This is a genomic window from Paenibacillus sp. TSA_86.1 (assembly GCF_052691815.1).
Genome location: NZ_JBQZGE010000004.1, coordinates 1 through 115,343, shown reverse-complemented (window position 1 = coordinate 115,343; position 115,343 = coordinate 1). Strand labels below are relative to the sequence as shown.

Annotated in this window: 114 protein-coding genes and 2 other annotated features (1 of these 116 running past the window's edge); of the genes, 13 read left to right on the top strand and 101 right to left on the bottom strand. The window is 46.5% G+C overall.

The window, feature by feature from the left end; genetic code table 11:
* From ACUTVW_RS11775 to leuC, 14 genes are all read right to left on the bottom strand, one after another.
* On the bottom strand, positions 1–335 hold the 5' end (the start) of the coding sequence (locus ACUTVW_RS11775; protein ID WP_445645974.1) for an NAD(P)/FAD-dependent oxidoreductase. It extends 694 nt beyond the left edge of the window; 335 of the gene's 1,029 nt are visible here — the first part of the coding sequence; the start codon lies at positions 333–335; its stop codon lies off the left edge, out of view.
* A 68-nt stretch (positions 336–403) separates the two neighbouring features.
* Positions 404–1,417 carry an ABC transporter substrate-binding protein gene (locus ACUTVW_RS11770; RefSeq protein WP_445645973.1) on the bottom strand — a complete coding sequence of 338 codons (1,014 nt, stop codon included), beginning with the start codon at positions 1,415–1,417 and terminating at the stop codon, positions 404–406.
* Between the two features lie 129 nt (positions 1,418–1,546).
* Positions 1,547–3,208 carry an AraC family transcriptional regulator gene (locus ACUTVW_RS11765; protein ID WP_445645972.1) on the bottom strand — a complete coding sequence of 554 codons (1,662 nt, stop codon included), beginning with the start codon at positions 3,206–3,208 and terminating at the stop codon, positions 1,547–1,549.
* A gap of 257 nt (positions 3,209–3,465) precedes the next feature.
* Positions 3,466–5,316: an ABC transporter ATP-binding protein gene (locus tag ACUTVW_RS11760; RefSeq protein ID WP_445645971.1), complete on the bottom strand. Its 1,851-nt coding sequence runs from the start codon at positions 5,314–5,316 to the stop codon at positions 3,466–3,468.
* On the bottom strand, positions 5,313–7,085 hold the full coding sequence (locus ACUTVW_RS11755; protein ID WP_445645970.1) for an ABC transporter ATP-binding protein: 1,773 nt from the start codon (positions 7,083–7,085) through the stop codon (positions 5,313–5,315). Before ACUTVW_RS11755 ends, ACUTVW_RS11760 begins: the two co-directional genes overlap by 4 nt.
* A 391-nt stretch (positions 7,086–7,476) precedes the next feature.
* Positions 7,477–11,145 (bottom strand): dynamin family protein, encoded by a 3,669-nt coding sequence (locus tag ACUTVW_RS11750; RefSeq protein WP_445645969.1) that lies wholly within the window; start codon positions 11,143–11,145, stop codon positions 7,477–7,479.
* A 441-nt stretch (positions 11,146–11,586) separates the two neighbouring features.
* Positions 11,587–11,859, bottom strand: coding sequence for an NAD/NADP transhydrogenase alpha subunit (locus ACUTVW_RS11745; RefSeq protein ID WP_445645968.1), 273 nt, complete (start codon positions 11,857–11,859; stop codon positions 11,587–11,589).
* 20 nt (positions 11,860–11,879) lie between these two features.
* Positions 11,880–12,578 (bottom strand): endonuclease III, encoded by a 699-nt coding sequence (gene nth / locus ACUTVW_RS11740; RefSeq protein WP_445645967.1) that lies wholly within the window; start codon positions 12,576–12,578, stop codon positions 11,880–11,882.
* Positions 12,579–12,739: 161 nt separating this feature from the next.
* A complete protein-coding gene (locus ACUTVW_RS11735; protein WP_445645966.1) occupies positions 12,740–15,478 on the bottom strand; it encodes an S-layer homology domain-containing protein in 2,739 nt (912 codons plus the stop codon).
* A 70-nt stretch (positions 15,479–15,548) separates the two neighbouring features.
* Positions 15,549–16,232 carry a GerMN domain-containing protein gene (locus tag ACUTVW_RS11730; protein WP_445645965.1) on the bottom strand — a complete coding sequence of 228 codons (684 nt, stop codon included), beginning with the start codon at positions 16,230–16,232 and terminating at the stop codon, positions 15,549–15,551.
* 34 nt (positions 16,233–16,266) lie between these two features.
* A complete protein-coding gene (locus ACUTVW_RS11725; RefSeq protein ID WP_445645964.1) occupies positions 16,267–17,676 on the bottom strand; it encodes an N-acetylmuramoyl-L-alanine amidase in 1,410 nt (469 codons plus the stop codon).
* 259 nt (positions 17,677–17,935) lie between these two features.
* Positions 17,936–19,342, bottom strand: coding sequence for an N-acetylmuramoyl-L-alanine amidase (locus ACUTVW_RS11720; protein WP_445645963.1), 1,407 nt, complete (start codon positions 19,340–19,342; stop codon positions 17,936–17,938).
* A 189-nt stretch (positions 19,343–19,531) separates the two neighbouring features.
* Positions 19,532–20,134 (bottom strand): 3-isopropylmalate dehydratase small subunit, encoded by a 603-nt coding sequence (gene leuD, locus ACUTVW_RS11715; protein WP_445645962.1) that lies wholly within the window; start codon positions 20,132–20,134, stop codon positions 19,532–19,534.
* A gap of 31 nt (positions 20,135–20,165) precedes the next feature.
* Complete coding sequence (gene leuC, locus ACUTVW_RS11710; RefSeq protein ID WP_434752955.1) at positions 20,166–21,587, bottom strand: 3-isopropylmalate dehydratase large subunit; 1,422 nt, start codon at positions 21,585–21,587, stop codon at positions 20,166–20,168.
* Positions 21,588–21,955: 368 nt separating this feature from the next.
* Between leuC and ACUTVW_RS11705 the strand changes: the two genes are divergently transcribed.
* The gene (locus ACUTVW_RS11705; RefSeq protein WP_445645961.1) at positions 21,956–22,876 is read left to right on the top strand and encodes a LysR family transcriptional regulator; all 921 of its coding nucleotides are present in this window, start codon (positions 21,956–21,958) and stop codon (positions 22,874–22,876) included.
* 653 nt (positions 22,877–23,529) lie between these two features.
* Here the strand turns inward: ACUTVW_RS11705 and ACUTVW_RS11700 are convergent.
* The 3 genes from ACUTVW_RS11700 to ACUTVW_RS11690 form a co-directional block, all read right to left on the bottom strand.
* Positions 23,530–24,369, bottom strand: coding sequence for a carbon-nitrogen family hydrolase (locus ACUTVW_RS11700; protein WP_445645960.1), 840 nt, complete (start codon positions 24,367–24,369; stop codon positions 23,530–23,532).
* 68 nt (positions 24,370–24,437) lie between these two features.
* Positions 24,438–26,063, bottom strand: a complete 1,626-nt coding sequence (locus ACUTVW_RS11695; protein WP_445645959.1) for a helix-turn-helix domain-containing protein — start codon at positions 26,061–26,063, stop codon at positions 24,438–24,440.
* A 159-nt stretch (positions 26,064–26,222) separates the two neighbouring features.
* Entirely contained in the window at positions 26,223–27,263 is a 1,041-nt protein-coding gene (locus tag ACUTVW_RS11690; RefSeq protein ID WP_445645958.1) for an ABC transporter substrate-binding protein, read from the bottom strand.
* Between the two features lie 243 nt (positions 27,264–27,506).
* On the opposite strand from ACUTVW_RS11690, the gene ACUTVW_RS11685 reads away from it, so the two are divergent.
* The 7 genes from ACUTVW_RS11685 (at position 27,507) to ACUTVW_RS11655 (ending at position 34,914) form a co-directional block, all read left to right on the top strand.
* Positions 27,507–28,715, top strand: coding sequence for a pyridoxal phosphate-dependent aminotransferase (locus ACUTVW_RS11685; protein ID WP_445645957.1), 1,209 nt, complete (start codon positions 27,507–27,509; stop codon positions 28,713–28,715).
* Positions 28,716–28,789: 74 nt separating this feature from the next.
* Positions 28,790–29,004, top strand: a binding site (T-box leader).
* 82 nt (positions 29,005–29,086) lie between these two features.
* Positions 29,087–30,190, top strand: coding sequence for a glutamate 5-kinase (gene proB / locus ACUTVW_RS11680; protein WP_445645956.1), 1,104 nt, complete (start codon positions 29,087–29,089; stop codon positions 30,188–30,190).
* Positions 30,191–30,216: 26 nt separating this feature from the next.
* The gene (locus ACUTVW_RS11675; RefSeq protein WP_445645955.1) at positions 30,217–31,464 is read left to right on the top strand and encodes a glutamate-5-semialdehyde dehydrogenase; all 1,248 of its coding nucleotides are present in this window, start codon (positions 30,217–30,219) and stop codon (positions 31,462–31,464) included.
* A 37-nt stretch (positions 31,465–31,501) separates the two neighbouring features.
* On the top strand, positions 31,502–32,368 hold the full coding sequence (gene proC, locus ACUTVW_RS11670; RefSeq protein ID WP_445645954.1) for a pyrroline-5-carboxylate reductase: 867 nt from the start codon (positions 31,502–31,504) through the stop codon (positions 32,366–32,368).
* Positions 32,361–33,584 (top strand): 2,3-diketo-5-methylthiopentyl-1-phosphate enolase, encoded by a 1,224-nt coding sequence (locus ACUTVW_RS11665; RefSeq protein ID WP_445645953.1) that lies wholly within the window; start codon positions 32,361–32,363, stop codon positions 33,582–33,584. Before proC ends, ACUTVW_RS11665 begins: the two co-directional genes overlap by 8 nt.
* Positions 33,581–34,258 carry a 2-hydroxy-3-keto-5-methylthiopentenyl-1-phosphate phosphatase gene (locus tag ACUTVW_RS11660; RefSeq protein WP_445645952.1) on the top strand — a complete coding sequence of 226 codons (678 nt, stop codon included), beginning with the start codon at positions 33,581–33,583 and terminating at the stop codon, positions 34,256–34,258. The genes ACUTVW_RS11665 and ACUTVW_RS11660 overlap by 4 nt, the downstream gene beginning before the upstream one ends.
* Before the next feature lie 2 nt (positions 34,259–34,260).
* The gene (locus tag ACUTVW_RS11655) at positions 34,261–34,914 is read left to right on the top strand and encodes a methylthioribulose 1-phosphate dehydratase (protein ID WP_445645951.1); all 654 of its coding nucleotides are present in this window, start codon (positions 34,261–34,263) and stop codon (positions 34,912–34,914) included.
* Between the two features lie 143 nt (positions 34,915–35,057).
* Here the strand turns inward: ACUTVW_RS11655 and ACUTVW_RS11650 are convergent, their stop codons facing one another.
* From ACUTVW_RS11650 to ACUTVW_RS11610, 9 genes are all read right to left on the bottom strand, one after another.
* Positions 35,058–36,383, bottom strand: a complete 1,326-nt coding sequence (locus ACUTVW_RS11650; RefSeq protein ID WP_445645950.1) for a multi-tm2 domain protein — start codon at positions 36,381–36,383, stop codon at positions 35,058–35,060.
* A gap of 36 nt (positions 36,384–36,419) precedes the next feature.
* Complete coding sequence (locus ACUTVW_RS11645) at positions 36,420–36,872, bottom strand: hypothetical protein (protein WP_445645949.1); 453 nt, start codon at positions 36,870–36,872, stop codon at positions 36,420–36,422.
* Positions 36,865–37,365, bottom strand: coding sequence for an RNA polymerase sigma factor (locus tag ACUTVW_RS11640; protein WP_434750594.1), 501 nt, complete (start codon positions 37,363–37,365; stop codon positions 36,865–36,867). Before ACUTVW_RS11640 ends, ACUTVW_RS11645 begins: the two co-directional genes overlap by 8 nt.
* A 183-nt stretch (positions 37,366–37,548) precedes the next feature.
* On the bottom strand, positions 37,549–38,253 hold the full coding sequence (locus tag ACUTVW_RS11635; protein WP_445645948.1) for a DnaD domain protein: 705 nt from the start codon (positions 38,251–38,253) through the stop codon (positions 37,549–37,551).
* Between the two features lie 20 nt (positions 38,254–38,273).
* Complete coding sequence (gene asnS, locus ACUTVW_RS11630; RefSeq protein WP_445645947.1) at positions 38,274–39,569, bottom strand: asparagine--tRNA ligase; 1,296 nt, start codon at positions 39,567–39,569, stop codon at positions 38,274–38,276.
* Positions 39,570–39,671: 102 nt separating this feature from the next.
* A complete protein-coding gene (locus ACUTVW_RS11625) occupies positions 39,672–40,877 on the bottom strand; it encodes an acetate/propionate family kinase (protein ID WP_445645946.1) in 1,206 nt (401 codons plus the stop codon).
* Positions 40,874–41,746 carry a 3-hydroxyacyl-CoA dehydrogenase family protein gene (locus ACUTVW_RS11620; RefSeq protein ID WP_434750591.1) on the bottom strand — a complete coding sequence of 291 codons (873 nt, stop codon included), beginning with the start codon at positions 41,744–41,746 and terminating at the stop codon, positions 40,874–40,876. The genes ACUTVW_RS11625 and ACUTVW_RS11620 overlap by 4 nt, the downstream gene beginning before the upstream one ends.
* 133 nt (positions 41,747–41,879) lie before the next feature.
* Positions 41,880–43,382: an AAA family ATPase gene (locus ACUTVW_RS11615; RefSeq protein WP_445645945.1), complete on the bottom strand. Its 1,503-nt coding sequence runs from the start codon at positions 43,380–43,382 to the stop codon at positions 41,880–41,882.
* On the bottom strand, positions 43,375–43,902 hold the full coding sequence (locus ACUTVW_RS11610) for a hypothetical protein (protein WP_445645944.1): 528 nt from the start codon (positions 43,900–43,902) through the stop codon (positions 43,375–43,377). The genes ACUTVW_RS11615 and ACUTVW_RS11610 overlap by 8 nt, the downstream gene beginning before the upstream one ends.
* A 166-nt stretch (positions 43,903–44,068) precedes the next feature.
* Here ACUTVW_RS11610 and ACUTVW_RS11605 point away from each other — a divergent pair, with 166 nt between their 5' ends.
* Positions 44,069–44,203 (top strand): hypothetical protein, encoded by a 135-nt coding sequence (locus tag ACUTVW_RS11605; protein ID WP_445645943.1) that lies wholly within the window; start codon positions 44,069–44,071, stop codon positions 44,201–44,203.
* 34 nt (positions 44,204–44,237) lie between these two features.
* On the opposite strand, the gene ACUTVW_RS11600 is transcribed toward ACUTVW_RS11605, so the two are convergent.
* The 16 genes from ACUTVW_RS11600 to ACUTVW_RS11525 form a co-directional block, all read right to left on the bottom strand.
* A complete protein-coding gene (locus ACUTVW_RS11600; protein WP_445645942.1) occupies positions 44,238–44,768 on the bottom strand; it encodes a DUF5590 domain-containing protein in 531 nt (176 codons plus the stop codon).
* Between the two features lie 45 nt (positions 44,769–44,813).
* Complete coding sequence (locus ACUTVW_RS11595) at positions 44,814–46,121, bottom strand: amidohydrolase (RefSeq protein ID WP_445645941.1); 1,308 nt, start codon at positions 46,119–46,121, stop codon at positions 44,814–44,816.
* Entirely contained in the window at positions 46,105–46,761 is a 657-nt protein-coding gene (locus ACUTVW_RS11590; protein WP_434750586.1) for a redox-sensing transcriptional repressor Rex, read from the bottom strand. Before ACUTVW_RS11590 ends, ACUTVW_RS11595 begins: the two co-directional genes overlap by 17 nt.
* A 209-nt stretch (positions 46,762–46,970) precedes the next feature.
* Positions 46,971–49,832, bottom strand: a complete 2,862-nt coding sequence (gene dinG, locus ACUTVW_RS11585; RefSeq protein WP_445645940.1) for an ATP-dependent DNA helicase DinG — start codon at positions 49,830–49,832, stop codon at positions 46,971–46,973.
* A gap of 142 nt (positions 49,833–49,974) precedes the next feature.
* Complete coding sequence (locus ACUTVW_RS11580; protein ID WP_445645939.1) at positions 49,975–50,622, bottom strand: tetratricopeptide repeat protein; 648 nt, start codon at positions 50,620–50,622, stop codon at positions 49,975–49,977.
* A 93-nt stretch (positions 50,623–50,715) separates the two neighbouring features.
* Complete coding sequence (gene panD / locus ACUTVW_RS11575; RefSeq protein WP_445645938.1) at positions 50,716–51,099, bottom strand: aspartate 1-decarboxylase; 384 nt, start codon at positions 51,097–51,099, stop codon at positions 50,716–50,718.
* Entirely contained in the window at positions 51,092–51,994 is a 903-nt protein-coding gene (gene panC, locus ACUTVW_RS11570) for a pantoate--beta-alanine ligase (RefSeq protein ID WP_445645937.1), read from the bottom strand. The genes panD and panC overlap by 8 nt, the downstream gene beginning before the upstream one ends.
* On the bottom strand, positions 51,994–52,866 hold the full coding sequence (gene panB, locus ACUTVW_RS11565; protein ID WP_445645936.1) for a 3-methyl-2-oxobutanoate hydroxymethyltransferase: 873 nt from the start codon (positions 52,864–52,866) through the stop codon (positions 51,994–51,996). The genes panC and panB overlap by 1 nt, the downstream gene beginning before the upstream one ends.
* 344 nt (positions 52,867–53,210) lie before the next feature.
* Complete coding sequence (locus ACUTVW_RS11560; RefSeq protein WP_445645935.1) at positions 53,211–54,188, bottom strand: biotin--[acetyl-CoA-carboxylase] ligase; 978 nt, start codon at positions 54,186–54,188, stop codon at positions 53,211–53,213.
* The gene (locus ACUTVW_RS11555; RefSeq protein WP_445645934.1) at positions 54,175–55,473 is read right to left on the bottom strand and encodes a CCA tRNA nucleotidyltransferase; all 1,299 of its coding nucleotides are present in this window, start codon (positions 55,471–55,473) and stop codon (positions 54,175–54,177) included. The genes ACUTVW_RS11560 and ACUTVW_RS11555 overlap by 14 nt, the downstream gene beginning before the upstream one ends.
* A gap of 44 nt (positions 55,474–55,517) precedes the next feature.
* Positions 55,518–56,678, bottom strand: a complete 1,161-nt coding sequence (bshA, locus tag ACUTVW_RS11550; protein WP_445645933.1) for an N-acetyl-alpha-D-glucosaminyl L-malate synthase BshA — start codon at positions 56,676–56,678, stop codon at positions 55,518–55,520.
* Between the two features lie 117 nt (positions 56,679–56,795).
* Positions 56,796–57,485: a bacillithiol biosynthesis deacetylase BshB1 gene (gene bshB1, locus ACUTVW_RS11545; RefSeq protein WP_445645932.1), complete on the bottom strand. Its 690-nt coding sequence runs from the start codon at positions 57,483–57,485 to the stop codon at positions 56,796–56,798.
* Complete coding sequence (gene mgsA / locus ACUTVW_RS11540) at positions 57,482–57,922, bottom strand: methylglyoxal synthase (RefSeq protein ID WP_434750578.1); 441 nt, start codon at positions 57,920–57,922, stop codon at positions 57,482–57,484. Before mgsA ends, bshB1 begins: the two co-directional genes overlap by 4 nt.
* 18 nt (positions 57,923–57,940) lie before the next feature.
* The gene (dapB, locus tag ACUTVW_RS11535) at positions 57,941–58,744 is read right to left on the bottom strand and encodes a 4-hydroxy-tetrahydrodipicolinate reductase (RefSeq protein WP_445645931.1); all 804 of its coding nucleotides are present in this window, start codon (positions 58,742–58,744) and stop codon (positions 57,941–57,943) included.
* Between the two features lie 90 nt (positions 58,745–58,834).
* A complete protein-coding gene (locus ACUTVW_RS11530; protein ID WP_445645930.1) occupies positions 58,835–59,359 on the bottom strand; it encodes a tetratricopeptide repeat protein in 525 nt (174 codons plus the stop codon).
* A 50-nt stretch (positions 59,360–59,409) separates the two neighbouring features.
* The gene (locus tag ACUTVW_RS11525; RefSeq protein WP_445645929.1) at positions 59,410–59,739 is read right to left on the bottom strand and encodes a nucleotide pyrophosphohydrolase; all 330 of its coding nucleotides are present in this window, start codon (positions 59,737–59,739) and stop codon (positions 59,410–59,412) included.
* Between the two features lie 196 nt (positions 59,740–59,935).
* On the opposite strand from ACUTVW_RS11525, the gene ACUTVW_RS11520 reads away from it, so the two are divergent.
* Entirely contained in the window at positions 59,936–60,805 is an 870-nt protein-coding gene (locus tag ACUTVW_RS11520; RefSeq protein ID WP_445645928.1) for a YitT family protein, read from the top strand.
* Between the two features lie 129 nt (positions 60,806–60,934).
* On the opposite strand, the gene ACUTVW_RS11515 is transcribed toward ACUTVW_RS11520, so the two are convergent.
* The 32 genes from ACUTVW_RS11515 to mtrB all read right to left on the bottom strand — a co-directional run bounded on the left by ACUTVW_RS11515 (position 60,935) and on the right by mtrB (position 88,889).
* Positions 60,935–61,804, bottom strand: coding sequence for a sporulation protein YpjB (locus ACUTVW_RS11515; protein ID WP_445645927.1), 870 nt, complete (start codon positions 61,802–61,804; stop codon positions 60,935–60,937).
* Between the two features lie 66 nt (positions 61,805–61,870).
* A complete protein-coding gene (locus ACUTVW_RS11510) occupies positions 61,871–62,497 on the bottom strand; it encodes a DUF1405 domain-containing protein (RefSeq protein WP_445645926.1) in 627 nt (208 codons plus the stop codon).
* Between the two features lie 79 nt (positions 62,498–62,576).
* On the bottom strand, positions 62,577–63,458 hold the full coding sequence (locus tag ACUTVW_RS11505; protein WP_445645925.1) for a c-type cytochrome: 882 nt from the start codon (positions 63,456–63,458) through the stop codon (positions 62,577–62,579).
* A gap of 22 nt (positions 63,459–63,480) precedes the next feature.
* Entirely contained in the window at positions 63,481–64,152 is a 672-nt protein-coding gene (gene qcrB, locus ACUTVW_RS11500) for a menaquinol-cytochrome c reductase cytochrome b subunit (protein ID WP_017687726.1), read from the bottom strand.
* 15 nt (positions 64,153–64,167) lie between these two features.
* Positions 64,168–64,710, bottom strand: a complete 543-nt coding sequence (locus ACUTVW_RS11495) for a ubiquinol-cytochrome c reductase iron-sulfur subunit (protein WP_434750570.1) — start codon at positions 64,708–64,710, stop codon at positions 64,168–64,170.
* 193 nt (positions 64,711–64,903) lie between these two features.
* On the bottom strand, positions 64,904–65,326 hold the full coding sequence (locus ACUTVW_RS11490; protein ID WP_445645924.1) for a DUF2487 family protein: 423 nt from the start codon (positions 65,324–65,326) through the stop codon (positions 64,904–64,906).
* Between the two features lie 176 nt (positions 65,327–65,502).
* Entirely contained in the window at positions 65,503–65,682 is a 180-nt protein-coding gene (locus tag ACUTVW_RS11485; protein ID WP_090917186.1) for an IDEAL domain-containing protein, read from the bottom strand.
* A gap of 23 nt (positions 65,683–65,705) precedes the next feature.
* On the bottom strand, positions 65,706–66,212 hold the full coding sequence (locus ACUTVW_RS11480; protein WP_445645923.1) for a gamma carbonic anhydrase family protein: 507 nt from the start codon (positions 66,210–66,212) through the stop codon (positions 65,706–65,708).
* 44 nt (positions 66,213–66,256) lie between these two features.
* Positions 66,257–67,375, bottom strand: a complete 1,119-nt coding sequence (locus tag ACUTVW_RS11475; RefSeq protein WP_445645922.1) for a hypothetical protein — start codon at positions 67,373–67,375, stop codon at positions 66,257–66,259.
* A 236-nt stretch (positions 67,376–67,611) separates the two neighbouring features.
* Positions 67,612–68,211, bottom strand: coding sequence for a histidine phosphatase family protein (locus ACUTVW_RS11470; RefSeq protein WP_445645921.1), 600 nt, complete (start codon positions 68,209–68,211; stop codon positions 67,612–67,614).
* A gap of 44 nt (positions 68,212–68,255) precedes the next feature.
* Positions 68,256–68,891, bottom strand: coding sequence for an anti-sigma factor family protein (locus tag ACUTVW_RS11465; protein ID WP_445645920.1), 636 nt, complete (start codon positions 68,889–68,891; stop codon positions 68,256–68,258).
* Positions 68,888–69,481, bottom strand: coding sequence for an RNA polymerase sigma factor (locus tag ACUTVW_RS11460; protein WP_123066029.1), 594 nt, complete (start codon positions 69,479–69,481; stop codon positions 68,888–68,890). The genes ACUTVW_RS11465 and ACUTVW_RS11460 overlap by 4 nt, the downstream gene beginning before the upstream one ends.
* Before the next feature lie 682 nt (positions 69,482–70,163).
* Positions 70,164–71,258, bottom strand: a complete 1,095-nt coding sequence (locus tag ACUTVW_RS11455) for a prephenate dehydrogenase/arogenate dehydrogenase family protein (RefSeq protein ID WP_445645919.1) — start codon at positions 71,256–71,258, stop codon at positions 70,164–70,166.
* Positions 71,259–71,285: 27 nt separating this feature from the next.
* Entirely contained in the window at positions 71,286–72,386 is a 1,101-nt protein-coding gene (hisC, locus tag ACUTVW_RS11450) for a histidinol-phosphate transaminase (protein ID WP_445645918.1), read from the bottom strand.
* Positions 72,387–72,449: 63 nt separating this feature from the next.
* Complete coding sequence (gene trpA, locus ACUTVW_RS11445) at positions 72,450–73,256, bottom strand: tryptophan synthase subunit alpha (RefSeq protein ID WP_445645917.1); 807 nt, start codon at positions 73,254–73,256, stop codon at positions 72,450–72,452.
* Positions 73,256–74,452, bottom strand: a complete 1,197-nt coding sequence (trpB, locus tag ACUTVW_RS11440; protein ID WP_445645916.1) for a tryptophan synthase subunit beta — start codon at positions 74,450–74,452, stop codon at positions 73,256–73,258. The genes trpA and trpB overlap by 1 nt, the downstream gene beginning before the upstream one ends.
* Positions 74,449–75,186: a phosphoribosylanthranilate isomerase gene (locus ACUTVW_RS11435; protein ID WP_445645915.1), complete on the bottom strand. Its 738-nt coding sequence runs from the start codon at positions 75,184–75,186 to the stop codon at positions 74,449–74,451. The genes trpB and ACUTVW_RS11435 overlap by 4 nt, the downstream gene beginning before the upstream one ends.
* Entirely contained in the window at positions 75,186–75,974 is a 789-nt protein-coding gene (gene trpC / locus ACUTVW_RS11430) for an indole-3-glycerol phosphate synthase TrpC (protein ID WP_445645914.1), read from the bottom strand. Before trpC ends, ACUTVW_RS11435 begins: the two co-directional genes overlap by 1 nt.
* The gene (gene trpD, locus ACUTVW_RS11425) at positions 75,964–77,004 is read right to left on the bottom strand and encodes an anthranilate phosphoribosyltransferase (RefSeq protein WP_445646143.1); all 1,041 of its coding nucleotides are present in this window, start codon (positions 77,002–77,004) and stop codon (positions 75,964–75,966) included. The genes trpC and trpD overlap by 11 nt, the downstream gene beginning before the upstream one ends.
* 68 nt (positions 77,005–77,072) lie before the next feature.
* Positions 77,073–78,641, bottom strand: coding sequence for an anthranilate synthase component I (gene trpE / locus ACUTVW_RS11420; RefSeq protein WP_445645913.1), 1,569 nt, complete (start codon positions 78,639–78,641; stop codon positions 77,073–77,075).
* 522 nt (positions 78,642–79,163) lie between these two features.
* Complete coding sequence (aroH, locus tag ACUTVW_RS11415) at positions 79,164–79,532, bottom strand: chorismate mutase (protein WP_434750557.1); 369 nt, start codon at positions 79,530–79,532, stop codon at positions 79,164–79,166.
* Positions 79,533–79,536: 4 nt separating this feature from the next.
* Positions 79,537–80,631 (bottom strand): 3-dehydroquinate synthase, encoded by a 1,095-nt coding sequence (aroB, locus tag ACUTVW_RS11410; RefSeq protein WP_445645912.1) that lies wholly within the window; start codon positions 80,629–80,631, stop codon positions 79,537–79,539.
* 1 nt (position 80,632) lies between these two features.
* Positions 80,633–81,802: a chorismate synthase gene (gene aroC / locus ACUTVW_RS11405; protein WP_445645911.1), complete on the bottom strand. Its 1,170-nt coding sequence runs from the start codon at positions 81,800–81,802 to the stop codon at positions 80,633–80,635.
* 168 nt (positions 81,803–81,970) lie between these two features.
* Positions 81,971–82,762, bottom strand: a complete 792-nt coding sequence (locus ACUTVW_RS11400; protein ID WP_445645910.1) for a CheR family methyltransferase — start codon at positions 82,760–82,762, stop codon at positions 81,971–81,973.
* A 24-nt stretch (positions 82,763–82,786) separates the two neighbouring features.
* A complete protein-coding gene (gene ndk / locus ACUTVW_RS11395) occupies positions 82,787–83,230 on the bottom strand; it encodes a nucleoside-diphosphate kinase (protein ID WP_445645909.1) in 444 nt (147 codons plus the stop codon).
* Between the two features lie 196 nt (positions 83,231–83,426).
* Entirely contained in the window at positions 83,427–84,401 is a 975-nt protein-coding gene (locus tag ACUTVW_RS11390) for a polyprenyl synthetase family protein (protein WP_445645908.1), read from the bottom strand.
* Positions 84,402–84,750: 349 nt separating this feature from the next.
* The gene (locus ACUTVW_RS11385) at positions 84,751–85,371 is read right to left on the bottom strand and encodes a UbiX family flavin prenyltransferase (RefSeq protein WP_445645907.1); all 621 of its coding nucleotides are present in this window, start codon (positions 85,369–85,371) and stop codon (positions 84,751–84,753) included.
* Positions 85,371–86,237, bottom strand: a complete 867-nt coding sequence (locus tag ACUTVW_RS11380) for a UbiA-like polyprenyltransferase (RefSeq protein WP_445645906.1) — start codon at positions 86,235–86,237, stop codon at positions 85,371–85,373. The genes ACUTVW_RS11385 and ACUTVW_RS11380 overlap by 1 nt, the downstream gene beginning before the upstream one ends.
* Positions 86,230–86,958, bottom strand: coding sequence for a demethylmenaquinone methyltransferase (locus tag ACUTVW_RS11375; RefSeq protein ID WP_434750549.1), 729 nt, complete (start codon positions 86,956–86,958; stop codon positions 86,230–86,232). Before ACUTVW_RS11375 ends, ACUTVW_RS11380 begins: the two co-directional genes overlap by 8 nt.
* 14 nt (positions 86,959–86,972) lie before the next feature.
* Positions 86,973–87,836, bottom strand: a complete 864-nt coding sequence (locus ACUTVW_RS11370) for a heptaprenyl diphosphate synthase component 1 (RefSeq protein ID WP_445645905.1) — start codon at positions 87,834–87,836, stop codon at positions 86,973–86,975.
* A 101-nt stretch (positions 87,837–87,937) separates the two neighbouring features.
* The gene (locus ACUTVW_RS11365) at positions 87,938–88,489 is read right to left on the bottom strand and encodes a hypothetical protein (protein WP_445645904.1); all 552 of its coding nucleotides are present in this window, start codon (positions 88,487–88,489) and stop codon (positions 87,938–87,940) included.
* A gap of 178 nt (positions 88,490–88,667) precedes the next feature.
* Complete coding sequence (mtrB, locus tag ACUTVW_RS11360; RefSeq protein ID WP_445645903.1) at positions 88,668–88,889, bottom strand: trp RNA-binding attenuation protein MtrB; 222 nt, start codon at positions 88,887–88,889, stop codon at positions 88,668–88,670.
* Between the two features lie 153 nt (positions 88,890–89,042).
* Here mtrB and ACUTVW_RS11355 point away from each other — a divergent pair, with 153 nt between their 5' ends.
* A complete protein-coding gene (locus tag ACUTVW_RS11355; RefSeq protein WP_445645902.1) occupies positions 89,043–89,222 on the top strand; it encodes a hypothetical protein in 180 nt (59 codons plus the stop codon).
* 63 nt (positions 89,223–89,285) lie between these two features.
* On the opposite strand, the gene ACUTVW_RS11350 is transcribed toward ACUTVW_RS11355, so the two are convergent.
* From ACUTVW_RS11350 to ACUTVW_RS11240, 23 genes are all read right to left on the bottom strand, one after another.
* Positions 89,286–89,558 (bottom strand): HU family DNA-binding protein, encoded by a 273-nt coding sequence (locus ACUTVW_RS11350; protein ID WP_090917341.1) that lies wholly within the window; start codon positions 89,556–89,558, stop codon positions 89,286–89,288.
* A 214-nt stretch (positions 89,559–89,772) separates the two neighbouring features.
* Positions 89,773–90,759, bottom strand: coding sequence for an ABC transporter permease (locus ACUTVW_RS11345; protein WP_123066011.1), 987 nt, complete (start codon positions 90,757–90,759; stop codon positions 89,773–89,775).
* Positions 90,756–92,273, bottom strand: a complete 1,518-nt coding sequence (locus tag ACUTVW_RS11340) for a sugar ABC transporter ATP-binding protein (RefSeq protein ID WP_445645901.1) — start codon at positions 92,271–92,273, stop codon at positions 90,756–90,758. The genes ACUTVW_RS11345 and ACUTVW_RS11340 overlap by 4 nt, the downstream gene beginning before the upstream one ends.
* Before the next feature lie 76 nt (positions 92,274–92,349).
* Entirely contained in the window at positions 92,350–93,447 is a 1,098-nt protein-coding gene (locus ACUTVW_RS11335) for a sugar ABC transporter substrate-binding protein (protein WP_445645900.1), read from the bottom strand.
* Positions 93,448–93,666: 219 nt separating this feature from the next.
* Positions 93,667–95,145, bottom strand: a complete 1,479-nt coding sequence (spoIVA, locus tag ACUTVW_RS11330) for a stage IV sporulation protein A (protein WP_110894339.1) — start codon at positions 95,143–95,145, stop codon at positions 93,667–93,669.
* Positions 95,146–95,629: 484 nt separating this feature from the next.
* Positions 95,630–96,427 (bottom strand): hypothetical protein, encoded by a 798-nt coding sequence (locus tag ACUTVW_RS11325; protein ID WP_445645899.1) that lies wholly within the window; start codon positions 96,425–96,427, stop codon positions 95,630–95,632.
* 80 nt (positions 96,428–96,507) lie between these two features.
* Positions 96,508–96,861 (bottom strand): 2Fe-2S iron-sulfur cluster-binding protein, encoded by a 354-nt coding sequence (locus tag ACUTVW_RS11320; protein WP_445646142.1) that lies wholly within the window; start codon positions 96,859–96,861, stop codon positions 96,508–96,510.
* Positions 96,861–97,496 carry a hypothetical protein gene (locus tag ACUTVW_RS11315; RefSeq protein ID WP_445645898.1) on the bottom strand — a complete coding sequence of 212 codons (636 nt, stop codon included), beginning with the start codon at positions 97,494–97,496 and terminating at the stop codon, positions 96,861–96,863. Before ACUTVW_RS11315 ends, ACUTVW_RS11320 begins: the two co-directional genes overlap by 1 nt.
* An 85-nt stretch (positions 97,497–97,581) precedes the next feature.
* Positions 97,582–97,761 carry a DUF2768 family protein gene (locus ACUTVW_RS11310; protein WP_445645897.1) on the bottom strand — a complete coding sequence of 60 codons (180 nt, stop codon included), beginning with the start codon at positions 97,759–97,761 and terminating at the stop codon, positions 97,582–97,584.
* 169 nt (positions 97,762–97,930) lie between these two features.
* Positions 97,931–98,206 (bottom strand): stage VI sporulation protein F, encoded by a 276-nt coding sequence (locus tag ACUTVW_RS11305; protein WP_434750539.1) that lies wholly within the window; start codon positions 98,204–98,206, stop codon positions 97,931–97,933.
* Between the two features lie 114 nt (positions 98,207–98,320).
* A complete protein-coding gene (locus ACUTVW_RS11300; RefSeq protein WP_445645896.1) occupies positions 98,321–99,361 on the bottom strand; it encodes an NAD(P)H-dependent glycerol-3-phosphate dehydrogenase in 1,041 nt (346 codons plus the stop codon).
* Complete coding sequence (gene plsY, locus ACUTVW_RS11295) at positions 99,354–99,977, bottom strand: glycerol-3-phosphate 1-O-acyltransferase PlsY (protein ID WP_445645895.1); 624 nt, start codon at positions 99,975–99,977, stop codon at positions 99,354–99,356. Before plsY ends, ACUTVW_RS11300 begins: the two co-directional genes overlap by 8 nt.
* An 11-nt stretch (positions 99,978–99,988) precedes the next feature.
* Positions 99,989–101,311, bottom strand: a complete 1,323-nt coding sequence (der, locus tag ACUTVW_RS11290; RefSeq protein WP_434750536.1) for a ribosome biogenesis GTPase Der — start codon at positions 101,309–101,311, stop codon at positions 99,989–99,991.
* A 184-nt stretch (positions 101,312–101,495) separates the two neighbouring features.
* Complete coding sequence (gene rpsA, locus ACUTVW_RS11285; protein ID WP_445645894.1) at positions 101,496–102,710, bottom strand: 30S ribosomal protein S1; 1,215 nt, start codon at positions 102,708–102,710, stop codon at positions 101,496–101,498.
* 136 nt (positions 102,711–102,846) lie between these two features.
* A complete protein-coding gene (locus tag ACUTVW_RS11280; protein ID WP_445645893.1) occupies positions 102,847–103,434 on the bottom strand; it encodes a lysophospholipid acyltransferase family protein in 588 nt (195 codons plus the stop codon).
* A complete protein-coding gene (gene cmk, locus ACUTVW_RS11275) occupies positions 103,431–104,135 on the bottom strand; it encodes a (d)CMP kinase (RefSeq protein WP_445645892.1) in 705 nt (234 codons plus the stop codon). The genes ACUTVW_RS11280 and cmk overlap by 4 nt, the downstream gene beginning before the upstream one ends.
* 103 nt (positions 104,136–104,238) lie before the next feature.
* A complete protein-coding gene (locus ACUTVW_RS11270) occupies positions 104,239–104,463 on the bottom strand; it encodes a hypothetical protein (protein WP_445645891.1) in 225 nt (74 codons plus the stop codon).
* A 62-nt stretch (positions 104,464–104,525) separates the two neighbouring features.
* Positions 104,526–105,179: a flagellar brake protein gene (locus ACUTVW_RS11265; RefSeq protein WP_445645890.1), complete on the bottom strand. Its 654-nt coding sequence runs from the start codon at positions 105,177–105,179 to the stop codon at positions 104,526–104,528.
* A gap of 150 nt (positions 105,180–105,329) precedes the next feature.
* On the bottom strand, positions 105,330–106,676 hold the full coding sequence (gene ypeB, locus ACUTVW_RS11260; RefSeq protein WP_445645889.1) for a germination protein YpeB: 1,347 nt from the start codon (positions 106,674–106,676) through the stop codon (positions 105,330–105,332).
* A 305-nt stretch (positions 106,677–106,981) separates the two neighbouring features.
* Positions 106,982–107,155: a hypothetical protein gene (locus tag ACUTVW_RS11255; protein ID WP_445645888.1), complete on the bottom strand. Its 174-nt coding sequence runs from the start codon at positions 107,153–107,155 to the stop codon at positions 106,982–106,984.
* A gap of 106 nt (positions 107,156–107,261) precedes the next feature.
* Entirely contained in the window at positions 107,262–107,960 is a 699-nt protein-coding gene (gene prsW / locus ACUTVW_RS11250; RefSeq protein WP_434750530.1) for a glutamic-type intramembrane protease PrsW, read from the bottom strand.
* A gap of 43 nt (positions 107,961–108,003) precedes the next feature.
* A complete protein-coding gene (locus ACUTVW_RS11245; protein WP_434750529.1) occupies positions 108,004–108,618 on the bottom strand; it encodes a genetic competence negative regulator in 615 nt (204 codons plus the stop codon).
* A 188-nt stretch (positions 108,619–108,806) separates the two neighbouring features.
* The gene (locus ACUTVW_RS11240) at positions 108,807–109,157 is read right to left on the bottom strand and encodes a hypothetical protein (RefSeq protein WP_445645887.1); all 351 of its coding nucleotides are present in this window, start codon (positions 109,155–109,157) and stop codon (positions 108,807–108,809) included.
* 97 nt (positions 109,158–109,254) lie between these two features.
* Between ACUTVW_RS11240 and ACUTVW_RS11235 the strand changes: the two genes are divergently transcribed.
* Positions 109,255–110,169 carry a polysaccharide deacetylase family protein gene (locus tag ACUTVW_RS11235; protein WP_445645886.1) on the top strand — a complete coding sequence of 305 codons (915 nt, stop codon included), beginning with the start codon at positions 109,255–109,257 and terminating at the stop codon, positions 110,167–110,169.
* A gap of 60 nt (positions 110,170–110,229) precedes the next feature.
* Here ACUTVW_RS11235 and ACUTVW_RS11230 read toward each other — a convergent pair whose 3' ends face one another.
* From ACUTVW_RS11230 to ACUTVW_RS11220, 3 genes are all read right to left on the bottom strand, one after another.
* Positions 110,230–110,949: a metallophosphoesterase gene (locus ACUTVW_RS11230; RefSeq protein ID WP_445645885.1), complete on the bottom strand. Its 720-nt coding sequence runs from the start codon at positions 110,947–110,949 to the stop codon at positions 110,230–110,232.
* Positions 110,950–111,047: 98 nt separating this feature from the next.
* Positions 111,048–111,500 carry a hypothetical protein gene (locus tag ACUTVW_RS11225; RefSeq protein ID WP_445645884.1) on the bottom strand — a complete coding sequence of 151 codons (453 nt, stop codon included), beginning with the start codon at positions 111,498–111,500 and terminating at the stop codon, positions 111,048–111,050.
* Positions 111,497–112,090 (bottom strand): CPBP family glutamic-type intramembrane protease, encoded by a 594-nt coding sequence (locus ACUTVW_RS11220; protein ID WP_445645883.1) that lies wholly within the window; start codon positions 112,088–112,090, stop codon positions 111,497–111,499. The genes ACUTVW_RS11225 and ACUTVW_RS11220 overlap by 4 nt, the downstream gene beginning before the upstream one ends.
* A gap of 323 nt (positions 112,091–112,413) precedes the next feature.
* Positions 112,414–112,644 (top strand) — a binding site (T-box leader).
* Between the two features lie 201 nt (positions 112,645–112,845).
* Here ACUTVW_RS11220 and serA point away from each other — a divergent pair.
* Entirely contained in the window at positions 112,846–114,441 is a 1,596-nt protein-coding gene (gene serA / locus ACUTVW_RS11215) for a phosphoglycerate dehydrogenase (protein ID WP_090917287.1), read from the top strand.
* 85 nt (positions 114,442–114,526) lie between these two features.
* Here serA and ACUTVW_RS11210 read toward each other — a convergent pair.
* A partial coding sequence (locus ACUTVW_RS11210) for a BclA C-terminal domain-containing protein (protein WP_445645882.1) occupies positions 114,527–115,343 on the bottom strand: 817 nt, incomplete at its 5' end.

Below are 115,343 nucleotides of genomic sequence, written 5' to 3'. Positions count from 1 at the left end.
CGCGTATAATGCAATTCGCCCGTTTCCGTCTGCAACACGATGACTCCATTGTTCAAACGGCTAAACGTATCCACCGTTTGATTAAATACGAAGCCTGGTTCAAACGTACCTGCTTGTTGAACAAGCCAGTCGATGAGTTTGGCACATTTCATCGGAGGGAGTCCGCCTACATCCCATATCGTTTTATCGGAATAGGTGTGCAAAAAACCACCCAACTGATGCTTCCCTTCAATCAGCTTTACCTTCATTTCGCGCATGCCGGCGTAAAATGCCGCATACATTCCTGCCGGGCCGCCGCCGATTATCGTTACATCAAAAATGTCCTGGTCATGCATTTCAAAACACATCCTGTCTATTTATTACCGCTCCGTTCAAAGCTGTATCAAAGCCATACCTCGGATGTCTATTTGTTTTTCTCTTCAAAAGCAGCAACAATATCATCAATGACATAATTATCTGACATCGGCGCCATTCCAAGATTAAACCACTCTTTACCACCTACGAGATAAACATGATTGTTTTTGACAGCCTTCAGGTTTTTCCAGATCGAGGTGCTTAACAATTCCTGATATTTCTTCTGAATCTCTTGATTTTCTTCATCATCTAGCTGAATGATCAGATGATCTGCATCGTATTCCGGCAACACTTCCATCGAAATAGATAGTCCCGTTTCATCTTTTGGGAAGTTGCTTACAGGTTTTAAGCCCAACCGCTTATGAACAAAAGCGCCCCGTGAAAGATTGGGACCATTCAGAATGATCTCCTTCTCCATCACCCTGACGTATAAAACGGTCTCATCACCGATGAGACTATGCAGCTTGTCTGCACCTTCTTTCTCATGCTGCTTCAGATCCTCCATGACCTGTTTGGCCTCGGCCTCCTTGCCAAAAATCACAGCAATATCCTGCAACTCCTCAGGCCATTCTTGACGTTCAGGCAAGAGCACGGTTGGAGCAATTTGCGAAAGCTGATCATAATCCTTCTTTGACCACCATGAAGGTGCAATAATGATGTCGGGATTGGCCTCGAGGATGGCTTCAAAATTGGGCGTTTTTCCAATGCCCATCTTCATGGTATTTTTAAAGGGTTCCTGCAGATATTTAGGAAAATCATCATGATAATTTTGTACTGCGACAGGAACAATGCCGAGCGCATATAACAGTTCCGGGTATACAACGGATAATCCGACTACACGTTTAGGAGATTTAGGGATCGTTATTTCGCCCATCTCCGTCTGCACGATTTTAACTTCGGTATCCTGCGCTTTTTCCGAACCCGTTGTATTCGCTGCGGCACTGGATGAAGTTTCTCCACCCTCTCCGGAACCGGAAGTTACTGGCTCTGCAGCCTGTCCACAAGCGCTCAGTAACAATAACATCAGAATAACACCTGTAATCACCCACAATTTTGACTTCACTTCTTATGTACCTCCTATATATGAAAAGTAAGATAAATACCAATTAATAATAATTATCATTATCAATTAGATATAGGAGTAGTATATTAAATAATTGCTCTTCAGAATATTGACGATACCGACTTTATATTATGGACGATGTTGCCATAGCTTTAAAACTTCATCCAGCATCAATTCATGGGTGAAGGCCGTACCGTCTAGTAGAACACCTGGAATCAGCATATCTATACGCTTGTTTTGCGCTGCTTTTGTACTCATCCATACTTCAGACTGTTGCATTTCAGCCCATGTCTGTTTCGATTCTACATCTTCACTTACAATCACTAACGCTCTATCTATAGATAATCCTGCCAGATCATGAATAAGTAGATTATGCTTGTGCCAAATGCTCTCTATCCCCTCTGGCGCCAAGAGCTGCAGATCAGAATAGAACACGGAGGCAATCGTCTTCGGATTCATTGCCTGTATGACGTCACCCTGCACCCGAAGTACAATCAGCCGATCTTGACGAATCTGCTTCGATAGCTGTGATTGTACCGCAGCAGCTTTTTGCTCGTACCTATCCAACCAAACTTCAGCAGCCGCAGGCCGATTCATACATTGAGCTGCAGATCTGAGATGATCTCGCCAATCCCCTTCCGAGTGCGAGAGCACACAAACCGGTGCCAGTGAATTTAAACGCTGCAACATGCCGGCGGACATTTCTTCGCGAACAGCGATAATATAATCAGGACGGATGGCCTTCAATTGTTCCAAGTACCCATCCTCATCATCATCGACTAAAGGTGTAACTTTATTCGTTTCATATTTTCGCCTGTAATACGCTGTCCATGGATGATGTGCTTGGGCAGCACAGGGTACAATCTGAAGCGCCAGCAATGTCCCAATACCAAGCGAGTGAACTGCAACAATACGCTGTTTGCTATTGCGTATAAAAGCTGCGGGCGGAAGACCTGAGATTTGTTTGAATTTCCGGCGGAAATACATTTCGTCCTGAAACCCGACACAGGCTGCAATCTCTTTTAGCCGCGGGTTATAATCATTTCTCATCATCATCTGAGCCTGCTTGATCCGATATATGGTCAAATAGTCCATTGCGCTACATCCATACATTTTCTTAAATAATCGCATGAAATGACGAGAGCTCATCCGCGCAACATCAGCCATATCCTGTATTGTGATTTTCTCCATATAATGTTGTTCTATATACTGTCTGACCTGTTCAATAGGCAAAACGGGATCGTTTGCTTGTAATACATGAAGCATATCACTGAACATCGTGTACAACAGCTCCTGAAAACGTATCTGACCATAATAACGCCGTAACCCGTTTTCCTCACGAATCAACTGACCGATCTCCTGACATAACAAATTTACCGCGGCTGGTGAGCTGCACCTGATTGCACCGTCGTTCGTGCGCATGCACATCTGCTTCATCATCGTATGAACGGATTCTTCGCTGGTCCCTCCAATCGGAAAAACGCTGAATTTGATCTGGTACAGTCTTCGTTCATCTTTTCCGTGAACCTCTGCCTCGACCAGTTGTCCGGGCAAACCTATATAGATCGCTCCGCTTCTGAGTTCAATAAATTGACCGTCGACAGTGAGCCATCCTTCACCTTCTGCAATAAACAACAACATATAACGATCAAGAAAATGTTTTCCTAGCCGCCAGCTCGATTCTGAACAGCCTGGTTCTGCCATTTCCAATTCAATTAACTTGAAATGCAGCTGATCCAGCATATCAAAAGATGGATAAAAACTAGCCTGTTCTATGGCTTTGATCTGCATGCTTTTCCTCCAGACATCTCTACTCTAGTACCCATTGTATGATTTAAAATATAACATAATTTCGTGATTGATTTCTGATCCATATAAAATGAAACTCATTCAAAACAGATCATCGAGACACGTCCAGTGATTAACATTCATAAAAAACACTTCAGCACCTTTGCTCCTGTCTATTCCATCAGGACAGTCTGATGAAAAATTCACAAAGAACAAAATGAGCTGAAGTGTCGTAAACATGCATTACTGCTTATGATGTTTTATAAGAACCGATACTGCGCTTCAATCAGACCATTGTATACCCCTTGTTTCTGGATAAGTTGTTCATGATCGCCCTCTTCCTTGATCTCCCCGTGATCCAGCACAATAATGTGATCTGCATTACGAATTGTGGAGAGACGGTGTGCTACCATAAAGGACGTGCGTCCTTTGAGCAACACCTTGAGTGCTTCCTGAATCTTCAGCTCGGTTTCCGTATCAATGCTGGCCGTGGCCTCATCCAGAATTAAGATGCGGGGGTCAGCGAGCAGTGCCCGGGCAAAAGACAACAATTGCCTTTGTCCCATGGACAGCACATTACCACGCTCTTCCACTTCCGTGTCGTAACCACCCGGCAGTTTCATAATAAACTCATGAGCATTGACGGCTTTGGCGGCTTCTTCCACCTCTTCATTGGTCGCATCCAATCGTCCAAAACGAATATTATCCCGAATGGTTCCCGAGAAAATAAATGTATCTTGCAGTACAATGCTGATCTGACTGCGCAGGCTTTCCACAGTTACATCACGTACGTCATGTCCGTCGATGGTTAGACGCCCTCCGGTGATGTCATAGAAACGACTGATCAGATTAATGATCGTACTTTTACCAGAGCCGGTATGACCGACAAGTGCAATCGATTGTCCGGCCTCCGCCGAAAAGCTGATGCCTTTCAGCGCCTGTCTTCCTTTTTCATACTCAAACACGACATTGTCAAATACGATATCCCCTTTAATAGAAGGTAGCGGTTTGGCTCCCTTTTTATCGGCGATATGCGGTTTCTCATCCATGAACTCGAAGATACGTTCAGATGAAGCCATCGCAACCAGCAGCTGGTTGTACATCTGTCCCAGACGGTTAATCGGATCCCAGAAGTTCCCCACATAGTTGGCAAAAGCGACCAGCAGACCCACGGTTAACACTTCATTCTGAATGAGAGTTGCACCATACCAGAACAGAATCAACGTTCCGAATCCACCTGTGATCTCAATTAAAGGACCGAATCCCTGGTTCATCGCGGATGCTTTGTCCCAGGACTTTTTGCTGGACAGGTTCATGTTGTCAAAGTATTTCATGTTTTCTTTTTCTTGTGTATAGGCCTGCGTTACGCGGATTCCTTGAATGGATTCATTCAAGTGAGAGTTGATGCGAGAGTTCTTCATACGCACATCCTGCCACGCCCGGCGAATTAACACCCGCAATTTGGTGGAAATAATGAACATAATCGGCACCGTTATAATAACGGCCAGCCCAAGTTTCCAGTTGATTAACAAGAGAATGACAATGATACCGAGTAGTTGCACACAGTCGATCATGACGTTGACTGCACCGTTCGTAAACAAATCCTGTAGGGAGTTGATATCGTTCGTTACACGCACAAGTACGGAACCTGCCGGTCTTTTATCAAAAAAGTTAAATGACAGCTTCTGAATATGTTTGAACAAATCGGAGCGAAGATCGTAAATCACTCGCTGTCCAATGATATTTGTCAGTTTGATGCGGTACGTGTTGGCCGCCCACTGGATGAGATATAAAAGCAAGATTGAACCTGCAATCAGATACAGCAGTGTCATGCTAGGTAGCCCGTTCTGCGGTGCGATAGCTCTATCGATGGCCAGACTGATTAAGAAGGGTACGGACAATTTCGTAATCGTTCCGAGAATCATCATCAGAATAACGAGCGGCAGGAGCTGTCTTGCATATGGTTTCATGTAAGCAAACAATCGACCGAATTCTTTCCAGTTAAACGGTTTTTCAATGATTTCATCGTCCTGATAGACAAATCGTTCATTCAGTTTTTTATCCGAGGCCCCTTTGGCCTCGCGCCTGTCTGTTATCGTTTCGGCACTCATGAGTTCACCTGCTCCCCAACCTCCCGCTTGCCGCGGGCAATGTAGTCTGCATATTGAATGTTATACACATCCTGGTACGGTCCAGGTATTTGAATAAGCTCCGTATGTTTACCACGTTGTACCACACGACCTTCATCCAGAACTAATATTTCATCTGCATGCCGCAGAGAAGAGATTCGGTGGGCAATAATAAACGTGGTTCTACCGCGCATAACCTCCTGGAAACCTGACTGAATCTCATGTTCGGTTTCCATATCGACGGCACTCGTGGCATCATCGAGCACAAGAATTTTCGGGTTTTTGAGCAGTGCCCGAGCGATAGCAATACGCTGCTTCTGTCCTCCGGAGAGTCCCATACCGCGTTCACCAACGACTGTATCATATCCTTCGGGAAACTCCATGATAAAATCATGTGCTTTGGCTAATTTTGCGGCACGGATAATCTCCTCCATTGTCACATTTTTCAGTCCGTACGAGATGTTGTTACGTATGCTGGAAGAGAAGAGGAACGTTTCCTGGAACACGGATGCAATCTGACTCCGCAAACTGCGAATACCCATATCTTTGATGTTTTTGCCATCGAGCTTAATTGAGCCGGAGTTAACGTTATACGCCCGCATCAAAAGTTGAATAATCGTCGACTTCCCTGATCCTGTTCCACCAAGGAAACCGATTACAGAACCGGGCGGAGCATCAAAATTAATATCCGTTACAGCAGGCATTTTGTTGCCGTAGGCAAAGGTTACTGCTTCAAAAGTCACATGACCTTGCACCTGATCAGCCTCCACAATAAGTGGGTCTTCCGTTTCTTCGACATCGACCGGTGTGTTCAGAAGCTCAAGCACCCTTTCGCCTGAAGCTTTGGACTGCGTATAGTTATTGATATGAAAACCCAGACCCCACATTGGACCGATTATGTACCAGATCAAACTGAAGAACGCAACGAGTTCACCCAAGGTGAGCGTCTTTTGAATAACCATTCCTCCACCAATCACAAGCAGAAGCACAACACTTACCGAAGCCAGAATCTCCATAATCGGAAAATAACGGCTCCACAACGTGGCAGCATGGATTTGGTTTGTTTTGTAACGTTCATTCCGTGTGGAAAACTTCTCCACTTCATAAGGCTCACGTGCAAACGATTTAACCGTTCGAACACCTGTAATGTTTTCTTGCACCGCTGTAGTCAGCGAACTTAACGCCAGTCGCATTTCCTGAAATGCCGGATGAATTCTGGATTCGAATCGGAGCGCAACAAAGACAAGCAGAGGGATGCATACAAGTGTCAGCAGGGTTAGCTTCCAGCTCATCGTCATCATCATAATTGCGCCAAATACGACCATTAGAACCATGTTAAGAATCTGAGCGAAACCAAATCCGATAAAGTTACGGATGGCTTCCAAATCTCCCGTGAGGCGGGACATCAGATCACCTGTTTTGGCCGTATCATAATAACGGAAGGATAGAAATTGAAGCTTTTCATAACATGCATTACGTAATCGGTATGCCAGATAGTTACCAAGACGTCCGCCAAAGAAACCGTGTAAAAATTGCATACCCGCTTTCAAAATAACGACACCTAACACAGTCAGGGCAAGCATGGGAACGTCTTCAAAATTTCGCGGCACAATGACGTCATCGATCAGGATTCGCAGCAGGTTCGGATACACGAGTCCAAGTGCGGTCGCTACGGCGAGAAACAAGATCGATACCAATAAATACGTTCGTTTCTCCCAAAAATAGATTTGCAGTTGCCTGAGAACATCCATGTTTCTCCTCCTCTAAAGTTACCTAAAATGATATGAACATTTATGAAGTTTATCACCGTCCCTCATTCGCGGCAAAGCGAATAATAGACCATATTCAGGCTACTTTCAGCTTATTATCGCATTGACGAAGACCAATACCCGACTTTCAATCAAATGTTTGAATATTCTCTTTATTTCAGGTTGTTCATGCCAAAAAAAGGCTCCCCATATGCCTTTGCGGCGGGAGCCTTTTCTGATGTTTTTTTGCAACATTTTCAAAAGATTGCGGAAGTCATGAATTATTTTACAAACGTTTCCAAAATTTTTACATATTCGGCTGACCTCTCTGCTCGCAAAGCAGAGTTATAGTCGTTACCTGGGCGTACATCATAAATGTAAACTCCGTGACCTTCTACTCCTGCATTTCTGTCAACTGAGCCGACAACGCTACCCATTGCTCCGCTGGAATGCCACTAGCGAGGGTATCTTGTATGCCAGTGACTGCTTCTTCCAGCCTGTCGGTAAGTTGACGAGAATGATGCTGTACCGATTGATGAACCTGTGTGTCATAAAACTGCACCAGCTTCTGTTCTGAAGCCGGAAGCACTTCAATAATCATCTGTTTGAGAACGGGCTCAAATGCATCCTGAAGGCGCTGACGTCCATCCCCTTCAAAGAACTGCTTCGGATTGCGGAAATAACTCCAGTAATTTTTCCAGCCTGATGGTTCTTCAAGCCGGATTTCCTCCAGTACAGGTGTACCCCACTTTTCATCCAGTGTTAAGAACAAGTCAATGCCACCTGTCAGCTGTTTCACCTCATCTATGCATTCTCTCACTTGCTTGGCAACCCAAGCGTGCCCTGTCTGCTCCAATCGAAGCGTCGTAGCCAGCAATTCCTGCTCCAGCTCTATGCCAATGATGCGAAGCAGCTCCCGGCCACAGGCTGCGAAAGCCGTTTTCAGGTTACCCTGATCCTCACGCAATACCGATGGATGGAAGGCTTCAGCCATAAACTGACCAAGTCGGAAAGAAAGGCGCTGTCTGACATGGAAAAGTAATTCGTTCGTTTCCTGTGACAGTTCTTCCTTCATCGACCGCTGTGCCAATCGCTCAATCCGCTGACGGGACTGTCCCGAGATCGTCTCCAGTTCATCCCGCCGCTGACGCAGTGCTTCTTCTCCTTGTGCCGCATCATCTGCACGCTGCTGTAACCGCTGAATGACACGTGCCATCTCTTCGGACGCTCCGCCCACTGCCAGATCAGCCAGTTCTTTACCTGCGAATTGATTAAATTCTTCTTCAAAACGGACAAAGCCGGATTGCTGCAGCAGATCCGTATTCCCCTCCATTTTGCCTTCCATCGCAAGCATGCTGGATACCGGGAAAAGACGTGGCGAACGAATGCCGTTACTCCGTAGCTCTGTGCCTACATGATCAAGCACCTGCTCCAACTCTTCGTCCGAAGATGACAAGTCACTCGCATTCACGACAAAGAACATTTGATCCATTGCGGAGCTGTCTTTAACCCGTCCGAGTTGATTCAGAAATTGACGGTCTCCCTGAGAAAAGGCGTGATTATAATAGGTTACAAATATAAGCGCATCGGCATTCTTCATATAATTGAATGTTACCCCTGTATGCCGGGCATTAACCGAATCCGCTCCAGGTGTATCCACAAGCACAATCCCCTGTTCTGTGACATCACAGCTGTAATACAGATCAATGGAATCGACAAAACAGGATTTCTTCTCATTGGCGACAAAATTACGGTAGCCGTTTAAATCCACCAGCACATCCTGTCCAAGCTGATCCGCCGTCTCTTCCCAACCAGCCGCAGCTGCCTGCAAAAAGCTGTAATGCGGACGTCCTGCCGGATGCACATCTTTTGGCGTGAGCGATTTCACCCGCTTCTGCCATTCCGTATCTGGCTCCCCCAGCCCAAGCAGGCGGAAGGAATACGCCAGGTCTTCCTGGAAGGCATCCCGGGTCTTCATGCGAACCCGGGCAGTGCCATGCTCCGCGCCGCCGGCCGGAGCCATAATGCGGTTGATCGCCGCTGTCGTCGGATGCGGCGATACCGGGAGAACTGCTTCGCCAAGCAATGCGTTGGCAAAGGAGGATTTGCCCGCGCTGAACGCACCGAACAGCGCGAGGGTGAACGTGCCGCCCGCAAGCGAAGCTGCGCGTGCACGCAAATCCCGTACCGCCGACCCCATGGCGGGGTACGGCTCCACCAGCGCAGCAGCGGCTTCCAGCCTTGCCGCTGCTGCGTCCAGGCGCCGGCGGCGTTCCGCGCCAGCCGCCGGTGCGCCCTGCGCCGCTGCTGCGCGCGGCGGCGCAGGGGCCTGCGTCTGTGGCTGCGCCGCCACAGACGCGGACGTGCCCGCCTGCGAACCGGGAGCTTCGCCCGGTTCAGGCGCGGGCACGTGCGGGCCCTTCACCTCCGGCAATAGCCCGGAGGGGAGGGGGCCCGCAGGAGGCAGCAGGCTGCGCAGCCCTGCTGCCTCTGCGGCGGCGGCGCGCTGGAGCGCCGTGTAGCGCGCCGCCGCCGCGGATTGCGCCAGCCGCGCTGCGCGGCTGACGTCCAGCGCCTGGAGCGCGGCTTCGCCCTGCGCAGCCAGCGCTTCCAGGATGCGGTCGGCCAGCAGCATGGCCGACTTGCGGTACCGGGCCTCTATCTCGCCCCGGACATCTTTGCTGAATTGCAGCACATACTCAGGCGATAGCTCAGCACTCGCACTTCGTTTCAGTTCAAGCAATTCTTCATCCATAGCAGGCAGCTCGGTGTTAAGCGCCTGCTCCCACGTGGCATCCCACACTTGATAAGCTTCACCCAGCTGTCTCAGCATCGTCCGAATATGAACCTCCACTTGACTGGAAGTCTGATCCTGAAGCAGTCTCACCAGTTCCGAAGCCCGGCGCTGTTTCTCCTGTTCCGTTTTGCCACCGGAGAAGAGCAGCCCTACACGGAAACCAGGCTTGCGACTCTCCAGATAGTTAGCTGCCGAAGTACGGATATCTGCCGGAGTAAGGTTGGCGTTGGCAAGTAGGGAGTCAACCTCTGCTCTGAATTTCTCACGAACTTGCGAGGGTTTCGCCTGAAGCTCTGCAGCTTGTTCATCCAGGAGTGCAAGCTCGCGCTCCAATCGTTCTATGCCTTCTTGTCCACCGATTTCCTCCAGCAGCGCAGTTTCCTCGTCTTCTCTCTTGCCTGCCTCTCTCGCAAGATGCTGCTCGGTGATATGACTGGCCGAACTTACCAAACTGTGAGAGATCAGTTCTTCCTTCTTTTTCGTTAGCTGTGTAATCAGCTCCGGCAACTGACTCCACTGATTATATCGATGCTGCTGGTCACGTAAAGAAGTGAACAACAAGCCGTCATAACGTACTTCCCATGCAGCAAAGATCGCTTCTACCCCTTGCACATATTGATCAAACGAAAGCTCCTGCTCCCGATGTTTGTCGATCTGATTCACAATCAGAAACAGCGGCTTGCCCCAGTCGGACAAACTTTTGGCAAAGGATAGATTGGTCTCCGACTGAACATGATTGTAGTCCATCACATAAAACACAACATCAGCCAGATGTAGTGCCGAATGTGTAGCCAGGCTATGTCCACGATCCGTGGAATCCACCCCAGGTGTATCCAGCAGTACGGCTTCATCTTGTAACAGCGGAATGTTATCCCATACTTCGATGGAACTGTAAGCCCCTCCATTTTTACAATACGCCTCAAGTTCCTCTGGTGAAACCTCCAGCGTGCCTGCTTTATTGTCAGCGCTTACGTTCGGTGACGTATAAATAAGTGCTCTCGGCTTGCCGTTACGTATCGCGACGACATTGGCACTGGTTGGCACCGGACTCGATGGCAGTACCCGCTTGCCGCACAAGCTGTTGATCAAACTCGACTTGCCTGCCGAGAAATGTCCACAGAACGCAATCGTCAGATGTTTCGTTTCAGCCTTGCCGATTAAATCCGTTAGTGCTTCTACAGCGGTATGGTCTCCTGACTGCTTCATTGCTTCACGCAGCGGTAACAAAGGTGTGGCCATTTCTGCTGGGTAATCTGTTCTGGACATGACTGGCCTTCCTCCTGGCTCCTCTAATTTGACATCTGTTTCGACGTCAATCTCTGCTTTATCTCCATATAGTTTAACATCATCATGTTTGAATTTGAACGATTTGACCCCAATCTGCATGTAGATGGATTCCAGATCAATATAAGTTCAAAACGAGATGATTTGCCCTTGCGATGCTATTAATGTTTCCTTTGAATCAACTCATCTTCCCATGTTGCGCGTTTCCGTGTACATTGTTCGTGACGTCAGTCCCTTATGTATCTATAAAAAAATAAAACCGAGCATGTCGGTTTTATCCAGGTCAACCTTTGAACTCCCCCAACTGCAGGGAATGTTTATCATTAAGTAACGGGCTGCATCACATGCCAAACAGCTCACACGTACATTCGCTTCTCCGCAATGTCGATGCAGCCTGGGTCCTTGATCACATGTTAATTAAACTTAAGATACTGCGTTTTCCATTGTAGGCAACAAGATTTCAAAAACTTGACCATGTTGCAAAATCGTAATGCCACGGCCTTTGTCTCTCATCACAACAACCTCAGGCTTTGTAGACATACGCTCCAGGTAATGCTCAGGCACGTCGCCAGAGTGGCTTACCGTAATGCCTTCCACTTCTTTTTCTTCGTTCTCGACCATTTCCTGCTCAACGATTTGCTCAAAAATATCGGAGAAGGCTTCAAAATTGTCAGTGTATACGGAAATGCATTTCATGGTTATTCATCCTTTTCTGCTTAAGAGTTTAATTTTCGTTTTCGGGTGGTAACACGTTCCTTATCTTTCCTGATCTGGGACGTTTTCATACGTTTTTTTCCTTCCCTGCATATGTCCAGCAACGGACAGATATGACATTGGGGAGTTTGAGCCTTGCAATGGTAGCGTCCAAAAAATATAAACCGGTGATGAGTAATCGTCCACTCATCCCGAGGTACGCGCTTCATCAGTTTCTTCTCCACTTCAAGTACGGAGTCATCCCAACCCGCGAGACCCAGTCTCTTCGACACACGTTCAACATGCGTATCTACCGCAATAGCCGGTACTCCAAACGCATTTGAAACGACAACATTCGCGGTTTTTCGCCCGACGCCTGGCAGGGTAACAAGCTGATCATGTTCCTGCGGTACATCTCCGCCATACTGCTCTATTAAAATTCGGCACATGTTCTGGATATGCTTCGCCTTGTTTCGGTACAATCCGATTCGCCGAATATCCTGCTCCAGCTCTTCAAGAGGAACTGTAAGATAATCCGCAGGGCTTTTGTACTTTTGAAACAAATCTGCAGTGACCTTGTTCACCGTTTCATCTGTGCACTGCGCAGATAGAAGCACTGCAACCGTTAATTCAAATGCATTACTGTGATTTAATTCGCAATGTGCATCAGGAAACATGGCTTCCATTGTTTCGAGTATATGTCTTACCGTCGCTGCATTCATGAAGAGCTACCTCCCACAAGTCCGCTCCACGATGCGGAGCCTTACTTCAAGCTTCAGCCAAGTAGCTTGGCGGGGATCCAAAAAGCTTGCAAAAAAAACGTCTTGATGCGGGAAAGATCCCGTATCAAGACGGTCATTCTTTGATCCTCGAAAAGAAACGATTACTGTTTTTGAATCTCCATAACCACATTGTTCAAGAGATACAATACAATATTATCATTATCTCTGAGAGATTGCACGCTTAAAGTGTTGTCACCCTGGTGAACAAATACGCTCGACCCCAGTGCAAAACGATAGTTCATGTCTGATGTTGTCTCACGTTTAACCAAAATCTGGTTCCCTACTCCATCATAAGACCAGAACTGTTTGCTCATGACAGTAAGCACTCTGAAACGTGTGGAATTATCCGTATCTTTCGTCATTTCCACGCGGTCACCGACCGTTAAATTACTTAGAGAGGTTAATGTCGAACCGGATTTCACAACTTTAACCGGGCCACTCACAGACACTTTATCTGTCGAACCGTTAAATTGTTTCAGTGTAACCGAAGTGGCATCAACTGCAGTAACTTCAGCCATCGTACGTTTGACCACTTGTACCGTCTTCGGTGTAGTTCCTTCGAATGTTACGTTAATCAAATTGCCTGCCGTCAGCTGAGACGCCGTAATGGATTGACCATTATCTCCAGATAGTACCGCTTGATCCACGTAGAACTGACTTGTCAGAAGATCCGATTTCACACGAACACGACCATTCGTCTCCATCGCAACAACTTCAAATTGAGCTACCGTTTTCAGCGCAACCTTTTGCACGACATCCTGGTTTGCACCGAGCGTAATCGTAACATTGTCACCAATCTTCAAATCAGACAGACTCGCCGATGATTTGTTGTACATTTCAACCGCTGGTGCCGTTGTGTAAGGAACAGTAACCGTCTGACTACCAGATAACAAGCTGATTTTTCGGTTTGTTGTATCGATGCTACTGATCGTTCCCTCGTATTTATAAATCACCTTCACAGACAACGCACGAGTTCCAACATAAGTCAGATCCAGTTTGCGTCCGTCATTCAGCAAGGACTCCAGTCCTACCAGTGTCGGCTTGGCTGCGTTATAATCCATTTTTGTTTTTTCATCAAGGGTAAATACATAAGGCTTTTTATTCGCATCCAGCACAGTAAGCACTTTGGTTTTACTGTTGTAGGATACAACGGTCGCCCCGTTCAAAGGCTCCATTTGCCGTCCGATCACCTGAATACGTGTTACCTGATCATTACTGTTTAATGTAAGTTCAACCTTGTCACCATTATTCGCGTCTGTAATCAGATCGTTCAACGTTGCATCCTGAATACCGTTAATGATCACTTCCGGCTTCTCGCTGAGCAATTTTGCTTCAAGAGAACCTCCATCACGCTTAAACGTCAGTGTGGATTGATTTCCGCCAATCTCCACCAGCGTACCACGAACGGATTGTTCAACACCCTGGGTCAGCTCAACCGTTTGCAGAACACTGTCTTTAACCGTGTACTTCACCGTGCTGCCTGCTTTCAGGTCAGCCAGGGACAGAATACGGTTTTGATAACGAATAATCAGATTATCCGTATATGTATACTGCTCTGTTGCACCCGCAGTATTCACCAGCTTGATTGTTTTTCCGGAAGTACCCACTTCCGCAACCACACCGCTGTCGCTTTTGTTAACGATACCGGATTTAACCCGGATCACAACGGTTTTCTTGTCAGCTGAGAACGTCTCACGCTGTACTTCAATGGTGCTGTCCACAGTAATATCAGACAGTTTAATCGCTTTTCCATTCTGATCAATGAATGCAGTATTCTCATCATAAGCATATGTTTCATAGTTTTCGCCTACGAATAGGCCGATTTTATTACCTGATAATGAACGTGCAAACGTACCTTCAACGCTCTCCACTTGAGGTTTCGCATCAACAACCTCCACATAGGAAGCACCACCTGCTGAACCCACAATGAGAACTTTGGTATATAACTTCACATCGGATGCAGATGCACGTGTTTCACTATCCTTGGTAAAGTACGGAGTATTGCTGTTCACTGCATAGTTAATGGCTTTGCCTTCAACAACCAGCGTGATCTGCCCATCTTTCAATCCAGTTACGTAACCCGCCACCGTATTCGGATACTTGGTATCCGTCAACGATTCACCGCGACTAAAGAACGTCGCAAGCTGCGCACGAGTTACGGAACCTGTTGGATTGAACTTATTATTTTCCAAACCTTTGGCCAGATCCAAACTAACAGCTAAATTTACATACCCTTTAGCACTGTCAGAGATATTTGCATTGTCTGCAAAACCTGTAGACTGATTATTTTGAGCCTTCGCTTCGGCATCTTTGTTCAGCGAGCGGATCAACAGTTTGGTAATCCACTCACGAGTTGCCGGCTTCTGGCCCCATGCTGTTTTGGACACATCTGTAGATGCCTCTTCCGTTTTATCCACGAGACCCAGTTGAAGTGCAAGCGCGACATATGGCTTGAAATAGTTTCCCACTTCCATATTTGTCGGTAATGCCGCAGCCGTGCTGGTGCTCAACCGGGATTCCATATTCATAAAACGGATGGCCATCGTTATCGCTTCTTGCTGCGTTACCGCGTCCCCTGGACGGAACAGGCCATTATTACCGAGAAGAATACCTTGATAAGCCAGCTTGTATACATGTTTCTCAGCCCAGTATCCAGCCTTGATATCACTGAACAAACCTGTTGGCGCAGCCGTATTGCTTACCCCCGCAGCCTGACCTTGTCCCGTTACTGTTGAGTCTGCTGCCATAGCAGCTCCACCGGCGCTCAGGGCCATCATGCCTGCAAGCACGGCTGATACTACTTTTTTAGAGTGTGATGGATGGTTATATTTAAAAGTCACCTAATGATTCCCCTCTCTCATGTAAAACGACCTTATCCGTGAGTCCACGGTAACACACTTGAAGCATAGCTTAATTGGATCTTGTCATTGGATGCTCAAGATCCACATGTCCCATCAAACTTTCAGTTGATTTACCGTCTACCAGCAGATCAAGTGATTTCACTTCGTCGAACTGGAAAAAAGTTTGTTTCAGCGCATCTATCGCAAACGATTCACCGCCCGCACCAAGACGTGCCGTATCGGGCATATGAATGTCCAGTGTCAGTGCTCCATCCTTGAATTGAACGGATTTCAGTTCAATATCTTTGGACCACAGTGGCACGAGCTTTTCATCTTTGCTTTGCTGCAAGGACTCAAAAGCAGCCTTATATTTGTCATCCTCAGATGCAAATGTGATTTCGGCTGATGCTTTATGCAGTTCAAGCTCCTCCGGATCGGTATAGAACACCTCTATGGATTTCTTCTCCTTGCTATCCGATGTTGAAGGTTTATCCGTGGATGTTTCACCAGAAGATGTTGTGCCCTCCGAGCTTCCGTTCGCCGAGTTGGATGGTGTTGTATTATCCTCGGAACCGGCAGTTGCAGGATCGGTAATCACCTGACCTTCCACCTCTGTAACGCCGTTCCCTGTTTGTGTCTCTGATCCCGCACCTTGTGTTGTCTGACTTGGAGCAGCTGTCGGTTTACTTCCACATCCAGCCGCTACTGCCATAACCGTTACCAGCAAAGCTGCGATCCATATTTTTTTGTTCATTCTGACTCAGCCTCCTCAGCATAAGGGTTGTCCCTTATTGAATTCCCAGATACTCCTTGATCCCAGCAACGATACCTTTGGCTACATTGTTCTGAAAATTTTCCGTAAACAGTACCGCCTCATCACTCTTGTTGCTGAGGAACCCTCCCTCTAACAGCACGGCAGGCATTGTTGTTTCACGGGTTACATGCAGACTAGCCATTTTCACGCCGCGGTCTTTCAGTCCCGAAGACTTCAAGAGGTACTTATGCATCACATTAGCCAGTTCCTTGCTTGCCGACCGGGAATAAAAGGTCTCTACTCCCGTTGCCGCAACAGGGCCGCTATTCGCATGAATGGAGATAAAGATATCTGCATTTATTTTTTGAGCAACTTTCACACGTTCTTTAAGTGCAAGAAATGTATCGTTGCTGCGAGTTAATACCACATCGATTTTAGGTTCTTTTTTCAGTAGTGCCTCTACTTTCAATGCCATGGCAAGATTGAAGTCTTTTTCTCTTTTGCCCGTGACACCAATCGCTCCAGGGTCCTGATCTCCATGTCCCGCATCGATGACTACAACCTTTTTGCCATTTCCGCCAACGGGCGGAGCAGGTGTGCTACCTTGATTGTTTAGATCAATGATGAGCAATCCTGAATCGTTCTGCACACTGTACCCTTTGGCACCTGTCAGATCAATAACAAACCGAATGGTAGAAGGACTGTTGCTATATAAGGAATAACGAATTTGAGACACATCTGGATAACCGCTAACAACGAGTTGACCATTTTGATTGCTATCCAGTGCCTGACCTTGACTAAACGAATCAGCAAAAGCCGTATTGGGCAGATCAATTACAATTCGATCCGGGCCGTTCATCGTAAATACGTTCGGCTTTGTGCTTCCACTTGTAGCAATCATGAAACGGTTGTCGCTAAAGCTAATGCCGTTCACTTGTACAAGACCTTCCTGACCCGTTCCTCCACCATCGTTACCAGAGTTCGGAGGAGTAGTTGTCCCGTTTCCGGAACCTTCATTCTGGGTAACTAATGTTACCGTCTTCGTGGTGTTGTTCCAACCCACCTTAAGACCCATTTGCTCTCCGATGAAACGGAGTGGTACTAAAGTCGTACCATTTTTTACGAGGGGCGGGGCATCCAGGTCTACGTTACTGCCGTTCACTGTTGCCGTCTTCTGTCCAACAATCATCTGCATGGCAGTGTTGTCTTTGCTAATCGTCACCGTTTGCGACTGCTGCTTCCAATCTACGGAATATCCCAGACTCTCGGAAACCACACGAATGGGTACCATCACCTTACCATTGATGTTTTCCGCTTTCGTATCCGAAGGTTGTACGATCACGTCCCCGTCTAGGATAATCTTCGTGTCTGCTGCTGCATGACTATAGCCCGGGAAAACGAACCCGAAGACAAATAACAGTACCAAAAAACCGAACTTCTTCATCCTTCACCCCTACCAATCTCATATTTTTTTGCCGCATGTTGCAGACTTGCAACTTTCACTTCACACTTGGGCATTACCAGACACCTATTAGACGCCTCCCAATCTCAAAAGTTGCGAATATATTCCAACATAACAGAAAAAAAACGTTGTCAAATCAAGCTTTTTTTACATCTTTATGTCTTATTTTTTCCTAATTTATCAAATATGCATCTTGAAACAACGGACTTCCCCAATCTGCATATTTACGAAAAATACTATTCTACAATCTCAAATAATCTAAAATACCGTCGACAATCGCCTGAGCACATTGATCCTGATAGGACGCTGTAAGCATTAGAGCTTCATCCGTTGGATTACTCAAAAATCCTAATTCAAGCAGCACAGCCGGCATGGTTGTTTCCCGAGTCACATGCAAACTCGCCACTTTAACCCCTCGATCCTTAAGTCCTGTGACAGGTAGGACGTGCTTATGAAGTGTCTCAGCAAAACTCTTGCTCTCTTTGCGCGTAAACAGTGTTTCTATCCCGTTGGGAACAGAAGTTGTAAATTTATTACCATGGATGGACACAAACAGATCCGCCTGATTTAGCTTGGCTATATCTACCCGTTGTTGCAAGGAGAGTTCAGTGTCATCTTGACGTGTAATGACGGTCTGTATGTTGGCGTTCTGTTCCAAAAGAGCCTTCACTTTGAGCCCTACAGCCAAATTAAAATCTTTTTCGTAAGCTCCCGTCACACTGACCGCTCCGGACTGCCGTCCACCATGCCCAGGGTCAATGACAACTACCGTTTTACCGTCATTCTCAGGTAAAGCTGGCTGACTGCCCGAAGTTCCATTCGTAGCCGAGAGGTCAACAAGTAAAACGTTATTCTCTCCAAGTGACCAGTTCGCTGTTGCACTTTGAGTCAGGTCAAGCACGACTCGCACCGTCGAAGGGGACTGGCTGAACATGGCAAACCGAACTTTAGAAACCAGGGATGAATCCGTAACAGCCAGTTGACCGCCTCCATCCGGACTTGAAGCCTGTCCCTGCACAAACGTCTGAGAGAAGGTTGTATTCGGCAGGTCCACAATAATGCGCTCAGGCCCGCTGATACTGGACACTTTCGGACTGATGGTTCCATTCGTTGCTATGATCAAACGATCTCCACTGTAACTAATACTTTGAAGTTCCGTCTGACCAACCGGGGCAGGAGTGACCACTGGATCACTGTCATGCTCCGGTTCCACAACGGGTGGAATACTGAAGATACTGACCGTTTTAGTACTATTGTCCCAGCCAACCCGCAGCCCCATGCCCTCACCTACGAAACGCAGAGGGACTAATGTTGTACCTTGTTTAATCAGCGGAGGAGCATCCAGATTGACGACATTACCATTAATCGTTGCTGCATCTTTCCCAGCCGTCATTTCAATGGAGCTATTGCCTCGCTGAACATGAACTGTCTGCGTTGCCTGTTCCCACTTCACATCGTAACCCAAATTTTCGGATACAACGCGAATCGGAACCATGACTGTTTTACCCGTATTCTCTGCCGACGCTCCTGTCTTCTGGTCAATGGTGACTCCATCAAGCACAATAGAAGGGGTACGATCTGCATGAGCCATTAAAGGGAAAAGACAAAGGGACAAGAAAAAAACGACTGCTGCCGACCACTTCTTCATACGTCATCCACCATTCTGATTAAGTTATGTACCCTTCCATAATCTACTATCCAGTCTATCAGATATTATCTAGTGATCCGGTTACAACGTTGTCATATTTAGTCGGAAAACATAATCAAAAAAGCCTCCATTTCGACAGGCGAACGTAACGTCCTTTGTCGAGATGGAGGCTTTGCGTTAAATCACTTTTTAGCCAAAAAGTTTAGCTGCATGACGTTCTTCATAAGCTGTGATCGCATCATCATGTTGGAGTGTCAGACCGATATCATCCAGCCCTTGCAACAGGAACTGACGACGGTGTTCATCCAGATCAAAATCGATATGCAATCCGTGTGCATCTGTAATCGTTTTGTTTTCCAGATTCACATTCATCTCATAATTTTCATGCTTTGCTGTACGCTGGAACAGATCTTCTACCTGCTCTTCGGACAGTTTAATCGGCAAAATGCCGTTTTTGAAACAGTTATTATAGAAGATATCCGCAAAAGACGGTGCAATGACACAACGGAATCCATAATCCATAATAGCCCATGGTGCATGCTCACGTGAGGAACCGCAGCCAAAGTTGGCACGGGAGATCATGATCGATGCCCCTTCGTAACGAGGTTTGTTCATCTCAAAGGAAGGATTGTTGTTCCCCTCTTCATCAAAACGCCATTCATAGAACAAGAACTGTCCAAATCCGGTGCGTTCGATCCGCTTCAAAAATTGTTTAGGAATAATTGCGTCTGTATCTACATTGACCCGGTCAACCGGTGCAACGATGCCTTGCAGTGTTTTAAATGCTTCCATATGTTCCAATCTCCCTTCTGGCAATTATCGATTAGATAGCCGCTTCTGTTTTGAAATTCCAGTCACGTACGTCTACAAAATGTCCTTTAACCGCTGCGGCTGCCGCCATTGCTGGTGACACCAGATGCGTACGTCCTCCGCGTCCTTGACGTCCTTCAAAGTTACGGTTAGAAGTGGATGCACATCGTTGTCCCGGCTTCAGTACGTCCGGATTCATCGCAAGGCACATACTGCATCCTGCGTCACGCCATTCAAAACCAGCTTCGGTGAAAATTTTATCCAAACCTTCTTCTTCCGCCTGGATTTTAACACGTCCGGAGCCTGGTACAACAATAGCAGTTACATTACTGGAAACGGTGTGACCTTGGGCCACTTTTGCCGCTGCACGCAGATCTTCAATCCGACCATTCGTACAAGAACCGATAAATACATAATCAATCGGAATCTCTGCAATCGGTGTTCCAGGTGCAAGGCCCATATATTCAAGCGCTTTTTCAGCCGCTTTACGCTCATTTTCTGTAGGCAGTTCTGCTGGAACAGGAACTTTGGAAGAAATATCGGTTCCCATGCCAGGGCTAGTACCCCAGGTTACTTGCGGGATCAGTGATTCCACATCAATTTCAACGATATGATCAAACTCGGCACCTTCATCCGTCACCAGCTCTTTCCACGCTGCAACAGCTTCATCAAACTTTGCACCTGTAGGAACATACTCGCGTCCACGCAGATATTCAAACGTTGTTTCATCCGGAGCGATCAGCCCTGCTCTTGCTCCACCTTCAATAGACATGTTACATACAGTCATACGCTCTTCCATGCTCAGTTCACGGATGGACTCACCTGTGTACTCGATAACATAACCTGTAGCGAAGTCCGTACCATATTTGGCAATGACCGCAAGGATCATATCTTTCGCCGTTACACCCGGGTTACGTTTGCCGACAAATCGAACTTCCATCGTTTTTGCTTTTGCTTGTTGCAAACATTGTGTTGCCATAACGTGTTCCACTTCACTTGTTCCGATACCAAAAGCAAGTGCGCCAAAAGCACCGTGTGTGGACGTGTGGCTGTCGCCACATACAATCGTTTTACCTGGATGAGTCAGACCCAATTCAGGCCCCATAACGTGAACTACACCCTGGTCAATCGTATCCAGATCGTACAGTTTCACACCGAAATCACGGCAGTTCTGAGACAGGGTATCAATCTGCTGTTTGGAGATCGGATCTGTAATGTTGAAACGATCCTTCGTTGGAACGTTGTGATCCATCGTTGCAAATGTCAGCTCTGGACGGCGCACTTGGCGTCCGCTCAGACGAAGACCTTCAAATGCTTGTGGAGAAGTTACTTCGTGCACCAGGTGAAGGTCAATATACAGAATGCTTGGTTTTCCTTCTTCCTGATGAATCACGTGATTTTCCCAGATTTTCTCAAACATCGTCTTTTTACTCATCATTTTCACCTCATCATAAGTTCGATCCTTGGAAGAGCCTCGTGTATCTTCGGTAAAAGTGAAGCTCTTGAATGACATAAATATATCATCCTGTCCTTCATTGTTCCAAGATATAATATCTATAGATGTTATAGGTTTAACCTATGATGAGAGAAAGACAAATAAACCACTTCAGTAAACAGCGGTTTCAATTGATAACAATTATCATTATCAGATACAACTAATACTACTTGCATGTATTGCCTCTGTCAATGCTTTAATTTTACTTGTTGAAGTTTATTCATAACCCTCCTTCCCTGCGGTGAATAACGAATCTTTCTGTTTTAGTGTTATAATAACGGCATCAATGAAAGGAATGACATGGAACTATGGAATTCAGACAACTTCAATATACACTGCAGATTGCAGCCGAACGAAACTTCTCAAGAGCCGCGGAGAAATTGCACATCGCTCAACCTTCTCTGAGCCAACAGCTGTCGAAACTTGAAAAGGAATTAGGTGTGTTACTGTTTCAACGCAATACCAGCACAGTTGAACTGACCCACGCGGGAGTTACTTTTGTAGAGCAGGCCCAGAAGATTGTGGATGCCGTGGAACTGCTGCGTCAGGAAATGTCAGATATCTCACAACTTCGTAAAGGTAAGGTCGTCGTGGGCAGCATGCCAATTACCGGTTCCCATCTGCTGCCTCATGTACTTCCGGCCTTTCAAGAAGCATACCCCGATATAGAAGTAACTTTGCTAGAAGACTCCGGGATTACGCTTGAAAAATTAACAGCTAGCGGGAAAGCTGATCTCAGTCTGCTCTCTCTGCCTTTGCAAGAGCCTAGTTTGTCTTACGTTACGATTGGCGAGGAACGCATTGATCTTGCCGTACCGCCAAATCACCCCCTGGCTCATCGGGGAACCCCTGGCCATCTGCAACCTGTGCGAATCGATGAACTTCGGAACGAACCCTTTGTTGTACTCAAAAAAGGACAGGGCTTCCGCAAGCTGACCTTTGACCTCTGTGAACAAGCCGGTTTTGACCCGCAGGTCGTGTTTGAGAGCACCAACATCGAAACGGTACAATCGCTTGTGGCAACGGGTATGGGCATCACCCTGGTTCCTCGTTTTATCGCCCGTGCGCCGCGCAGTGAATTCGTGCCTGTGTATGTTCCGCTTGCTGAGCCAACCCCAAGCCGCACTCTTGTTGTAGCTTACCGCCAAGGTCGAGTGCTGTCCAAAGCAGCTGAAGCTTTTATAGAGACTTTTCAACAAACGGTCGCGGAACTGTCGAAAGCAGATTAATTCATCATTTATACCCCTTAATCATACGGTCAGAACGTCAACACAACCGAAATCACCTCTAGTCTATGGAACAGATCATCCATTATCACCAAAAAAGCTGTCCAAGTCGTATCACGACTACGGGACAGCTTTCCATATTTACAGGCCAGCCAAAACGGCTGACCTGCAAAGCAATACAGCATATTTAGTTACAGTACAACGTTGCTTGTTCTTGTTTTGAATGATAGCAAGGAACACTCACTATTCATCCAATTCACCTTCATTTTACTCTCATGCTGACTAAAATGTTGGGATTGCTCATTACATATATACTTATTACCTTTATTTATCCTGTTTTATATCATCTGGTTCGTAACCTTCAACTCATTTGCGCCAGCTTGATCCCCAAATTCGGTAAACCTTACCTTTGCAAATTTCGATCACTTATCAGCCTGTTCTGTTGATCCTTGGTACGGCTGCTATCATCCTGCGAGGGTTCCGGGGGTGATAAGCCTCCTGTCCCATTCTCTAAGAATGCTCTTAAGTGATCTACCCTTCTGTTGCCTTGTTCCAGTCTCCTGAGCGTATCTTTCGCATGGTTGTCCATTGATTGATCATCCTCCTTGGTGACGGGATAGTTATTATTACCCGCCTCCTGGAACGATAAACGGCATTTAACATTTTTTTAGAGAAAATGACTTGCCGCTAAAATAAATGCTTGGTCTGCGATCCTCAAACACCGGGATACGTCCTCGGACTTCATCCACCAGGGAAGGGCGGATGACTCCAGATACAATTTCCTCTCCTTCGCCGCCTTCGGCTACAATCTCGCCCCATGGGTCGATAATCAAAGAGTGACCAAAAAATTCAGTGTCTCCCCCTTTGCCGACGCGGTTACAGGCAATAACATACATCTGGTTTTCAATAGCTCTGGCGGTTAACAAGGTGCGCCAGTGATGCAGACGGGGATTCGGCCATTCGGCAGGTACAATTAGTGCACGTGCACCATTCAGAGCAAGGGTTCTGGCTAATTCAGGAAATCGAATATCATAACAGATCGACGCCCCCGCGGTCAGACCGTTACCAAGTTCAAACATTTCAGGCAGTGCCCCAGGCTCTAGATATTTCTCTTCATCCATCAGCCGGAACAAGTGAAGTTTATCGTAACGTGATACTTCTGTTCCTTCTTCATTATAGACATACATTGTATTGTAGATCTGCCCGTCACGCTTTTCGGCAATGGAGCCGCCAACGATCGAGATGTGATGTTTTTTCGCAAAAGCAGACAGCCATTCTCTTGAGGTTTGCCCTTCCGGGTCAGCAAGCTCATGAATTTGCGGCAAAGCATATCCGGTATTCCACATTTCAGGAAGCACAGCCAACTTTGCATCCGGATATTGCTCCACTGCACGTTCCAGCAGCCTTTGCATATGTTGATGGTTAGCTTCTGGATCCCCCAGCTTAATATCCCCTTGAATCAAAACAACCCGCATTTCCCCTTGTTGTTCAGTCATGACCCCACACTCCTCCGAACCGTAATACTTGATATCATAGCTTGATCCTTGGAAGAACCGCAACTGTATTACCTCAAATGACTACATAACAGTTCAGGCAACCTCTCCAACAGCTGGTCACACGTCTGCGCATCACCTGAATTCCAGACCAGCTCCTCCAAAGGATACACACGTCCCTGTTCTACAGCCGTAAGAGTTCTCCACTCTGGACTTTGCATCAACTTCTCTGTGGCCCTTCGTGCAACCGGCTCCTGAGGCAGCATGAGGAACAGATGGTCTCCAGCATATTCTTGAACTGCGTCAGCCGATATCTCTTTATATGCTCTGCCTGCTGCGAGAGCTTCCTGCACTTTGTGAACCGGCCTGAAACCAAACGGATGATATAACAATGGTGCAAGCCCGATATTCCCCATCACAAACAAACGAGATCCCCGATGGTATGTGAGCACTGAGGCTGTTTCACCCAGATGAATCATTTTGCCAATCGTCTCCCACATCTGCAATGTACGTTCTTCATATGAACTCAGCCATCGCTTGGCTTGTTTCTGCCTGCCAAACCAGTTCCCCGCTCTCGTCAGACGTTCATGAAGAGGCGCATGCGAATTGTAAGCCAGCGTAGGCGCAATGCGCGATAATTGCTCATACTGAAGCTCATCTTCACCATCCATAATGATCAGATCCGGATTCAAACGCGCAGTCTTTTCAACATCAATCGGAGTCAGAGCGTCATGCCCTTCGTTCTCAATTAAACGAATACCTAATACTCGCAAATCTCCCGCAGTATCTCCATAATAGATCACTCGCTCCGGATTTGCGGGAATGCGTACTTCATGTCCTGACCAATCCTTTACCAGCGTCTGCTGTTGAATTGATCTGTCATACTGGCGAGGAGACAGTCCGGTGATTTGCCGAAAACGTCTGCTAAAATAATATTCATCTTTAAATCCGACACGACCCGCAATATCACGTAAAGGCTCATCGGTCTTGCGTAACCAGTCTTTGGCATGCTGAATACGAACGCGATTGATATAATCGAGCGGTTTATGTCCGGTACGCTGCTTGAACATGGTTGTATATAGTTTAGGACGAACACCAGCCATATTTGCAAGTTTATGTACCGTGATTTCATCCGTGTAATACTCATCGATGTACTGAAGGGTGCCTGCTAATCCCGATTCCAGATTATGTTCGATCCCTATTGATGTATAACGGGTTATCAGCAGTTGCATCCAGCGCTGAAACAGCACGGTCAGATGGCTGTATTCCGCATCATTTTTATAGTTTCGCGCAGCATACAATGGTTGCAGTTCTCTGCTCACAGACTCAATACCGGAATCATTTAATTGAACACGTTGCTGGAACAAAGCCTTTGTACACCGTTCCAAATTACCAGATAATACATGAAACACATCATATGTCATAACCGTATAAGTCAAATTCTTGGAGTTTCTGTGTTCAAGCTGGTATACTTCGTCCGGGGAAATCGGAAAAATACACCCTGCAGTAAACGGCCAATGCTCCTGTCCGATGTACAAATGTCCTTCCCCATCTTCACAGATTAAAAAGGTATGTTTATCGCAGTGTACCTCCAGCAAGATTTGGTCCGTAGGTTCTATTCGTTGCTCCAGACGATCCAGACGAAACATGAATGCCGAAAAAAATAAGTTGTTTTCATTTACATCCAACGTTTTCATATTGATTTTTACTCCTGCCATAAATGAGAATCCTTATCATTCAAAACTTCCATGAACTCATTATAGTCGAGGTTAAAAAAGCGCTCAACTTTTGTTGAACGCTCCGTTTATATTTCACTTTTCTGAAAATCCAAATTCAGGTTATCATTCTGAGATTCATTATTGAATCATCTGCTTGGGCAGCTCTTTCACCAGCCATTCCCTGGACAGCGCATCCCCTGAAGCTTTGACGATCCCAAAGTGATACACCTTGCCAGCTTTAACTGCGGGCAGGTTTTTCCATACTGCGCTGTTCATCAACTCCTTGGTGGACTGCTTGGCGTCATCCGTTACAGGCTCGAGAATAAATATCCGATCCCCTGCAATTTCTGTCATTTTTTCCTGTGAAATCTCGGCGAACCCTATCCCCTCGTCCAATATCTTCTGGATTTCCGGTGTCGGCTTCATCCCGTCCCTACCATATAACAACTGAGGTAACCCCGCTCCAGCCATCACAAAAAGACGATTTCCCGGATACATCGTAAATACCGATGCGGTCTCTTCTTCTTTCAAGCCATTCTTACGAAGCTGTTTCCACATTTCCTCTGTTGCTGTTTGATGTGCTGTGATCCAGTCCTCTGCCTCCTGTTTTCTGTTTAACAAATCGCCCAGAGTTCGCAACCGCTCCTCTATCGTTGCAAATGAATCAAAGGTTACCGTAGGTGCAATCTTTGAAATCTGATCGTACTGCGCTTCATCACTATTGGAGAAAATGATCAGATCCGGGTTCAACCCGACCGCTTTCTCAACACTTAGCGGGAATCCCACGTCTTCTGCACTAGCTACCTGATCGTCAAATACCGTACCTTCCTGCCGCAGTATGCCAACCGGGATAACGCCAAGCGCGACCAGATCCCCAATAACTTCCCCGTGATATATTACACGTTCAGGGTTGACAGGCACGGTCACATTATGACCTGTCCAATCCTTGAACTGTCTTGTTTGCTCTGCTTTCTCTTCATCCGCCGTAACCTGTTGAGCTGTGTCTGTGTTATCGCCATTCTGACTAGCCGAAGAAACGGCCTGTTTTTCCGGTGCTTCCGCTGGTATCGGGGTTTGGTTCCCGCATGCGAGTAAAAGAACGGAAAACGCAGTGAACGTCAATAAAACTGCCGTATTTCGGAACCTGGTTTGGAATTTGTTTCGGAACTTGATTTGCATCTTTATTTCTCCCCCTGTTGGATGTACTATTTGAGCTTCAAACATCAATGATATTGATAATCATTATCGTAAAATATCTTAAACCATGGTTTTTCCAATCTCAATGGACAAACTTGAATTTTCAAATTCTCTTTTGTACAAAATGTTCTGTCTTACTTCTATCTCCCTCTATACAGCTCGGGATTGACGTGATAAATTAATGAGAACGTTTTGCCATAAATGAACATCCGGAGTGATGATACGATGACTAATTTTGAAAATAGACCTTCTTCTTCCGCATTTCCAATCCCGTCTGCAAATGTCATGTCACAGCTGCCAACGCAATTTTTTGCGACCCTGGTTCAGAATGTTAACCGTGAGATTGCAAGCGGTCATGATGTAATCAATCTGGGGCAGGGTAATCCTGACACCCCTACACCGCCGCATATTATTCAATCTTTACAACAGTCGGCAGAGAATCCGCTATATCATAAATACTCTCCTTTCCGCGGGCATGCCTTCCTGAAGGAAGCCGTTGCCAAGCGTTACAAAGAAGATTACAATGTCGATCTGGATCCTGAGACAGAGGTCGCTATTCTTTTTGGCGGCAAAACCGGGCTTGTGCAGTTACCACAGGTATTATTGAATCCGGGAGACGTATGTCTTGTACCCGATCCTGGATATCCTGACTATTGGTCTGGCGTGGCTCTCGCGCAGGCGCGCATGAGCTTCATGCCTTTACTGGCACCAAACGCATTTCTACCCGATTATGAAGCGATCACCGCCGAAGATCGGCAACAGGCCAAGCTCATGTTCCTCAATTATCCTAACAATCCAACCTCGGCAACAGCTCCGTTGTCCTTCTACGAGGACACTGTTGAATTTGCAATTCAAAATCAAATTGTCGTCGCGAGTGATTTTGCATATGGTGCAATCGGATATGACGGGCATCGTCCTGTCAGCTTTTTGCAAGCTCCCGGAGCCAAAGAAGTAGGCATTGAGTTCTATACGCTATCCAAAACATATAACATGGCTGGATGGCGCGTCGGATTCGCGCTGGGCAATGCAGAGATCATCTCCAAAATCAATCTGCTGCAAGATCATATTTATGTCAGCCTGTTTGGCGGTATCCAGGCTGCCGCGGCAGAAGCTTTAACCGGCCCCCAGGACTGTGTCACTTCGCTGGTGGCACGATATGAATCCCGTCGTGATGCGTTTTATGAGGCACTTTCCGCCATCGGTTGGCACGCAACCAAACCGGAAGGTTCATTTTTTGGATGGCTACCTGTGCCTGCCGGTTATACTTCCGCAACCCTGACTGATATTCTGCTGCGTGAAGCGAAGGTTGCTGTCGCACCAGGTATCGGATTTGGCTCCCATGGGGAAGGTTATGTACGTATAGGTCTTCTAAGTGACGAACAACGACTGCGTGAAGCCGCAGAGCGAATTGGCAAGCTTCATCTCTTCAAGTAAGTTTCAACTTAAGACATGGCTACAATCTCTTTGCATATGCCAACTTTCCATGGTATGTTATAAGAAATAGTGAACGAAACGTGATGACGGGACCAGTAAGAGAGAACCAGCTGCGTACAGAGAGTAAATTCCATTTGGCTGTAAGGATTTACCGCGGCTTCTCTCCGAAACCTACCCCTGAGCGGCCTGTTACGTACAGGACAGTGCCTTCTGTTACAGGGCATGAAGCCGGATGATCTGATCATCAATAAAGGTGGTACCGCGGAAGTAACGAACTTTCGTCCTTTTTAACCAAAGGATGAGAGTTTTTTTTGTACCTATAACAGGCTGCTTTGCAATCACTGATTAATTATGTTTAAGGAAGTGAACTCATGACTTCACGTATTGTCGTTAAAATCGGAAGCAGCTCATTAACTACCGAGGAAGGTGGTCTGGATCGGCAGGCGATAACCTTTTTTGCTAATGAAATTGCCTCTCTCGCAGCGCAGGGCCACGAAGTTTTGCTCGTTACCTCCGGTGCCGTTGCTGCCGGATTCCGGGAGATCGGGTACCCTCAGCGCCCTAAACAATTACATGAGAAACAAGCGGCAGCTGCCGTTGGGCAGGCTTTGCTGATGCAGGCATATCAACAGGCTTTTGCGGCGCACCGCGTTACTACAGCGCAAATTTTACTAACACGTACCGACTTTCATAGCCGCAAACGAATGGGTAATGCCGGTATGACCGTTGAGGAACTGTTGAAACAGCGTGTCATTCCGATTTTCAACGAAAATGATACGGTATCTGTGGACGAATTGAAATTTGGCGATAACGATCTGTTATCTGCGCTGGTTGCCAATCTGGTTAAGGCACAGCACCTCATCATTGTTACAGACACCAATGGACTATACACCGCAGATCCCCGTAAAGATCCGGCGGCCAAACGCTATGATCGTATCCCTGAAATCACAGCCGAGATATACGCATATGCTGGTGGTTCAGGATCAGCTGTCGGTACAGGCGGTATGCGCTCCAAGGTGGATGCAGCCAAGGTTGCTACACGCGGTGGGGTTCCTGTTTTCGTAGGCAGTGTGAAAGAGCCTGGAGATATGCAACTAGCCGTTGACGGAACGGGCAAAGGAACTTATTTTGAAACCAAGCTGGCTTCGCTCTCTCGCAAAAAACAATGGCTTGGCTTCATGTCCACTCCGCTCGGAACCGTCGTTGTCGATCATGGTGCTGAAGAGGCACTCGTTCACGGCGGGCACAGTCTGCTTCCTGTAGGCGTGAAACGTGTTCTGGGAACATTCCATGCCGGCGATGTGGTCGAAGTGCTCGGCCCGGATGAATCACTGTTAGGACGTGGGATCGTCAATTACGATGATGACCAGCTCCGTCAAATTGCCGGACTACCGAGCGGTGAGGTCATGAAACAGCTAAATAGCATCCATAGACTTGAAGTCATTCATCGCGATGAATGGATTACGTTAAAATAATAGCTGAATTAGAGGAGGAATTGAATATGAGTGAAGTTCGAGAAAAAGCAAGCAAGGCCAAATCTGTCGTTACCGAACTGAACCGACTAACTACGGAACAGAAAAATACTGCACTGCGCGTCATGGCTGACGCATTGATTGCATCGTCCGATGTCATCATTTCCGCCAATACGGAAGATCTGGATCGCGGAAGGGAACAAGGCACTCCCGAATCCATGCTGGACCGGCTGGCACTGAACAAGGAGCGGATCACAGGCATAGCCGAAGGGTTGCGTCAGATTGCGGAGCTACCCGATCCAGTTGGCGAAGTGCTGGAAAATTTTACACGTCCGAATGGCCTGCACATCGAAAAATCAAGAGTTCCAATCGGCCTGATTGGCATTATCTATGAAGCTCGCCCCAACGTAACCGTTGACGCAGCGGGTCTATGTCTCAAAACAGGAAACGCAGTGCTCCTGCGCGGCGGCTCTTCTGCCCTCTCCTCCAATCGAAAAATCGTTGAAGTGCTGCATCAAGCATTGGCAACAACGGCCATGCCTGCCGATGCACTGCAACTGGTAGAAGACGCAGACCGTGCTTCCGTTGACGAAATGCTCAAGTTAAACGGCCTGCTGGATGTCATTATTCCACGCGGAGGCGCCTCTCTCATTCGCACTGTCGTTGCAAATGCAACTGTACCTGTCATTGAAACTGGCGCTGGCATCTGTCATACCTATGTAGATGAATCAGCGGATGAAGTCATGGCAACCGATATTGCAATCAACGCCAAGGCACAACGCCCATCCGTATGTAACTCTATGGAAACTTTGCTACTGCATGCCAATTACGCCGAAAAACATCTGCCATCTCTGGCTGAACGTTTCCGCGAAGCGAATGTTCTGCTTAAAGGCTGTGAAACCGTTCGTCGCCTTGTTCCGACAGCACTTGAAGCCACAGAGGAAGATTACGCAACAGAGTATAACGATTATATTTTGAACATTCGTGTTGTAGAAAATCTGGATGAAGCATTGCAGCATATTGCACACTATGGAACGAAACACTCGGAATGTATCGTAACTCGCGATGCGGCCCATGCGGAACGCTTCATGCATGAAGTCGATGCAGCGGCTGTCTATCATAATGCTTCTACTCGTTTCACGGATGGGTTCGAATTTGGATACGGTGCCGAGATTGGAATCAGCACACAGAAGCTACATGCACGCGGCCCGATGGGTCTGCCTGCTCTGACATCAAGTAAATACCGGGTTACCGGCAATGGGCAGATTCGCCAATAAGCTTTGAGCAACCAGTTATATAGGAGGAACGATATACATGAGCCAAGAGCAACAGACACTATTACAGCAGAAGATTACTTTCCACGGAGCAGGCGCGATGGCTGAAGCCATCGTGCGTGGACTCATATCCCGTCTTGTCGTTCGTCCTCAGGATATTACCATGCTGAATCGCAGCAACCTGAAACGTCAGGAGGAACTGGGCACCCGTTATGCCGTGCATACCGGAACGGCCTCGCAATCGCTGGATCTTCTTGCAGCCTCCCCCGTGATTGTACTGTGTATGAAACCCAAAGATGCCGCTGCAGCGCTGCGTGAACTAGGCCCCCTGTTGTCCCCGGATCAACTGATCGTATCCGTCATTGCTGGCCTGTCAATCCGTACGATGCAGACTCTGCTCGGCCGCAAACAACCCATAGCCAGAACCATGCCTAACACCTCCAGTACGATTGGACTTGGTGCAACCGGAATTGCTTTCTCTGCGGAGATTACGGATGAACAACGTAGCACAGTCATGAGCCTGTTTGAAGCCGTGGGTATCGTTACCATCGTACCTGAAGACAAACTTGAAGTACTTACCGGGATTTCTGGCAGTGGACCCGCTTATGTGTACTATCTAATGGAGGCTATGATTGCAGCCGGAATCCGCGGCGGCCTGTCCAGTCAACAGTCTCGGGATCTAACGGTTCAGACCGTGCTTGGTGCAGCACGGATGGTGCAGCTGACCGGTTTGGAACCGATGAAACTGCGTAGTGACGTTACTTCACCGGGGGGAGCCACTCAGGCAGCCCTGAAAACGCTGGATGAAGGAGATTTCTTTGAAAATGTCATTGCAGCCGTAAATCGCTGTGCAGAGCGATCACGCGAGATGGGCGCTGCGTTGGAAGGAGATTTAAAACATGAATAACATGTGTACTGCCACATATCGTCTGCATGATGATCATGCCGATTTTCACAAAAAAGCCCAATCTATTGCCATCGGAATGACCGTTGGCAGTTGGACTGAACTACCTCAGGCTCAACGTGAAGCCATGCAAAAGCATCTGGGTGAAGTCATCAAGGTCGAGGTTCATGAGTCAGAAGGCTCGGTACCAGGAGAGCGTTATGCAGATATCACGATTGGATATCCAGATATTAATTTTAGCCAAGATATCCCTGCCCTGCTTGTTACCGTCTTTGGTAAAATTTCGATGGATGGGCGCATTAAACTGAACCATCTCGGATTTTCAGATGGTTTCCTGCGTGCTTTCCCGGGACCAAAGTTTGGACTAAACGGTGTGCGGGATCTGCTTGGTGTACATGATCGCCCTTTACTGATGAGTATCTTCAAATCCGTTATCGGTCTCAATGCTGAAGAATTGCGGGAACAATTTATCCGTCAAGCTCTTGGCGGTGTTGATCTGATCAAGGATGACGAGATCCTGTTTGAGAACAAGCTGACACCCATTGAAAAAAGAGTAGAGGTCTGTATGAAGGCTGCCGAACAGGCTCGCCAAGAGACAGGCAAAAACCTTCTGTACGCCACCAATTTGACGGGACCTACCTCTCGTTTGAAGCAGCAGGCTGAACGCGCCATCGGCGCAGGAGCCAATGCTCTGCTCTTCAATGTACTATCCTACGGCTATGATGTACTGCACGAACTAAGCAGTGATCCGGATATCAACGTACCCATCATGGCTCACCCTGCTCTTGCCGGTGCCTTGTATCCATCGCCGCATTACGGTATTTCTGCATCCGTCGTATTAGGACAGTTAATGCGTCTGGCCGGTGCTGACCTTGTGCTCTTCCCTTCACCGTATGGCTCCGTCACGATGCCAAAGGAAGAAAATATGGCGATCACCGAGCAATTGTTGACGCCGGATCTGCCGGTGAGAACAAGTATGCCAGTACCATCAGCGGGTATTCATCCAGGACTTGTTCCGATGATTCTGAGAGACTTCGGTAAGGATGTAATCGTCAATGCCGGGGGCGGAATACACGGACATCCGATGGGAACTGAAGCAGGCGGACGAGCGTTCCTGCAAGCAATCGAAGCCGCTGGACGCTCTATTCCACTCGCCCAGTATGCTGCCGACCACCCGGAGCTGAAGAGCGCACTGGATCTGTGGGGTGGTGAACGATGAGAAGTGATAAGAAAACAGCGATTTTCTGTGATTTTGACGGAACGATTACGCTATCAGACAACATTGTTTCCATTATGAAACATTTCAAACCAGCAGGCATTGATGCCATTATGAAAGATACCATTGAACAAAAAATATCTCTGCGCGAAGGAGTTGGAGCCATGTTTACTCTCCTACCCTCCTCGCAAAAAGACGAAATTGTCGAATTTGTCCTTGGACAAGCAGGCATCCGAGAAGGATTCCAAGCGTTTCTGGATTATGTTCGCAGCGAAGGCATCGAATTTAATGTGACCAGCGGTGGAATGGACTTTTTCATCGAGCCGTTACTCGCCCCCTTCGACATCCCGCAGGATCATGTATACTGCAACGGTGCTGATTTCTCTGGTGAATATATTCGTATTAAATGGCCTCATCCATGTCAGCCTCCTTGCAACAACGGCTGCGGGATGTGTAAAACGACCGTGATCCGCACGTTCCCGGAGGACCAGTACAACCGAATTCTAATCGGAGACAGCCTAACGGACTTTGAAGGAGCCAAAATTGCGGATCTCGTCTACTCCCGCTCCATCCTGACGGATAAATGTGTGGAACTTGGTGTAGATCATGTGCCTTTTACAACCTTTTACGACATCATCGAAGATATGAAGCAGAAGCAATTACAAGGAGTGCTGTAGAAATGGGTTTTGAGAAGATTACACTTGAACATAAACGCCAGGTTCTCGAAGAATTGGCTGATGTCAAAGCATTGTTTGCAAGCCGGAACTGGTTTCCGGGTACAAGCGGTAACCTGTCGATGCGGGTCGGTGAATTTGACCCGGAACAATTTTATTTTGCGGTAACGGCCTCAGGCAAAGACAAGTCTCTGCGTACGCCGGAAGATTTTCTTTTTGTTGATAAAGAAGGCAAAGCAATCGAAGCTACTTCGTTGAAGCCAAGTGCCGAAACACTGATTCACTGCGAAATCTATCGTTTGACTGGCTGCGGCGCAGTGTTCCATGTGCATACGGTATATAACAATTTGATCAGCGAATTTTTCGGTGAGGAAGGTCATGTGCCGATTCAGGGCATTGAATTGATCAAAGCCTTTAACATATGGGAAGAAAATGCCTCCATTCGTGTGCCCGTCCTGCCCAACTTCGCACATATTCCTTCCATCGCTGAACTGGTTCCAGGCGTACTGGATGCCAACGTTCCAGGAATTCTGCTCCGTAATCACGGGATCTATGCGTGGGGTAAGGATGCTTTTGAAGCGAAACGCCATCTGGAAGCCTTTGAATTTTTGTTCGAAGTGATGTACCGACAGCTCTTGCTGAAAGGCGCACAAAAATAAATATTCTTTGCCTGACAGATCAACATAGATCTATAAGCTTATACATTCGTTCATACTAATACAATAATTAGACATAAAAAACACACCAACGGCTTTGGGCAGCCTTGGTGTGTTTTGTTTTAATACAGTTTCTTGTAAAGTGATCATCGTTTATCCCGATCCTTGAACAAAAAGAGACTTTCCAATTCCTCATCCTTCGTGCGATCCGTACTAGAACCCCCTGCTACAGCAGTAGACTCACGCTGCTTTCCAAGTAACAATTTCAACCCACCGAAGATGAGTAAAAATGAAACAATAACCGTATTTAAATACGAACGAATCTCATATGTCAGGAACACATTCGGGAACATCTCGTTTAGTTGCGGGATAATCAGGCGAATTGTTAAATAATACAAACCAAGAGCCGCGATCCCGAATCCAATGAAACGTTGATACCGCACCCAGTCTTTAAAGATCGGCTGATCACTAAGCGGTTCACGTCCATACCGACTGGAGCACTGAAGTCCGTCGAAGAAGCTGTAGAACCAGATCAACGGAATCATAAACAGAAATACGGACAGGCGGAGCAAATCCAGAATGTAGATGCTGCCTAGGAACAGAAACATCAGCTGTAGACCTCTTTTTTGTAATCCGAGATACATATGTCCTGCCCCCGGAAAAGCGGAGAGTAGGGTAGCCAGCACTTTGCTGCGTTTGCCCATAATTCGACCTGTCTCCAGCTCTTCAAATAACGTTCGATCCTGCAACACTTCACCCGCCTGTTTCCGATGAACATGCTGTACGGCATCAAACATACAATATACCCAGATCACCGGTAGAATGAGCAGAAACATCAGAAATACAGATTCGTTCGTGATGGCGGACACAAAAACCATCATGGCAAATGAACCAAAAAATGCGATCAAAAAGGACAAACCGCGATGAAGCAATCCGAGGTGCAGATGTCCGAGACCAGGAACAAACGAAAGCAGAATCGTGAAAAACCGTTCCCCTTCACTGCCCTTTCCGTACATAGGCGGATGCCCAGCATAGGCTGTGCTACCGGGATATCCAGCATATTCATGCTGAGTTTCACCCTGATGATGAATGTCATCCTCACTTCTCGGTCCCATTGGCTCTTGCTGTCTGACATAATCCTCTGGATAGGTTGAACCTTGAGGATGGCCAGGAGGATGGCCATAATACATCCCTTGCCCGTGATAATGTGTCTCTCGGACGGAAGGTGCAGAGAGCAGCACAATGATCATGTCGAGCATACTGAGACACCAGACAAAGATCACCCCTACTAGTCCAATAACTAATAAGTCTTTGTCACCGACCAAATAAGCCAGCATGAAAAAACCAATGCCCGTACCAAAAAATAACAACGGATAGACTACAGCCCGAACCGTTCGTCGCCAATATAGGAACCCGAGCCCGGGAAACAGGTTTAATAAAAATGCAAGTAATTTATTACGATCTGAATGCACAGTCGTCATCCTTTCTATTCAGGCCATGTGAGCCAATCAAGGTTTGGGTTTGAAGTTATCAAGCCATGAGGTAGCTGCCTCAGTCCATTTCTCAGTAAACGAGCCTGCAGTGTTACCTTCCTGGAATTTATGATAAGGGGCGACCTTGTCAAACAATCCGGAAGAGAGAAAAATCAATGTCAGACAGGCAGCTACGGTGTAGTGAAATGCTCTATGCTCAAACCATCGGCGGCTCCGTCCCCCTCGAGAGTTACGCGCCTTGCCCTTCGATGCCATAGCATCAATTCGGTTCATCACGGAATCGGTGAAGTCATCTAAATTCGGTAATGCAGGGTATTCTCGCGCCATACCCAATGCTTCAAGGTATTCATCCATCGCATCTGGTTCAGTCAGTAGAATCCGCTCCATCTGAATCGCCTGATCTCCACGGACTCGGCCTTCGATATAATCCATCCATTCCTGAACGGTATACGCCTCTTTTTTACTCACGCCACTCCTCCTCCTTCCAATGATTTCGAATCCACTGTCTAGCCCGATATAACCTTGATTCTACTGTTTTAACAGCCACCTGAGCCTCATGGGCAATTTGTTCATAGTTTTTCTCGCTCAGATAATACGCAGTAATAATATCACGGTGCTGGGCGGGCAACTGATTAATTCGTTCACGAAGTTTCTCCTGTCGTTCTTCACGAATGACATGGGTTAGAACGTCTTCATCCCGTCCCGGCAGATTCACGATATGGTCTTCTCCACCCAGATCTTCAGCACTTCTTCTACCCAGCTTGCGTTTGGCATCAATGGCTTTATGAAAAGCAATTCGTGTTATCCATGTTTTGAAGCCTTCGGATCGGTAATCGGGGAGAGATTTATAGATCTGTATGAACGCCTCCTGAGCGGCATCCTGTGCATCCTGATCATTACGCAAGACAGAATACGCAACATGATAGACGTGCTGACTGTATTTGTCGATCAGAACACGCATCTGGGATGCATCCCCTTGACGGATTTGTTCGATTACGAGCGCTTCGTCAATAACTCTCCCCTCCTCTCCACTTCAATAGACGACGACTGGTCAACTGACCCCTGCATTTTTATCAAACTTTTATTATAAATAGATGAACATCAAAAAAACAGGCACAGAATGACTTCTGGCCTGTTTAATCTTTTAACGTCCGCCATTACGGAAACGTTGCGTATACGCTTTGGCATCCTGCACATTTTTAACACGATTCCTGCTCCACTCCAGCAAGATTCGATCAATATACCTGAAATGCACTTTCCCTGCAAACACAGCTTCCTTCAAGGCCATCAGAATCAACTCTTCCTGATAGCGATCTTGATCCAGCCAGCTGGATATCGTCTCACACTCCATTGGCGAGAGAGGCCGGCCGAATTCTTTTTCAAAAATAGAGAACATATTCCGCTCTTCCTCTTCTTTTTGAACACTGTTCGAATCTGGACGTGAAGCGTTGATTTTTTTTTGTTCAGACCGGATTTGGGCTGCTTCTTCTGCAGTACACATGGCAAGCTTGGCATACAATCCATGCAAGTCATATCGTTCATACTGAATATCCCGCTCTTCGTCCCGATGCTCATCTATGGTAATATAACCATCTCTCATCAGACGCTGCAGCATTCTGGCAATACCTTCGGGAGCAAGTCCCATCCGAGTTGCAAGCTCTTCAAGAGTTGGGAATTCATTGAATTCTGCCTGACGGAACCCTAGCAACTGAATCAGAAGCAATACCTCTGAATCAGATAAACCCAGCTGATGATAAAAACGCAATAAGGCATACGGCAATTGAGCTGTACCTGACGCCATACCATAGGCTGCTCCACTTAACCATGCTTTGGAGGACATGTCTTCCATATATTCTTTTCCGTTCAACATTAAGGGTACAGACGATAGAGCATACGTGGGAATGCAATGGTTTCACGAACATGGTCAAGTCCACAGATCCAAGCTACCGTCCGCTCCAATCCCAGACCGAAACCGGAGTGAGGAACCGATCCATATTTACGCAGATCCAGGTACCACTGGTACGCTTCATCTGAAAGGTTATGCTCTTCAAAGCGCTGTTGCATCAGTTCCGGATCATCAATACGCTGTGACCCACCAATAATCTCCCCATAACCTTCCGGTGCAATCATATCGGCACATAGAACAACCTCTGGACGATTTGGATCTGGTTTCATATAAAATGCTTTGATTCCAGCCGGATAGTGCGTAATAAATACAGGTGTATTATATTTTTCGGCAATCGCTGTTTCATGTGGTGCACCGAAATCTTCTCCCCAAGGAATGTCGAAGCCTTGTCCGTTCAAGAACTCAATCGCTTCGTCATACGTAATACGCGGGAATGGAGCTGTAATGCCCTCCAGTTTGGATACATCACGCCCGATAGATTCCAGTTCAGCACGGCAATTTTTCACCACAGATTGAACTACATGTGCAATGAATTTCTCTTGTACGCGCAAACTTTCCTCGTGATCCACAAATGCCATCTCCGGCTCGATCATCCAGAACTCAATCAGGTGACGACGTGTTTTAGATTTTTCTGCACGGAATGTTGGACCGAAGGAGTACACTTTGCCCAGTGCCATCGCTGCGGCTTCCATATATAGTTGTCCACTTTGCGTCAGATAAGCATCCTCATCAAAATATTTGATATGGAATAAGTTCGTTGTTCCTTCCGCAGATGAAGGTGTCAGAATAGGCGGGTCAACCTGCGTGAATCCGTTACCATCAAAAAACTGCTGAACGGCGCGGATAATCTCCGCACGAATCACCATCACGGCACGTTGCTTGGTGGAACGAAGCCACAGATGGCGATGATCCATCAAGAAATCAACACCGTGCTCTTTCGGTGTAATCGGATAGTTTTCAGTTAGATGAATGATTTGAACCCCTGTAACGGTCATCTCGAATCCAGATGTGCTACGCGGCTCTTCACGGATAATACCTGTAACGTAGACAGAACTTTCTTGCGTCAAGCTTTTTGCATCATTCCAAATGTCTTCGCTCACTTCACTCTTTACAACAACACCTTGAATATATCCCGTTCCATCGCGTAGCTGCAAAAACTGAATTTTACCGCTGGAGCGTTTGTTATTAATCCAGGCGCCGATGGTTACCGTTTCACCCACATGCTCGTTCACATTACGAATTACACAATTCGTATCCATGTTCACATCTCCCCTTGGTTCCATAAATTTGAAAATGCAGCGGACAGGTGTAACCCTGCCCTCTGCACTTCCTTGTCATCCTGTATTTACTTTACAGTTAGATTACTTAGAATTCAACACGATTCGGTGTGTATCACGTGCAATAACCAATTCTTCATTCGTAGGCACGACAAGCACGTCCACTTTTGAATTCTCGGTTGTGATACGGCGCGGTTCACCCGAACGGATTGCATTCAATGCTTCATCCAGTTCAACACCAAGGTATGTCAGTTGCTCACACACTTTTTGGCGAAGAACAACGGAGTTTTCACCTACACCTGCAGTAAATACGATCACGTCTACACCGTTCATTGCCGCAGCATAAGAACCGATGTATTTACGCAAACGATATTCATACATTTCAAAAGCAAGCGTCGAGTTCGGCTCGCCTTTCTCCATACCTTCTGTAATCTCACGCATATCACTGCTGATCCCGGAGATTGCCAGAAGTCCACTGTGTTTGTTCAGCATGGAGTTCACTTCACTTACACTCAGTTCTTCTTTGTTCATGACATAAGGCACGATAGCTGGATCAAGGTCACCACTGCGTGTTCCCATCATCAACCCTTCAAGTGGCGTCATTCCCATCGATGTATCCACAGATACGCCACCTTTAACTGCCGTCACACTACCACCGTTACCTACGTGGCAAGTGATGATTTTCAAGTCTTCTAACGGACGGCCAAGATACTCCGCTGCCGTTTTACTTACATAATCATGCGATGTTCCGTGTGCACCATAACGACGTACTTTGTATTTTTTGTAGAGTACACGTGGAATAGCATACAGATAAGCATGTTCAGGCATCGTTTGGTGGAATGCTGTATCAAACACCATTACCTGAGGCACACCTGGCATATTCAATTCAGCCGCACGGATACCCATCATTGCTGCAGGGTTATGAAGCGGAGCCAGGTCGAACAAACGACGAATCTCCGATTTTGCAGCATCGTCCACCAGCGAAGATTCTTTAAATGCTTCACCGCCGTGTACTACACGGTGACCCACAGCCTGAATTTCGCTCACAGAAGCAACCACACCATGTTCTTTATCTGTCAGAAGATCAATGACTTTACGGATTGCGGTTGTATGTTCCAAAATCTCGCTAACTTCCGTAACTTCCTCACGGCCAGTCGGTTTATGCGTCAGAATGGAAGAATCCATCCCGATCCGCTCTACCAAACCCTTCGCAAGCACCGATTCATCTTCCATATTATACAATTGATATTTGAGCGAGGAACTCCCCGCATTAATTACGAGTATATTCACAGTCGGTCACCATCCTTGTCGTACTTGAAGAATCCTTCTCCCGATTTCACGCCCAGATGACCTGCACGCACCATTTTCTTCAGAACAATCGAAGGACGATATTTCAGTTCTCCGAATTCACGGAACATTCTTTCCAGTGCCGCTTCAACAGAATCAAGTCCGAAGCGGTCAGCCATTTCCAGCGGTCCGTGCTGGAAGTTATAACCGATACGCATTGCATCATCGATATCCTCAGCAGAAGCAACACCTTCTTGCAAGACGTGAAGCGCTTCGTTGATCAGAAGACAGATCAGACGGGAGGTTACAAATCCCGGAGATTCGTAAATCATAACGCCTTTTTTGTCTACAACTTCTTCAACAAAGCGGCGAGTTTCTTCAAATGTAGTATCCGACGTTTTCAATCCACGAATAATCTCTACAAGATCAACCCGGGATACCGGGTGAATAAAGTGCATACCAATAACACGCTCGGGATACTTGGTCGAGCTTGCAAGCTCGGTCAAACTCAGCGTGGACGTATTACTTGCCAGAATAACATTGCTTGGACATACTTGATCCAATTGATTAAAGACTGCTTTTTTAGCTTCCAGATCTTCCGAGATCGTCTCAATAACCATATCGCAAGAGCCGAGTTCAGCCAAATGTCCCACTTTGGTAATTCGGGAGAGAATCAATTTCTTCTCCGCTTTGGTAATGGCCCATTTCTCCAGTTGTTTATCCAAATTCGTCTCAATCATGTCATATGCATGATCCAGCTTTTTAGTGGTATGTTCTACCAGAAGCACATCAAGTCCTTTGGCTGCAAGCATCTGGGAAATCCCTTGCCCCATCGTACCGCCGCCGACAACTCCTATTTTTTTGAAAAACATGGTTCTGCTCCATCCTTTCGGTTCTCTATTTCTCTATTGTACCCTGTTCGCCGAAAATTACAAATTTCGACCCAACAACTAATAATATCTTAGCACGACTGAAATGTAAAAAAAAATAACCAGCATAAAGAAATTATGCTGGTAAACGTGCACTGTCACGAAATTGACAACGAAATTGTTCTCCCGATAGAACTTCCTCACGCATCAGGATGTCGAGTGAATTGTCGAATATTGTCCGTTGCTCCTCAAGCCGGCGTTTCGTCTGCTCCATCAGTTCCTGAAGGATGACTTTATTTTCTCGCATCAGCTCTTCGGTAGTCACCATATCCATATTCACGATCCCTAGTGATGTCAATCCGGAAGACATCATCGTCTGTACGACATTAGTTGCCTGTTCAAAGTCATTGCGCGAACCTGTGGAACGACCGCCATAATACATTTCCTCAGCCGCCGCACCGCCAAGTGCAATCATGATTTGCTCCTCCAGGAATCGTTTCGTATATAGAAACTGCTCCTGTTGCGGGTTATGACGCACATAGCCGAGTGCCTGTCCACGCGGACTAAGCGCAACCTGGCTTACACTTCCCGGGCGTACAAGCTCTGCCATAATGGCATGTCCCAATTCATGGATGGCAACTCTTTTCTTTTCCTCCACGCTCGACTCACGATCCGTTTTCTCACCCATCATCACTTTATCGATCGCAAGAGATAAATGACGCTGTTCGATGGTAAGCAAGCCCTCACGCATAGCATAGATCGCTGCTTCGTTCATGACACTTTCTAGCTGCGCACCTGAGAATCCGTAGGACTCTTCCGCCGTTTTTTCCAGATTCACTTCCTGTGTCAAAGGTTTGTTGACGGCGTGCAGCTCCAGAATGTGTTTTCTGCCCTTTTTATCAGGCAAGTCCACCTGAATATGACGGTCAAAGCGCCCTGGACGGGTCAACGCGCTATCCAGCATCTCTTTGCGGTTAGTGGCCGCGATAATCAATATTCTCGGGGTTTCGGAAGTATAGATGCCATCCATTTCGGTCAGCAACTGATTTAAGGTCTGATCATATTCTCGCTGCTGCCCGCCTTCACGTTTACCGCCGATCACATCAATCTCATCGATAAAAATGATCGCATTTTCCTTATTTTCCTTCGCAGCCCGTGCTCTGGCATCCTTAAACAAGTCTCGAATTCTGCTGGCACCTACACCCACATACATTTCGACAAACTCGCTACCTGACGCAGCTACGAAAACCGAATCGGTGTAGTGGGCAGCCGCTTTGGCCATGAGCGTTTTGCCTGTTCCCGGAGGACCCGTGAGCAAAATCCCTTTGAGCGGACGAATCCCGAACTTCTTTATTTCTTCATGACGGATCAGAAAGTCCAGTGCTTCTCTTAACTCTTGCTTGGCACTATCCTGACCTCCGATTTCTTCAAAGGTTAGTTTCGAGGGTCCTTTTTTCTTTCGTTTACGTTCTTGTCCAGCCCCTACAGTGATTCCTCCGCGCATCTGCATCATGAATAACAGACCACCAACGAGCAATGCAGCGATCAGAATCGGAACAATATTCACACCGATAAATGCAAGAAATATGATTAGAACTGGAACAAATCCTATGGCTGCTTCTTTTGTCCATTTAGGCATTAGGCCACACTCCTATCTGACCGGGTACACGCGGCAGTATAATGAACTTGCTGGCATCTCCGTCTCTCAGACTTACGTAAACATTGTTGTCATCCATTGCTGTGTTCACTTGAATTCCTCCCGTTGCCATCTTTGACAACGTCGGTGTAATCTCGGCATACTGTTTGTTCTCCATGGCTTGAGCTACAGTAAACATGGCATCACCCCACCAGTTTTCAAGCGCTTCATTGGAATGATCGATGACTTCCAATCTGAGCGCACGGGAGCCGATCAGGTTCTGACCTTCCTTATGAATATATTGCACGAGTCTACCTAAATCTACATTTGGCTTCAAATCAAGTTTCATTTGTACGTCATTGCGGTTAATAGTTAACTGAACACTGTTGACTCCTTCGTACTTTGTAACCATCTTTTCAATCGGACTCTGGACGGCTACTTGACGATATATGAACCAACCTCCAAACAACAGGACGGCAGAAACAACGGCAGTTAGAACAATAGGCAATACTTTCAGCTTCAAATGAATTACCCCTCCCAAAATGAGCCCATCCTCGTTCTACAGGCTTATATATATTAGCTGTACATCATTTTCTGCAACGTTCATTGCAGATTTGTTTGCGTTTTTCATCAATATCAGTACATATCTGAGTATATCATATCGTATATACAATATCGAAGGTGAAAATATGAATAAATTATTAATTTTAACTATTTCATTCTCATTCCATGGTTGGAATGCCAAAAAACCGGTTCAGGCGGTTCCCCGTCTGCCGGTTTTTCTTGATTTTATCGTTGCCATCTTGCCATGTGTTGAGCCGTAACCGTCCAATGACCGCCTCCGAAGATAAGAAAAAGCTAGCTGTTCGGTAAGGTATACACCAAATCTACTTGCTCTCCATTGCTAAAACGGTAAAAACGATAATAGTTGTGCGTGTCATCGTTATAGTACACTTGCCATACGTAAATATTATTCACGACACCTGGCATGATCCGTTTGATCTCCCCACCGGGCACGTCGGAGCTGAAACGATTGCGAATCTGCGTCTCGGACATCCCGTTCTGCAGTAGTTCGCTGTGCACCCCTGCTGCACCTTTGACGGGCTGGTTGTTGTTATCAAACTTAACCCATACCATGATATCCTGGTTGTCTTTGTTTTTGGCTAACATCGTCCAATAGATGTTGTCAGCATCACTCTTTTCGCCCCACACGTACTTTCGCAGTTCATCAGTCGATGTAACGCCAAGTTCATTCTGCGCCGCCTGAATAGCCAATGCTTCTTCCTTACGTTGATCCTGCGTGACGTAGACGTAATATCGCTGAAGTCCAAACAAGATCAGAACGAGAATGAGCAGCGATATCCATATCCACTTCTTTTTTTTCTTCAAGAGTTGAACTTCCTTTCCCTAAAAACTGCCCATGGCAGCTGCTTCTTAACGCGCAAGCAATTGATCAAAGGCCAACTGGGATTCCCGCAAAATACGCTCTTCATCCAGTGTCAGACATTCACCATGTTTCACGACTTGTTTCCCATCTACCCATACATGTTCCACATCTTTAGCTGATGCCGAATAAATCGCATGTGAAATGAGGTCTGTATGCGGATAAAAATGAGCCTGTTCAATATTTAGAGCAATAAAATCAGCCTTGTTTCCAACTTGCAGAGCTCCAGTATCGTTCAGGAAGATGGACTTCGCACCGTAAGCTGTTCCAAGAAGCAATGCTTCCCCAGCAGGCACGGCGGTTGGATCACCGGATACTCCTTTATGAATTAAAGCTGCAAGTCTCATTTCCTCAAACATATCCAGATTGTTATTGCTTGCCGGTCCGTCTGTTCCCAGAGAGACGGTAACTCCTGCTTTCAACAAAGCAGGAACACGGGCTACACCTGATGCAAGCTTCAAATTACTACCCGGATTATGAGATACAGCGACATCGTGACGTGCCAAGATCTCGATCTCTTCATCGTTCAGATGCACAGCATGCGCTACGAGTGAAGGACGTGAGAAAAATCCATGTTTCTCCAGATGCGCTACAGGACGCAGGCCGTAATCGGTCACATTCTGCTCCACTTCACGTAAGGTCTCAGACATATGAGTGTGAAGTGGCAAATTTAAATCGTGTGCAACCTGTACAAGCTTCTCTATGTAATCTGAAGGGCATGTGTAAGGTGCGTGCGGGGAGATCACGGTTGTGATGCGTCCATCCGCTTGTCCATTCCATTCACGTGCAAATGCAGCCGACTCTTCCAGCTTACGCATCTGCTCTTCTTCGGAGCAAAGTCCAATTACGCCGCGAGCCAGCGCCGCTCTTGCCCCGGACTGTTCAACGACTTTAGCTACCTGATCCATGTGGTCATACATATCCAGAAAAGCGGTTGTTCCGCCTTTCAGCATTTCAAGCACGGAAAGGGATGCTCCCCAATAGACGTCTTCCGAAGTCATCTTCGCTTCCATTGGCCACATTTTTTCTTGTAGCCATACTTGCAGTGCCAGATCATCTCCATGACCCCGGAGCAGTGACATGGCCGCATGACCATGCGTATTGATCAGACCCGGCAGGAAGAGCAATCCTTTTCCATCCACTTTGGTCAGGTTCTCGTCTCCATCCGGCAGCGTCTCACCAATATGCACAATCTTGTCGTTCTCAACGACCATATACCCCTGAACCACATTCCAGTCTGCACCTTCATTTACAGCGAATTTACCATTCTGAATCACCCATCTATTCGTTGTTGTCATCGTGCTCTTCTTCCTTTCCGTTTTCCAAGTAATAAGCCAAACTGAGCAAATCGGTCGTAAAATCAGCGTGATGAATGCGAACATGCGAAGGTGTTTTTAGAATCGTCGGTGCAAAATTCAAAATGGCCTCAATTCCCGAGTCAATCAGCTGGTCAGCAACGTTCTGCGCTTCTATGTCCGGCACTGTAATGATACCGATGCGAATGTTATCTTTCTGTACAGCTTCCGCGAGCTCCTCCATCGGTTGCACCGTCAGACTGTTAATTTTGCTGCCGATCTTCGGTCCAAAGGCATCAAAAATAGCGACAATCTTCATATTGTCCTTCAGATATGCATTGTAGTTGGATAATGCTTGTCCGAGATTACCGGCTCCCACCAGAGCCACGTTAATTTGCTGATCGATTTTTAGAATGTGACGAATCTTCTCTATCAAGTAAGAGACGTCATACCCGATCCCTTTGCGGCCAAAATCTCCGAAATAAGCCAAATCTTTGCGAATCTGAGCCGGGTTCAGATCCAGCCGCTGTCCAAGCTCCTGCGAGGAAACCGTTGTCACCTCACGCTGAACCAACTCGTTCAAATAACGTAAATATACAGGCAGACGCCGCACTACCGCTTCTGAAATTTTATCCGATTTCATTCTTGCTCCCCCTTACCATTGCCACGATAAAATAGAATAAATATTGAAAAGATGAGCATTCTGTATACATGCAAAATCCATGCATCACTCCTCATACAGAATGCCCGTATTGTTAGGATTATAAGTTCATATATGCGCTGCCTTTTCGAAGTCTCCTTCGAGTTTAACGCCATGGTGAAGTACAATGCAACGTTATAGCTTACAAATCGTTAATTTTGCTTCCCCGCAGGTCGATCCAGCCATTCAGCGATGCGCGGAACCATCTGTTCAGTAAGCATATGCTCCATTTTGGGTCCCGGCAGTGAATACAGGAAGTACTTGCCGTAATAAGCCTCAATCACTCGTGTATCATACACAATGACGATACCGCGATCCTTCCCCGTTCGAACAAGCCGGCCGAATCCTTGCTTGAAGCGAATGACCGCCTGTGGCACAGAAAGTTTCATAAACGGATTCTTCTTCTGTTCTTGCAGCAACTCACTCTTCGCTTCCAGAAGCGGATGGTTAGGCGGCTGGAAAGGCAGTCTCACAATCGCAAGACAGGTCAGCGCTTCGCCCGGAATATCCACACCTTCCCAAAAACTGCTCGTACCCAGCAGAACGGCAGCTTTGGCATCCTGGAATCGGCGGGTCAGCTTGGAGCGATTGCCGCTGTCCACACCCTGGCCCAGGAGTGAGATGTCATTACCGGACAAGGCCTCCTTCAAGGGTTCGTACACCTGGCGAAGCATTTTATAGGAAGTAAACAGCACCATCATGCGCCCTCGTGTTGCAATGGCCGTCTCGGCAAGAGACTGCACCAGCATCTGTACAAAGTGTGCATCTCCTACACTGCCTTTCAGACTTGGAAAATCACGCGGGATCACCAGCAATGCCTGTTCCCGATAATTAAACGGAGAAGGCAGCATCGAAGTCAGAAGCCGATTATTATCCGCAGCCTCTTGCAAGCCCAGCTGCTCAATCATGAACTGGAATGACTTATCAACCGACAGCGTAGCCGATGTAAGTACAACGCTTTTCTTTTTATCAAAAAACATCTCCTTCAGTTGTGCACTTACATCTACCGGAACAGCATACAACTGAAGGGACTTACTGCGGAACTGACCGCTCGCCTCCATCCAGTACACCGTCTTGGCGTCATCCATACGCATGAAGAACCTTAAATTCTCCTTCATCGTCGTCAGATCTTTCAAAAGTCCGGTGATATCCGTAATCAGACTGTCGGACTGATAATCGTCCTGATCTTCTTTCACTTCCAGCAACAGCTTGTCACCTTTGCGTACCAAATCACCCAAAGTCACATAAATCTGGTTCTCCAGTTCCTGTAGATCCTGCCATTTCGCAGGTTTCTGTGAAGCTTTGATCCGTAGCGAGAATTGTCCCGTTTCTCCTGGAGAAGCGTCACTCCGTTCGGGCAACAGACTAAACAGAGCATCGCTCAGCCGATCCCACATTTCCTTGACCTCAACGGCAAGCGGAAACATCTGATCCACCATAGAACCCCACTGTACCGCATTTTCATGCCCGGACAGCTGGGAGCGAAGCATCGGCAGTTGACCGTTGCGGCTGTCTTTAAACAAACGTGTCAGTGTGTGTACGAGTGTAAAGTACTTCATATGAAGACCCAAATGTTTACCCGCAACATCCTCCAGGTGATGAGCCTCATCAATAACCAGACTTTCATATGCCGGCAATAGCTGATGGGCAGCCTTCACATCGGTAAACAGCTTGGAGTGATTGGTAATGACGATGTCCGATAGCCCAGCCTCATGTTTGGCTCGATGATAGAAACACTTGCGGAACCACGGACAAGATCTGCCCAGACAGGACTCAGACTCACTCTGTACCGTTTCCCAGAAGTCTCCTCCGCGTGCGCTAAGGTTCAGTTCTTCATCATCACCTGTTTCCGTTTGAGTAAGCCAAACAATCATCTGTGCTGCCGTGAAGTAATCCTCTTTTGGCGTAGCAAATTCACGTTTGTTGATTTTGTGTTCGAATTTGCGCAAACACAGGTAATGGCCTCTACCCTTAAAGACAGCAGCCTTAAACGGAAATGGAACGACCTGCGTCAGCATCGGAATATCCCGTTCACGCAGTTGTTCCTGCAAGTTAATGGTATGAGTACTCACCATCACTTTCTGATCCTGTTTTACACTTTCATAAATAGCGGGTAACAAATATCCAAGTGATTTCCCTGTTCCCGTTCCGGCTTCCAGCAAAAGATGCTTCTCTTCGTCCAGCGCCTGCCGCACGCTGCCAAACATCTGTGTCTGTGCTTCACGCTCTTCATAATGATCCAACGTTTCTTTGAGGTTGGTTCGCACTTGATCCATGAACTGATCAAAGCTCACACCGTCCAACGGATTCGCTTCTCTCTCATCACGGGGTGCTCCAATTTCTGTCCAATCGCTGACATTCAGTGCGAGCTGGCGGTAATACGTATGACCATCAAGGTCTTGAATCGGTTCAGCTTCCTTCTCCGCACGCAGCCCGTCAAAAAACCAGCCCAGATCACTGTCCTCTGGTGCAAACAGATCGCTAAGACGCTGAATTGTAATTAACGGCAGGTCTCTCAGTTCATCCAGACATTTAAGTAACACATGCGCTGTTGCCAGTGCATCACTGTCTGCCTGGTGGGGACGATCGTGCTCAAATCCGAATTCAGACGAAACATAACCGAGCTGGTATGAACCCAGCGACGGAAACGTGATTTTCAAGAAGTCAATGGTATCCAGAATGCGGCCTGTAAACGGTAAATATCCGCAACGATCAAGCGCATTCTGCAAAAAATAAAAATCAAATGCAACGTTATGGCCCACCAAAACCACATCGTCAAGCAGCGGTACCATCTCCATCATCATCTCTTCGAGAGACGGAGCATCTGCGACATCTTCTTCTGTAATACCCGTCAAGCCCGTAATAAATGGCGGAATCGGTACACCCGGATTTACATAAGAACTATATATTTGAGTTATGCTGTAATCATGGTCTATGATGGCAAGTCCGGCCTGAATAATCTCACCGTCGGACTGCGTGCCGGTTGTTTCGAAATCCAAAACGGCAAATTTCATTGCAATATACGATCCCTTCCATTCCAGTCTATGTTACAGCATAGCAAAAAAAAGGACATTTGAAAATTAACTGACAAAAAAGCGGTGTTTCCGCCGCTATGCCAAAGGAGGAAACACCGTTCTTTTGCCGCCAAATGTCCATTTAATTCAGGGCAATCAGCTGGTTTGCATATTGCAGTTTACCTCTGTTCAACCTGCAAGCTTCCATATTGTACAGAGGTTCGGTCAACGTCGGGTCGTACTGAAGAGCCTGTGCAAACAGAGAACAAGCTGCTTCGGGATTGGAAAGCTTCGCCTGAATGCAACCCAGAGCATTACACACAAGGCCTTTGAGTCTTGTTGATCCCTTAAGTAGCATAATCTGCTGTAAATGGGTTTCAGACTCGTACATCTGCTCCAGACTTAAGTGAGCGAGTGCCAGATAAAAGCGGGCTAAAGCGCTATCCGGGTAGTCGCTCACCACCCGTGAGAATTGATCAATGGCTTGTGGATACATCTGAAGTTTGAAGTATCCTTGCCCGCGGCTGAAATATTCCAGATGAAGTTCAGGCAGAGCTGTCACCGCTTCTTGCTCCGGTTCAAGGGAACCTGGTTTTTCGAGTTCCCGTTCCCGGATCTGACTCATCTTTTCTTCAAACATCAGCCATTCATCCAGCATCCCGTCACTCATGCGTTTGAGCAGACTCCATTTCTGTTGCAGCTCCTGTTTGTTCAGACCTTCAGCGGAAGGATAGCTCTTGATAATTTCATCTAACATGTCGTTCATTTCGGCGAAAACATGCTGGAACATCGATGCATCCCCACCCTTGGAAAAATGGATTAGTGCAGTGACCTGTACTCATTTTTTGCTGGATGGGCCGATTTCATTCGCCTTCCCAGTCGATTACAAGATCGTGGCGTGAACTTCCTTTTTCATAGTCTGAACCGGTTTGTTCTGACCATCCACAAACACCACCGTTGGTTGATGTGTATTCGCTTCTTCCTGAGACATCACGGCGTAGGAAATGATAATTACCGTATCTCCAGGCTGTACAAGGCGTGCCGCTGCACCGTTAAGACAGATGACCCCGCTGCCACGAGGACCTGGGATCACATAGGTTTCAAGCCGTGCGCCATTGTTGTTGTTCACAATTTGTACTTTTTCGTTTTCCATCAAATCCGAGGTTTCCATCAGATCTTCGTCAATGGTAATGCTACCCACATAGTTTAAGTTGGCTTCTGTTACAGTAGCGCGATGGATTTTGGATTTCATCAGTGTTCTAAACATGGGACAGCACCTCCAATTTTTGAATACGTATATTGTCAATCAATCTTGTTTTTCCAAATTTCACAGCCAGTGCGATCAACAGATCGTCATATGCCTTTATTTTCTCATGGTCTGCAAGTGGCTCCAAGCTTGGAAAAGCCTGAATCTCTGCATAATCAATGATCGCATGCGCGGAGTTAGTAATATGTTCACGCAACAAGCGCCGAATATCATCGGCTGTAACGGCTGTTCCTGCTTCTACTGCTTCTTGTGCCACACGCAGTGCATGAGACAAGACCAAAGCCTCCTGACGCAGTTCTGTGCTCAAATAGACATTGCGTGAGCTGAGGGCCAAACCATCCTGCTCCCGAACGATGGGACAAGGCACAATCTCAACAGGCATATTCAGGTCATTTACCATTTGCTGAATAACAGCCACCTGCTGCGCATCCTTCATACCAAAAAAGGCTTTCTGCGGTTGCACCATGTTAAACAGTTTGGAAACCACAGTAGTTACCCCGTTAAAATGTCCGGGCCGGGATGCACCACATAAACGCTCTGTAATCCCGGATACGGTGATTGTCGTTTGTGTCGGCTGTGGATACATCTCCTCCACGGAGGGAATAAATACGATATCCACTCCTTCAGCACGGGCCGTTTCTACATCCCGTTTCTCATCGCGTGGATAACTTTCAAAATCTTCGTTCGGTCCGAACTGAATCGGGTTAACAAAGATACTTAGAACTACGATGTGACTCTGTTGTCTCGCTGCCTGCATCAGGCTGGCATGGCCTTGATGTAGATATCCCATCGTTGGCACCAGTCCAACCACCGTTTCTTCGGAATGGATAGCTTGGTTTCTGCGCATCAGACTTAATTCCTGTCTTAATTCTGTGATCGTGCGTATGACTTTCATCAGCGAATTTCCGCCTTTTCTTTGCGTTGTCCATACAATACGTCCAATACACCATCAGCTGCACTGAAGACATGTTCCTCAGCCGGGAAGGAGCGATCCTTCACTTCTTTTACATAAGATTCGATACTGCTGCGAATCAAACTTCCTACATCACCATACGTTTTAACAAAGCGTTTCGGTGTGTAAGGAGACGCATATTGAACCACATCATGGAAAACGAGTACTTGACCGTCACATCCCCGTCCTGCTCCAATGCCAATGGTCGGGATCGACAATTCCTTCGAGATCGCTTCGGCAACTTCTTCGGTTACGAGTTCAAGCACAATGCCAAACGCCCCTGCTGCTTCAAGCGCTTTGGCTTCATCCATCAGACGTTTTGCATCTGCTGCATCCTTGCCTTGAATTCGGTACCCTCCGATCTGATTCACCGATTGTGGGGTCAGCCCGATATGTCCGAGCACAGGCACACCTGCTTGAACTACCGCTTTGACCGTCTCCGCGATTTCAACGCCGCCTTCCAATTTGACCGCATGTGCATGGCCTTCCTGCATAAGCCGGCGGACACCTTTCAATGTTTCATCAATGCTGCCGTGATACGTCATAAAGGGCATATCTGCAACGATAAACGTATGTTCTGCACCACGCACAACCGAACGAGTGTGGTAAACCATGTCATCAATTGTGACTGGCAAGGTTGAGTTGTAACCCAATACAACGTTTCCCAGTGAATCTCCTACCAAAATCATGTCAATGCCAGCTTCTTCTGCGAGCAGAGCAGTCGGATAGTCATACGCTGTAATCATGCTGAGCGGAATGCCATCCTGTTTATATTTTTTCATTTTCACAATGTTTAATGCTTGTTTGTTTGCCATTTGTCTTGTGCCCCTCTCACCTTTTCAATTAAACGCAACAAAAAAAACCTTTTAGTTTTCCACTAAAAAGTCCCGAAAAGTCAAAAAAGAGTCACTTGCGATCGTCCCTTCTGTCTCGGTCCTCTTCGGCTCAGAGCAGAATCCAACAACACATTTGTGCTTATTCCCTTGATTCTTGATATTGCTGTCTGCCCGCGTAAACACGTTTAAGCAGAACTAAGGTTACTTCTCCTCGGAGTGCAGCTCGGTATATAACCCGATACCGCCTCACGAACACAGTATACCAAAGTTCTGCTCAAACTTCACGTCTAAAGTTTCATAACCGGTGAGCATTCGACAAAATGTCAGTTTTTCCAGGTCACTTCACCGGAAATGATGAGTTTACGTTCTCCATCCTGCGTTTGCACCGCCAGCGCTCCTGAAGAGTCCAGCCCTACAGCCATTCCCTCAATGACGCCATGAGGATTCGTGACAGTAACCTGCCGATTCAGCGATACGGACAATGCCTCCCATAGTGAAGATATGACTCCAAATCCTTCTTTTTGATATAAAAAATAGAGATGCTCCATTTCCGTCAAAATCGCGGCTGCAAGCCCTGTCCGATCAACCGTCTGCCCTGTTTCAATCTGGATCGAGGTGGCGATTTGCTTCAAATCTTCAGGATAATCCTGGAGATCAAAGTTCACATCTACACCAATGCCCGCAATGCAATATCGAACCTCATGATCCTCCACCGCAGATTCAAGCAAAATGCCGCATATCTTGCGTCCATCAATCAACAGGTCATTCGGCCATTTGATGCCAGCCTCTGCACCTGTATAAGCTCGAATGGCACGACATACAGCCACACCAGTCAGAAGGGTGAGCTGGGGCGTGTGCTGCAAAGGTAATTCCGGGCGCAGCAGTACGCTCATCCAAATGCCCTTCCCAGGAGGAGAGAACCACTTTCGGCCGAAACGACCTCTGCCCACTGTCTGTTCTTCTGCGAAGACAACCGCCCCTTCACCCTCGCCCTCTTCAGCCAGCTTGAGAACATCAGCCTGTGTAGATGAGGTTGAGGCCAGCATAATCGCTTTACGTCCAAAGGTTTGGCTCTTCAGTGCCAGTTGTAGAGCTGTCCCATCGATACTTTCCGGCTTGGTGATCAGACGGTATCCTTTACGCGAAACCGCTTCAAACTCATATCCCAGGTCCCGTAGTTTATTGACATGTTTCCATACCGCGGTTCGGCTGATGGACAGGTGCCGGCTAATCTCCTCGCCTGACACAAACTGTCCTTCGGCATGAAGCAACATATGTAATAAGTCCTCATGCTTGGTCATTCGCAGCCTCCCGTTTCACCTCAGCACGTAATGCTTCATGCTGATTCATTATATTTCCGATCGCGGTTTCCCTTAGCAGATGTTTCATGAGCTGCCCGAGCCAAGGTCCACCCTTGCGCTCCACCAGTTGCAACACCTGTTCACCGGTGATTTCGAGTTCTTTTATTTCGTGTACTGGCATGGATTGACTCCAGCCTGCAGCGTGAGTTTGAACTTTAACGAGTCGATCATGTGTCTGTTCAGAACCTTCACGCCACCGTTTCGGTAATTGCTCTTGCAAGAGCAGCCAGTCGTTGGCAGCTTGAGCGCCACATGTCAGCACTGTAACAATCCAGCTTTCCCGCAGCATCCGTTCATTCTCACACTGCACTACAAAATCGGTCACGAGCTGCTCCACCTGAAGTATGCCTGTAATACGAACACGTTGTTCATTGGAAAAGGTCCACTGTCGCAATAACTTGTCAGCTTCTTCCCGGTTGTATCCGCCAGCTAGCAACACACATGACCAGCGCAGCAATACATGCTCCCCTGACAAACGCTGCAAACCAACCAGCAGCTCCTTATTGAATCTGGAGGAATCCACTGGAGCTTTGACATACTCCAGCGCCTGACTGCGGAACAACAATTCTAATCCCTTGAGTGGATGAGGTCCCGCCATCATTTTCACCATCTCGGTACGAACCCGTTCCATAGCGATATGTTGGAGTAATTTTCGTTGATTAACCAGGCCTCTCCAGGTATGGTGTGCAATCCTGAAATCAAATACGGAAGCGAACCTTACACAGCGCAGCATGCGTAGCGCATCCTCGCCAAAGCGCTCAACCGCCAAACCCACACAACGCACAAGCCCTTGCTTAATATCCTTTTGTCCGCCAAAAGGATCTACAATTGCTCCATTCACGTCCATTGCCAGAGCATTCATGGTGAAATCACGCCGCTCTAAATCTTCCTTGATATCCTGCACAAACTGAACGGCTGCTGGTCTGCGATTATCCCGATACTCCGATTCTGTCCGAAAGGTCGTTACTTCAAAGTAATAACCGCCCGAGCGAACCGTTACCGTCCCGTGCTGTAATCCCGTAGGAATACAATCATCAAATAAGGCCATGACTTGCTCCGGTGAAGCGGAAGTCGTAATATCCATGTCATCCACGGCACGACCCAGTATTTCATCACGAACACATCCACCAACCCAATAGGCCTCGAACCCGTGTTCATTTAATCGATGGAGTACATCCTCACTTTGTTTTGCCATTACACCATCGGCTTGTGTCCATTGAACCACCACATATCACCTCTTTTCTTACCCGCTGTGGTTCGTTCCCAATATCATCCGCAAACTGGGTTCAGACTGGGGATCTCTCTTCCAAGCACACGATAATAGATCTGTTCATATTGATGACGGATGGAGTCATTGCAGAAATCATGGTGCGCACGATGAAGACAGGCCTCCCGGATATCGGCGGCTAAACGCTCATTCGTCAGCAGACGAATCGCATTCTCAGCCATAGAATTTGTATCGCCGATTGGCGAGAGGAATCCTGTTTTTCCATGTAGAACAAGCTCCGGAATACCCCCAGCCTCTGAACCAATTGTGGGTACACCACATGCCATCGCCTCAAGGGCTACAAGACCAAAACTTTCTTTTTCCGACGGAAGCATTAAAATGTCCGCCATAGATATTACATGAGCAATATCGTCCTGTTTACCCAGGAAATGGACCTTATCACTTAATCCCAACTCTTTAATTTTACATTGAATTTTGGGTAAGTCCGGGCCTTCACCGACAAACAACAGCTTCGCAGGTACCTGTTCCTGAACTTGACGAAATACTTCCACAACGTCTTGCGTTCGTTTAACTGGACGAAAGTTAGAGATATGCATCAATATTTTTTCATTCGGTGCAGCAAAATCACGACGCAGACTTGCTGAATCTCTTGGATAATACACACGCTTATCTATAAAATTATAGGTTAGGTCAATCGGGCGCCGGATGTCTAGTAGTTCAACCGTTTCACGAATCAAATCTTGGGATACCGCTGTAACCGCATCACTCTCATTGATCGCAAGGCGGATCAGGTCTTTCAAGGATTCATCCTGAGCCAGTACCGTAATATCCGTTCCGTGCAAGGTCGTAACTACTTTAAGATTGTCTCCGACCATCTGTTTCGCGAGAAATGCACACACCGCATGCGGAACTGCATAATGTACGTGCAACAGATCAAGCTGTTGTGCCTTCGCTACCTGTGCCATTTTGGTCGCCAAAGACAGGTCATACGGAGGATAACGAAACACGTAATAATCATTAACCTCTACTTCGTGATAAAAAATGTTCTTCTGAAACTTTCCTAATCTGAAAGGAATGCTGTTCGCAATAAAATGAACCTGATGCCCTTGTTCGGCCAGCAATTTGCCGAGTTCCGTTGCGACAACCCCGGATCCTCCAAGAGACGGATAACAGGTGATTCCGATTTTTAGCTTTTGATCCATCCGGTTGGACGCTCCTTTAATCTCCCGCATATTGCAGGTTGATATCATGCAACGGAAATAGATTGATGCTATGATCCGTTTATGTGCTGTGTTTATATATTCAGATGTGAGTTTGGTTTAGACGCCAAACTGTTTCACTACATAAGGTGTTATTGTTGCAAATCCTTCTGCAAATGGAATGAAGCTACGCTGTCCCAGCAAGGAATCACGTGCCCTCACCCGTTCGATATACCCTTGATTCAGCGGTGTAGATACAATGCCTTCGCCCTGCTCGAACTGAGAACGGTAACAGCGAAGGGAAGTTTCTTTTTGTTCATAGTGTTCCGTTATATCTACAATCAAATCCGTTGGACCGATATCATTAATAAAGTAAAAATAAGTTTCCTTCACTTGCACCGCGGGCATGTCCGGCATATAATTGCGAAGCTTCGCATTAAACACTGCTTCCTGCACGAGTTTACTGCACATAATATGATCGGGATGACGATCCTCCCAATACGGTGCAAAAACGATTCGTGGTGCATGTCTGCGGATCTCAGCAGTAACTGCTTGTACATGTTCTGGTGTAATATAGAGCCCACGGTCAGGTAATCCTAGATTTGTTCGACACGAAAGACCGAGGACGCGTGAGGCTTGCTCCGCTTCCTCGGTTCTGCGCTCCACGGTGCCATTGGAGGACATCTCCGCACGAGTCAGGTCACATACACCCACCTTTAACCCGGCAGCCGTATGTTTCGCAATCGTTCCAGCCATACCAATCTCGGCATCGTCTGCATGTGCACCGAAGATAAGAATATCCAGACTCATTGAGAGTCACCTGTATTCAATCCCGCTTCTGGCTTGTACTTATGTACTAATTCCCTCCAAGCAAAATCACCACGATCAAGGGCTTTTACCAGAATCTCGGCTGTTGCAATATTAGTAGCCAGTGGAATTCCCTGTACATCGCACAGGCGAAGCAGTGCATTAATATCTGGTTCGTGCGGCTGTGCCATTAACGGGTCACGTAAGAAAATGATCAGATCCATCTCATTTTGTGCAACCAGTGCACCAATCTGCTGGTCGCCTCCCAGCGGTCCAGATTCAAAACGATGAATCTGCAGAGAAGTGCCTTCCATAATACGAAGACCGGTCGTACCTGTTGAATATAATTGATGGTCTGTAAACACAGGCTCATACGCGGTAACGAAGTTTACCATTTCTTCTTTTTTACGATCATGGGCAATAAATGCGATTTTCAACATGACAATCTTCAATCTCCTTTAGTCGATAAAGTGGTCAAAGCCGTAAACGAGTCCTGTATATTCCATCACCTTTTGTACACCGATCTTGACTCCGGGCATATAACCAGCACGCTCATATGAATCATGACGAATCTTCAGCGACTGTCCGTAATCACCAAATACCACTTCCTGCTGTGCAAATACACCTGGCAGACGTACACTGTGGATGCGGAATCCATTATAGTACCCACCACGCGCTCCCTCAATCGTTTCTTCTTCGTTCGGATTACCTTGACGAATCTCCTCACGATTGGCTGCAATGAGTTCAGCTGTTTTGATTGCTGTTCCTGAAGGGGCATCCAGCTTCTGATCACCGTGGTATTCGATAATCTCCACGTTAGGCATATGTTTGGCTGCCTGTGCTGCAAACCGCATCATCAGGATTGCCCCGATCGAGAAGTTAGGCGCGATCAACCCGCCGATGCCTTTCTCCTGGCATTGCTTGTCCAGCTGTTCAATCTGCTCCGGCGTGAAGCCGGTAACACCCATGACAGGTCTCACGCCATGACGGATCGCAATCTCTGTATGAGCAAGGGCGAATTGAGGTACTGTAAAATCAACCATAACCTGCGGTTTGCTCTCAGCGAATGCCATCTCGATATCATCTGTTACCAGTACCCCACACGCTGGCAGTCCTACAAGTGTTCCTGCATCCGTGCCTGCTCCGGAGCGGTTAACAGCGGCTGCAAGCTCCAGATCCGGATCCTGCAGTACCAGTTTCACGACTTCTCGGCCCATCCGTCCAGCCGCTCCGATCACGGCAACTCTTATCACTTCACTCATCTTGGCTGCATCTCCTTCACTGTGTTAGATCATCTAATCGTCTTAACCCACACGTTCAACCATTCCGCATTGCTTAGCGGTGATGACTACTTACTGCATGGATTTCAAACGTTGCTTCGTTTGTTGTAACATCTGATACAGCTGCCCATTCTGTGGATCAAGCAAAATCGCATCCTGTAGCGCCTGAAGGGCTCCTTCATATTCATTCAGATCACTGTAAGCCAGCGCCAGCATCACATGAGCTTCCACAGACAGTGGGTCAAGCCTGATTGCTTCTTTAAGAAGCAACGAAGCTTCAACATACGGCTTAGGAGTCTCCTTTGCTGCCTGTTCAAGCAGCACTTTGGCCTTGACTGTCAGTTGCTTCGACTCAAGTGTCTGCAGATGCAGCACATATTCTTCGGCATCTTCGGATAGTTCCACTGCCTTGCGAGCATATTCTAGCGCAGGAAGCAAATGTTTGCTTCGGGCGTGTGTGATGGAACAGCGATAATATAACTCGGCATGTTCCGGGTGAGCATGAATAGCCGCTTCGAACCAACGAATGGCCTGCTCAAAATCATTTTGCAATATACAGCGGTAAGCCTGCTGCATATAATCTTCCGGTTTCATCATCAAGCTGACCCTCCCCATGCGGGTGATGGTACAGCATATGTAATCAACGCCTAATCGGTGTTTTTTGGAGTCCACCGATTTGCGTCGCGGGTATTAAATTTATGCATGACCTTATCATGCGCCTCAGCCAAATCAATACCGAGCGAGTTTGCAAAACACATGGTGATAAATAAAATATCTCCAAGTTCAAGTTCAATAGAATTGTCAGCTTCAGAAGCCTTCTTCGGTTTCTCTCCGAATTCGTGATTCACTTCACGGGCAAGCTCCCCAACCTCTTCAGACATCCGGGCCAGCATGGCCAGAGGACTGAAATATCCCTCTTTAAACTGGGAAATATAGAGGTCAACCTCTCGCTGCATTTCCGCCATACTTTTCTCCATAAGAGCAGGTTCTCCTTCTATTCTGATGTCGTGTTTGTTCCTAATAATATCAGTTATTGAAGTTTACTTCCACCCATCATATAGCACAATTCGTTTTAATATCCGGTACAAATCATTTTTAAAGATTATAGAAACAGGTATACTAAGATGGGAATGATTGCTTCCTCATTCTAATCCAAGTACAGAGAGGGATCTTATGAGCACTGCCAAAACATGGATTCAACTAAAACTCGTGCTGCCCATATTACTGGGTACAGCCTTGTATGCCTTCGGGCTTCTTTATTTTATTATCCCCAATCAGTTAATGGAAGGCGGGCTTACCGGAGTTACCGTATTAATCAATTATGCCTTTGGTATATCCCCATCACTCACCACTCTTATTTTAAATGTTCCGTTATTTCTGATTGGTCTTAAAGTGCTCGGCAGCAGACAGATGATATACACCGGAGTCGGAATCGGGGCATTGACCTTTTTTCTGTGGCTGTTTGAGAAAATGATTCATCAAGGCTGGATTGAACCATTACATACCGAGAATGACCTCCTCTTGGCCGCATTATATGCAGGAGTTACCTTGGGAGCCGGCCTTGGCATCGTATTTCGCTGGGGAGGAACGACAGGCGGTTCTGACATTATCGCGCGTATCCTGAATCGAAAATATGGATGGAGTATGGGACGTGTGCTGTTAGGCATCGATTTTGTCATCATTGGCATTTCTCTCATCTACATCCCCAAGGAAAAAATCCTGTATACGCTGGTAGCCGTGTTTATTGCATCGAAAGTTATCGATTTTATTCAGGAAGGTGCCTACTCAGCCCGTGCATTTATGATCATCAGCGATCATGCTCCAGAGATTGCTAATCAGATCACCAAGGACATGGATCGCGGCGTTACACTCATTCCAGCCATCGGAGCTTACTCGAAGCAAGCAAAACATATGGCCTACTGTGTCATTTCCAGGCAGGAATTTCGTAGGCTACAGACGATCGTTCGTTCCATTGATCCCAGGGCATTTGTCATTATCAGTGATGTTCACGATGTGCACGGCGAAGGGTTCAAAGAAAGCTAACTCTGCTCTGTTCTACTGAACATGCAAGAAAAAAACCTCTTTCCACATCTCATAGCCATGTCATTGGCTGCTATGTGGCAGGAGGTCTTTTTTTTAGTTTCATGATCGGTGCTGAAGATGACAACATGACTACCGTCGATATGTAAAAATATCCTGCTGCTGGGCACGATATTTGCGATACCCCGCATAACTAAGCACAGCAACGATAACTGAACTAATTGCCAGCCCTGCAGCCCGGCGATCAGGCCCCTGCACGAAAGGTACAAAAGCACTCTCATCTTTCTCTCGTCCAAACAATTGATTCACCAATTCTTCTCCGTGAGCGGTCATGCTCCTAAGCTGTGATACATCAGACTGCTTTGCATATGTCAGCCCTTTGAGATGAGATAACCATGCATCCATCTGTACGATCTGATATGGCTCAAGACGAATGATTGCCGCCGGACGGATTGTTTCATAGTGTTCCTCAAGAACGATAAAGCGATTAGCCAACGTTGTTGCGCCCTGGTTCTGGTCGGCTGCCAGTGATAACGCATCCAGATCATTTTTCACAATTTTATAATATTGAAGCCAGAGCGGTTTCGCCGGATTGGCGAGACTGTCCGCAGCAAGCCTTAGTTTGGCTGATGCCAGCTGAAGAAAGTGTTTATCTCCTTTAAATTTAGCCGCAGCCTCCTTGACTTCTACCACCGTTTCAGATAACGCATGGATGCCCTCAACAGAGGTTTGACCCTCGAACGAGATATGCCCCAGACTATTACTTATACGTGTAATGCTGGCGCGTACCTCCTCCATATTATTTTCGAGCGCTCGGCGATATAATATCGCAGCCTCTTCATTCAATTGTGCAATCGTATAACTTGAGGATACGCCCTGATTCACATTTCGTCTGGATTCATCACTTTGCGCGGATACCCGGTATGAAGCATCTGTCCAAAGCAGCAGAGCCATGAGTGTTACCACCAACCATCCTGCTATACTCCTGAATGTTCTCTTCATGGACATCCCTCCCATCATCAATGTATGGCGAGGGAAAGCGAGTTAGAACAAGCCAAGCCTGTACAATCAAGCTCTTTTGGCCTGCTTTAATGCAAGCCAAGTAGCGAGAATGCTTGCGATGGTCAGCGTAAACGTGAAATTGCGAACAGCCTGTACATGTTGGTACATCGTTGCAGGTAGCCATGGGTAAATGTCGTATGTATAATCCATCGTATCGTTCAGTAGTGTCCAGAGACCTGCCACAATCAACGATAACCAGCGGAAGCCAAAGAAACGTACATAAATCAGTGCTTCAATCGCCATTGCACTGTGGGAAGCGATGAGCATCCAGTCCTGCCAATGCTGCGTGCCTCCTTGTGCCCAGCCAGCAAAGATGATGGCTACTGCCCATACACCATATTTTACAGACGTGACCACAGCGAGAGCCTGGATAACATGCCCAATCCGCTGCAGGACTGCCGACTTCACAGGGTACAACACCCACAACAGGGATAATGTAAAAAACAAACTCGCTGTGGGGCTATCCGGCACAAATACGACCTGCCACACCGGTTGCTGTGCAAGTGTCAGCTTCATTTGCTCACCATACCAGATATAACCGTAAACCGTTCCCAGCGCATTACACCAGAACAAAAGCCACAAGAAATAGCGATTGGTCAAAAACTCCCTGCTCCAAAAAAACGATAAAGCCACGTCCATTGCACCTGCTTTCTCCAAAAGACTTCAAAAAAACCTGACCGCATAACGATCAGGTTTTCTCATTAATTCGATTTTACTGTTCTGCCTTCTGTTTCGCAAGCCATTCAGTGAGATGAGTAATCTCCTCATCTGTTACACCTTGGGCTATAGCATTTTCATACTGAGGCTGCATTCTGTTATAACCTTCTTTTATGATGGTTAAAATTTCTTCCTGGCTGTGTTTGTCTCCCACTCCCCGTAGCGAAGGGCCACCAGCACCTTTCAGATCCGCAGCGTGACAGCTGATACAGCCAGCTTTTTTGTACGTTTCCATCGCAGGATCATCTTTGTCCACAATCGCGACTTCTTCCTTCTGTCCCGGTGCATTGGAAGTAGGCAGTCCCTGTTCATGTTTCTCCAGGGCTTCTTCCTCCCGCTGAATATGCTCCGGCTTCTGTCCTGACGCTTCAAGCTCGTGCTTGTAGTGTGTCCATGCTACGTTTGTCAGATAAAACACCGACATAATGGACAGTAACATTAAGGCCGAAGCTATAGGACGTTTGTAGAAACGACGCTCTTTCCCCGTATCCAGGAAGGGAGCCAGCAGCAGAGCTCCGAATGCGACACCACTGACGCCCAGTACTCCCAACAAGACATAATCTCCGGATGCATAAGGATATTTCAGATACTGATACAGGAAAAGAAAGTACCAGTCCGGCATCGGGATAACCGATGCACTTGGATTAGCCGGATAACCGAGAGGTGCAGGTTCAGAGATGGTCAACACGAGAATGCCGACCAGAACAACAACCCCGACCATCCACTCTTTAAGCAAGAAGTTAGGAATAAATGCTTCCGATTTGCCGGGATACGCCGTGTAATCAGGTGGAGTAATGAATCCCGACCCTTTGCGAACGCGTGAATCACCAACAAAGATAACCTTTTCCTCATCATTGCTCTTGTGTCCGTGAGCCATTACGTTTCCTCCCTTCTTTGGTTTATAGTGGTCCCGAAATGCCCTGTCTGCGGATCATGATAAAGTGTCCGACCAGAAGCACCAGAAGCACCGCAGGGAGGAAGAATACATGCAATGCGAAGAATCTTGTCAGTGTCTGCGCACCAACAATGGTTCCCCCTTGCAGGAATTCTTTAATAATCGGTCCAAGCCAAGGTACGGTGTTGGCAATCTCCAGCGTTACTTTTGTTGCAAAATAAGCTTTGTTATCCCAAGGCAGCAAATACCCTGTCAGACCGAGTCCTAGCATGACGAAGAAAATCAGCATGCCGACAACCCAGTTCATTTCACGCGGAGCCTTGTATGAGCCTGTAAAGAATACACGCATTGTATGTAGGAACATCATGACGATAACCAGACTGGCCCCCCAATGGTGCATACCGCGTACAATCTGACCAAAAGCTACTTTCGTTTGCAAATACTCAACACTTGCATACGCGTTAATAATATCTGGCACGTAATACATTGTCAGGAACATACCTGACAGAATCTGAATAACTGTAATAAAGAACGTCAATCCGCCAAAACAGTATACGAAAGCGGAAAAGTGATGCGCCGGGTTTACGTGCTCAGGCACTTCATGATCCGCAACGTCCCGCCATATTGGCGTGATGTCGAGACGCTCGTCAATCCAGTCATAGACATTTTTAAACATCTGCGTTCACGCCTCCTATTTCACTCGGGTGTTCGGAACAATCTCGCCCAGATAAACCCAGCCTTGTTCTTCCTTAACCACATATTCATCCAGCGGTTTCGGGGCTACGGCAAGATTCTTCCCTTCCTTGTCATAGTGCGCGCCGTGGCATGGGCAATGGTATTCATTCGGATAATTTTTGTCGCTGTTCCAGCCTACTGTACATCCCAGATGTTTACAGATGGGTGAAAGCGCATAAATTTTCCCTTGTTCGTCCTTGCGAATCCAGGCCACCAACGAGGCATTACTCAAATACCATCCATCCTGTTGTTTCAGTTCAAACGTAAATTCTTGAGGTTCATTTGTAATTTTGCTGATTTCAGCCACTTTGACAGAGGTTCCTTCTCCCTTGTGCTGCAAAATAGGGTCCACCGCAAAACGGACCATAGGAAGAATTGCACCGGCGGCCATGTAGGCGGTAGCTCCACCAAGCGTGTACGTCAAAAACTGCCTGCGCGACATCTCCATTTTGCTTGGCGGTTTAATCGAGGCTTCGTGCTGGTCATGCTCACTGCTCATACTGTCTCCAACCCCCTTTTTAAGCCAACTCTCTCAATCGTTTTCATTATCATAAATTCCACGACTTACTAGAACATACATAATCATATAGTAGCCCTAGAACACCGTCAAGAATTTGTCACACATTTTTAAGGTTCAATTGTAAGCGTTGTTAAAAAACTGTTGGAAATTTGTCACATTTGTCGTCAAGATGTCACTTTTTCCACAACTCTCGAATGCACTCCCCGACATGTCGCGCTATTGTTCCTTCTTCAAGTTTTTGAATCAAATCCTGTTGACTCAAAAGTAAATCCGCGGCTGGAATATCCATCTCCACAAACGATCCATCTACTGACATAATTACTACATACTTGAATCCAGAAGCTTTGAGTTCAGCCGACAATGTATTTAATGTCATTGACATTTCTGAACTTGTATAGTGATAGGCCGGGTATGTCATGATTCTACCTTTAAAAGGAATTTCGACCATATCCAGAAAATCCCTCAGCCGTTCTAGCGCTTCAGTCGCTTCAACCGGTGACTGTGTACCTCTCATAGCCGTGAACGGAACAAGGCATGTATCCAGATAAAGTTGCAATTCCGCCCAGCTGTCTTGATTCATCTCACTGAATTTCAATTCCCTATATCCCCTTCCTATCCATTTTATTCCCATATTATATATGAGCATATGTTATAAAGCCAGATATTCATTCAGTTTTTAAGTTAGTATTAAAAAAAAACAAAAAAAGGAATGCGCGACTGCGCATTCCCTTATATTCCAATAATTCATCTATATGGTTTGTCATTGATCTGTTAATTGATCGTCCTCAGTTCATCCGTCAGACTCCGGAAAGCTACTTCGTCTCCGGTAGCTAACGCTTTGTCGATTTCCAAATAAAGCTTCTCACTTTTCTGTTTGCGAAGCGCCTCGTCCCAAACCATCTCAGCTGCCAGCCCCAACATGACTTCATACGTAACTTTCATTTTATCCAATAGGATGCACCTCCAAAACGGATTTAAGAGCTCCTATATTCTCTTCCTTTGATCACATAACCCAGTGAAGTTTTCGACATCCGCTGCAGATCAGCTTCAGTCAATTCACGAATCACTTTGGCAGGTGTCCCCAAAGCGAGAGTATAGGGCGGAATTTTACAATTCTCAGTTACCACAGAGCCAGCTCCAATCAGTGAAAACTCACCAATTTCAGCTCCATTAAGCACAATGGCTCCCATGCCGATCAATGCTCCCGTTCCAATGGTACAACCATGAATGATTGCAGCATGTCCTACGGAGACATCATCTCCCAGAATAAGGGGTTGATCAGTGTTCACATGCCCTACAGCATTATCTTGAATATTACAGCGCTTTCCAATGATGATAGGTGCCAAATCAGCCCGCAGAACTGCATTGAACCACACGGAAGACTCTTCATCCATTTGCAGATCACCTATCAATTTAGAGCCTTCAGCCATGTATATGGAAGGGTGTAGCTGCGGCTTTATACCTTGGTATGGAATTATCATTCGTATCACTCCTTAATTTGGGAGTGATTGTAGCAACTTGTCCTTCACTTGTCAAACGTAATCGGTGCAATATCAGCTGAGATCGAGCGGCAGGATGCTGCAAGTCTTGAACCCCATGCGGTCATTTGTATTGTTTTTCCCTGTTCATGTTCACCTGCACGAATCAAACCCAGATGCAGCATCATTTTAATGATCCGCTTCTCATAAATATTTTCTGCAGTGTCGTAGTAAAACGGCTGGATAAACGGCCCAATTTGCTCAAAGAGCGATTCCATCGTAGACCATTCGCTGGCACACTCGCCTGTCCAGTACACAAGCGAGGACAGGTTTGGAACAGCACCTTTATAAAGTCTTAACCAAAACCGAAACAGCTGTATCATCTCGGACGCCTTCTCGGCTCCTAGCTTCTCTTCACCAGATTCTGTCAGCCTGATACAGCCCTGCTCTTCACGAATCAATCGGTGATGAAACGCATAATCATACAACAATGCAAAGCGATCAGGATAATCCTTGAACGAACGGCCGTATCCGAATCGCCATCCAGCTCTGCCTACCAGTTCCTCAGGGATATGCAGATGCTCCATAAGTTGCTGCTGTGAGCGACGGTACATCATGCCTTCGGCATTCACAGCGATCTCATGTTGCTGAACAAATTTCAGGAACAACTTCATATCGTCTGCCAACAAATGATACTCTTCGCGGTACAAGGACGGCTCTGTCGTTTTAACGATGCCTGCCCGCAGATGGGTAGATAACACATCTCTGAATCTTAGTTTCAGGTCTTGAGGCACTTGATAGAGATATCTTGTCTGTTGTGTAGTCCCATTGAAAAGCCAACCGCTTTTGGTGAACCGGATAATGAGATCACGCGGACTCGAACCTGCCTCACTCTCCTTTTTGTCCATCGATTGACGGGCTATGGCGATGAGCTCCTCCATACCATAAAATTGGCGGGGGTCAAATAAAAGATTGTTCAAAAACCTTTGATCCGCCTGGCTCAATTGACGCACCTGCTGCTCAAAGAATGGTTTGCTACCCAATGTCGTAAGGATGCTCTGGATGAGTTCATGTTTGGAATTAGGCTTACATTCACATTGATAGTAGTCTGCTATTCGATTAAGCTGGCCAATATCAGCAAAAGTCAGCATATCTGCTAGATTCATGGATCCATCGCCTCGCCCGTTCACTGCTTTTAGGTTGCTGATCTGGCCTGCAACAGTGTGGTTTTGTAAACATGGTTGACGGATTCGCCACAATCTAAACCTCTTTTTGTGATTTTTTTTGATTAATCTCATCTTATGCCTCAAAACGATCAATCAGAAGAGAAACAATAGAGTTCATTCATAGTTCTGCACATTCTTTAAAAAGTAAATCATATAAAAAAAACAACCTGAGCTTATCACTCAGATTGTTCAGCGGTATCCATCGTTAGATGTTGCGTGCAATTGTATAGGAGTGGAATCCAGTCGTCACGTTCTTTCTCCAAAATGGTTAAAGACAGATTACCAATGCGTTCTGTATATTGGTCTTGATATAACGCCGTTAACAAGTTGGCCAGAAAAGCACCATGCGTCACAATGAGTATATTCTCATGGGCGCGCGAGAACCATAGATCGTCCAGAAACGCCAGCGCACGCACTTGAATCTCCGAGATATGTTCTTGCCCAAGATCAAGCGTATCCCATGATTTCCCCCAACGCGCAACCCGTTCGTCAGAAGTAAGGCCTTCAATCTGACCAAAACCTCTCTCCTTCAATCGTGCGTCCGGTTCAAGCATAGGTACATGCAGCATCTGTGAAAGGATCTCTCCCGTCTCCTGTGCCCTTGATAAGCCACTCGTCACAATATAGTCCCACTGGTAGGATTCAGACTGCAGACGTCTACCAAGACGTTCTGCTTGCTTGCGTCCTTCCCCATTCAAAGGAATATCGGTCTGCCCTTGTATACGGCCAGCTGCATTCCAATCTGTCAGACCATGACGAATAAGTCCGATCCGCACGTTCATCCCTCATTTCTCTACACGGCGAACGCCAGGTTGGAAACCTACGCACCCACACCTTGTTTACGTTTAGTTGTTGATCGATGCATACGTCCAAGTGAAAACAAAGCCATTCCTATAGCCAGTAGTGACAAAGCCATCCAGTATTGCGGATAAGCTGGCCCCATACTAACAACAAAAGGTTCAATGATGCCGCCTTTATTGGCTTGCGGAATGTCATACTTATACAATTCCGAGGATGAAGCTGTACTTCCGGCAACCCCGGTCTCAAGTATACCCGTTGTCATAACGTTAGATTTCTCAGCTTCTGATACCTCTGGCTTAAACATCGCCATGTACAGGAAGCTGCACAAAAAAATAGCCAGGAACGCTGCAATCCATAAAGACATATGTTTACGGATTGCCGCAGAGAATCGATTAACCTTTGCCTCTTCCGGCAATAGCCATGGAGACTCCGCATAAATCCGGTCCATAACGTTTCGATTGACCCTCTCTGCCTGTTGCTCAGTCACTGGAACCGGGATGCTGTGCAGCAGCACCTGGGCTTCCTCCCAGACTTCAAACTGCTCCGAACACTCTTCACAACCAGCAAGATGTGCTTGAAACACAATTCGCTGTGGATGAGATTCCGGCAAGTCCCAGACCAATGCAAACAGTTCCTGGGCTTCATTGCAATTCATCGGTTCTTCATCCCTTCATATGGCTCGTACATCGGCTCGAAGAAATAAGGCTCCAACTGTGTTTTTACGCTTGACCTTGCCCTGAATAACAGCGATTTGACAGAACTTACACTCTGCCCCAAAATTCCCGCAATTTCCTGATAGTCGAGTTGATCATACTCACGAAGTATAATCGCAGAACGTTGCTTCTCTGGCAGATTGTTAATCGCGTCTCTAACCAGCATTACCCGCTCGCTACGCAGAACAGCATGCTCAGGAGCGTTCTCCATTGGAGCAATGGGAACTACGCCGCTCTCTTCAAGCGGAACATTTCCACTACGCTGTTTGCGAAGCTCACTCAATACCGTATTTCTAGCGATGGTATACAGCCAGGTGGAGAATGAAGCATCCACCTCACGGAAAGAGTGTAAACTGCGGAACGCCTTGTAGAATGTCTCAGAACAGAGATCTTCCGCAAGCAGCTCCATATTGGAACTTTTCAACATATGATATACGAAAGCCAGTATTTTACGCTGATAACGACTCATCAGCTCGGAATATAACTCCACGTTACCTTCCTTGATCTCTCGAATCAACTGGGAATCCGTCATTTGAGTGCGACCCCTCCTCGCCCATCCATGTGCTTCTCCCCGTTCGACTCTATCCATGTATTACCGAACAGGTGTAAAAAAGTTGCGGTTTCAACCGCATAAAAAAAGCGTCCAGCGCCATTCTCGGCCCTTCCGCCAAATTCCCCTATGTAATGGCAATTTCCCCAACGTTTCTACATAACAGTAACATTGTACAACGGTCTGCATCATCCTGGCAAATCCATTGCTATCCACTTTTGCCCGACTTGACATTCATATGCCATCGATTTCGTTGTCATGACTTCCTCATACAGCTTCTTGGAAAGCCTTGCAATTTATAGACGTTACGACCTCTAAAAAGGTTACAAAAATGAGATAACTTTCTCAAAAAAATTACACTTCGATTAGTTAAGTTACAATAAAAATCAGATCATACATGTTATTTTCATTTTTAAACAAAAAAAAGACCGCTTACATAAGCGGCCATTGCTCACGTGGAGCAATACAGTTATTGGATAGGAGTGGAGAGAAACCATACTGTACTTTTATTATATGTATACGTTTTCATTTTGTCAACACTTTGGACAAATTTATTTGTAAAAACTTAGATTGTAAGGAAGAACACAGCCTTTATCCTTAGTAAATGATTGATATCTTAACATAATTTCTCTATAAAAAAGAGGACTTTCGCCCTCTTTTCTGCTTAAATCCATACTTGATATCCAAGGGTATCCAGCAATGCCTTCGCCCGTTCCATATCCTCTTCCTGACGGAAAGACAAGCGCATAATCCCCGGCACATCGACCCGATTCTCAATAATCTCCAGATTACTCAAGTTGATATCATTTGCCCCAAGCTCGGTTGCAATTTTTCCGATCATACCCGGAGCATCCTGCACATCGGTATACAGATCAAATAAAGGCGAGATCATGCCCTTGCGTCGCTCAGGCAATACACTTCGGAATTCCCGCGCCTGACGGAACGCATCTTCAATGCCTTCCCCGTTCCTCTGTTCCAACATCGTTGTAAAAGACAACATTTGGCTGTTCCAGTCCTTAAGCAGCTCCAGCAGGACCTCTCGGTTACTTAGCAGGATATCTCTCCAGACAATGGCGTCACTGGACGCAATGCGTGTGATATCCCTGAAACCACCGGCAGCCAGCATTTTATACAGTGGATTGGATTCATTGTATTCGCGCACCTGATTAACCAGAGCAACAGCAATAACATGTGGCAAATGGCTGATGGCGCCTACTATATCATCATGCAGTAGAGGCTCTACCCGAACAATCTGTGCACGAGTGTACGTCAACAGCTCTGACAAGCGACTGTAAGCCTCCTCAGGTACGTGTAACGACGGGGTCAGAACATAATAAGCATTCTCAAACAACACGGCTGAGGCCGCGTCCACGCCTGCACGTTCTGAGCCTGCCATTGGATGACCCCCGATAAAGTAAGCATCCGTTAAGCGGATATGTTCAGCACAAGCTGCGATCGAAGCTTTTGTACTGCCAACATCCGTAATAATAGAGCCCTTTTTCAGCGGTAACCTGGACAGCTTTTCAAAATAGGATTCAAGTAAGCCAACAGGTACACACAAAAAAATGAAGTCGGCATCCTGCACCGCTTCTTCCAAAGAGAGCGTCGCAGCATCCACCACTCCGCTCGCTATGTACTTGTCTTTTAATTCTTCCTGATGTGCGTAACCCATCACGGTAATCCCGGGCTTGCCTTTAAAGCAAAGCGCAAGTGAACCGCCGATGAGCCCGACACCAATCATTGCAATTTTTATTGTCATGGGTCCTCACTCTTTTCATCGCCAGTATTAAGGGCGTGCTGCCACATTCTCCGCCAGTGTGTTCTCCAGCGCCGCTACAAAAGCACGATTCTGCTCCGCTGTTCCCACAGACACCCGAATGTACGTTGGATAGACGTGAAAGCCCGAACGAACAATAATGCCTTGTTTCAACAAAGACTGAAACGCGGTCGCGGATGGCATGTTCAGATCAACCAAAATGAAATTCCCCTGAGTTGGAAAATAGGTTAAACCCAGTCGTGAAAATTCATGTTGTAGCCATTCCCGATCAGTTGCATTACTCTTAGCACACTCTTGGACAAAGGCTTGATCCTGAAGTGCGGCCTTTGCCGCGACCTGACCGAAGCGGGAGGTATTGAACGGTTCACGCACACGGTTAATCAGATCGATAATCTCCGGACGTGCAATCCCATACCCTATACGGAGCGATGCCAATCCATAAATTTTGGAAAATGTCCGCAAGATAACCAGGTTCGGATAACGCTCAATCAGTGAAATGCTCTGCGGATAAGTATCGTCCGTTACGAATTCATAATAAGCCTCATCCAGCACAACCATTACATGTGACGGAACCTGATCCATAAAAGTCACAAGCTCCTGTTCGGAAACGATCGTACCGGTAGGGTTATTCGGATTGCATACCCAGACGGCTTTGGTTCTGTCATTGATTTGTGCCAGCATAGCCGGCAGGTCATGAGTTCCATTTTTCAAAGGCACCTCAATTGTTACAGCACCTTCGATGTCCGCATTGCTTTTATAAACGGAGAAGGTTTGATCCGCCATAATCGTTTCATCTCCAGGGAGAAAAAACGCCCGGGTGATCAGTGCAATGATCTCATCCGACCCGCATCCAAAGATCAAATGGTCTCTCGCCACTCCCAAGTGCTTGGCAAGAACCTCTGTCAGTTCAGCAGAGCTCCCGTCAGGATAGATACTTACGTTCGCCATTTCTCTCGTAATCGCTTCAAGCACAGCAGGAGAGCTGCCATAAGGGTTCTCATTGGAGGCCAGTTTGATGACTTGCTCCAGCCCCAGCTCACGTTTTACTTCTTCAATCGGTTTGCCTGGCTTGTACACAGGCAGATTGACAATCTGGGATTTCGGTTTCAACTTGACCGCCTCCTATTGTTCTACATTGGAGTAAAATGAGAATGAATCGTTCAACTTATACAGTTATCCTTTTAATTTTGCCACAAAGTTGCGAATTTGCAACAGTCCCGCTTCACGAGTTTCCGCATTTTCAAGCAGTGGAATTGCTTCTTCCACCTGGCGTACAATCGCACTGCCCACAACAACACCATCACAGATGCGGGAAAAGTGGGCTACCTGCTCATGACTGGAGATGCCGAAACCAACGGCAACAGGAAGTTCAGTCAGACTTTTCACTGTTTCAATAAAACGTTCTACACCATCAAAGAAGGAAGCACGTTCTCCGGTTACACCCAAGGAGGAAACACAATATATAAATCCACGTGCTCCGGTGACAATCCGCTCAATCCGGGCATTGGATGTAGGCGCCACAAGCGGAACCAGATGAACCCCGGCCTGATCGGCACGACGACGCATGTCTTCAGCTTCCTCAATCGGTAAGTCCGGGATAATCATGCCACTGATGTCATGTTTAATCAGCTCGTCAAAGAAAATATCCAGCCCGGTTTGCAGAACCGGATTATAATACGTAAACAGGACAAATGGTAACTTCACGCCTGCTTCACGAGCTTTAGCTGCAGTCTCCATCACCGTACGAATCGTAATTTGGCTCTTCAATGCACGCTCGGAAGCGCGCTGAATGACAGGGCCGTCTGCGAGTGGATCGGAATACGGAACACCAAGTTCCAATATGTCTGCTCCAGCCTGCTCCAGTTCTTTGATAATATCGATAGTGGTGTTCACATCAGGGTCACCGACGGTCAGAAACGGAATAAGTGCTGTGCGATTTTGTTCTTTTAATTGCTGGAAGGTTTGGTCCATCAGATTCATTACAAGTTCCCCCCCAAATACTTCATAATGGATTCCACATCTTTATCTCCGCGTCCAGACAGACAGATAACAATAATATCATCCGCTGACATCTCAGGAGCCAGCTTCACAACCTGAGCAACTGCGTGAGCTGATTCCAGCGCAGGAATAATGCCCTCGGTGCGGCTTAACAGTTGCAAAGCATCCAAAGCTTCCTGATCCGTAATCGGGACATATTTTGCCCGTTCAATATCTTTAAGATAAGAGTGCTCCGGTCCAACACCTGGATAATCCAGACCAGCTGAGATCGAGTGCGCAGGCTGAACCTGTCCATATTCATCTTGCAGCAAATAACTCATGGAACCCTGGAATACACCATGTGTCCCCTTACTCATCGTTGCGGCGTGGTAATCCGTATCGACACCTTTGCCCGCTGCTTCAACACCAACCAATTTTACATCCTGATCACCAATAAAAGGATAGAACATCCCGATCGCGTTACTTCCGCCACCAACAGCCGCAACAATGACTTCAGGCAACCTTCCTTCAATCTCCTGAATCTGACGACGCGTCTCGTCACCAATCACGCGCTGGAAATTTCGCACCATCATTGGATAAGGGTGCGGTCCAACGACAGACCCCAATACATAAAAGGTATCTTCTACATTGCTGACCCAATAACGAAGAGCTTCGTTGCCTGCATCCTTCAATGTACGTGTACCAGATGTCACGGGGATCACCTCTGCTCCCAGCAGTTTCATACGGAATACGTTTAACTGCTGACGTTGCGTATCTTCCTCACCCATGAATACTTTGCACTCCAGACCAAGCAGTGCCGCTACTGTTGCTGTTGCTACGCCATGCTGGCCTGCGCCGGTTTCGGCAATGACTTTCTTTTTACCCATCCGTTTGGCGAGTAGCCCTTGTCCAATCGCATTGTTGATTTTATGTGCACCTGTATGATTCAAATCTTCACGTTTGAGATAAATTTTCGGGCCACCCAAGTGACGGGATAATTGTTCTGCATGATAAAGCGGTGTCTCCCGCCCGGAGTATTCACTCAGTAGATAATTCAGTTCCTTGTTAAACTCTTCATCTTCTGAGAAGCGGCTGTATGCTTCTTCTAGTTCAATGAGTGCGTTCATTAGTGTCTCAGGTACAAAACGGCCTCCGAAGGGGCCGAAACGTCCATGTTGATCTGGCAATTGGTGTGTCATGCCTGCTTCACCCTTTCTACAAATGTTGTTATTTTGGTTATATCTTTAAGACCTTCCGTTTCCACGCCACTTGATACGTCAACGCCATAAGGTCTATACGTTTGGATTAAGTGTTGTACATTGTCCGCCTGAAGTCCGCCTGCAACAAACATAGCCACATCATTCTTCGCAGCCCATTCCGCATATGCAGGTATTCGCTCCCAAGCAAATGTTTTGCCGGAACCCCCACCATATAACGGGTCAAAGGTATCAAGCAATATCGCATCTACGAATCCCGCGTAGGCATCTAACCGTTGCAGAGCCACAAGATCGGCATCCTGTCCCGTATCGTCTTTTGGAAAAGAAACCGCCTTGAACACATTCGCATTCCAGCGCTTTTTCACTTGTTCGCAAAATTCAGCACTTTCCTGTCCATGCAACTGGATCACATCCAGAGACACAATTTCCATTACATGCTCCAATTCATGAAAGGTCGGATTAACAAAAACACCTGCAAGCTTTGGCCGTTCATTCACCGGCCATTCCAATAAAACTGATTTTAATGCGGCTGCCTGTTCAGGAGTGATTCGCCGACGAGAGTTGGCAAACACAACACCGATATAGTCCACAGGCAAGTTTATCATCGATTTTAGCACTTCAACGTCCTGAAGTCCACATATTTTTACGGCCGCTGGCAGCGAGTGTCCTTGTTCGGAAGAACTGCTGCCTATACCGTTATTTATCGAGTCATTCATCATTTGGGTCCCATCAGATCATAAACAGCAGCTTCCACATCATCTTTGCGCATAAGATGTTCTCCAACCAAAATACCGTGTACACCAGCTTCAATCAGGGGTTTCGTCGACTCCGCCCCGTCGATCCCGCTTTCACTGATCAGCGTCACACCGGATGGAATCAGCTCCATCAGATCCAGCGTAGTGTTCAGACTGGTTTCGAACGTTTTCAGATTCCGGTTATTGATGCCGACAAGTGTCGCCTCGGGAATATCCAGTACCGTTTCCAGTTCTGCCCGGTCATGTACTTCAATTAGAGCGTCCAGTCCAAGACTTTTTGCATACGTCAGATATTGACGAATCTGCTGGGGTGTAAGAATACTCGCAATCAGCAATATCGCATCTGCTCCGAGAAGTCTAGCTTCAGCGATTTGTAACTCGTCAATAATAAAGTCCTTGCGCAGAAGCGGAATGTTCACTGCCTGATGAATGGCCTGCAAATATTCGTTACTGCCCTGGAAATAGGAAACATCGGTCAGAACGGAGATGCAGTCGGCTCCCGCCCGCTCATATGCAGAAGCAATGTCTACCGGGTGAAAATCCGGACGAATCAAACCTTTCGAAGGCGAGGCCTTCTTCACTTCGGCAATGAGCCCCAGCTTGCGATTGCGTCTGCTTGAAAGCGCCTGCTCAAACCCACGTGCAGCAGGTAATTGTTCAATTTTCCGCATGGCATCGTCCATATTAAAGGTCTGTGCAAGAGTCTGCACTTCTTTATGTTTCGTTGCAACAATTCGATCAAGATACATGATTGTACGCCTCCGTTGTATGAATTAACTGCCCCAGCTTACTAGCCGCCTTACCCGAGTCCACTGCTTCAGCAGCGATTTTAACGCCGTCTGCAATACTGTCCGCAAGGCCAGATACGTAGATACACGCCCCTGCATTCAGTAGCACAACATCCCGGTAAGCACTGTGTTCACCCTGGAATATCCGATGTATAATTTCGGCGTTCTGTGCCGCATCTCCTCCAAGCACCGCTTCGAGCGGATGCAAGGATAGTCCCATGTCACGTGGATCTATGTCATAGGTTTGAACTTCTCCATTACGCAGCTCGGAAACCTGAGTCGGCGCAGAGATGCTAATTTCATCCAGTCCGTCATGGCTTGCGACAACCATCGCTCTTTTCAAACCAAGTCGGTTAAGCACTTCCGCAATCATCGGTGTCCGCGCTCGGTCATATAGACCGAGCAACTGACGATCTGCTCCCGCGGGATTCGTTAATGGCCCTAACATGTTGAAAATGGTTCGAACACCCAGCTCTTTCCTCGGAGCGGCTGCATGACGCATGGACGGATGGTACACCTGTGCAAAGCAGAAACAGATTCCGATCTCATCCAGACACTGTCTGGCCTGTTCTCCATTCAGATGAATATTAACACCAAGCGCTTCCAGTACATCCGCACTGCCTGCTTTGCCTGAAGCTGAACGATTGCCATGTTTGGCCACTCGAACCGAGACGGCCGAAGCGATAATAGCCGATGCTGTAGAAATGTTGAATTTGTGTATACCTGATCCGCCAGTGCCGCACGTATCCAGTAACCCTCTGCCATCTGTCAATATCCGTCCACCCTGCCCGCGCATGGCTTGTGCAAAACCGGTGATCTCATCCACCGTTTCGCCCTTCATACGCAGTGCCATCAGCAAACCTCCGATTTGAGCCGAAGTGGCTTCACCTCTCATGATGGAATACATCAGTTCACGTGCCTCGTCCTGTTCAAGGTGATGACCTTCTAGAATTTTGGCGAGTCCTTGCTTCATTCCTTCTTCCCGAGAAATCGCCGCTTCAGGCAGCACCCGGCTGTCATTCATGATGGGGTTCAAGTTCATTTCCAGTCTCTCCTCTCTCAGTTCATTGCCGAAGTTGGTGTAACAAAATAATCAGCGTTAGCCAGACTTAATTTTGGATCTGCAGTTTTTACAGGAAACATCGCTTCAGCCGTACGAATCGCCTTTAACAATGCTTTGGCTTTGTTTACGGTCTCTTCATATTCCTTCTCAGGCACCGAATCCCATACGATCCCGGCTCCAGCCTGCACATAGGCTTTTCCCTTTTTGAAAATAATCGTGCGGATTGTGATGCATGCATCCATATTTCCGGAGAAACCAAGGTAACCAATCGCTCCTGCGTAGGCACCCCGTGCCTCCTTTTCCAGTTCCGCAATGATTTCCATCGCACGCAGCTTCGGCGCACCTGATACGGTTCCAGCTGGCATACATGAGAGGAAGGCATCAAAAAAGTCCTTGTCTTCTCTTAGCTCACCTGTAACGTTCGATACCATATGCATCACGTGAGAGTATCGCTCGATCTCCATAAACATGTCACACTTCACACTGCCAAACGCAGATACACGACCCAAATCATTTCTTCCCAGATCCACCAGCATCAGATGTTCCGCGCGTTCCTTCTCATCCTGCAACAAATCTGCCGCAAGTGCACGATCCTCTGCTTCTGTCGCTCCCCTTGGACGTGTACCTGCGATCGGACGTGTTTCTACACGATTGCCGTCCACCTTGACCAGTGCCTCCGGTGAGGTTCCTACGATGATCTCATCATCCATTTTCAGATAATACATATAAGGCGACGGATTCAGTGTTCTAAGCACGCGGTACACATGTAAAGGCGAGATTTCCGTATCAATATGAAACCGTTGGGACAACACAACCTGAAAAATGTCCCCTGCGCGGATATACTCTTTGGCCTGCTCTACATTGCCGATAAATTGTTCCTTCGTCAGATTGGAGCGAATGTCACCAAGCTCTACATCACCCGGAATCGAACGCGGGTTCAGGTTCTCACCCGGTCCTTGCTGCTGCAAACGTTCGGCCGCCTGCTCAAGCTTCTCGGAAGTGGCTGCATACGCCTGACGAATCTCTTCATCTGTTGCACCATCCTTGACGTGAACATTACCGACGAGCAACATATGCTGTTTCACATGATCAAACACAACGATCTGATCACAGAACATAAACCGAATGTCATCCATATTCAGATCATCCAGCGCATGTGCTGGAAGCTTCTCATAATATTGCAACAGATCATATCCAAAAAATCCAATTGCACCACCCGTAAACGGCGGTAACTCATCCAGCTTCGGGCTACGATATTTGCGAAGTAAAGCTTTCAGTTCTTCAATTGGCTTGCCTGGCAGTTCACGGGTCTGCCCGGCTTCCTCGACCACAATCCGGCCTTTCTTTGCCGAAATCATCAGGAACGGATCCGTACCGATGAAAGAATATCTAGCCCACTGAATGCCACCCTCCACACTTTCAAGCAGAAACGCACGGTCATTGTCTGCATAACGGCGGAAAATGCGAATCGGGGTCTCCATATCAGCCAGAATTCGTTTTACGACCGGAATGAGGTTATATTCGTTTGACATCTTGAGTACTTGGTTAACGTTTGGTGCTATCATCAGATCACGTCCTTTCAGATTTAGGTAGAAGAAGGTTATGACGACAAAAAACCTCTACCATCAGGTAGAGGTTTGGTTATAAGCTGTATTCAGGCATGCTGCTTCATAAATAACAAGTCCCTATACATCTGCGCAGGATGAATGATAGGCAATTGATCCATGTTATACCATGGTTTCAACTTATTAGAGAGAATATACATATAACAACATCTCATTCATACTGTCTTCATCCCTTGAGAACATGTAGTGAACTCCCAAGAATATCTGATGTGAAATGTTCCTGTAGTTATATGCGAATAAACCATGTCCTCTGACACGTCTACTCTCTCTTCCTGTACTTCACCTTAGCAAGACATACCGTGAATGCGTTGACCGACTTCAGATGCATCGGCTACCAATCACTGGACTCTGCTATATACTGGGCTCAACTCAGCTGCTCTCAGCTCAATCTAAACTCTACTCAACTTTTTTCCACTATACATGATATTCATCGGTTTGACAACCATTAGAATTCAAAAAAATTTAACGTCCTGCCAGATCGGGACGCAATGCCTGTGCACCATTGAGGTATACGTGATGGATTTCATTTTGAGCTTTGGTCGTGTTCACATGCACCATGAAACGAATGCACTTCGCCAAAGCCCCTTTTACGGGTACCTCCAGTGCACACATCAAAGGTACAAGCTCCCACCCATCCAACTGGCGGATCACTTTTGCTGGAAAAGCTGCATCCAGATCCCCGGTCATCGTAATCCATACGCTACAAATGTCCTCAGGTACAATCTTGTTTCGATCAACAATTTCTTGAAGCAGCACTGCCGTTTCTTTCAAAATCTCATCTTCATTATTCTGCGTGACCGTAGTCGCCCCGCGGATTCCCCGTGTAATCATGCTGTTATTCTCCTTTCCTAAGCAGCTCGATAACTTCACGAACAACTGTAACTGGCACATCCTTCACGATTCTGGCAGCTCCTATCCGATCAGGAACAATAAAGACCATATGGCCTTCACGGAATTTCTTGTCATGCATCATCGCTTCCATCAAAGCATCAGTGGCGAGATGTTCCGGCAACGTTACTGGAAGACGAAGAGAACGCAACATACGAACGGTATCTTCATACAATCCCGCTGGCGCTCCAAGCTTCTCACCAAGTAGTGCCGAACCCGCCATGCCGATCGAAATCGCTTCTCCATGCAGAAACTCGCCGTAACCAGCAATCGCTTCAATCGCATGTCCAATCGTATGACCCAGGTTAAGGAGTGCACGTTCCCCATTCTCACGTTCATCATTGGAGACGATCTCTGCTTTGATGCTGCACCCGCGTTCCAGACCGTATCCGAGTGTATCGGGGTCAAGTGCAAGCAATGCCTCCGCGTGTTCTTCACACCAATGAGCAAATGCTTCGTCACGAATGAGTCCATGCTTCAGCATCTCGGATAAACCTGCCGATACATCTCTTGGCGGCAAAGATTGAAGTGTGTCGACATCATACAGTACAAGCTCCGGCTGATGGAAAGCACCAATCATATTTTTCGCAAGAGGATGATTGACCGCCACTTTACCGCCAACGCTACTGTCATGAGCAAGAATCGTCGTTGGGATCTGAACAAACTTGATACCTCGCATATATGTAGCTGCGACAAAACCAGCCAGATCACCGACAACCCCTCCACCAAGAGCAAGGATTGCCGAACTACGATCAAGCTTGCCTTCAATCGCTACGGTCATCATATCCTGATATATGGCAAGTGATTTGGAAGTCTCTCCGGAGGGCACCACTGCTGATACGACGGAATATCCCGCCGTACGCAGTGTCTGCTCCAATTCTGGCAAGTATTTCGGTGCCACATGATCATCAGTAATGATTAGAAGAGGACTTTTTTTCGTCAGACCATATTCTTCAAAATATTGCGGAGCTTGAGCCAGCAGACCGCTGCCAATCAATATGGGATATGAGCGTTCCCCAAGTTGCACTGTCAACTGACGCATATTAGTAACTCTCCAATTGTGCCTGATAGCTGGCAACGTTCGCCCGAATCTCCTCCATGGAATCCCCGCCGAATTTCTCCAGGAATGCCTTGGCAATTTCCCATGCAACGACATGTTCCATAACGACGCTGGCTGCCGGAACCGCACAAGCATCAGAACGTTCAACCTGGGCTGTAAAAGCTTCTTTTGTATCAATATCCACGCTTTGCAACGGCTTGTACAATGTCGGGATAGGTTTCATCACACCGCGTACAACAACCGGCATACCGTTTGTCATACCGCCTTCAAATCCGCCCAGACGGTTCGTTGCACGGTGGTAACCACGATCTTCCGTATGCAGAATCTCATCATGCACCTGTGATCCGCGAATTGTACCAGCCTCGAATCCGATGCCAATCTCCACACCTTTGAACGCATTGATGGACATGACCCCTTGAGCGATACGAGCATCCAGCTTGCGATCATACTGTACGTGACTTCCCAGGCCAATCGGAACACCTTCTACGATACATTCCACAACTCCACCGATCGAATCACCTTCCTGCTTGATCTGATCGATGTACGCTTCCATCTTTTTCTCTGTCTCGGCATCTGTCACACGAACAGACGAAGCCTCAGTCACCGCGATCAGTTCATCAATCGGAAGCTCCTGGTATGGTGCTTCAATCTCGCCGATGCGGATAACACGTCCGGCCACTTTAATGCCGAACTCAGCCAAGAACTGACGTGCAATTGCACCGCATGCCACACGTACGGTTGTCTCACGCGCGCTGGAGCGTTCCAGGACGTTACGCAAGTCTTTGAGATTATACTTCAAACCGCCGTTCAGATCGGCATGTCCAGGACGTGGACGGTGTACACGACGTTTCTCTTCATCGCTGCCTTCGACCGGCTCAATGTTCATGATATTCTGCCAATGCTTCCAGTCATTATTTTGAACAACCAGCGCTACAGGAGCACCAGTCGTATATCCATGACGAATTCCGCCAACAAAATTAGCTTGGTCTTTCTCAATCTGCATCCGACGTCCACGGCCATAACCTTTCTGGCGACGATGAAGTTGGAAGTTTAATTCTTCAAAATCAATATTCAAATTACTTGGCAGTCCTTCAATGATTGCGGTCAATTGGGGTCCGTGCGTTTCCCCTGCGGTTAAATAACGTAAACTCATAATACGTTCCCCCTTTAAACTGTTAAACTTCACATTGCTAAAATCCCATAATTTCTTTGCTTATTATAGTATAGCTGACCAGCTTTGACAAGAAAGCAGCTCTTTCTTATGCAAACAACCGCCTGAGCACATCTTCATGCACCTCAGGCGGTTGATCTTTATGCTGATTTATTTTTTCCGATAGAAAAACGTCTCTGCCGTCTCCAGCCCGTATTGTCCCGGAGAGAAAATCTGTTCGGTACTGCCTACGAACAACATCCCGCCTGGACGCAGACTTGCTGCGAATTTGTGATACAAGAGGTTTTTCGCTTCCTCTGTAAAATAAATCATGACATTCCGGCAAACGATCAGATCATATCCATCATCAAAACGGTCAACCAGCAAGTTTTGCTTTTTGAAGTTGATCGAACTTTTTAATTTTTCATCAATACGATACATCAGGCCATCTTGCTTAAAGTATCGACTCGCCGTCTCCGGAGGTACATCCTTCAGGGATCGTTCCATATACCGGCCTTCCTTAGCCTTGGCCAGCGCCCCTTCATCAAGGTCACTTGCCGTAATGGAACTTTCTTTCAAAATGCCCATTGTATCCAAAATCATTGCAAGGGTGTATGGCTCCTCACCCGTTGAACAAGCAGCACTCCATACCTTGACCTTGCGTTTGGAACCCACGAGCTCTGGCAGAATCTCATCACGTAACACTTCCCAGCGATTCGGGTTGCGCCAAAATTCCGACACGTTAATAGTCATGCGATCAAGAAACTCGTAAAATAACGTCTTGTCCTTCTGCATCGCATCGAAAAAGATAGAAAATGTATTAAACCCGTTTTTGTTACGCAATGTGGTCAGCCTTCTTTTCATCTGGCCTTCCTTGTATTGAGCAAGATCAATGCCTGTGCTCTCTTTAATTTTACGAATGAATCCGGCATAATCCGGGTCTAGTTGTTCTTGCTCCAGCATCGTATATCACCCTTTGGCTAATAATTACAACCAGGCTGCGATGCTCTTCTCATAACTTACCAGCTCGTCGGGACTAAAGAAATTGGCGGCTTCACGAGTTGCACTTTCCGGTGAATCAGCCCCGTGAATGAGATTATGCGGTGTATGGCTAGCGAAGTCTCCACGGATTGTGCCTGGAGCCGCTTCCTTCACATTCGTTTTGCCAATGACAGTACGTGCAAGCGTCACAATATCGTCGCCTTCCCACACCATCGCAAACACCGGCCCAGATGTGATAAAACGAACCAGATCATCAAAGAACGGCTTGCCTTCGTGTTCGGCATAATGGCGCTTAGCCTGTTCTTCTGACATCTGAACCAATTTCCCTGCCACCAGTTTAAATCCTTTGTCTTCCAGACGACTGATAATACGGCCGATCAAACCACGCTGCACACCATCCGGTTTCACCATCAAAAATGTACGATCCATTGCCAGTTCACTCCTCACTCACGGTTCAAAGTTAATCACTATGTAAACGCAATCCCTTTGATTGTAACATACAAGTCCAAATCCTCCCAATGAGGAATTTCACATTCGTATTTCACAGGTTAGGGAAGTGTTGTGAGCCGGGCCTGAAAGCAACTGTTTCCAGCCGTCGGAGTTCTAAGCGTCAAATCACACAAGATTAATGTGTACGTTTGACTACAAAATGAGCAATGTCTCGCAGATTTTTAGTGGTCTTGATGTTGGGCAGCTGATCGAGAGCATCGAGCGCTTTCTTCATATATCGGTCAGCAAGGGCTTCCGCTTTAGCAATTCCTTGACTTTGGCGAATCATTCCAATCGCATCCGATGCACTGGCACGTCCTTCTTCATGATGAACACGCGAAATCTCCTTAAGCAACGGCTCTCGCAGATGTTCTTCTCTAAGCGCATACAGTACAGGAAGCGTAATGTTGCCTTGTTTCATATCACTCCCTGGGGGCTTACCAAGTTGCTTCTCCGTGCCTACCAGATCCAAAACATCATCCTGAATCTGAAAAGCCATACCCACATTATATCCATAGGTATACAGCAAGGATGAAATGTGCTCAGGTGCACGAGTAGCGAGTGCTCCGAGTTGGCAGCTCACTGCAATCAGGAGCGCGGTTTTGCGACGAATGCGCAGCAGATAGTTACGCACACTCTGTCCTGTATTAAAAAAGTCCCGAATCTGTTCCATCTCACCGATCGACATCTGTACCATAGCTTTGGCAAGGATACGGTGAATAGCCGGATCGGATAGTCCAGCCGTCATCTCCAATGCCTTGCCATAAATATAGTCTCCTGTGTACATCGCAATGCGATTGTCCCATTTTGACTTCACGGTAGGTTTGCCCCGACGAGTCTCCGCATTATCAATGACATCATCATGAACGAGGGATGCAGAATGAATAAGTTCCAGCGGAACGGCTACGAGCTTCAAACGCTCAATATCATATGTACCATACTTGCCGCCTAAGAGTACAAAAACTGGCCGCAGTCGTTTCCCACCTGCTTTGAGAAGGTGAAGAGAAGTTTCACTCAGCAGTTTTTGTTCGCCTTGAACACTGCGATACAATTCTTTTTCAACGTGATCCATGTCTTTTTTTAACAATCCGAAAATGTCCAGTAGTTTCATTCGTTCACCCGTATCAGCGTATTGTCAGTCCAAAAATCCATGCTTACCTTCCCCTCCAGCAAGCCCGAGCCTGCAGGCAAAAACGTTCGCCTTAGGCTTGCCGCTCCTGCTCGTGTTCTTCTACAGCGCACACCATGAAGTTCACCTTCGAATGCCAACGCCGACATTCGGGATTAAACGCTGCGACTAATTCTGAATCAAAAGCACAGAAGTTGCCGGAGCATGGGTCAAGACTGTGGGCACATTTACCTTGCCATCAGCACTCACCGACACCCCGGGAGTCAGGGGATCATGTCCAGAAAGTCGCATATTTCTGATCTGTTATCCAGAAAAGCGCTATTAGGCTACATTATCCCCGTTCATCCGGTTCTCCCCATCTTGTAAACAGTTGATGCGGGATACGCAAGCTATCCAGCACTTTACCCACCAAAAACAGAATCAAGTCTTCCATACTTTGAGGTTTGTAATAAAAAGCCGGCATCGCCGGGATCATTCGCACACCAAGACGTGAAAGCTTCAACATGTTTTCCAGATGAATTGCATGAAGAGGTGTCTCACGTGGCACTAGAATTAACGTCCTGCCCTCTTTCATCATCACATCCGCTGCACGAGACATCAGATTAGCTGAAGAGCCGCTTGCAATGGATGAGAGAGTGCCCATGGAGCAAGGCATGATAATCATGCCTTCAGCCAAATAAGATCCACTTGCGATCGAGGCACCTATATCACTTACGGGATGATAGATTAAAGAACCACCGCGAGGACCGAACTTTTCTTGAAGCAAGTTCTCCCGGTTTGTCACATCCCAATCCATTTCTTCTTTCAATACACGCCAGCCGGCATTTGAGATAACCAAATGAACCGTATACTCCAAATCCAGCAGCGTTTCAATCAATCGGATGCCATATATGCTGCCACTCGCTCCGGTAATTCCGACAACAAGTCGTTTATTCTCCGGTTGATGCATCATTACTTCACCGCCAGGTCAATGAATGTAAACGTAAATACAACCAGACTCAGCACACTATTCATAGTGAAAAATGCCGTCTGTACACGACTCATATCATTAGGCGATACAATATAGTGCTCGTAGAGCAGAATGCCATACGTAATCAGCATCCCTGCACCATACCACCAGCTCAGATCAGTCATTAACAATAACGCAAGAAAACCAATCGCCGTGAGGACATGAAAGAATTTTGCAATTTGCAATGATTTAAAAAGTCCGAACCGGGACGGAATCGAATGAAGTCCTTCTCCCTGATCAAACTCCAGGTCCTGGCATGCATAGATAATATCAAAACCTGCAGTCCAGAATACAATCGTAACGTACAGGACAATCGCTGTCCAATCCATAGTGCCCGTTACCGCCACCCATCCTCCGAGAGGAGCAAGACCAATCGTCATACCAAGTACGACGTGACACAACCAGGTGAAGCGTTTGGTATATGAATAAAGCACCAGCATGAAGACCGCAATCGGTAACAGCTGCATCGATAATACATTAAGATTGGATGAGGCCCAGAATAATAAGATAAACGATACGATGATGAAAATGATAACCTCGCCATTCTTCAGCAAACCTGCTGGAATAGCTCTCATCGCCGTACGCGGATTTTTAGCGTCAATCGCCTGGTCAATGATCCGGTTCAGCCCAAATGCGGCACTGCGCGCACCAACCATGGCAAGTAACACCCACATAATCTGCATCCAGCTTGGGAAGGTGTTGTTAACAACCATAGATCCCAAAATGGCGCCCATAAAAGCAAACGGTAAAGCAAAAAGCGTATGTTCAATCTTGATCATTTCTAAAAAAATGCGAATTTTCCTAAACATTCTGATTCTCCTTGGTTCCAATATGCAGTGCCGCAATGCCTCCGGTCAGAGGATAGGCCTGCACCTGCTGCAATCCAGTTTCAACAAAAATGTCCGCCAGTTCCTTTCTTCCCGGGAAAAGCGCCAGAGAGTCCGGCAGCCATTTATACTGCTCATAACGTTTGGCAAACAATTTAGCCATATTAGGCAGCATATGTTCAAAATAAAAATAATAAATCCCTTTAAACGGTTGCCATGTCGGTTTGGACAATTCCAGACAAACCACCATACCGCCAGGTTTCACAACACGTTTCATTTCAGATAGAACTTGTCTGAGATCCGGCACATTACGTAGCCCGAAACCAATCGTCACATAGTCAAATGTATTGTCTTCAAAAGGCAATGACATTGCATTTCCCTGAACAAGCGTAATCTGCTTCGAAAGGTTCACAGCATCTATTTTGGTCTGGCCTACTTCCAGCATATTGCTGCTGAAATCCAGCCCGTGCATGTGCCCCGTTTCACTTGCCTCTGCCATAGCGAGTGTCCAGTCACATGTGCCGCAGCACAGATCAAGTCCAGTATCGCCTTTGGACATATTCATTTTCTTCATCGTGAATTTGCGCCAAGCCTTATGCCTGCGGAAACTCAGAATATCATTCATGACGTCATACTTGCCGGCTATACTCTGAAAAACCGAATGGACAAATTCTTCTTTCGGTTTGGTCTCTCCGCTACCCATTCGTCTGTCTCCCCTCAATCTTCCCTAACTGCCGCATGTGAAGGCTGCACATAGGACAGGTAAGGCCCAAGAATAGCATCAATCTCCTGCAGACCTTGAAGCTCTGCTTCATCTTGCAACAAAAGCTGAATGCGGTGTGTGCTCTCGCGAAGCTTGTCCAGAAGCACTTCGCTTACGCTGTATTTCAGCACCAAAGCACTCCATGTACGCGGGTCAATCTGCATTTGGCGTAAATGACTACGTTCCTCGTCATTACCGTTCTCATACATATGCCAGAACGCATAGCTATGAAGCATCTGCTGCTCATCACGCATTCGATTCATCTCGTGTGCAATCGTTTCACAAGTGCTGAATTCCAGCAACAAGCTGTGCCATAACGACTTATCCTCATCACGCATCATGTGTGTAAATGAAAGAAACAGCTGCATTCTCAGCTGTACCGTTTCACGCAAATATTCATCAGCAGAAACGAGGAGCTTTTTCATCCGTTCATACAGCGTCATCTTGCGTGCGTTCACTTCGGAAACAGCACCACTGAGCTTGCCGATCATCTCAATTTCGCCTGCGTGAGCAAGCAACTGATAGAAACGACTACTCAGATAATCTCCAGCGAGAACATTTAACTGACGTGAACGCATCTCCTGTTCTCCCCGATCGCCGGATATCGTATCGATTCGATCATGAGTATCCATCGCCAACTGAACGAGCGAGGTCGCCAGAGCAAACAATTCCTGATGCCCCTTCTCGTCTGTACGGCCCACAAATACCTGTAACAGACGCGCCCGGCTATCCGGAAATGACGGGATTTCCGTATGTTGTCGAATCATGTCGTAATCCGTATATTTCTTTGCTAGTTGGGGTACGCGATATGAATTCATTCTCATCCTCCGAGGCTTTGCTTTGTCAAACCATTTCTGCACTACAATCTTATATATTATAGCATATGTTTATCGGACACGCACTGAATCCTGCTATTTGATTACCCCTGACTTGTCATTTCGAACTGCTTCTTCCAAAGTTCCGTCTGCATCAGATGAAACCAGTCCTTCAACTCGTTTGAGAAAGTGGTGCTTTTCCAGGTGCGAAGCATATCAATAGCATACATCGGCCATTCCCCACGCCGAATGTCCGCAGCAAGAAGCAAGTGACGCTTATGCATCCATTCATCCTCAGCCATGACTCGAAGCAGTACCTGCTCGATATTGTCTACACTGCGAAAACTGAGATCAGCAACAGCTGCCATATTTTCATATATTTCAGTATAGATGATGTCCTTTCCCTTTACTTTGAGGTCAAGTGTCAAAATGGACTGCTTCCATTCCACTCTAGCGATTGGAGTCGACATATGAAGAGAACTTAACACGTCAACCAGATTATCATTCGTCAACTGGACTGCTTGATGTGAAGCCGTTACAGGCTCCGCTCGATCTCCGCCCCATGTACGTGTGTGCAAGCTCTGAAAAACCACCAGCAAGACGACTGCCGCAATCGTTGACAGCATGGATGCCGTCACAATCATTCCCGGTTTCATATGCGCCTCCCTGCCTCTACCTGTTAGTGTAGTCTGTCCGGTAAAGGCTCATACCTCATTGTACAATCAAAAAAAGCAGGCTATGCCTGCTATTTTATCTGATCCATCCATGCTTTCACTATACCTAGTCAAACTCTTTCAACTTCAACCTAATTCAATACTTCGTTTATCCTATGGGTTAATCCGATTCGATCTCTCCATGCTTCGTAATCAACGTAGCTTTTCCCCGAATTTTAATGGCTGAAGTATGTGTAGTAAACTGGGCAATCATCACTTCGCCTTTGTCCAGCTTCTCCGTATGATGAAAACGTGTGTCCTGTCCGCGGGTCAAACCAATCACCTGAACACCGTTTTCTTCAGCTTTAATTACGATATAGTCATTGCCCGTAGATTGATCCATCGCGCACGTCCCCTTTTCTAATTTCATAGCGTTAATGATGATCAAGATTGTTCCATTTGTCAACCAGTGTCTCGGAGGGAATGTACCGCAAGAAAACGTATCTCCCGGGCCATACTATGACAGTAACGGAACAGCTAAGAAAGGAGAGTTTTTATGAAATACACCCCAGCTGTACTCGCGGAAGAGCATGTCCATCGGTTACAGGAGATCGAGCATCAGCTGTCTGCCGTTACCGGCAAAGAACTAATTTTAATCGCTTACAGCGAGCATCCGGAACTTTCGGAAGAAAGTAGGGATACAGAGCAGCAGAACGAGAGAATCCCCCGTTTATAGGCAAAAGAAAAGGCCGTGAACAAGTCACGGTCTTTTTGTTGACATATGGAATATGTAGAAATCTTATTTAATTCCGTCTTTGAGCGCTTTACCTGGTTTGAACGCAGGAATTTTGCTCGCAGGAATTTCGATTTCTTCACCTGTTTGCGGGTTGCGTCCTTTACGTGCAGAGCGCTCGCGAACTTCGAAGTTCCCAAAACCAACCAATTGTACTTTATCTCCGTTTTGAAGAGCCTCAGAGATTGCTTCGAATACGGCATCAACCGCTTTCGTTACATCCTTTTTGGACAATTCAGTAGCCTCGGATACGTGTGTAATCAAGTCTGATTTGTTCATTTGTTTTTCACCTCCTGAATCAATGTCCTGAATGTTATACTGTGTTTCCGTTTTATAAGGAAATATACGTTCATCCGCAAAAAACGTTGAGCATTTTGAGCAATGAATATGTATTCCGTCTGCGGCTCACAGTCATTTCCGGCAATTGTCGCCAGAAAACACGGGTGTTTCTGACGCCGAACAAATTTTATACTAATACAGACAGCACACAATTTCAAGTGCGGCTGCGGTTTAACACATAAAATGTGACTGCCAAAGCGAGCACAAGTACCCCGCCTTTGACAATATCATGTGTAAAATACTGAACGTTCATCATCGTCAAACCATTAACCAATACACCGATCAGAACCGAACCGATGAAGGTACCGATGACGTTTGGTTTACCCGCGCCAAAGACGGAGAAACCAACAAATACAGCCGCCACGGATTCCATTAACAAGGGAGATCCGGCATCAATTTGTCCCGATCCAACTTTGGACGCATAGATGATGCCACCAATAGCTGCAAATATCCCGGCTGCGACATAAGCAAGCGTACGTACCTTTTTCACCTTGATTCCTGAGAGCCGAGCCGCTTCTTCATTCCCGCCTGTAATATACATTTGCCGCCCATATTTGGTGTAGGTCAAAAAGATATGAACACCGATCACAGCAATAAGCAATAGAATAACGGAGATTGGCATGCCCAGCCATTTCCCTTGTCCAATTAGCAGAAACGTCGGATCCATCTCTCCGGCAGCTTTGCTTCCATCCGGGAACTGCATGTGGTTATAGATGGTATACCCTTGAGCATACGTTTTGTGAATCCCCCCGATGATGTACATCGTTGCGAGAGTTGCCAGCAAATCTGGGATACGCAATTTAACGATAAGCAGTGCATTCAGCAAACCAATGACAGCTCCGATCACGAGCGGTACAATAATAACGACAGCGAGAGGCTGTTGATACCAGATCATCAACGATGCTGTAACTACAGTTGTCAGAGAGACCGTTGCTCCCACGGAGAGATCAAAACCATCTACAATGAGAGATAATGTTACACCAATCGCCACGAACGTCACGATCGATATCGAACCCAAAATGTCCGTCAAATTGCTATACGTAAAGAAATAAGGCAATTTGATTCCAAAAAAGGCAATAACCCCTATGATAACAATGATTGCTCCGTACCGGAACGCAAAATCCAGTGATTTATCCTTCATGCTTCCACCTCTCGTCCACCGCTTGCATAGTAAAGCAGCTGTTCTTGATTCGTCTCGCCACGCTTGAACTCTTTTGCGATAACCCCTTCGCACATGACCGCAATCCGGTCTCCGATCCCCATTCCTTCGTCCAGTTCACAGGTGAAATAGATGACCGCCTTTCCGGCCAGCGCCAGTTCATTGATGATGCGGAAAATGTCACTTTTCGCCCCAATATCTACACCTTTGGTTGGTTCGTCAAAAATAAATACATCTGCATCGGTATGCAGCCACTTGCCAATCGCTACCTTTTGCTGATTACCGCCGCTTAAATACTTCACTTCCTGTTTCACGGATGAAGTCTTGATGCCCAGCCGTTCGACAAGTGAATTTGCATGCTGACGCTCACGTTTACGGTTAACAAATCCAAACGTGCTCAGTTGGGAAAGCAAAGGAAGACTCAGATTACGTTCCACATTTTCCTGAATGAGAATACCCTGTTTACGCCGTTCCTCCGGTACGGAAACGATGCCTAGAGACGCAGCGTCTGCAGGTTGGGAGAGACGAATATTACGTCCGTGAAGCTGAATCTCCCCTGCCTCCAGCGGGTCTGCACCAATCAGCAGACGAGAGCATTCCGTTTTGCCAGCACCTACAAGTCCCACCACAGCCAGTACTTCCCCCCGATGTACCTCAAGATCCACACCTCTCACCTTTACTCCACGCCGAAGACCGCGAGCTTGCAGCAGTAAATCACCCACGGGTGCCTCTGTTTTTGGAAACTCTTCCTCGAACGGTTTGCCCAGCATTTGCGTAACCAGTTCATTCATCGTTAGTCCACTTGTTTCACCTGTAAACACATGCCGCCCGTCCCTCAGGATTGTAACCCGGTCACAGTGGCTCGTTACTTCAGCAAGTCGATGAGTAATAAAAATACAGGCCGTTCCGCGATCCTTCAGCAGATGTACAATGCGAAAAAAAGCATCGGTCTCCTCTTGACTCAGGGGAGCTGTCGGTTCGTCAAAAATAATGACTTTGGCATCCTGAATCAGGATTCGCGCAAGAAGAATCATCTGTTTCTCTGCCAGCGTCAGCTCAGCCACCTTACGGTGAATCGATATGTTGTCAGCGCCTAATTGCTTCAGAGCTTCCTTGGCACGCTGCTGCAGTGCTTTTGGACTTTTCCACCATCCTCCAGTAGATGAAGCTAACTGATCCAGCATAATGTTCTCAGCTGCGGTTAGCTGCGGCACTAGTGCGGCATCCACTTCCTGATATACACAGTGAATTCCACTAGCCTTGGCATCTCTTGGAGAACTGAGGTCGAGCTTGTACCCATTCAGACGAATCGTGCCCTGATCCAGTTGATATGCACCCGACAGTATTTTCATCAATGTACTTTTGCCAGCTCCGTTAGCTCCCAGAAGGGCATGAATCTCCCCACCTTTTACTGAAAAATGAACGTCCTTGAGTGCGGGTACGCCAGAAAACTGCTTATGGATATGCTCCATATCCAGGGATATCGGATCCTTCATGATGTTGCCTCCAATCAGCTGTATTGCCTGTTATTGACTAAAAAAAGCGCGCCGCCAGGCGCGCTTTTAGCGCTGCTTACTTCGCAGTAATTCCGTATTCGCTCATCCAGTCCTTAATGCCTTGTGTACTACCTCCCCAGCCTTTTACAAACTCAGACAACTCTGACGTGGAGATTTGTTTGTCAGGTAAAGCTTCGCGTTGTACATACACCGGATTAAGGACAACCGCATCTTCGGTTTGGTCTCCATGCAGTTTCTGGTAAGCATACCGTACTTGCACACGTCCAATGTCTGTTGGATCGACAGCGGCAGAAGCAACCCAAGGATTTTTCGGATCCTGAATCATTTGTAAATCCTCGTCACTCATGTCAATTCCGTATACTTTGATCTCATCACGTCCTGCTTGTTGAATAGCACGCGCTGCACCTTTCGCAAATTCGTCCCATGCTGCCCAAACAGCTGTAATTTCGCCTTTTGGATATTGTTTTAGAATCGCTTCCATTTTCGCTTGCGTATCCAACGCCGGATTCTGAGCAGAACCAAATGTTGCAATCTCTTTGATCTCCGGATTAGCTTTTAAGAATGCGCCATAAGCAATTTGACGACGTTCCATTGGAGCAAAACCAGCTACCCAAACTTTCACGATATTGCCCTTGCCGTTGATATCTTTTTTCATTTGTTCCAGTGTCAGTTCGGCCATCTTCTGGTCGTCTTGTGACAACACCGTGGCTCCCGGCACGCTGATCGCTGCATCGAATACAACGACTGGAATGTTCTGCTCAACCGCTTTTTTCACCCCTGGCTCCAGGAGAGAATCACCGTGGTCTGTCAGAATAACATCAAATTTCTGGTTAATTGCACTATCGAGCAAGGATACCATTTTCGCTTTATCGTTATCCGCAACAAAGGTCGTCAATTCACCGCCAAATTTGGCAATCTCCTCTTTTACACCTTGTACATACTGCTGCGAGAAAGTCCCTGTGTTAAATTCCATAATCAGCGCAACTCGTTTACCGCTTAAAGGCCCTGTAACGGCTTCTGTTTTCGGCGTCTCACCTGCTGAACCTGATGCAGAAGGTGATGCTGGTTCTTTTTTAATTCCGCAGGCAGACAGCGCCAGTGTGAATACCAGTAATACGCTTAGCCATACCCATTTTGAACTTGTTTTCTTCATCTCATTCTCCCCCTGTATCACTCGCTGTGACTTCAATCACAATAGTTGAGTATTAATATAACGGCTAATCCCTAGTATGTAAATATGTTTTAGTGATTTAAAGCTGAAACTTACTGAATTTTTTAAAAATAATCCTGTTCACAATCCATTTCATCCATATTCAAGAAATAAACTCAAAGAAAAAGACCATGAGATCATGCCTCACGGTCTTTTGGAAGATTACAGTATGATGGCGATCAAACCGCCTGATCCTTCGTTAATAATTCGTCCCAATGTTTCTTGCAATTTATATCTCGCATTGTCCGGCATCATTGCAATTTTACCCTGGATGCCTTCACGCACAATGGAGTGTAATGAACGGCCAAACATATCTGAATCCCATACCTTGATCGGATCGTTCTCGAAGTCCTGCATCAGGTATCTCACCAGTTCCTCGCTCTGTTTCTCCGTACCGATAATCGGTGCAAACTCCGACTCCACATCGACTCGAATCATGTGTATCGACGGTGCCGTTGCTTTCAGGCGAACACCGAATTTCGTGCCCTGACGAATCAGTTCGGGTTCATCCAGTGCCATCTCGGCAAGTGAAGGAGCAGCGATGCCATACCCTGTTGTTTTGACCATCTCGAGCGCCTCTGCGAAGCGGTCATATTCTCTCTTCGCATGGGAGAATTCCTGCATTAATTGTAGCAGATGATCCTTGCCCCTTATTTCGATACCGACAACTTCTACCAGAATCTGATCATACAGTTCATCCGGTGCATAGAGATCAATCTCGGCTACACCTTGCCCCATATTCATGCCACTTAGGCCTGCACGGTCAATAAATTCATACTCCATGAACTGTGACACCACACGATCCACGTCACGCAGCCTGCGAATATCTTTGACAGTATCCCGCACCGAGTTCTCATAGTTGCTACGAAGCCAGTGTGTATCATTCAACACCATAACCCAGCTCGGCAGGTTTACATTCACTTCATGTACAGGGAACTCATACAATACTTCGCGTAGTACACCTGTGACATCATCCTCTGTCATGGTAGCGGCACTGAGTGTCATCACCGGGATATCATACTTGGCTGCGAGTTCGCTCCGAAGCTGCAGTGCTTCTTCACTGCGAGGCCGGGTGGAGTTGATGATCAGCACAAACGGTTTGCCGACTTCTTTCAGCTCCGCAATGACTCGCTCTTCCGATTCTACATAGGAACTGCGGGCAATCTCGGCAATCGTTCCGTCTGTTGTAACTACCACGCCAAGCGTGGAGTGTTCCTGTATTACTTTTCGTGTACCAATCTCGGCTGCTTCCTGGAAAGGAATCGGCTCCTCGAACCAAGGCGTAGAGATCATACGCGGGCCATTTTCATCCTCGTACCCCTTCGCGCCTTCCACCGCGTAACCCACACAATCCACCAACCGAACATTGACATCCAGTCCTTCAGCCACTTTGATCTGGACTGCATTATTCGGTACGAATTTAGGCTCGGTTGTCATGATTGTTTTGCCTGCTGCACTCTGTGGAAGTTCATCCACTGCACGGGCACGATCGGCCTCACTTGCGATGTTAGGCAATACGATCGTTTCCATGAATCGTTTAATAAATGTTGATTTCCCCGTCCGGACTGCGCCGACAACCCCGAGATAAATATCCCCTCCGGTCCGCTCAGCTATGTCCTTAAAAATGTCCACTTTCTCCAATGAAATCCCCTCCTTAAATTACTCCGAAGGAAAAATGCTAAAGAGCATCCGCTTCGTTTTTTCAATCAGAAGACTGAAATCCCTGCAACGGTAGAGCCGCCTTTGTGAGTGCCCGGAAGTCGTCCGCCGCCGAACGTTGCATTCTGATGAAACCGGCGAGAGCGGCGTTAACTCGTACATGCAATTGGACTAGTATCATCTTATGTATCCGTATGCGGCAATATGACGTGTTTTTTTGTTTTTTATCTCATGATGGTGACATTAGGAACATCCTCCGATCCCGGACTGCGCGTCTTTATTTCAATCTACTGTATGAGTAAAATCCACTGTTTATGACACTTCTCATCTTGAATCCTCTTCTTCTTGCATAAAAAAAGAGACACCCACGAACAGCGGCATCTCTCATTGGACTTCTATAATAAAAAAGGATTGATCTAGATTGAAGTTTGTTCTGTACTTACATTCCTTCGTTTACTTACATGTTTTAGTTTCGAACTACCTGTGCAACGGGCGTGTTATCCTTCAGCATATAAGGGACGGATTTAACAGGTACAAAAAACGATTGTGAAAGCAAATAATCACGCAAATCCCCACCATTTTGTTCTTCCTCGGCATCAGATGAGCCATCTGTTTTTTCCAATGCCTGCATAATATCAAAAGCATAATCCACATAGACCGTCCCCTGTGCATCCATCATAAAAGGCAGCTCCTGACCCGAATAAACACTTTTTAAAGTAATCGAAGGCGAACCTGCCTGTGCTGCTAGTTTCATGTCCACCACATGGAATCCCGGATACAGTTCTTCGCCCGCAGGTATCTTCTGATTATGTACGGATTTGTACTGATTCACCATGCGTTGCACGTCATTAACTTTCTGTACCGTCTGCAGATCCATCACTTTCACCGTAGGCTTCACTTCTTCATTTTGTACTAAAAAGTAAGCGCTACCACCACTTTCAAAGGCCGTTCCCGGTATTTCATCGAGATAACCGCGCTGCTTTAATTTGGGCAGGTCTACTCTGAATTTCTCATACTTCGGTGTATCTGCATCCGCGTTCAGAATCGGCAGAATGCCTTCGTCCTTTTGGAACGCTTCAATTGCGCTCTGAATTCGGTTCACACTTTCGCGATAAGCTGTTTTGGGCTCTGTATTGCTCTGAGCCGGATACAAACATCCACTCATTGTAAGCATGAGCAACAGAAGCAAAGAAAGACATTGCATCTGCTGCAGCAACCTTAGAGACTTCCTTCCTCTCTTGGGTCTTCTCTTCTTTTTAATCATTGGCACCCTCCTGGAATAACTCGAAGTATAGAATCGAGGTTGTTTTAATGTTCCGGACGTTTATAGAAAATCTTCAGACGTTATAGAAACCAGTCCTCATCTTGCTGCTGCCGTTCAAGCTGTTTCCGTATAGCCGCTTTCAGTGGGTCTTCCGGAATATGCACGGACAGTTGTCCACACACTTTAGCCTGACACGAAAGTCTTGTTCCTTCCTCAAGCAACGTTCCCAGCTTTCGCTTCTCAGCATCCGTAGGTGGAAGCAGCGCATGCAGCTCGTCCTGCTCCACCTTCACTTTACACATCAGACATGCTGCTTTGCCATCGCACCTTGTTGCGATCCGAACACCTGCCCTGCGTGCAGCTTGTAAAATGGTTGTTCCCGATTGGACTTTAATCGATTTGTTCATCGGTAAAAATGTAATAACCTCTTGCATCATTGTTCCTCCCCCGCTTCTTCCGACCAAGTAAACCCAACCAGTTCTTCAACTTCTGCTCTAAAGCGGGATGTCCATATATTATGTTGACTTAAGGCCATCATTGCAGGTTGATGAGCTTCCGGCTCTTGACGAATTCGCAATGAGATTGGCACATACCGATCTTCACGTCCACGGAGCAAATTAAATAACAACTCATGCGCAAGCGGCATCAGCCGCAAAGCGTAAGTATCCACCTGAGCTTCAGCCGCATAGCGAGCAAGTACATGTTCGATCTGGGTACGATACCAGCTTCCACGTGCCCATACTTCAAAGCCGCCTACCAGTTCCAGTGAACACGCTCCCACTTGATAATGACTCAGCAGCGAAGCATATGGCCCGGTTTTGTCTACTGCAGGCTTATCCAGCCTGCTCCCCGGAGCACAGACATGCAGACTCTTGGCTGCAGCAATATCTGCATACACATCAATATCCCTAGGTGCTTGTTGCAATTCCACCCCTTGAAGCAGCAGACCGCAACTGCCTCCTAATAACCAAGTATGAGGCTGACTATTCCAGGCTTTCGCCGTATCCAGCAAAGCCTTGTGTAATTCAGGATAACGCGCAGTCCAGCCCTCCGTCTCATGCGGTTCCATAGGTACACACTCCTCCCATCCGTCTTTTCATTGTGTCCGTTCTTATGATGCGCTTATGCGGATGTTCTCTCTCCCCTAAGGAAATCTAAGTCAGAGAAGCGATTCCACCAAAAAAACCGATGAGCATAATTAAAAAAGCAATGATCGAAAGAATGCCCCGCACGAAACCTTTTGTTTTGGCACGAGCAAATGTAATCAAAAATACAGATAATCCCATAATGAGGATGGCAACCAAAGACAGCCACATCTTGTCCATAGCGTTCATAATCCAGCAGTCTCCCCTTCAACCCGATATTCATCACGAAATTGTGACAATTGCAATTATTATAACATGAAATCGGGCGTATTTTTCCAATAAAAAGACAAAAAAGCAAGCCAGCATCTGCTGGCTCACTTTCGTTATGGTCGATCCCTATGTGAGCAGGTACGATCTATTATTTTTTCATCATCATCTTCATCAACGATTCCATATTGTTTGGATTCAGTCCACTCTTCTTGACTGCATTCACAATATCCTGAACCGTATCCTCAGATACCGGTATTTTCGCCATAGCGGATACTTGTTTGATCAACTGGCGCAACTGAGCCTCATTCTGCATCGTTGTTGGTTTCACCGTGCTTGCCAGCTTTTTGACGGCTCCTTCAGTGATCGTTTTGCCTGTTTTTTTGTTGATGGCTTTCAGCGCTTCTTTCGAAATGTTGTTACCCATTCGTCTCCCCTCCTCCGGCAATACTCATGTGTATCATATGAGTGTGCCAGACAAAAGGTGATTAAGCTGCAGCAATTAAACTAGGCCCTTGAAACGATATTTAAAAAGCTCAACTCAAGAATGCCATTGCTCCCAAGTTTCCAGCTTCATGACTTCCATCTCCGTTTTTGGGTCACGTCCCATCAAGGCTTCAACGGCATCACGCGGCTGCCGATTCTGGAATAACACATGATACAATTGATCCGCAATTGGCATCTGAACATCATATTTCTGTGATATAAAATAGGCAGCCTGTGTTGTTCGAATACCTTCGACAACCATGCCCATTGACTGAAGCACATCATCCAGCTTCTGTCCCTGTCCCAGCATTGAACCCGCTCTCCAGTTCCGGCTGTGCTGACTTGTTGCTGTTACAACCAAATCACCAATTCCCGCTAGTCCAGAAAACGTTAATGGATTCGCTCCCATCTCTACACCAATACGTGTAATCTCGGCAAGCCCACGGGTTAATAGTGCCGCCTTCGCATTATCCCCAAACTGAAGGCCATCAGACATGCCTGCCCCAAGTGCGATGATATTTTTGAAAGCTCCCGCAAGTTCAACGCCGAGCATATCCCGGTTCGTGTACACGCGAAAATAGGCATTCATAAACAATCCCTGAACTGCCTCCGCAGATGATTTATCCAGTGAAGCCACAACAACGGTTGTTGGACAACGCTTCACCACTTCTTCCGCATGACTTGGGCCTGACAATACAACGATATGCCCTTCTTCACATTCAAGCTCTTCGGAGATAACACTAGACATCCGTTTCAGACTTTCCGTCTCGAAACCCTTGGTTGCATGAATGATCAGCATGTCAGGTTTATAAAAAGGTTTAAATTGATGCGTGACCGCACGCATCGCAGACGAAGGCGCAACAATTAACACAGCTGTCGCACCCGCAACCGCAGCTTCCATATCACTGGTCGCTCGAATGCGAGGAGACAACTCTGCAGCAGGAAGATAACGTGCATTGGTATGTTGTACATTTATTTCAGCGGCCTGTTCTTCACTACGTGTCCACATTACTACATCCAGTTCATTTTCAGCGAGTACACTGGCCAAAGCAGTTCCCCAGCTGCCTGCAACCAGTACAGCAACTTTTTTAGACAACGCGTTTCCCCCCTCCAGGGTTCTTCGATCCCAGTTTATTTTCCTGTCCTTTGGCGAGCTTCGCAATGTTGGTACGATGTCTCCAGAATGCAAACAGACAAATAATCAGACTGCCCCAGAAGATACTCATGGAGTACCCGGGGAGGATCAAGATGAAAACAGGAGTCAATGCTACAAAAATTAAAGAGCCGAGCGAAACATAACGTGTCAGAACGATGGACAGAATGGCAACGACTCCGGCACAAATCGCAGGCAGGAAAGCTAAGCTTGCCAATACACCAATCGCGGTAGCAATGCCTTTACCTCCACGGAAATGGAAATAGAGCGGCCAGTTATGACCTGCTATGGCAGCGATACCGCTGAAGGCAGCAATCCATGGAGACCCTCCACTTAACCATATGCCAATCCATACTGCAGCAATACCTTTGATTACATCAAGCAAAAGAACTGCAATAGCCGGCCCTTTACCCAGAATACGTAGTGTATTCGTTGCCCCGGCATTTCCACTCCCGTGTTGACGGATATCAATCCCCCGTATTGCTTTTGCAAGAAGAACACTAAAGCTGATCGAACCAAGCAAATAACTTAGTATGATCGCTGCGATTGATAAAATCACAAACTTCTCCCCTAACCTTCGTCGGACTTCCTCCGAGTAAATATGCGAATTGGTGTACCTTCGAAATCAAACGCTGCCCGGATTTTATTCTCCAGATAACGCTCATACGAGAAGTGCATCAACTCAGGGTCATTCACAAAGATAACCATTGTCGGCGGTTTAACCGCTACCTGAGTCACATAGTTGATTCTCATTCTCCGCCCTTTGTCGGTTGGCGGTGGATTAATCGCCACAGCATCTGATACAACATCGTTAAGCAGATGTGTCTGAACACGCAGAGTATGCTGTTCTGCTACTCGTTGCACCACAGGCAGCAATTTTTGTAAGCGTTGTTTTGTCAATGCTGACAAAAAGACAATTGGAGCATACGTCATGAAAAGGAAGTGATCCCGAATCTTCGTCTCAAATTCCTTCATCGTTTTATCCGTTTTCTCCACAACATCCCATTTGTTCACCACAAACATAGAGGCTTTACCCGCTTCATACGCATAACCCGCGATATGCTTGTCCTGCTCAATGATGCCTTCTTCACCGTTAATGACAATCAGAACTACATCGGCACGTTCAATGGCACGCATGGCACGCATCACGCTGTATTTTTCTGTCGTTTCATATACTTTACCGCGCTTCCGCATACCCGCTGTATCAATTAGCACATAGCGTTGCCCGTCTTTTTCAAAAGGAGTGTCGATTGCATCACGGGTTGTCCCGGCTACGTCACTGACAATAACACGTTCCTCGCCCAGAATAGCATTCACCAGTGAGGACTTGCCCACATTAGGTCGTCCAATCAGAGCAACACGAATTACATCCTCATCGTATGTCTCTTCCTCTAGCTCAGGTAATTTCTCCACAATCGCGTCAAGCAAATCACCAACACCTGTGCCGTGACTACCAGATACCCCGATCGGATCGCCAAAACCGAAGCCGTAGAACTCATAAATGAGCTCACTACGTCCAATATTATCCACTTTATTTACAGCCACAACGATAGGTTTGCCAGAGCGGTATAACATCTCTGCAACCTCTTCGTCAGCCTGCGTAATGCCAGCTTTGGCATCACACATAAATACAATAACATCCGCTTCTTCAATCGCAAGTTCTGCCTGCATGCGGATGGATTTCATTATGACGTCTTCGCCATCAATTTCGATACCACCAGTATCAATAATACTGAATGCCTTTCCGTTCCATTCACCGATTCCATAAATCCGGTCACGGGTAATGCCCGGCTTGTCTTCCACAATGGCCAGTCTGTCGCCGATAATCCGATTAAAAATGGTGGATTTACCCACGTTCGGTCGGCCGACAATTGCCACAACTGGTCTTGCCATACATTCCACTCCTCCTGTCCATACTTACGTTACTCATCATAGCAAAAAAGATATGTCTTGGCTAACGTTTCGTAACGAATTTCTCGCAATAACAACAATCGGCGAACCCGCTGGGGCTCGCCGATCTTGCTTTATTTATTCAGCAAAATATGCAGTATTTAACTAAGAACCATGCATGGTTAACTTATTTGAATTTGCTGAGTTTGTCACCAAACAGTTCGCCAAGTGTAGTGCTCATACCTTGGTTGTTCATGGAAACGTTTGGATTGTTGATTTCTTCACGTGGAGCATTGTTTCTTGCTGGACGCTCTGATTTTTGTGGTTGAGCAGGAGCTTCTTCGGTTTCTTTGATGCTCAAGCTTACACGTTGCTCAGCAGGGTTCATGTCCAAGATTTTCACTTGTACTTCTTGCCCTTCTTTCAGTACTTCATGCGGAGTACCGATGTGTTTGTGGGAGATTTGTGAAATGTGCACAAGTCCCTCAACACCAGGAGCGATTTCAACAAATGCACCGAAATCAACCAGACGTTTTACAACACCTGTTACGATGTCACTCGTGTTGAATTGGTCACCAGCTGTTTCCCAAGGACCTGGTTGAACAGCTTTCATGCTCAGGCTGATTTTGCCTTTTTCAGGGTCAACTTTCAGCACTTTAACATTTACTTTGTCGCCTTCGGACAGAACATCGGATGGTTTTTCAACGTGAGTCCAAGCCAGCTCGGATACGTGTACCAAACCGTCAACTCCGCCTACATCAACGAAAGCACCGAATTGAGTCAAACGTTGAACTGTACCTTCGATCACTTGACCTTCTTGCAAACCAGCCATAACTTGGACTTTGTTTGCTTCGAATTCTTGCTCCAGAACGTCTTTTTGGGAAAGGATCACTTTGTTGTTCTCACGATCGATCTCTTTCACTTTAACGCGTAGTGTGCGTCCTTTGTAGTCACTGAAGTCTTCGACGAAATGACGCTCAACCATGGAAGCCGGGATAAATCCGCGAACGCCCACGTCTGCAACCAGACCGCCTTTAACAACATCGCCTACAACAACTTCGAATACGTCTTGGTCTTCAAAATGCTTCTGCAATTGCTCCCAAGCGTTCTCACTGTCAATGGCACGTTTGGACAAAACGAGTTTTTCTTTCTCGTCGTCGATGCTAAGTACTTTAGCTTCAACTTCTTGTCCAACTTCTACTGCATCAGACGCGCTGTCTACGTGGAGCGAAGACAGTTCGCGAACTGGAATAACACCGTCATATTTATATCCAATGCTTACATAAGCTTGGTTATCTTCCAATTTGACGATGGTACCTTTTACAGTATCTCCTTTTTTCAAGGAAACGAATTGATCCAACTCATCTTGGGTTGCTTCTTGATTTTTCATTTCTTCCGACATGTCAAATACCCTCCTCAATTCAAAAACCCCATTATATTCAAACCTGCCTTAGCAGAGTTCAAAACACTTTCATGCGAATGCACTTCACTAGTTTTCCTCAAAAAAATGGAAACATGCACTCGCCCCGCAGACTGCCTTATTTACTGGGCATGCCTGTTTTCACCATTTCGTTAATCTTGGACATAATTTTCTCGGTAGCTCTTTCCAAAGCATCTCCGGAAGTGTCTTCCTTGAACTCGTCCAAATTAACCGGTGCGCCGTATACTACTTTCATCTTACGAAACGGCTTGTAGTTGCCGATAATAGCAGTAGGGACAACCGTAGCACCACTACGGAGAGCAAAACTCGCTGCTCCTTTTTTACCAATTCCCCCATCATTGTGACGGCTTCCCGACGGGAAAATACCAAGTACTTCACCACCACGCAAAATATTGAGTGAAGTTTTGATGGATTCTTTGCTGACTCCTCCTCGTTTTACCGGGAAGGCACCTACAGCTTTGATAATTGGGCCTAATACCGGAACATCAAACAGTTCGCTTTTAGCCATGAATCTCACTTGACGGCGAATTTTGATGCCAACGGTTGGCGGATCAAAATAACTGATGTGATTGGAACATAGAAGCACGCCGCCGTCTTTCGGGATGTTTTCCCGTCCAACAGCCTCCAGACGAAAAAGAATGGTATAAATGATCCGCAGTAATGTTTTGCAAAAGGTATAAATCATAGACTGCTCTCTCCTCTGACCATTGTGCAATAAGATACGATTTTGTCAACCACTTCATGGATATTCATCTTCGTTGTATCCAGGACAATGGCGTCCTCTGCACAACGTAGTGGGGAAATTTCCCGGTTCTCATCCAATTTGTCGCGGGTGGCAATATCTCTCTCCAGTTGCTCCAACGTCAGCCCTTCGGATGGTTCCAGTTCTTTGAAGCGGCGAAGCGCTCGCTCCTGCACACTGGCAGTCATGAAGATTTTCACTTCCGCATCGGGCAATACAGTTGTTCCGATATCGCGCCCATCCATTACGACGCCCTTGCGCAAAGCCATTTGCCGCTGAGTATCCACTAATTGCGTACGCAGCCCCTCGATTTGCGCATATCGAGACACGATTCCCGTTACTTCACGGGAGCGGATTTCTGAGGTGACATCCTCCCCATTACATAACACTTTCTGTCCACCCTGATCCGGTTGTAGATCAATAACCAAATCTTGAGCTTCCTGAAGTACCTGAGTCGTATCATCCGGAGATATACCTTTCCGAAGCATATACAAAGATACTGCACGGTACATCGCGCCTGTGTCAACGTAAATGTATCCGAGTTCCTCCGCAACCAATCGGGCCACCGTGCTTTTTCCGGCACCAGCAGGTCCGTCAATTGCAACGTTCATCTTCCCGTTTTCTGATGTGTTCTGGCTAGCCAACGGGGCATTCCTCCTCAAACGATAAACCTCAATAAAAAAACAGGCATTGCCTGCATCGTGAAAATTATACCACACTCTACACATGGATGCAAAAACAGACAAATCAGCCAATGTGCTCTTTGTTGTAGGTTTGCATATGAATCGGGGTGCCCTCAAGCCGATCAATCGTTGTCATTATTTTCTTCAAATCAGGTACCAGAAGTAACAACTGACAGAGGATAACAAGAATCAGGAGCACCCCAATGAATAGCAGCGCTCTCTGTTCTAAACGTTTTGAAATCGTAAAGTAATTGTGTCCAAATCCCCGTGCATCCGAACGTTTACCCATAGCAATATTCTCCGTTTTTGCCTTACGTTGCCCAGTATAGAATCGATTTATGCTTAACACGCTTATTTCATACGATAATCCAGTTGCCGCTCAAAACAAAATTTGATCACTTTCTGACGTTCCGAATCTGTGATCTGCGAAAACTTCAGCATGCCCAGCTCTCGACCTGATTCCAGTTCCTTAATACGCACCACCTCAGCCTCAAATTGCACATGATCAATGGCCCCATTACGATAAGGAACGAGCAGCCAGCATTTGAGCTTTTGTTCTTCCTCCACTTTTAAATCAGGCTCAATGTAAATGGACAATCCACCGCCTCCGATATCTTCAGTCAGCACAACTGCACGTGTCAGGTCTTCACATTGAAATGCCAATTCGAGACTGGCATGAACACGAAGGAAACTGCGGCGCTGAATTTTCGAAATCTCGTCGGGAAGCGGTTTTCGAATGCGAACCAGACGAACGACATCTTCCTCAAAACCTGTCACATAAGTGTTGAAGTAATGCCGAACACCACTCTCGTTAATATAGGATATGGACAATTCTTCTCCGAAAAAGAGTCTTTTCAAGCGACTGTTTCCCTGCTGCATCGGAACTTCAATCAGAAAACTACTTTCATCCGTATCTGCGATACGCGATTTGTATTCTTTATGTTCCTCTTTTTCGTCAGCCGATGCGATTTGGATATACAATACTTCGTTTATTTTAGGAAACAATCGGTTCACCGCCACTTATGTATTTATCTTCGTACTTTACAGGACTATTATACCATGACCTTTCTCACATGGAATAAGAAAAAACAGACCATGATCATGGTCTGTTTTCACATCTTTTTTTCTGAGTATACACATGTTGTTATGACACTTCTAAGAAGTTGCGTTAACTGGTTTGATCTCCTCAACGGCTTCTTCCATTCCTGTATTCGCATTAATGTAGATCCGGTAACGCGAACCGTTAATTCGTCCACCGAATTCATAACAGAGCACTTCTTTACTGTAGTCATTCTCAATCAAGGATTTGCGCACATAATTTTCCTTAAAATCGGAATTAAGTTTTTTACGCGCCTGCTCGGCCGTAAGTTTTGCTTTTGGAATCTGACGTTTGTCGTTATGCTCATACACGTAGTCGCTTGCCTGAAAGCCGGTAACTTCACCCGTATCGAGACCTACACGCACAGACATTTTTTCGGGGTATATCAATGTGTCTCCTTGCTTTCGCACATACGTAAGGTTTGCCAAATTACCGAACTCATCGTAATTAACAGCTTTCATATCCTTATATCCCTTATTTACAAGAAACTGATCCGCCTGTTTCATCGCCTCTTGGCGGGAGACTTTTTTGGCTCCAACCGTTCGGGTGTCACTGTACGAGATAAGCTTTCCGCCATTGCGTGTAAAATCCATCATCAGCTTTCCGTTTCTGGCATGTGGAACGGTCGCTGTATACGACTCCCAGTCTGTCCCTTTGCCATTCTCCTGAATCTGAATTTTGCCGCTCTCCACATCTGAAAATTTGGAAGCTTTCTCTTGTATTTGCTCTTTGGATACAGGTAACCCGCTAAGTTTCTTCACAGAACGTTTGGTAAACATATTGGAGACAGAAGGACCCCAATCCAGTTCAGGATACTCCTGAACCTTTTTATTTACCGTTCGGAAGCCGTCCACGATGGAGTTATCATTGGTTTGATCCTGAGTCGCCATAACGGTTTCGGCATCCATCCAGCGCAGACGATCAGACAATACTTTCTGCTGTACTTCCTTCAGACTACTCTTGATTTCCGAAGAATTTTGATACAGCGTCTTCAGATTACCCATTTCCTTTTTACTGAGCGGCTCGTTGGTCAAGTCACGCATGGATGCCTGGTACGCAAATTTTGAGATCCGTGAAAGGAACTCCTCCGTCTCATTAAAGGGGAGCATACCCAGCGGTAGTTGATTGATTTCATTCTGCGCTTCGCTAGTAAGCCTCCATACATTCATTAACCCTTTGCGATGCATGCCTTGTGAGCTTGAATGAACAGCAAGCGTGTTCCCGATCTCCGAATGTAATTTGTCCATATGGAATGAGAGGTCGTGAAATGCACGCTGGTATTGGTTCTCCGCCTTAATCAATATCGCATTTTTCTCCTGATTCTCCTGATAACCCCACACAAGTGCGCCGACCAGGAGAACTGCAAATATCGGAAACATGACTGAACTTAATCGTTTATACACGGTAGATTCTCCTTTCTTCTAGGGTGTGTCTTAAAACACTGAAGGAAGCAGATTTTGCCGATTTTTCGTTCCAAGCCAGGAAGTTTACCGCAGGCGTGCCGGGGCACGTCAAGGGAAAGTGACGCAGCAGGGGGCGAAAGGGTGGTAAAAAGATGCACTTCAGTGGATTTCAAGACACGCCTTAACCACTGCCTTTATTGTGGATCGAAGAAAGACCTCTTATGCATGCGATTTCCAGTTGGAACGAAATTTGCCTTTAGCTAATGAGCCTCAGCTTATATTCCGTCAGAGGTGCAAAGCATCATCTAATTCAGCAGATAACCCGTTGCCATCCCCTCTTCCTCAATGTCAAATTGGTCCTTGTTATCACACAGACACTGTTTAAAGCCCGTATCAATGCGCCCTCGTTCTTTCCTGCCTCTTAACGTAAACCGCTCACCGCATTGCTTGCATCTAATTTTTATTTTGATTCTTGTCATCGTACATCCCCGTTTCATATCGTCGTTCCCCGGGTTTCTGTAACAAAAAAAACACACCGGGGTCTGCGTTTAACACGCTTCATGTCCACCAGTGTGTCCGTATTTTTTATAATTTAATCTCTTCCTCTCGTTTCACGAAACGGAAGGGCGAACGGTTGTTAGCCCGAGTAATTTTGCCTATAGCTCCATACCACAGACCCGCCATCAGAGGCGCGATGAACCATAACCAGTGATTCACCATCATATTCATGATGACATCGTACAACGCATGCCAGAAAAATGGAAGTATCAGAGACAAGCTGAGATACCACCGCTTTTTCTTCGTATCATCAATAAACTTGGCCTTACCCATGTAATACCCCATAATAACAGCAAACATCGCATGGCCTGATACGGGCAGAAGGGCCCTTAGAAACATTCCTGATACGGAGGCATTACCTGCAAAAGCATATAGCACATTTTCCACCGTTGCAAAGCCCAATGATACCGCTACGGAATATAATATCCCATCATACGGCTCATCAAATTCGGTGTGATTATAAATAATGTGATAGATCACAAACCACTTAACAAACTCCTCAACCCCGCCCGAGATCAAGATGGATTCAAGAAGGGGATTCTCTCCAAACCACAGCATCATACCTCGTTGAATAATCATCACGGGCAGAACAATTAGGAAACCCATAAGAAATACTCTTAAAACGATGTGAAGTGGTTCATAATCGTAGCGGTCTTTAAGATAAAAGTATGTTAACAAGGCGAGACCCGGAGCAACTGCTGCAGCTAGTAGCGAAAACAAAAGCACCGAAATTCCCTCCTCTGGTTAGTAACACGAATATTACAGAAGTTTACTCCTGACGTTTGAAGTGGGTGCAAATGACATCAATCGCTTGTTCCGGAATAACTACCTTTCCATACTCTTCCATAACTGCTGGTGTGACCGAAGAACCTTCCCCAAACTCGGCGAGCAAGGCAATCAATGCTGCATGTTTGGTGGAGTCCACATCATCCGGTTCAAAATGTAAGAACCATTTATTTTTATAAGAATACAGTTTCCCCGCATCCGTAACATGTTGACGTAACATATGGGCAGCCTCAATCAGCACCTCAAAATCCTTAAAAGCGTATACGATGGAGTCACTTTGCTCCAGTGTAACTTCCATTTCATATACTTCTTCAGGAAGATCATCTTCATGACCTGAACCATATTGTTGCGGATCATATTTTCCACGAGTAACAATGACAACCATCCCTTGAGCGGGAAGTGCGAATACTTCAACAGCCAGCGGACCTGTAGCATCAAAGCCAAGTTCAGAATAAGCCTGGTCCATCATTTCAGTGAACAGTTCATGTACCTTCGGTAATTCCTGCCACATATCTTCTTTTTGTATTCCGCGCTCGCTCAGATCGTCAAAGGTCAGGAAAATCCGTATCTTATCGTGACTTAGTCGTTCTATTTTCATACAGGATCTCCCCTTTATAAGCAAGTCTTATAACAGATTATGAAGCACAAAACAATATGTGCTGAAAATAAATCTATGTAGTTATGTTATCATTTTATACCTGTAAATGCACGAAGTAAAATCAACAAAAAAAAGAATCAATCCACATCAAATCAAGACTGTGGATGATTCTTAATGGATGCTGTGGGTTATAAACCCGGTACCGTTGTATTTGTTTGGCTCAAAATTTGCTCCACTTCATGTTTAACATCAGGGTTGGTCCGAATAAAATCTTTAAGCATGTTCATATTTTCTTCTTTTTCTCTTGGAGAGATCGTTCTACCGGCTTTCGCTGCCGTCTTATGGGGTTCTCCATGATGATCCGGTTTGTTGCTAAAGCTATCCATACCCGGAAATGTCATCTCCATCATTTTATGTTTTGCTTGGTCAACCATGTTTCGGGACGAACCTGAAGACAACATAGGCATTCTGCCTTTAGCTAACCAAGAACTGGCTGCAACGCCAACGACAATACCCCAGAAAAAGGATGACGCCTTCATTACACCAACCTCCTTTAAGTGTTAAAATCAAAAGTAGTGTTTGCTGTAGAAGACAATCTCATTCCGTATAAATACAGGAAAGTGAGTTGAAAAAAAGTTGAAACATGCTATTTCAATGTTACTCCTAATAAGTATGGCGCTGTCTGCTTGCAGTTCGCAGAATCAATCTTCAACTGATCCTGGAGCGAGCAAAGAGGAAACTGCTGTAATCCATCCTGAGGAAAAGAACGAAGCCAACGCAAGTACCGAACCCCGGTTGGATCATGCCGAGAAGGATACATTAAATCATCCGCTGGAGGAAACGAATACAGAAAAAGCTGCTTCACAGCATACTACTCCCTCCACAGATGAAACTTCAAACGAAGCACTTGTTAAGAAGACTTATCATATGAATTCGAATTATGTTATTAAACCCAATGACGAGACCAGCCCTGCTAAAGTTGTCTTGTTAACCTTTGACGATGGGCCGAAGGACGAAAAAATGATTACATCACTTATCGATACATTGGACAAACATCATGCCAAAGCGATATTTTTCGTAAATGGTAACCGAGTGAAACGTCAACCTGAATTGTTGAAACTAATTCATGAACGTGGACAGATTATGGGGAACCACGCTTGGGATCATGAAGATTTGCAGAAAATGTCAAGTTCAGAGGCCAAGAAACAAGTCACTGACGTTCAACAGATTGTGAAAGATACCATTGGAGAGGAACCTCAGTTTTTCAGACCGCCTTTTGGTTCTGGGAACGATGCACTGAAAGATACAGTCAAAGAACAAGGCATGTTGTATATGACATGGTCCAACGGCTCGCTGGACTGGGATAAGACCACCAAAAACAAACCGGATAAAGTCATCCAAAATGTTCTGGATCAGCTCCATCCTGGAAGTAATATTTTAATGCATGAATTACCTTGGACAGTCGAGGCTCTGGATGGGTTGTTAACAAAACTTGAGAACAAGGGTTATTCTTTTGTTGATCCTCGTGCAATCGAGCTGCAGACCCAATAAAAAGGCCAAATATATAACTCGCTCAGGCGATAACTGTTATACGATAAAAAAACCCTGATCTTATTGATCAGGGCTTTTTGCTGTAGAAACACGAAGTGTAATGAGATGTATCTCTGCGGGACAACATAACCTGAGCGGAAGATGGTTTGTACCAAAACCCCTGCTTACAAGCAATTTGCCATCTCGAAAATCATCATGACTGCGTTTCAAGGAGAACCAGCCGCTACGTACGACACGATAAGCCTTGCTCAGCAATATTGGCCCGAACACGGGCAAGACCAATTGTCCTCCATGAGTATGGCCGCTTAATACAAGGTCAACATCTAGTTCTAACCGTAGTGCTTCCAAAGGATCGTGAACCAATACGATTGTGGAACAACTACCCTCAGTATTCTGAAGCAAAAACTCTCCTTGAGTAGAGCGGTAATCTAAACCAACCAACCGGATCTGTTCCGTTCCCTTTTGCAAATATACAGCTTTGTCTTGGAGTAGCAGCACGTTGGAATCTTCTAACAGCTTAGACAAATGAGTGATGCCGGCCTTTTTGTCATGATTTCCATAGACAGCAAAGGTCGGAGCAAGACTCGACAAAAGTCTCATATTTTGTCTGACGATTGACCAGGAAATTCCCTCTTCAGCAAAATCGCCCCCGATGAATACCCAATCAGCTCTTCTCCTCAATTTCTCTACATCTGTTGCCTTGAGCAAGCGTTCATGCGTATCTGACAAATAAACAATCGTTGCTCCATCGAATGAAGCCGGAAGATGTGAAAGTTCCACTTCATCCTCTGTTATTATAGTGGAATGAGCCTCACGCCACATATGCAGGAAAAGCAGCACGACTCCCGCTGAGATGACAAGACCGGCAGTAACTAACATTACCAAGGTAATGGGAGGAATGTGTTTAACGGAGGAGCACCTTTTATCCCCCACCACACCAGACCAACCGTTAACATGAAGAAAATAAAAATGAGCGAGTTAACAAATCTTTTGCTTAATCGCAAACGCCGCGAAGGATGTAATTCGGTTCGAGTAGGTAAAGAACTAGCCTCGGAAACTGAACTTTCCTTTTGATTTCCCGTTTTTTTGGAGCGACTTGGCGCTCGCTGCGGTAATACCGGACTTTCCAGTGCGGCAGCATTGGAATGCCGCTGCGACCGCGGTAGCGAAACCGAAGTAATTGGCGGAAGACCTACCGTTTCGGCAGTTGCTGCCGTTTCAACAACCGGACTCGTTTGAGAAACTGTGCGCCGCTCTCTTTTCTCCTTATTGTCCGAGTGTCGATGGCGCTGGCTGCCGTATGTTTTCATCCTACTTAATGGCTGACTCATGATCCCCTCCGAAAACGTATCGCTAATCCGGATACCAGGTCAATGATAAAATGACACAGAATCGGTGCCCATAACGTACCAGACTGCAAATAGATATATCCCAAGCCATAGCTCGACACAAACACCCATCCTGTTGGAATCCAGTGGCGAAGATAACGAATGTGAATAACTGCAAATAAAATACTCGTCCAATATGGACCAATCGCATGTTGTATCGCGCCGCGGAACAAGAGTTCCTCACATACAGCTACCAAGGCAGCTATGCATACAATATGCCAGATCGGACGTCCGCGAAACAGAAGCTCGTTAATCCCTCCATCATCCATGCTTTCCTGAGGAATCACATAGGACAGTACCAAATCCATGATAAGCATAATAGCAGCAAGCCCCAGACCCCACCATAAAAATTGAAGATGATCAGGCAAAGCCAGAACCTCAAGTAAATTCCTTTTCTGCAGCAGAATCCATACAATTCCGATGATCAAAGTTAACCCTTGAGTGAAGTATAAATTGATCAACAACAACCGTTCAGTTAATTGCTGCGGTTCGGCCTTCTGAATTTTAAACTTCGGAAATTTCTTTTTTTTCATTGCATGCGTCTGTCCTCTTGAGTTATTTGAAAAGAATAAACATTTCATTGAACAATCCGATAGTATACTAAATGATAGCCAAAAAACCAATCCGGTTCAAGACCTGTCCCAAGTCCCGGATGATTACCCTGAAACGTTACTTCATTAATGCGGTGAATTTTATTTCATGAAACAGCTTATTTAGGCGTTTTAATCTATATACAGATTCATTTTAAAGCAGAATAAATACGCGTTGGGTATGCGCTGGAACGTTTAGATTAAAACATTTAAGCCTATTGACATGCTCATGTAAGCCATGATACATTATGAAAAAATTAGTCACGTAAAACACGATGATGGAAAAAAGACGTTGCTTTGTCTTTCAGAGAGCCGATGGTTGGTGGGAATCGGTGGCGGGCAGATGATCTTGAGCGCTCCTGAGTTATTGCATTGAAAATGGAGTAGGTGCAATCGGTTTAGACCCGTTATCCTCTTCGGTCTTCATTGACCGCTAAGACTGTCGTTGCGAAACGGCGGTGAATTAGGGTGGTACCACGACAACTCTCGTCCCTTATTGCGCAAGCAGTATGTGGATTGAGAGTTTTTTGATTATTTTCGATAAAAGAATCCTGTGGAACCATCCTTTTTGTTCACCTTATCCCTCTGCTACGACACCGCGTTGTTGGAGGGAAGAATCACTTGGTTTTAAGGAACGTCTCTAGTCGGAGACCAGACCTTGACGATTATAGATATACAAACCTAAGGAGGAAGAAACCATGTACAAAGTGTTAGTATCGGATCCAATCAGTGATCTGGGAATTCAGCAGCTGGTGGATGCAAGTGATGTCGTTGTCGAGAAGAAAACCGGACTTAGTGAAGATGAACTTGTTGCCATTATCGGTGATTATGATGCTCTCCTCGTTCGTAGCCAGACCCGAGTTACTGAACGTATTATGACGGCTGGCACCAATCTTAAAGTGATTGGACGCGCAGGAGTTGGTGTGGATAATATTGAGCTGGAACCTGCTACACAACGCGGTATTATTGTAATTAATGCTCCTGACGGTAATACAATTACGACGTGTGAGCACACCTTTGCCATGATGATGGCGCTCGCACGACACATCCCGCAGGCATATGCCAAAACCATTCAAGGTACATGGGATCGGAAAACCTTCCTTGGCGTGGAACTAAGAAATAAAACTCTAGGTGTACTGGGTATGGGAAGAATCGGCAGCGAGGTTGCTAAACGTGCCAAAGCTTTCGGAATGGATATACTCGCTTATGACCCGTTCCTCACTGAGGAGCGTGCCGAGAAACTTCAAGTGAAGCTGGCAAGTGTTGATGATATTATCCGAAATGCGGACTTTATGACTGTTCACACTCCACTTACTCCAGAAACACGTCATATGATTTCCCGTCCTCAATTTGAAGTGATGAAAAAAGGCATGCGCATTATTAACTGTGCACGCGGCGGTGTTGTTGACGAAATGGCGCTTGTCGAAGCGATTGATGAAGGAATTGTTGCTGGCGCTGCATTCGACGTATTTGAAAGTGAACCACCAGCAGCAGATCATCCATTCCTGAATCATCCAAGCATTATCGTTACACCTCACTTGGGTGCATCAACCGTAGAGGCTCAGGAGAACGTTGCGATTGACGTATCTGAACAAGTTCTTCACATTCTTCGCAATGAACCATTTAAAAATGCGGTTAATATGCCAGCTGTCGCACCAACCGTTATGAACAAACTGCAACCATACTTTAAATTGGGTGAAACGCTTGGAAGTTTTGCAGCACAAATCACTCAAAATGCAGTGCAAGAGATTCGCATTGACTATGCGGGTGATCTGTCAGAAGTAGATACATCACCGCTCACACGTTATATTGTGAAAGGCATTCTGGCAAGACATCTGGGCGGAGAAGCCAATATTGTCAACTCCATGCACTTGGCCAAAATTCGTGATCTGAATGTTGTTGTGAGCCAAACCTCTGCTACAAAGGGATTCACAAACCTAATTACCGTAACACTCGTAACAACACAAGATGCTGAAGAACGCCGCGTGGCAGGTACGCTTCTTGCAGGATACGGCGAACGGATTGTTCGTCTTGATAAATTCCCTGTAGATATTGCACCGGAAAGCCATCAAATTTTGATCTCGCACAACGATAAACCGGGTATCATTGGACGTGTAGGTACTTTGCTTGGTCAAAATGACGTAAACATCGCATCCATGCAGGTTGGACGTAAAATTATTGGTGGTGCTGCGATCATGATCCTCACCGTTGATAAAGAAGTGCCAAAAGATGTGCTGGTTCAGCTTACATCTCTGCCTGAACTGAATACAGCCGTAGAAATTGTGCTAGGTTAAACGCTGAGCATTATCAAAGACTGCGAACAAAGACGGGATCCATTAGGATCCCGCCTTTTTGTTATCGGTATAATTCATTTTTAGTTTAACTTAATTGAATAATGGTTAACGTCGCACCCGGAGGTGAGAGAACGGCAGCACCAGCGAGACCGAATAGTTGGAGTTGCACTGTAGAGCCTGCAGTAACTGTCACAATAAACTCGGACTGCAATTGACTGAGTGAGAGCACCGGAGAAACTACACTCGCCGGAATAGCCGTCCCATTTAAAAGAACCCGGGATTGTATAGCCAATGCAGCTGTAAGATTGACTCTATAGGAGATAAAGTAACGTCCAGCATTGGCCAACGTAAAGGTGTCACTTGAACCATTGGCCGTAATACCTGTGCCAATATTCTGGTTGCTTGGTAACGCAATGAGAGTCCCGCCCAAAATAACGACAATAGTACCATTTACGTTTTCGGCAAACGCTGAGTTTGAAGTTACCGAAGTACCAGTTGCACCCGTAGCTCCGGTGCCTCCAGTCGAACCCGTCGGGCCTGTAACACTTGCACCCGTCGCGCCAGTGACTCCAGCTATACCGGTCGCACCACTCACGCCCGTGGCTCCGGTTGTTCCCGTGGCTCCGGTCACTCCTGTTTCTCCGGTCGCTCCTGTTATCCCGGCTATACCAGTCGCACCCGTTTCTCCAGTCACTCCCGTTACACCCGTGGAGCCTGTAGCTCCGGTAACACTTGCTCCGGTCGCACCCGTGACTCCAGTTATACCAGTCTCACCCGTCACTCCCGTTACACCCGTGGAGCCTGTGGCTCCGGTAACACTTGCTCCGGTCGCACCCGTGACTCCAGTTATACCAGTCTCACCGGTCACTCCCGTTTCTCCGGTTGCTCCCGTAGCTCCGGTG

Bases quoted from the DNA above. Each gene is read 5' to 3' on its own strand.
- ACUTVW_RS11460 (WP_123066029.1), bottom strand. From the start codon at position 69,481: ATGACGGATTCCCAGTTGATTCGAGAGATCAAGGAAGGTAACGTGGAG.
- ACUTVW_RS11690 (WP_445645958.1), bottom strand. From the start codon at position 27,263: ATGCAAATCAAGTTCCGAAACAAATTCCAAACCAGGTTCCGAAATACG.
- ACUTVW_RS11385 (WP_445645907.1), bottom strand. From the start codon at position 85,371: ATGATGCATCAACCGGAGAATAAACGACTTGTTGTCGGAATTACCGGA.
- ACUTVW_RS11655 (WP_445645951.1), top strand. From the start codon at position 34,261: ATGGGTTTTGAGAAGATTACACTTGAACATAAACGCCAGGTTCTCGAA.
- aroH (WP_434750557.1), bottom strand. From the start codon at position 79,532: ATGATTACACGGGGAATCCGCGGGGCGACTACGGTCACGCAGAATAAT.
- ACUTVW_RS11390 (WP_445645908.1), bottom strand. From the start codon at position 84,401: ATGAAACTACTGGACATTTTCGGATTGTTAAAAAAAGACATGGATCAC.
- trpA (WP_445645917.1), bottom strand. From the start codon at position 73,256: ATGAATCTGATGGACCAAACCTTCCAGCAATTAAAAGAACAAAATCGC.
- ACUTVW_RS11270 (WP_445645891.1), bottom strand. From the start codon at position 104,463: ATGGGTAAACGTTCGGATGCACGGGGATTTGGACACAATTACTTTACG.
- nth (WP_445645967.1), bottom strand. From the start codon at position 12,578: ATGAATGCAGCGACGGTAAGACATATACTCGAAACAATGGAAGCCATG.
- der (WP_434750536.1), bottom strand. From the start codon at position 101,311: ATGGCAAGACCAGTTGTGGCAATTGTCGGCCGACCGAACGTGGGTAAA.
- ACUTVW_RS11495 (WP_434750570.1), bottom strand. From the start codon at position 64,710: ATGAGCAGTGAGCATGACCAGCACGAAGCCTCGATTAAACCGCCAAGC.
- ACUTVW_RS11335 (WP_445645900.1), bottom strand. From the start codon at position 93,447: ATGAAGAAAACAAGTTCAAAATGGGTATGGCTAAGCGTATTACTGGTA.
- ACUTVW_RS11745 (WP_445645968.1), bottom strand. From the start codon at position 11,859: ATGAAATGCATTTCCGTATACACTGACAATTTTGAAGCCTTCTCCGAT.
- ACUTVW_RS11515 (WP_445645927.1), bottom strand. From the start codon at position 61,804: ATGAAGAGAACATTCAGGAGTATAGCAGGATGGTTGGTGGTAACACTC.
- bshB1 (WP_445645932.1), bottom strand. From the start codon at position 57,485: ATGAGTCTGGATATTCTTATCTTCGGTGCACATGCAGACGATGCCGAG.
- ACUTVW_RS11220 (WP_445645883.1), bottom strand. From the start codon at position 112,090: ATGAAAAAAAAGAAATTTCCGAAGTTTAAAATTCAGAAGGCCGAACCG.
- ACUTVW_RS11705 (WP_445645961.1), top strand. From the start codon at position 21,956: ATGGAATTCAGACAACTTCAATATACACTGCAGATTGCAGCCGAACGA.
- serA (WP_090917287.1), top strand. From the start codon at position 112,846: ATGTACAAAGTGTTAGTATCGGATCCAATCAGTGATCTGGGAATTCAG.
- leuC (WP_434752955.1), bottom strand. From the start codon at position 21,587: ATGAGTAAAAAGACGATGTTTGAGAAAATCTGGGAAAATCACGTGATT.
- ACUTVW_RS11520 (WP_445645928.1), top strand. From the start codon at position 59,936: ATGAGCACTGCCAAAACATGGATTCAACTAAAACTCGTGCTGCCCATA.
- ACUTVW_RS11365 (WP_445645904.1), bottom strand. From the start codon at position 88,489: ATGAAACCGGGAATGATTGTGACGGCATCCATGCTGTCAACGATTGCG.
- ACUTVW_RS11375 (WP_434750549.1), bottom strand. From the start codon at position 86,958: ATGGGTAGCGGAGAGACCAAACCGAAAGAAGAATTTGTCCATTCGGTT.
- ACUTVW_RS11465 (WP_445645920.1), bottom strand. From the start codon at position 68,891: ATGAATTGCAATGAAGCCCAGGAACTGTTTGCATTGGTCTGGGACTTG.
- ACUTVW_RS11695 (WP_445645959.1), bottom strand. From the start codon at position 26,063: ATGAAAACGTTGGATGTAAATGAAAACAACTTATTTTTTTCGGCATTC.
- trpC (WP_445645914.1), bottom strand. From the start codon at position 75,974: ATGTATCTTGATCGAATTGTTGCAACGAAACATAAAGAAGTGCAGACT.
- ACUTVW_RS11675 (WP_445645955.1), top strand. From the start codon at position 30,217: ATGAGTGAAGTTCGAGAAAAAGCAAGCAAGGCCAAATCTGTCGTTACC.
- mgsA (WP_434750578.1), bottom strand. From the start codon at position 57,922: ATGTTGAAAATCGCATTTATTGCCCATGATCGTAAAAAAGAAGAAATG.
- aroC (WP_445645911.1), bottom strand. From the start codon at position 81,802: ATGAGTTTACGTTATTTAACCGCAGGGGAAACGCACGGACCCCAATTG.
- ACUTVW_RS11320 (WP_445646142.1), bottom strand. From the start codon at position 96,861: ATGCAAGAGGTTATTACATTTTTACCGATGAACAAATCGATTAAAGTC.
- ACUTVW_RS11635 (WP_445645948.1), bottom strand. From the start codon at position 38,253: ATGGAAGACATGTCCTCCAAAGCATGGTTAAGTGGAGCAGCCTATGGT.
- ACUTVW_RS11340 (WP_445645901.1), bottom strand. From the start codon at position 92,273: ATGAAGGATCCGATATCCCTGGATATGGAGCATATCCATAAGCAGTTT.
- rpsA (WP_445645894.1), bottom strand. From the start codon at position 102,710: ATGTCGGAAGAAATGAAAAATCAAGAAGCAACCCAAGATGAGTTGGAT.
- ACUTVW_RS11400 (WP_445645910.1), bottom strand. From the start codon at position 82,762: ATGCTGGAGCAAGAACAACTAGACCCGGATTATGCCGGATTCATTCGT.
- dapB (WP_445645931.1), bottom strand. From the start codon at position 58,744: ATGAGTGAAGTGATAAGAGTTGCCGTGATCGGAGCGGCTGGACGGATG.
- ACUTVW_RS11350 (WP_090917341.1), bottom strand. From the start codon at position 89,558: ATGAACAAATCAGACTTGATTACACACGTATCCGAGGCTACTGAATTG.
- ACUTVW_RS11725 (WP_445645964.1), bottom strand. From the start codon at position 17,676: ATGAAGAAGTTCGGTTTTTTGGTACTGTTATTTGTCTTCGGGTTCGTT.
- qcrB (WP_017687726.1), bottom strand. From the start codon at position 64,152: ATGTTTAAAAATGTCTATGACTGGATTGACGAGCGTCTCGACATCACG.
- ACUTVW_RS11530 (WP_445645930.1), bottom strand. From the start codon at position 59,359: ATGATGAAACCGGAAGATTATATGCAGCAGGCTTACCGCTGTATATTG.
- ACUTVW_RS11590 (WP_434750586.1), bottom strand. From the start codon at position 46,761: ATGAAATCGGATAAAATTTCAGAAGCGGTAGTGCGGCGTCTGCCTGTA.
- ACUTVW_RS11455 (WP_445645919.1), bottom strand. From the start codon at position 71,258: ATGACAATAAAAATTGCAATGATTGGTGTCGGGCTCATCGGCGGTTCA.
- mtrB (WP_445645903.1), bottom strand. From the start codon at position 88,889: ATGGATCAATCTACGGGCAATGACTATATCGTAATTAAAGCTGAAGAA.
- ACUTVW_RS11325 (WP_445645899.1), bottom strand. From the start codon at position 96,427: ATGATTAAAAAGAAGAGAAGACCCAAGAGAGGAAGGAAGTCTCTAAGG.
- ACUTVW_RS11310 (WP_445645897.1), bottom strand. From the start codon at position 97,761: ATGAACGCTATGGACAAGATGTGGCTGTCTTTGGTTGCCATCCTCATT.
- ACUTVW_RS11660 (WP_445645952.1), top strand. From the start codon at position 33,581: ATGAGAAGTGATAAGAAAACAGCGATTTTCTGTGATTTTGACGGAACG.
- ACUTVW_RS11435 (WP_445645915.1), bottom strand. From the start codon at position 75,186: ATGAATGACTCGATAAATAACGGTATAGGCAGCAGTTCTTCCGAACAA.
- trpE (WP_445645913.1), bottom strand. From the start codon at position 78,641: ATGATAGCACCAAACGTTAACCAAGTACTCAAGATGTCAAACGAATAT.
- ACUTVW_RS11605 (WP_445645943.1), top strand. From the start codon at position 44,069: ATGAATAAATTATTAATTTTAACTATTTCATTCTCATTCCATGGTTGG.
- panC (WP_445645937.1), bottom strand. From the start codon at position 51,994: ATGAAAGTCATACGCACGATCACAGAATTAAGACAGGAATTAAGTCTG.
- ACUTVW_RS11760 (WP_445645971.1), bottom strand. From the start codon at position 5,316: ATGAGTGCCGAAACGATAACAGACAGGCGCGAGGCCAAAGGGGCCTCG.
- ACUTVW_RS11765 (WP_445645972.1), bottom strand. From the start codon at position 3,208: ATGCAGATCAAAGCCATAGAACAGGCTAGTTTTTATCCATCTTTTGAT.
- ACUTVW_RS11240 (WP_445645887.1), bottom strand. From the start codon at position 109,157: ATGAAGGCGTCATCCTTTTTCTGGGGTATTGTCGTTGGCGTTGCAGCC.
- ACUTVW_RS11305 (WP_434750539.1), bottom strand. From the start codon at position 98,206: ATGGGTAACAACATTTCGAAAGAAGCGCTGAAAGCCATCAACAAAAAA.
- ACUTVW_RS11730 (WP_445645965.1), bottom strand. From the start codon at position 16,232: ATGAACAAAAAAATATGGATCGCAGCTTTGCTGGTAACGGTTATGGCA.
- ACUTVW_RS11685 (WP_445645957.1), top strand. From the start codon at position 27,507: ATGACTAATTTTGAAAATAGACCTTCTTCTTCCGCATTTCCAATCCCG.
- ACUTVW_RS11665 (WP_445645953.1), top strand. From the start codon at position 32,361: ATGAATAACATGTGTACTGCCACATATCGTCTGCATGATGATCATGCC.
- ACUTVW_RS11525 (WP_445645929.1), bottom strand. From the start codon at position 59,739: ATGGAGAAAAGTATGGCGGAAATGCAGCGAGAGGTTGACCTCTATATT.
- aroB (WP_445645912.1), bottom strand. From the start codon at position 80,631: ATGCGTCAGTTGACAGTGCAACTTGGGGAACGCTCATATCCCATATTG.
- ndk (WP_445645909.1), bottom strand. From the start codon at position 83,230: ATGGATCGTACATTTTTGATGGTGAAACCGGATGGTGTGCAGCGTGGT.
- ACUTVW_RS11615 (WP_445645945.1), bottom strand. From the start codon at position 43,382: ATGCCTAAATGGACAAAAGAAGCAGCCATAGGATTTGTTCCAGTTCTA.
- ACUTVW_RS11640 (WP_434750594.1), bottom strand. From the start codon at position 37,365: ATGCGTGTTCTGATCGACAAATACAGTCAGCACGTCTATCATGTTGCG.
- ACUTVW_RS11480 (WP_445645923.1), bottom strand. From the start codon at position 66,212: ATGATAATTCCATACCAAGGTATAAAGCCGCAGCTACACCCTTCCATA.
- proC (WP_445645954.1), top strand. From the start codon at position 31,502: ATGAGCCAAGAGCAACAGACACTATTACAGCAGAAGATTACTTTCCAC.
- ACUTVW_RS11620 (WP_434750591.1), bottom strand. From the start codon at position 41,746: ATGTTTTTCAAAAAAATAGGAGTTGTCGGCGGCGGTACGATGGGGCAA.
- trpB (WP_445645916.1), bottom strand. From the start codon at position 74,452: ATGACACACCAATTGCCAGATCAACATGGACGTTTCGGCCCCTTCGGA.
- ACUTVW_RS11560 (WP_445645935.1), bottom strand. From the start codon at position 54,188: ATGACCAAGCATGAGGACTTATTACATATGTTGCTTCATGCCGAAGGA.
- ACUTVW_RS11280 (WP_445645893.1), bottom strand. From the start codon at position 103,434: ATGATTTATACCTTTTGCAAAACATTACTGCGGATCATTTATACCATT.
- ACUTVW_RS11380 (WP_445645906.1), bottom strand. From the start codon at position 86,237: ATGTTTAGGAAAATTCGCATTTTTTTAGAAATGATCAAGATTGAACAT.
- ACUTVW_RS11345 (WP_123066011.1), bottom strand. From the start codon at position 90,759: ATGAAGGATAAATCACTGGATTTTGCGTTCCGGTACGGAGCAATCATT.
- ACUTVW_RS11750 (WP_445645969.1), bottom strand. From the start codon at position 11,145: ATGTCCAGAACAGATTACCCAGCAGAAATGGCCACACCTTTGTTACCG.
- asnS (WP_445645947.1), bottom strand. From the start codon at position 39,569: ATGGATACGAATTGTGTAATTCGTAATGTGAACGAGCATGTGGGTGAA.
- ACUTVW_RS11355 (WP_445645902.1), top strand. From the start codon at position 89,043: ATGAAATACACCCCAGCTGTACTCGCGGAAGAGCATGTCCATCGGTTA.
- leuD (WP_445645962.1), bottom strand. From the start codon at position 20,134: ATGGAAGCATTTAAAACACTGCAAGGCATCGTTGCACCGGTTGACCGG.
- ACUTVW_RS11245 (WP_434750529.1), bottom strand. From the start codon at position 108,618: ATGAAAATAGAACGACTAAGTCACGATAAGATACGGATTTTCCTGACC.
- ACUTVW_RS11315 (WP_445645898.1), bottom strand. From the start codon at position 97,496: ATGGAACCGCATGAGACGGAGGGCTGGACTGCGCGTTATCCTGAATTA.
- ACUTVW_RS11720 (WP_445645963.1), bottom strand. From the start codon at position 19,342: ATGAAGAAGTGGTCGGCAGCAGTCGTTTTTTTCTTGTCCCTTTGTCTT.
- ACUTVW_RS11755 (WP_445645970.1), bottom strand. From the start codon at position 7,085: ATGGATGTTCTCAGGCAACTGCAAATCTATTTTTGGGAGAAACGAACG.
- ACUTVW_RS11255 (WP_445645888.1), bottom strand. From the start codon at position 107,155: ATGACAAGAATCAAAATAAAAATTAGATGCAAGCAATGCGGTGAGCGG.
- ACUTVW_RS11595 (WP_445645941.1), bottom strand. From the start codon at position 46,121: ATGACAACAACGAATAGATGGGTGATTCAGAATGGTAAATTCGCTGTA.
- ACUTVW_RS11580 (WP_445645939.1), bottom strand. From the start codon at position 50,622: ATGTTCCAGCATGTTTTCGCCGAAATGAACGACATGTTAGATGAAATT.
- proB (WP_445645956.1), top strand. From the start codon at position 29,087: ATGACTTCACGTATTGTCGTTAAAATCGGAAGCAGCTCATTAACTACC.
- ACUTVW_RS11225 (WP_445645884.1), bottom strand. From the start codon at position 111,500: ATGAGTCAGCCATTAAGTAGGATGAAAACATACGGCAGCCAGCGCCAT.
- ACUTVW_RS11505 (WP_445645925.1), bottom strand. From the start codon at position 63,458: ATGGCTCACGGACACAAGAGCAATGATGAGGAAAAGGTTATCTTTGTT.
- bshA (WP_445645933.1), bottom strand. From the start codon at position 56,678: ATGGATCAAAAGCTAAAAATCGGAATCACCTGTTATCCGTCTCTTGGA.
- dinG (WP_445645940.1), bottom strand. From the start codon at position 49,832: ATGAAATTTGCCGTTTTGGATTTCGAAACAACCGGCACGCAGTCCGAC.
- ACUTVW_RS11370 (WP_445645905.1), bottom strand. From the start codon at position 87,836: ATGAATTCATATCGCGTACCCCAACTAGCAAAGAAATATACGGATTAC.
- panD (WP_445645938.1), bottom strand. From the start codon at position 51,099: ATGTTTAGAACACTGATGAAATCCAAAATCCATCGCGCTACTGTAACA.
- ACUTVW_RS11475 (WP_445645922.1), bottom strand. From the start codon at position 67,375: ATGAATCTAGCAGATATGCTGACTTTTGCTGATATTGGCCAGCTTAAT.
- panB (WP_445645936.1), bottom strand. From the start codon at position 52,866: ATGGCAAACAAACAAGCATTAAACATTGTGAAAATGAAAAAATATAAA.
- ACUTVW_RS11700 (WP_445645960.1), bottom strand. From the start codon at position 24,369: ATGACTGAACAACAAGGGGAAATGCGGGTTGTTTTGATTCAAGGGGAT.